This is a genomic window from Paraburkholderia eburnea (assembly GCF_002917095.1).
Lineage (GTDB): Bacteria > Pseudomonadota > Gammaproteobacteria > Burkholderiales > Burkholderiaceae > Paraburkholderia > Paraburkholderia eburnea.
The window spans coordinates 1-113,160 of record NZ_PQGA01000011.1 but is presented as its reverse complement, the minus strand read 5'-3'; the positions used below and the strand labels follow the sequence as shown (position 1 = coordinate 113,160).

Annotated in this window: 108 protein-coding genes, 4 tRNA genes and 1 pseudogene (1 of these 113 only partly in view); 43 read left to right on the top strand and 70 right to left on the bottom strand. The window is 64.6% G+C overall.

What is annotated here, in order from left to right; translation table 11 throughout:
• The 7 genes from B0G62_RS19795 to B0G62_RS19765 all read right to left on the bottom strand — a co-directional run.
• Positions 1-1,099 carry the 5' portion of a replicative DNA helicase gene (locus tag B0G62_RS19795; protein ID WP_103705911.1) on the bottom strand. It extends 284 nt beyond the left edge of the window, so the window shows 1,099 of its 1,383 coding nt (coding positions 1-1,099); the start codon lies at positions 1,097-1,099; its stop codon lies beyond the left edge, outside the window.
• 234 nt (positions 1,100-1,333) lie between these two features.
• Positions 1,334-1,786, bottom strand: coding sequence for a 50S ribosomal protein L9 (rplI, locus tag B0G62_RS19790; RefSeq protein WP_103705910.1), 453 nt, complete (start codon positions 1,784-1,786; stop codon positions 1,334-1,336).
• A 27-nt stretch (positions 1,787-1,813) separates the two neighbouring features.
• The gene (gene rpsR / locus B0G62_RS19785) at positions 1,814-2,089 is read right to left on the bottom strand and encodes a 30S ribosomal protein S18 (RefSeq protein WP_028216787.1); all 276 of its coding nucleotides are present in this window, start codon (positions 2,087-2,089) and stop codon (positions 1,814-1,816) included.
• A 2-nt stretch (positions 2,090-2,091) separates the two neighbouring features.
• Complete coding sequence (priB, locus tag B0G62_RS19780) at positions 2,092-2,391, bottom strand: primosomal replication protein N (protein ID WP_103705909.1); 300 nt, start codon at positions 2,389-2,391, stop codon at positions 2,092-2,094.
• A gap of 48 nt (positions 2,392-2,439) precedes the next feature.
• Positions 2,440-2,811 carry a 30S ribosomal protein S6 gene (gene rpsF / locus B0G62_RS19775; protein WP_027818337.1) on the bottom strand — a complete coding sequence of 124 codons (372 nt, stop codon included), beginning with the start codon at positions 2,809-2,811 and terminating at the stop codon, positions 2,440-2,442.
• 203 nt (positions 2,812-3,014) lie between these two features.
• A complete protein-coding gene (locus tag B0G62_RS19770; protein ID WP_103705908.1) occupies positions 3,015-3,926 on the bottom strand; it encodes a zf-HC2 domain-containing protein in 912 nt (303 codons plus the stop codon).
• Entirely contained in the window at positions 3,916-4,647 is a 732-nt protein-coding gene (locus tag B0G62_RS19765; RefSeq protein ID WP_244193315.1) for an RNA polymerase sigma factor, read from the bottom strand. Before B0G62_RS19765 ends, B0G62_RS19770 begins: the two co-directional genes overlap by 11 nt.
• 282 nt (positions 4,648-4,929) lie before the next feature.
• Between B0G62_RS19765 and B0G62_RS19760 the strand changes: the two genes are divergently transcribed.
• Together B0G62_RS19760 and B0G62_RS19755 are read left to right on the top strand one after the other, a co-directional pair.
• On the top strand, positions 4,930-5,838 hold the full coding sequence (locus B0G62_RS19760; RefSeq protein WP_103705906.1) for a metallophosphoesterase family protein: 909 nt from the start codon (positions 4,930-4,932) through the stop codon (positions 5,836-5,838).
• 47 nt (positions 5,839-5,885) lie between these two features.
• Positions 5,886-6,281 (top strand): cupredoxin domain-containing protein, encoded by a 396-nt coding sequence (locus B0G62_RS19755; protein ID WP_103705973.1) that lies wholly within the window; start codon positions 5,886-5,888, stop codon positions 6,279-6,281.
• Between the two features lie 6 nt (positions 6,282-6,287).
• On the opposite strand, the gene B0G62_RS19750 is transcribed toward B0G62_RS19755, so the two are convergent.
• Entirely contained in the window at positions 6,288-7,199 is a 912-nt protein-coding gene (locus B0G62_RS19750) for a LysR family transcriptional regulator (protein WP_103705905.1), read from the bottom strand.
• Between the two features lie 199 nt (positions 7,200-7,398).
• Here B0G62_RS19750 and gcl point away from each other — a divergent pair, with 199 nt between their 5' ends.
• The 3 genes from gcl (at position 7,399) to B0G62_RS19735 (ending at position 11,061) form a co-directional block, all read left to right on the top strand.
• A complete protein-coding gene (gene gcl, locus B0G62_RS19745; protein WP_103705904.1) occupies positions 7,399-9,174 on the top strand; it encodes a glyoxylate carboligase in 1,776 nt (591 codons plus the stop codon).
• Positions 9,175-9,278: 104 nt separating this feature from the next.
• Positions 9,279-10,076, top strand: a complete 798-nt coding sequence (gene hyi / locus B0G62_RS19740; RefSeq protein WP_103705903.1) for a hydroxypyruvate isomerase — start codon at positions 9,279-9,281, stop codon at positions 10,074-10,076.
• 76 nt (positions 10,077-10,152) lie between these two features.
• Complete coding sequence (locus B0G62_RS19735) at positions 10,153-11,061, top strand: 2-hydroxy-3-oxopropionate reductase (RefSeq protein ID WP_103705902.1); 909 nt, start codon at positions 10,153-10,155, stop codon at positions 11,059-11,061.
• 352 nt (positions 11,062-11,413) lie between these two features.
• Here B0G62_RS19735 and B0G62_RS19730 read toward each other — a convergent pair whose 3' ends face one another.
• From B0G62_RS19730 to B0G62_RS19705, 6 genes are all read right to left on the bottom strand, one after another.
• Complete coding sequence (locus B0G62_RS19730) at positions 11,414-12,433, bottom strand: asparaginase (protein ID WP_103705901.1); 1,020 nt, start codon at positions 12,431-12,433, stop codon at positions 11,414-11,416.
• A gap of 147 nt (positions 12,434-12,580) precedes the next feature.
• Positions 12,581-13,507, bottom strand: a complete 927-nt coding sequence (locus tag B0G62_RS19725; RefSeq protein ID WP_103705900.1) for a CysB family HTH-type transcriptional regulator — start codon at positions 13,505-13,507, stop codon at positions 12,581-12,583.
• A 73-nt stretch (positions 13,508-13,580) separates the two neighbouring features.
• Entirely contained in the window at positions 13,581-14,639 is a 1,059-nt protein-coding gene (locus B0G62_RS19720) for a sulfate/molybdate ABC transporter ATP-binding protein (protein ID WP_103705899.1), read from the bottom strand.
• A gap of 2 nt (positions 14,640-14,641) precedes the next feature.
• Positions 14,642-15,607, bottom strand: a complete 966-nt coding sequence (gene cysW, locus B0G62_RS19715; protein ID WP_244193312.1) for a sulfate ABC transporter permease subunit CysW — start codon at positions 15,605-15,607, stop codon at positions 14,642-14,644.
• Positions 15,604-16,494, bottom strand: a complete 891-nt coding sequence (gene cysT / locus B0G62_RS19710) for a sulfate ABC transporter permease subunit CysT (protein ID WP_103705898.1) — start codon at positions 16,492-16,494, stop codon at positions 15,604-15,606. The genes cysW and cysT overlap by 4 nt, the downstream gene beginning before the upstream one ends.
• Before the next feature lie 140 nt (positions 16,495-16,634).
• The gene (locus B0G62_RS19705; protein WP_103705897.1) at positions 16,635-17,678 is read right to left on the bottom strand and encodes a sulfate ABC transporter substrate-binding protein; all 1,044 of its coding nucleotides are present in this window, start codon (positions 17,676-17,678) and stop codon (positions 16,635-16,637) included.
• Between the two features lie 324 nt (positions 17,679-18,002).
• Here B0G62_RS19705 and lexA point away from each other — a divergent pair, with 324 nt between their 5' ends.
• From lexA to B0G62_RS19690, 3 genes are all read left to right on the top strand, one after another.
• Positions 18,003-18,653: a transcriptional repressor LexA gene (lexA, locus tag B0G62_RS19700; RefSeq protein WP_103705896.1), complete on the top strand. Its 651-nt coding sequence runs from the start codon at positions 18,003-18,005 to the stop codon at positions 18,651-18,653.
• 56 nt (positions 18,654-18,709) lie between these two features.
• Positions 18,710-19,072, top strand: coding sequence for a hypothetical protein (locus tag B0G62_RS19695; protein ID WP_103705895.1), 363 nt, complete (start codon positions 18,710-18,712; stop codon positions 19,070-19,072).
• 94 nt (positions 19,073-19,166) lie between these two features.
• Positions 19,167-19,847 (top strand): DUF2939 domain-containing protein, encoded by a 681-nt coding sequence (locus B0G62_RS19690; RefSeq protein WP_103705894.1) that lies wholly within the window; start codon positions 19,167-19,169, stop codon positions 19,845-19,847.
• A gap of 81 nt (positions 19,848-19,928) precedes the next feature.
• Here the strand turns inward: B0G62_RS19690 and B0G62_RS19685 are convergent, their stop codons facing one another.
• On the bottom strand, positions 19,929-20,399 hold the full coding sequence (locus B0G62_RS19685) for a universal stress protein (RefSeq protein ID WP_103705893.1): 471 nt from the start codon (positions 20,397-20,399) through the stop codon (positions 19,929-19,931).
• A 325-nt stretch (positions 20,400-20,724) separates the two neighbouring features.
• On the opposite strand from B0G62_RS19685, the gene nodI reads away from it, so the two are divergent.
• Positions 20,725-21,633: a nodulation factor ABC transporter ATP-binding protein NodI gene (gene nodI / locus B0G62_RS19680; RefSeq protein WP_103705892.1), complete on the top strand. Its 909-nt coding sequence runs from the start codon at positions 20,725-20,727 to the stop codon at positions 21,631-21,633.
• Between the two features lie 104 nt (positions 21,634-21,737).
• Positions 21,738-22,574 (top strand): ABC transporter permease, encoded by an 837-nt coding sequence (locus B0G62_RS19675; RefSeq protein WP_103705891.1) that lies wholly within the window; start codon positions 21,738-21,740, stop codon positions 22,572-22,574.
• A gap of 11 nt (positions 22,575-22,585) precedes the next feature.
• Here the strand turns inward: B0G62_RS19675 and B0G62_RS19670 are convergent, their stop codons facing one another.
• From B0G62_RS19670 to B0G62_RS19655, 4 genes are all read right to left on the bottom strand, one after another.
• The gene (locus B0G62_RS19670; RefSeq protein WP_103705890.1) at positions 22,586-23,008 is read right to left on the bottom strand and encodes a hypothetical protein; all 423 of its coding nucleotides are present in this window, start codon (positions 23,006-23,008) and stop codon (positions 22,586-22,588) included.
• Positions 23,009-23,168: 160 nt separating this feature from the next.
• On the bottom strand, positions 23,169-24,272 hold the full coding sequence (locus B0G62_RS19665; RefSeq protein WP_103705889.1) for a permease: 1,104 nt from the start codon (positions 24,270-24,272) through the stop codon (positions 23,169-23,171).
• A gap of 264 nt (positions 24,273-24,536) precedes the next feature.
• On the bottom strand, positions 24,537-25,589 hold the full coding sequence (locus B0G62_RS19660) for an NADP(H)-dependent aldo-keto reductase (RefSeq protein ID WP_103705972.1): 1,053 nt from the start codon (positions 25,587-25,589) through the stop codon (positions 24,537-24,539).
• 136 nt (positions 25,590-25,725) lie between these two features.
• Positions 25,726-26,055 (bottom strand): RcnB family protein, encoded by a 330-nt coding sequence (locus B0G62_RS19655; protein ID WP_103705888.1) that lies wholly within the window; start codon positions 26,053-26,055, stop codon positions 25,726-25,728.
• 233 nt (positions 26,056-26,288) lie between these two features.
• Here B0G62_RS19655 and B0G62_RS19650 point away from each other — a divergent pair, with 233 nt between their 5' ends.
• Positions 26,289-26,531 carry a hypothetical protein gene (locus B0G62_RS19650; protein ID WP_167401312.1) on the top strand — a complete coding sequence of 81 codons (243 nt, stop codon included), beginning with the start codon at positions 26,289-26,291 and terminating at the stop codon, positions 26,529-26,531.
• Between the two features lie 154 nt (positions 26,532-26,685).
• On the opposite strand, the gene B0G62_RS19645 is transcribed toward B0G62_RS19650, so the two are convergent.
• Positions 26,686-26,943 (bottom strand): hypothetical protein, encoded by a 258-nt coding sequence (locus tag B0G62_RS19645; RefSeq protein ID WP_103705886.1) that lies wholly within the window; start codon positions 26,941-26,943, stop codon positions 26,686-26,688.
• 453 nt (positions 26,944-27,396) lie between these two features.
• Between B0G62_RS19645 and dusA the strand changes: the two genes are divergently transcribed.
• From dusA to B0G62_RS19620, 5 genes are all read left to right on the top strand, one after another.
• Positions 27,397-28,392, top strand: coding sequence for a tRNA dihydrouridine(20/20a) synthase DusA (dusA, locus tag B0G62_RS19640; protein WP_103705971.1), 996 nt, complete (start codon positions 27,397-27,399; stop codon positions 28,390-28,392).
• 135 nt (positions 28,393-28,527) lie between these two features.
• Positions 28,528-28,603: transfer RNA gene (locus B0G62_RS19635), tRNA-His, on the top strand.
• Between the two features lie 137 nt (positions 28,604-28,740).
• Positions 28,741-29,571, top strand: a complete 831-nt coding sequence (locus tag B0G62_RS19630; protein WP_103705885.1) for a type II toxin-antitoxin system death-on-curing family toxin — start codon at positions 28,741-28,743, stop codon at positions 29,569-29,571.
• 578 nt (positions 29,572-30,149) lie between these two features.
• Positions 30,150-30,896: a hypothetical protein gene (locus tag B0G62_RS19625; RefSeq protein ID WP_103705884.1), complete on the top strand. Its 747-nt coding sequence runs from the start codon at positions 30,150-30,152 to the stop codon at positions 30,894-30,896.
• Positions 30,897-31,586: 690 nt separating this feature from the next.
• Complete coding sequence (locus tag B0G62_RS19620; protein ID WP_103705883.1) at positions 31,587-31,913, top strand: DUF4148 domain-containing protein; 327 nt, start codon at positions 31,587-31,589, stop codon at positions 31,911-31,913.
• Positions 31,914-32,170: 257 nt separating this feature from the next.
• On the opposite strand, the gene B0G62_RS19610 is transcribed toward B0G62_RS19620, so the two are convergent.
• The 5 genes from B0G62_RS19610 to ssuD form a co-directional block, all read right to left on the bottom strand.
• The gene (locus tag B0G62_RS19610) at positions 32,171-32,413 is read right to left on the bottom strand and encodes a hypothetical protein (RefSeq protein WP_103705881.1); all 243 of its coding nucleotides are present in this window, start codon (positions 32,411-32,413) and stop codon (positions 32,171-32,173) included.
• A 97-nt stretch (positions 32,414-32,510) separates the two neighbouring features.
• Positions 32,511-32,726: a TOBE domain-containing protein gene (locus B0G62_RS19605; RefSeq protein WP_103705880.1), complete on the bottom strand. Its 216-nt coding sequence runs from the start codon at positions 32,724-32,726 to the stop codon at positions 32,511-32,513.
• A 78-nt stretch (positions 32,727-32,804) separates the two neighbouring features.
• Positions 32,805-33,749, bottom strand: coding sequence for an ATP-binding cassette domain-containing protein (locus B0G62_RS19600; RefSeq protein ID WP_103705879.1), 945 nt, complete (start codon positions 33,747-33,749; stop codon positions 32,805-32,807).
• Entirely contained in the window at positions 33,746-34,618 is an 873-nt protein-coding gene (gene ssuC / locus B0G62_RS19595; protein WP_103705878.1) for an aliphatic sulfonate ABC transporter permease SsuC, read from the bottom strand. Before ssuC ends, B0G62_RS19600 begins: the two co-directional genes overlap by 4 nt.
• A 93-nt stretch (positions 34,619-34,711) precedes the next feature.
• Complete coding sequence (gene ssuD, locus B0G62_RS19590) at positions 34,712-35,869, bottom strand: FMNH2-dependent alkanesulfonate monooxygenase (protein WP_103705877.1); 1,158 nt, start codon at positions 35,867-35,869, stop codon at positions 34,712-34,714.
• A gap of 428 nt (positions 35,870-36,297) precedes the next feature.
• Here ssuD and B0G62_RS19585 point away from each other — a divergent pair, with 428 nt between their 5' ends.
• Positions 36,298-36,723: a hypothetical protein gene (locus tag B0G62_RS19585; protein ID WP_103705970.1), complete on the top strand. Its 426-nt coding sequence runs from the start codon at positions 36,298-36,300 to the stop codon at positions 36,721-36,723.
• A gap of 86 nt (positions 36,724-36,809) precedes the next feature.
• Here B0G62_RS19585 and B0G62_RS19580 read toward each other — a convergent pair whose 3' ends face one another.
• The 3 genes from B0G62_RS19580 to B0G62_RS19570 all read right to left on the bottom strand — a co-directional run bounded on the left by B0G62_RS19580 (position 36,810) and on the right by B0G62_RS19570 (position 39,026).
• Positions 36,810-37,967 (bottom strand): enoyl-CoA hydratase/isomerase family protein, encoded by a 1,158-nt coding sequence (locus tag B0G62_RS19580; RefSeq protein WP_103705969.1) that lies wholly within the window; start codon positions 37,965-37,967, stop codon positions 36,810-36,812.
• 95 nt (positions 37,968-38,062) lie between these two features.
• Positions 38,063-38,725, bottom strand: a complete 663-nt coding sequence (locus B0G62_RS19575; protein ID WP_103705876.1) for a TetR/AcrR family transcriptional regulator — start codon at positions 38,723-38,725, stop codon at positions 38,063-38,065.
• A gap of 16 nt (positions 38,726-38,741) precedes the next feature.
• Positions 38,742-39,026, bottom strand: coding sequence for a DUF1488 family protein (locus B0G62_RS19570; protein ID WP_103705875.1), 285 nt, complete (start codon positions 39,024-39,026; stop codon positions 38,742-38,744).
• 190 nt (positions 39,027-39,216) lie between these two features.
• On the opposite strand from B0G62_RS19570, the gene B0G62_RS19565 reads away from it, so the two are divergent.
• Positions 39,217-39,417 carry a hypothetical protein gene (locus tag B0G62_RS19565; RefSeq protein WP_103705968.1) on the top strand — a complete coding sequence of 67 codons (201 nt, stop codon included), beginning with the start codon at positions 39,217-39,219 and terminating at the stop codon, positions 39,415-39,417.
• 68 nt (positions 39,418-39,485) lie between these two features.
• On the opposite strand, the gene B0G62_RS19560 is transcribed toward B0G62_RS19565, so the two are convergent.
• Positions 39,486-39,824 carry a DMT family transporter gene (locus B0G62_RS19560; protein WP_103705874.1) on the bottom strand — a complete coding sequence of 113 codons (339 nt, stop codon included), beginning with the start codon at positions 39,822-39,824 and terminating at the stop codon, positions 39,486-39,488.
• A 4-nt stretch (positions 39,825-39,828) separates the two neighbouring features.
• Positions 39,829-40,326, bottom strand: a complete 498-nt coding sequence (locus B0G62_RS19555; RefSeq protein ID WP_103705873.1) for a heme-degrading domain-containing protein — start codon at positions 40,324-40,326, stop codon at positions 39,829-39,831.
• Positions 40,327-40,560: 234 nt separating this feature from the next.
• Here B0G62_RS19555 and B0G62_RS19550 point away from each other — a divergent pair.
• The 7 genes from B0G62_RS19550 (at position 40,561) to B0G62_RS19520 (ending at position 45,983) form a co-directional block, all read left to right on the top strand.
• Positions 40,561-40,637 (top strand) — tRNA-Met (locus tag B0G62_RS19550).
• A gap of 179 nt (positions 40,638-40,816) precedes the next feature.
• Positions 40,817-41,362 carry an NUDIX hydrolase gene (locus B0G62_RS19545; RefSeq protein WP_103705872.1) on the top strand — a complete coding sequence of 182 codons (546 nt, stop codon included), beginning with the start codon at positions 40,817-40,819 and terminating at the stop codon, positions 41,360-41,362.
• Positions 41,363-41,374: 12 nt separating this feature from the next.
• Positions 41,375-42,145: a leucyl/phenylalanyl-tRNA--protein transferase gene (aat, locus tag B0G62_RS19540; protein WP_103705871.1), complete on the top strand. Its 771-nt coding sequence runs from the start codon at positions 41,375-41,377 to the stop codon at positions 42,143-42,145.
• 196 nt (positions 42,146-42,341) lie between these two features.
• Complete coding sequence (locus B0G62_RS19535) at positions 42,342-43,106, top strand: arginyltransferase (RefSeq protein ID WP_103705870.1); 765 nt, start codon at positions 42,342-42,344, stop codon at positions 43,104-43,106.
• Between the two features lie 155 nt (positions 43,107-43,261).
• Complete coding sequence (locus tag B0G62_RS19530) at positions 43,262-44,296, top strand: quinone-dependent dihydroorotate dehydrogenase (protein WP_103705869.1); 1,035 nt, start codon at positions 43,262-43,264, stop codon at positions 44,294-44,296.
• A gap of 95 nt (positions 44,297-44,391) precedes the next feature.
• A complete protein-coding gene (locus B0G62_RS19525; protein WP_103705868.1) occupies positions 44,392-45,189 on the top strand; it encodes a transporter substrate-binding domain-containing protein in 798 nt (265 codons plus the stop codon).
• Positions 45,190-45,323: 134 nt separating this feature from the next.
• On the top strand, positions 45,324-45,983 hold the full coding sequence (locus tag B0G62_RS19520) for an amino acid ABC transporter permease (RefSeq protein ID WP_103705867.1): 660 nt from the start codon (positions 45,324-45,326) through the stop codon (positions 45,981-45,983).
• A gap of 66 nt (positions 45,984-46,049) precedes the next feature.
• Here the strand turns inward: B0G62_RS19520 and B0G62_RS19515 are convergent, their stop codons facing one another.
• The 3 genes from B0G62_RS19515 to B0G62_RS19505 all read right to left on the bottom strand — a co-directional run bounded on the left by B0G62_RS19515 (position 46,050) and on the right by B0G62_RS19505 (position 49,938).
• Positions 46,050-47,036, bottom strand: a complete 987-nt coding sequence (locus tag B0G62_RS19515) for a Gfo/Idh/MocA family protein (protein WP_103705866.1) — start codon at positions 47,034-47,036, stop codon at positions 46,050-46,052.
• Positions 47,037-47,276: 240 nt separating this feature from the next.
• Positions 47,277-47,993 (bottom strand): FadR/GntR family transcriptional regulator, encoded by a 717-nt coding sequence (locus tag B0G62_RS19510; RefSeq protein ID WP_103705865.1) that lies wholly within the window; start codon positions 47,991-47,993, stop codon positions 47,277-47,279.
• A gap of 373 nt (positions 47,994-48,366) precedes the next feature.
• Complete coding sequence (locus B0G62_RS19505) at positions 48,367-49,938, bottom strand: mannose-1-phosphate guanylyltransferase/mannose-6-phosphate isomerase (RefSeq protein ID WP_103705864.1); 1,572 nt, start codon at positions 49,936-49,938, stop codon at positions 48,367-48,369.
• 911 nt (positions 49,939-50,849) lie between these two features.
• Here B0G62_RS19505 and B0G62_RS19500 point away from each other — a divergent pair.
• Positions 50,850-51,584: a Crp/Fnr family transcriptional regulator gene (locus B0G62_RS19500; protein WP_103705863.1), complete on the top strand. Its 735-nt coding sequence runs from the start codon at positions 50,850-50,852 to the stop codon at positions 51,582-51,584.
• A gap of 248 nt (positions 51,585-51,832) precedes the next feature.
• On the opposite strand, the gene rpiA is transcribed toward B0G62_RS19500, so the two are convergent.
• The 4 genes from rpiA to rnr form a co-directional block, all read right to left on the bottom strand.
• Positions 51,833-52,528: a ribose-5-phosphate isomerase RpiA gene (gene rpiA / locus B0G62_RS19495; RefSeq protein WP_103705862.1), complete on the bottom strand. Its 696-nt coding sequence runs from the start codon at positions 52,526-52,528 to the stop codon at positions 51,833-51,835.
• Between the two features lie 115 nt (positions 52,529-52,643).
• Positions 52,644-53,534 (bottom strand): N-acetylmuramoyl-L-alanine amidase, encoded by an 891-nt coding sequence (locus B0G62_RS19490; protein ID WP_103705861.1) that lies wholly within the window; start codon positions 53,532-53,534, stop codon positions 52,644-52,646.
• Between the two features lie 34 nt (positions 53,535-53,568).
• Complete coding sequence (gene rlmB, locus B0G62_RS19485; protein WP_103705860.1) at positions 53,569-54,309, bottom strand: 23S rRNA (guanosine(2251)-2'-O)-methyltransferase RlmB; 741 nt, start codon at positions 54,307-54,309, stop codon at positions 53,569-53,571.
• Between the two features lie 159 nt (positions 54,310-54,468).
• Positions 54,469-56,949, bottom strand: a complete 2,481-nt coding sequence (gene rnr, locus B0G62_RS19480; protein WP_103705859.1) for a ribonuclease R — start codon at positions 56,947-56,949, stop codon at positions 54,469-54,471.
• Between the two features lie 366 nt (positions 56,950-57,315).
• On the opposite strand from rnr, the gene B0G62_RS19475 reads away from it, so the two are divergent.
• The 4 genes from B0G62_RS19475 (at position 57,316) to B0G62_RS31380 (ending at position 58,260) form a co-directional block, all read left to right on the top strand.
• Positions 57,316-57,402 (top strand) — tRNA-Leu (locus tag B0G62_RS19475).
• Positions 57,393-57,605 carry a hypothetical protein gene (locus tag B0G62_RS31385; protein ID WP_146055333.1) on the top strand — a complete coding sequence of 71 codons (213 nt, stop codon included), beginning with the start codon at positions 57,393-57,395 and terminating at the stop codon, positions 57,603-57,605. The genes B0G62_RS19475 and B0G62_RS31385 overlap by 10 nt, the downstream gene beginning before the upstream one ends.
• 89 nt (positions 57,606-57,694) lie before the next feature.
• Positions 57,695-57,781, top strand: a tRNA-Leu gene (locus tag B0G62_RS19470).
• Positions 57,772-58,260 (top strand): hypothetical protein, encoded by a 489-nt coding sequence (locus B0G62_RS31380; RefSeq protein ID WP_146055332.1) that lies wholly within the window; start codon positions 57,772-57,774, stop codon positions 58,258-58,260. Before B0G62_RS19470 ends, B0G62_RS31380 begins: the two co-directional genes overlap by 10 nt.
• A gap of 17 nt (positions 58,261-58,277) precedes the next feature.
• Here the strand turns inward: B0G62_RS31380 and oxlT are convergent, their stop codons facing one another.
• The 7 genes from oxlT to B0G62_RS19430 all read right to left on the bottom strand — a co-directional run bounded on the left by oxlT (position 58,278) and on the right by B0G62_RS19430 (position 67,208).
• On the bottom strand, positions 58,278-59,603 hold the full coding sequence (gene oxlT, locus B0G62_RS19460) for an oxalate/formate MFS antiporter (protein WP_244193311.1): 1,326 nt from the start codon (positions 59,601-59,603) through the stop codon (positions 58,278-58,280).
• Between the two features lie 45 nt (positions 59,604-59,648).
• Positions 59,649-61,043, bottom strand: coding sequence for an NAD(P)(+) transhydrogenase (Re/Si-specific) subunit beta (locus B0G62_RS19455; protein ID WP_103705857.1), 1,395 nt, complete (start codon positions 61,041-61,043; stop codon positions 59,649-59,651).
• Between the two features lie 9 nt (positions 61,044-61,052).
• A complete protein-coding gene (locus B0G62_RS19450; RefSeq protein WP_103705856.1) occupies positions 61,053-62,627 on the bottom strand; it encodes a Re/Si-specific NAD(P)(+) transhydrogenase subunit alpha in 1,575 nt (524 codons plus the stop codon).
• A 61-nt stretch (positions 62,628-62,688) separates the two neighbouring features.
• Positions 62,689-63,141 (bottom strand): PAS domain-containing protein, encoded by a 453-nt coding sequence (locus tag B0G62_RS19445; protein WP_103705855.1) that lies wholly within the window; start codon positions 63,139-63,141, stop codon positions 62,689-62,691.
• Positions 63,142-63,246: 105 nt separating this feature from the next.
• A complete protein-coding gene (frc, locus tag B0G62_RS19440) occupies positions 63,247-64,497 on the bottom strand; it encodes a formyl-CoA transferase (protein WP_103705854.1) in 1,251 nt (416 codons plus the stop codon).
• 42 nt (positions 64,498-64,539) lie between these two features.
• Entirely contained in the window at positions 64,540-66,285 is a 1,746-nt protein-coding gene (gene oxc / locus B0G62_RS19435; protein WP_103705853.1) for an oxalyl-CoA decarboxylase, read from the bottom strand.
• Positions 66,286-66,488: 203 nt separating this feature from the next.
• A complete protein-coding gene (locus B0G62_RS19430; RefSeq protein WP_103705852.1) occupies positions 66,489-67,208 on the bottom strand; it encodes a GntR family transcriptional regulator in 720 nt (239 codons plus the stop codon).
• A gap of 220 nt (positions 67,209-67,428) precedes the next feature.
• Between B0G62_RS19430 and B0G62_RS32285 the strand changes: the two genes are divergently transcribed.
• Positions 67,429-67,812, top strand: a complete 384-nt coding sequence (locus B0G62_RS32285; RefSeq protein ID WP_244193310.1) for a hypothetical protein — start codon at positions 67,429-67,431, stop codon at positions 67,810-67,812.
• Positions 67,813-67,900: 88 nt separating this feature from the next.
• On the opposite strand, the gene B0G62_RS19420 is transcribed toward B0G62_RS32285, so the two are convergent.
• Positions 67,901-69,628 (bottom strand): long-chain fatty acid--CoA ligase, encoded by a 1,728-nt coding sequence (locus B0G62_RS19420; protein WP_103705851.1) that lies wholly within the window; start codon positions 69,626-69,628, stop codon positions 67,901-67,903.
• Positions 69,629-69,753: 125 nt separating this feature from the next.
• Positions 69,754-70,527 (bottom strand): SDR family oxidoreductase, encoded by a 774-nt coding sequence (locus tag B0G62_RS19415; protein ID WP_103705850.1) that lies wholly within the window; start codon positions 70,525-70,527, stop codon positions 69,754-69,756.
• Positions 70,528-70,896: 369 nt separating this feature from the next.
• Between B0G62_RS19415 and B0G62_RS19410 the strand changes: the two genes are divergently transcribed.
• From B0G62_RS19410 to B0G62_RS19400, 3 genes are all read left to right on the top strand, one after another.
• The gene (locus B0G62_RS19410) at positions 70,897-72,306 is read left to right on the top strand and encodes a glycosyltransferase family 9 protein (RefSeq protein ID WP_244193309.1); all 1,410 of its coding nucleotides are present in this window, start codon (positions 70,897-70,899) and stop codon (positions 72,304-72,306) included.
• A gap of 300 nt (positions 72,307-72,606) precedes the next feature.
• Complete coding sequence (locus B0G62_RS19405) at positions 72,607-73,827, top strand: MFS transporter (RefSeq protein WP_103705849.1); 1,221 nt, start codon at positions 72,607-72,609, stop codon at positions 73,825-73,827.
• A 237-nt stretch (positions 73,828-74,064) separates the two neighbouring features.
• The gene (locus B0G62_RS19400) at positions 74,065-75,861 is read left to right on the top strand and encodes an AMP-binding protein (protein ID WP_103705848.1); all 1,797 of its coding nucleotides are present in this window, start codon (positions 74,065-74,067) and stop codon (positions 75,859-75,861) included.
• Here the strand turns inward: B0G62_RS19400 and B0G62_RS19395 are convergent.
• Genes B0G62_RS19395 through B0G62_RS19380 form a run of 4 tightly spaced genes read right to left on the bottom strand, consistent with a single transcriptional unit; the run spans position 75,858 to position 79,293 of the window.
• Positions 75,858-76,223 (bottom strand): hypothetical protein, encoded by a 366-nt coding sequence (locus tag B0G62_RS19395; protein ID WP_103705847.1) that lies wholly within the window; start codon positions 76,221-76,223, stop codon positions 75,858-75,860. The two genes, B0G62_RS19400 and B0G62_RS19395, sit on opposite strands and share 4 nt — an antisense overlap.
• A 25-nt stretch (positions 76,224-76,248) precedes the next feature.
• Positions 76,249-77,847, bottom strand: a complete 1,599-nt coding sequence (locus B0G62_RS19390) for an FAD-binding oxidoreductase (protein WP_103705846.1) — start codon at positions 77,845-77,847, stop codon at positions 76,249-76,251.
• 28 nt (positions 77,848-77,875) lie between these two features.
• Entirely contained in the window at positions 77,876-78,721 is an 846-nt protein-coding gene (locus tag B0G62_RS19385) for an anti-sigma factor family protein (protein ID WP_103705845.1), read from the bottom strand.
• Complete coding sequence (locus B0G62_RS19380) at positions 78,718-79,293, bottom strand: sigma-70 family RNA polymerase sigma factor (RefSeq protein ID WP_227473396.1); 576 nt, start codon at positions 79,291-79,293, stop codon at positions 78,718-78,720. The genes B0G62_RS19385 and B0G62_RS19380 overlap by 4 nt, the downstream gene beginning before the upstream one ends.
• Positions 79,294-79,450: 157 nt before the next feature.
• Between B0G62_RS19380 and B0G62_RS31375 the strand changes: the two genes are divergently transcribed.
• The 3 genes from B0G62_RS31375 to B0G62_RS19370 all read left to right on the top strand — a co-directional run bounded on the left by B0G62_RS31375 (position 79,451) and on the right by B0G62_RS19370 (position 81,077).
• Positions 79,451-79,645, top strand: coding sequence for a hypothetical protein (locus B0G62_RS31375; RefSeq protein ID WP_146055331.1), 195 nt, complete (start codon positions 79,451-79,453; stop codon positions 79,643-79,645).
• Positions 79,646-80,214: 569 nt separating this feature from the next.
• On the top strand, positions 80,215-80,691 hold the full coding sequence (hfq, locus tag B0G62_RS19375; protein ID WP_103705844.1) for an RNA chaperone Hfq: 477 nt from the start codon (positions 80,215-80,217) through the stop codon (positions 80,689-80,691).
• Between the two features lie 200 nt (positions 80,692-80,891).
• Positions 80,892-81,077 carry a hypothetical protein gene (locus tag B0G62_RS19370; protein WP_103705843.1) on the top strand — a complete coding sequence of 62 codons (186 nt, stop codon included), beginning with the start codon at positions 80,892-80,894 and terminating at the stop codon, positions 81,075-81,077.
• Between the two features lie 104 nt (positions 81,078-81,181).
• Here the strand turns inward: B0G62_RS19370 and B0G62_RS19365 are convergent, their stop codons facing one another.
• The 14 genes from B0G62_RS19365 to B0G62_RS19300 all read right to left on the bottom strand — a co-directional run bounded on the left by B0G62_RS19365 (position 81,182) and on the right by B0G62_RS19300 (position 95,304).
• Positions 81,182-81,928, bottom strand: a complete 747-nt coding sequence (locus B0G62_RS19365) for a DUF2968 domain-containing protein (protein WP_103705842.1) — start codon at positions 81,926-81,928, stop codon at positions 81,182-81,184.
• A gap of 55 nt (positions 81,929-81,983) precedes the next feature.
• Positions 81,984-83,372 (bottom strand): sigma 54-interacting transcriptional regulator, encoded by a 1,389-nt coding sequence (locus tag B0G62_RS19360; RefSeq protein ID WP_103705841.1) that lies wholly within the window; start codon positions 83,370-83,372, stop codon positions 81,984-81,986.
• Between the two features lie 9 nt (positions 83,373-83,381).
• A complete protein-coding gene (locus B0G62_RS19355; protein WP_103705840.1) occupies positions 83,382-85,319 on the bottom strand; it encodes a TadG family pilus assembly protein in 1,938 nt (645 codons plus the stop codon).
• A 1-nt stretch (position 85,320) separates the two neighbouring features.
• Positions 85,321-85,674 carry a DUF3613 domain-containing protein gene (locus B0G62_RS19350; RefSeq protein ID WP_181315613.1) on the bottom strand — a complete coding sequence of 118 codons (354 nt, stop codon included), beginning with the start codon at positions 85,672-85,674 and terminating at the stop codon, positions 85,321-85,323.
• Between the two features lie 66 nt (positions 85,675-85,740).
• The gene (locus B0G62_RS19345) at positions 85,741-86,622 is read right to left on the bottom strand and encodes a tetratricopeptide repeat protein (protein WP_103705963.1); all 882 of its coding nucleotides are present in this window, start codon (positions 86,620-86,622) and stop codon (positions 85,741-85,743) included.
• A gap of 40 nt (positions 86,623-86,662) precedes the next feature.
• Positions 86,663-87,724, bottom strand: a complete 1,062-nt coding sequence (locus B0G62_RS19340; RefSeq protein WP_103705839.1) for a type II secretion system F family protein — start codon at positions 87,722-87,724, stop codon at positions 86,663-86,665.
• Complete coding sequence (locus B0G62_RS19335) at positions 87,721-88,863, bottom strand: type II secretion system F family protein (RefSeq protein WP_103705838.1); 1,143 nt, start codon at positions 88,861-88,863, stop codon at positions 87,721-87,723. Before B0G62_RS19335 ends, B0G62_RS19340 begins: the two co-directional genes overlap by 4 nt.
• Entirely contained in the window at positions 88,856-90,196 is a 1,341-nt protein-coding gene (locus tag B0G62_RS19330) for a TadA family conjugal transfer-associated ATPase (RefSeq protein WP_103705837.1), read from the bottom strand. Before B0G62_RS19330 ends, B0G62_RS19335 begins: the two co-directional genes overlap by 8 nt.
• A 3-nt stretch (positions 90,197-90,199) precedes the next feature.
• A complete protein-coding gene (locus B0G62_RS19325) occupies positions 90,200-91,438 on the bottom strand; it encodes a P-loop NTPase family protein (RefSeq protein ID WP_103705836.1) in 1,239 nt (412 codons plus the stop codon).
• Positions 91,439-91,498: 60 nt separating this feature from the next.
• Positions 91,499-92,938, bottom strand: coding sequence for a type II and III secretion system protein family protein (locus tag B0G62_RS19320; RefSeq protein WP_103705835.1), 1,440 nt, complete (start codon positions 92,936-92,938; stop codon positions 91,499-91,501).
• A 55-nt stretch (positions 92,939-92,993) separates the two neighbouring features.
• Positions 92,994-93,920 (bottom strand): Flp pilus assembly protein CpaB, encoded by a 927-nt coding sequence (gene cpaB / locus B0G62_RS19315; RefSeq protein ID WP_103705834.1) that lies wholly within the window; start codon positions 93,918-93,920, stop codon positions 92,994-92,996.
• 79 nt (positions 93,921-93,999) lie between these two features.
• Complete coding sequence (locus B0G62_RS19310) at positions 94,000-94,500, bottom strand: TadE/TadG family type IV pilus assembly protein (protein ID WP_103705833.1); 501 nt, start codon at positions 94,498-94,500, stop codon at positions 94,000-94,002.
• Entirely contained in the window at positions 94,497-95,003 is a 507-nt protein-coding gene (locus B0G62_RS19305) for an A24 family peptidase (protein WP_103705832.1), read from the bottom strand. The genes B0G62_RS19310 and B0G62_RS19305 overlap by 4 nt, the downstream gene beginning before the upstream one ends.
• Before the next feature lie 127 nt (positions 95,004-95,130).
• Entirely contained in the window at positions 95,131-95,304 is a 174-nt protein-coding gene (locus B0G62_RS19300; RefSeq protein WP_103705962.1) for a Flp family type IVb pilin, read from the bottom strand.
• Between the two features lie 713 nt (positions 95,305-96,017).
• On the opposite strand from B0G62_RS19300, the gene B0G62_RS19295 reads away from it, so the two are divergent.
• From B0G62_RS19295 to B0G62_RS19280, 4 genes are all read left to right on the top strand, one after another.
• Positions 96,018-97,631, top strand: coding sequence for a collagen-like triple helix repeat-containing protein (locus tag B0G62_RS19295; RefSeq protein ID WP_103705831.1), 1,614 nt, complete (start codon positions 96,018-96,020; stop codon positions 97,629-97,631).
• Between the two features lie 78 nt (positions 97,632-97,709).
• On the top strand, positions 97,710-99,224 hold the full coding sequence (locus B0G62_RS19290) for a collagen-like triple helix repeat-containing protein (protein ID WP_103705830.1): 1,515 nt from the start codon (positions 97,710-97,712) through the stop codon (positions 99,222-99,224).
• A gap of 234 nt (positions 99,225-99,458) precedes the next feature.
• Positions 99,459-101,180: a ShlB/FhaC/HecB family hemolysin secretion/activation protein gene (locus B0G62_RS19285; RefSeq protein WP_103705829.1), complete on the top strand. Its 1,722-nt coding sequence runs from the start codon at positions 99,459-99,461 to the stop codon at positions 101,178-101,180.
• A 213-nt stretch (positions 101,181-101,393) separates the two neighbouring features.
• The gene (locus B0G62_RS19280; protein WP_103705828.1) at positions 101,394-101,876 is read left to right on the top strand and encodes a DUF2147 domain-containing protein; all 483 of its coding nucleotides are present in this window, start codon (positions 101,394-101,396) and stop codon (positions 101,874-101,876) included.
• 95 nt (positions 101,877-101,971) lie between these two features.
• On the opposite strand, the gene B0G62_RS19275 is transcribed toward B0G62_RS19280, so the two are convergent.
• From B0G62_RS19275 to typA, 6 genes are all read right to left on the bottom strand, one after another.
• Positions 101,972-102,427, bottom strand: coding sequence for a transposase (locus B0G62_RS19275; protein WP_103705827.1), 456 nt, complete (start codon positions 102,425-102,427; stop codon positions 101,972-101,974).
• Between the two features lie 140 nt (positions 102,428-102,567).
• Positions 102,568-103,665, bottom strand: a complete 1,098-nt coding sequence (gene zapE / locus B0G62_RS19270) for a cell division protein ZapE (RefSeq protein ID WP_103705826.1) — start codon at positions 103,663-103,665, stop codon at positions 102,568-102,570.
• A gap of 128 nt (positions 103,666-103,793) precedes the next feature.
• On the bottom strand, positions 103,794-105,224 hold the full coding sequence (gene lpdA / locus B0G62_RS19265) for a dihydrolipoyl dehydrogenase (RefSeq protein WP_103705825.1): 1,431 nt from the start codon (positions 105,222-105,224) through the stop codon (positions 103,794-103,796).
• Between the two features lie 135 nt (positions 105,225-105,359).
• Positions 105,360-106,634, bottom strand: a complete 1,275-nt coding sequence (gene odhB / locus B0G62_RS19260) for a 2-oxoglutarate dehydrogenase complex dihydrolipoyllysine-residue succinyltransferase (RefSeq protein ID WP_103705824.1) — start codon at positions 106,632-106,634, stop codon at positions 105,360-105,362.
• Positions 106,635-106,752: 118 nt separating this feature from the next.
• A complete protein-coding gene (locus B0G62_RS19255; protein WP_103705823.1) occupies positions 106,753-109,617 on the bottom strand; it encodes a 2-oxoglutarate dehydrogenase E1 component in 2,865 nt (954 codons plus the stop codon).
• A 363-nt stretch (positions 109,618-109,980) separates the two neighbouring features.
• Complete coding sequence (gene typA / locus B0G62_RS19250) at positions 109,981-111,807, bottom strand: translational GTPase TypA (RefSeq protein WP_103705822.1); 1,827 nt, start codon at positions 111,805-111,807, stop codon at positions 109,981-109,983.
• 403 nt (positions 111,808-112,210) lie between these two features.
• Here typA and B0G62_RS19245 point away from each other — a divergent pair, with 403 nt between their 5' ends.
• Positions 112,211-112,735 (top strand): MarR family winged helix-turn-helix transcriptional regulator, encoded by a 525-nt coding sequence (locus B0G62_RS19245; protein WP_103705821.1) that lies wholly within the window; start codon positions 112,211-112,213, stop codon positions 112,733-112,735.
• 159 nt (positions 112,736-112,894) lie between these two features.
• Positions 112,895-113,160: pseudogene (locus B0G62_RS19240) on the top strand (efflux transporter outer membrane subunit); the annotation flags it as partial.

Below are 113,160 nucleotides of genomic sequence, written 5' to 3'. Positions count from 1 at the left end.
CGGGCACATCGAGTTCCTTGGCGAGGCTCTTGAGCGAACGCGAAATTTCGGAAATTTCGGTCGCCCGGTTTTCGCCGCTGCCCGAGCCGCTCATCAGCTGCAGGTAGTCGATGATGATGAGGCCGAGCTTGCCGCACTGGCGCGACAGACGCCGCGCGCGCGAACGCAGCTCCATCGGGTTCAGACCGCCGGTTTCGTCGATGAAAATCTGCGCCTCGCTCATTTTCTGCACGGCGTGCGTGAGCTTGGGCCAATCTTCGTCCGTGAGGCGGCCAGTTCGCATACGGTGCTGGTCCAGTCGGCCGACCGAACCCAGCATACGCATGATGAGCTGCGTGCCCGGCATTTCCATCGAGAACACCGCGACCGGCAGGCCATACTCCACCGCCACGTATTCGCCGACGTTCATCGAAAACGCCGTCTTACCCATCGACGGGCGGCCCGCCACGATGATGAGTTCGCCGCCGTGCATGCCCGACGTCATGCGGTCGAGGTCGATGAAACCCGTGGGCGTGCCCGTCACGTCGCTCGGGTTGGCCGTGTGATAGAGCGTGTCGATGCGCTCGACCACCTGCGTGAGCAGCGGCCCGATTTCGAGAAAGCCCTGGGTACCGCGCGCGCCGTCTTCGGCGATCGAGAACACCTTCGACTCGGCCTCGTCGAGCAACTGGCGCACTTCCTTGCCCTGCGGATTGAACGCGTCGGCGGAAATTTCGTCGGCCACCGATACCAGTCGGCGCAGCACCGCACGGTCGCGCACGATTTCCGCGTAGCGGCGGATGTTCGCCGCGCTCGGCGTGTTCTGCGCGAGCGCGTTCAGGTACGCAAGGCCGCCGACGTCCTCGGCCTTGCCCGAGTTGCCGAGCGCTTCGTACACCGTCACCACGTCGGCCGGACGCGAGGACGCGATCAGGCGACCGATATGCTCGTAGATGACGCGGTGATCGTAGCGGTAGAAGTCGCTTTGCGAGAGGAAGTCGGCAATCCGGTCCCAGGCGCCGTTATCCAGCAGCAGGCCGCCGAGTACCGACTGTTCGGCCTCGATCGAATGCGGCGGGACTTTCAGCGATTCGAGTTGGGGATCTTTCGGAGCGTTCATGGAGGGCAATTATCGGGCAGCGGGCGAGCGCTCACAAGCTTCAAAAAGCGCAAAAAGGCAGTCCGGCAGTCACGCAACAAGTGCGCAGCCAATGCGGAACAAGCAAGGAACAAGCATGGGGCAAGCGCGGAACAAGCGAGCAACAAAAAAGGCAGAAGCCCTGCGGCTCCTGCCTTTTTTGTTTTTATGCGTCGTAAGACGGCAAGCGACCCTTGCGGGCCGCTGGCAACGTGCTTAGGCGTGTTCGCCCAGCACCGACACCGTGACGTCGACGAGGACGTCGGTGTGCAGGGAAACCTGCACCGGATGATCGCCAACCATCTTCAGCGGGCCTTCCGGCAGACGCACTTGCGCCTTTTCCACTGCGAAGCCGACCTTGCCGAGTGCTTCAGCGATGTCAGCGTTCGTGACCGAACCGAACAGACGGCCGTCCACGCCGGCCTTCTGGCCGATCTGGACGGTCAGGCCGTTCAGCTTTTCGCCTTCGGCTTGAGCGGCTGCCAGCTTTTCAGCGGCGGCCTTTTCGAGTTCTGCGCGGCGGACTTCGAATTCGGCGATTGCGTCCTTCGTAGCACGGCGTGCCTTCTTGTTCGGGATCAGGAAGTTACGTGCGTAACCGTCCTTCACCTTGACGATGTCGCCGAGGTTACCCAGGTTGACGACTTTTTCCAGAAGAATGATCTGCATTCTATTGCTCCTTATCGCGTCGTCTTATTAGGCCTTGTGCTGGTCGGTGTACGGCATCAGCGCGAGGAAACGCGCGCGCTTGATAGCCGTGTCCAGCTGACGCTGATAGTGGGCCTTCGTACCCGTCAGACGTGCCGGCGTGATCTTGCCGTTTTCGCCGATGAAGTCCTTCAGCGTTTCGATGTCCTTGTAGTCGATCTGATCGACGCCTGCAGCCGTGAAGCGGCAGAACTTCTTGCGCTTGAAGAGCGGGTTTTGTTGCTGACGACGCTTGTCGAATTTCTTACCAGTCGGGCGGGGCATGATTAGTCCTTTCCTGTGCCTTGCATTTCGGTGATGTGAAACACCAGGGTTCGCGCGTTGCGGTGCTTTTTCGCCAGAAAGCCGGTGAAGAGCGCTTCCACGCCCAACGCACAACTTTCGACCAGACCGCAGGCCTTGCCGGCCGCGACTGCGGGCATCGTCAGTTCGACGAAGCGGGGAATCCCGGCCTCGACGACTTCCGTGCGGTGCTGCAACGTGACGCTGGCAATCGGAACGCCGGCGGGGGTATACCGCACCGGTTCGCGTTCGACGACGCTAGCCGTGAGTTGCAGCCTGTTCACGCAGTGGGCTTAAGCAATGAGTTACGCAAATCCTGATGGCTTACAAACTTAAGCCTGCGCTTCGGTCGGCTGGGCAGCCGCCTTCTTGGCTTCTTCGCGCTGCACTTCCTTCATCATCGGCGACGGGCCGGTTTCGGCCTTCTTCATCTTGACGATGAGGTGACGCAGCACAGCGTCGTTGAACTTGAACGCGTGTTCGAGTTCGTCGAGCGTCGTCTGGTCGCATTCGATGTTCATGCAGACGTAGTGAGCCTTCGCGAGTTTCTCGATCATGTAGGCCAGTTGGCGACGGCCCCAGTCTTCGATACGGTGGATCTGGCCACCGTGCGACGTGATCGTGCTCTTGTAACGCTCGATCATCGCGGGCACTTGCTCGCTTTGATCGGGGTGCACGATAAATACGATTTCGTAATGACGCATATTCACTCCTTGTGGATTAAAGCCACCCGGGCGTCGGAACCGGTGCGGCAAGTGAGAAGCCGAAGAGTATAGCGCGATGAGACGCCTCGCGCAACTGGATTCAGCGGTTCGCGCGTCGTTTCAGGCGTATTTTCAAGGACTTGCGCGGCCGCGCGGGGGGGCGCGAACTGGCGAAGTCGGCCGCCTTCGGGCGGAATTCGCGCTTACGGCCGCGCTTCAACGCCCGGCGAGCCGTCCGCGAGCCGCGCATCGAGCGCCGCGCGCAAGGCCACCAGCGCATCCGGCCCCGCATCCGTGACAGCCCACCACGTCATGCCGGCGGCCTGCCAGCGCAGCAGCGCATAGCCGTCGCTCGCGCGCGGCGTTGTGCCCGGCTGCGCCTGGCCCGCCGCATCAGGGGGAAACACATACAGGTCGATCACGTGTTTGCGGAAGCGATACACCAGCACCGCGACCCGCTCGCGTCCCACGTAATCGAGCCGCCCGCCGACCAGCGCAAAGCCCTGCGCGGTGAAATCCTCGACCGGCGGCGCATAGTCGATACGGCCGTTGAACCACGGCTTCACGGTATGGCGGTCCGTGGAGATCACATCGAGATCGCGCCCCGAAATCTGCGCACGGATGTGGCTGGCGACCAGTTCGTCGACGAACGCGCTATCCGCAGCGGGCGTGCGCAGATGCAGCGTAAGCGCGACGCCGAGCGCGCAGAGCAGCAGCACCGCACTGCCCGCCCAGGCCAAACCCGTTGCGCCCACGCCTGACGGCCCTGTGACAGCCGGACCGGCTCGCAACCGGTCGCGCCATCCACGCAAAGCGCGGAGCCAGCCGCCGCCACGCACGGGCGCGATCCGCTCCGGCGTGCGCGCAGGGGGAATTTCTGCGGCATCGGGCGCGAGCGCAGGCGGCAACGCCGTGACAATGCGCGCGGCCAAACCCGCCGGTGCGCGATGATACGGCGCCTCATGGGCGATACGGGAAATCGCTTCGACCTGCGCCACCGCGCGGCGGCACGGCACGCAGCCGGCCAGATGCTCACGCACACGCCATTCATCGGCGGCGGACAGTTCCCGGTCGACGCTGGCGTCGACCAGCGGGCGCGCTTCGTCACAGTTCATCAGGCGCCTCCGTGGTGCGTGGGCCGACGGGGCGATTCCGCGCACGCGGCTCGTGCGCTCCGCCGTCGACGGCCGGCTCCTCGCGGAACCGGTCGTCTGGCCCCCGGCCGGATGGTCTCCAGGCTTTACCGCTACTTCCCCCGACTGCTAAATCGCCCTTCTCGTTGCCACCATTGCGCGCGCCATGACCTTGCGCCGCCAGCAGCGCCGCGAGACGCTTGCGGGCGCGCGCCAGCCGCGACATCACCGTGCCCATCGGCACGTCGATCACCGTGGCGATCTCGCGGTATTCCAGTTCTTCCAGTTCGCGCAGCACCAGCACTTCGCGATACTCCACCGGCAGGCGCTGCAACGCCTCGTGCACGTGCCGCGTGGATTCCGCGCGAATCGCGAGCGTTTCCGGATCGACGCCGCCCGTGTCCCAGCCTTCGGGCGCAACGTCGTCGCGCAACTCGTCGAATTGCGCCACCTCCTGCGCGCCCGCGCGCCGCCGCCATTCGTCGTACCAGACGCGGCGCACGATCGCGAGCAGCCAGGGCCGCGCCTCGTCGCCGCGAAACGTATCGAAGAAGCGAAACGCGCGCAGAAACGCTTCCTGCACGATGTCCTCGGCGTCGCCGGGACTGCGCGAGAGCCAGCGCGCGAGGTTGTAGGCCGCGTCCAGATGCGGCAGCGTCAGCGCCTGGAAGCGGCGGCTGCGCGCCGCGACCTCCAGCGCCAGCGCGTCGCTCGCCTGACGACCCTCGCCTTCGTGCTGCCCGTTCGCGGTTTCGTCCACATCGTCCCCTCGTGCCGTGGCTCTCTCTCACCGCCTGCATGACTCGCTCACCGGCCAGTTTATTCCCGCTGGATGCACGCGAAAGCGAAAAATAAATCGGGAATGTTTGCGCGCGAATACCGGTAAGACACGCAGGCCGGTTCGAAACAAAGCCCCTGACGAGATCGGCCAACGTCCCCAACCATCGGATCGATACCGCTTTTGCCCCACATCGAGGAGACCACCATGTCCCACGCAGGCGCCCCGCTCAAGCGGCGCGATTTTCTCCGGCTTGCCGCGCTCGGCGGCGGCGCCGTATTCGCCTCGGCGCTGCCCGGCTGGGCATCGGGTCAGACGGCCGGTCATGCCGACTTTTTCTTCGTGCAACTCTCCGACGCCCACTGGGGTTTCGAAGGCCCGGCGATCAATCCCGACGCCAAAGGCACCTTGCCGAAAGCCATCGCCGCCGTGAACGCCCTGCCCGCCACGCCCGATTTCGTCATCTTCACGGGCGACCTCACGCACACCACCGACGACCCCGCCGTGCGCCGCGCCCGCATGCGCGAATTCCAGCAGATCGTCGGCGGCCTGCGCGTGAAGCCGCTCTATCTGATGCCCGGCGAGCACGATGCGAGCCTCGACAACGGCGAGGCGTATCGCGAGCTATTCGGGCCGACGCACTACACCTTCGATCATCGCGGCGTGCATTTCGTCACGCTCGACAACGTGTCCGATCCGGCTGGGCGCATCGGCGATGCGCAGCTTGCGTGGCTCGCCGACGACCTGAGCCGCCAGCCCGAGGACGCGCGCATCGTCGTCTTCACGCACCGGCCGTTGTTCGATCTTGCGCCGCAATGGGACTGGGCCACGCGCGACGGCGCGGCGGCGATCGCGCTGCTGCAGAAGCACGCGAACGTGACCGTGTTCTACGGCCATATTCATCAGGAGAACCACACAATGACGGGATCGATCGCGCATCACGCCGCGCGCTCGCTGATGTTCGCACTGCCCGCGCCGATGTCGCAGCCGCAAAGAACGCCGGTGCCGTGGGACGCGGCTGCACCTTATAAAGGCCTCGGCTGGCGCGACGTCGCGGTGGACGGCACGCCGCAGGCCTATGCGCTCACGGAAGTGCCGATCCGCAATCCGGTTTGATCGCCGAATCGCCCGATCGCAAAAACAGCATCGGCAAGGAGACCAACATGCTCAAGCTTCATTTACTTCGCGCACGCGAGCCGCGCTTCGCCCGGCGTCGCTGGCTGGCCCTCGCGGCAGCGGGTGTGGCAAGCGCAGCGGCGCTGATGCGCGTGGACGCGCAGATCGCGCCGCGCGTCATCAAGGTCCACGCGCGCCGCTTCGTCTTTACGCCCGACCACATCGCGCTCGCGCCGCACGAGAGCGTGGTGTTCGAAGTCACGTCGCAGGACACGATGATGGGCTTTTCGATTCCGCAATTCGGCGTGCGCGCCGATGTGCCGCCAGGCGCCGTGGTGCGCGTCGCCGCGACGGCGGGCGATGCGGGCAACGTGCCGTTTCTCTGCGATATTTTCTGCGGCTCGGGGCACGAATCGATGAACGGCGTGATCGTCGTAGGCTAGTTAAAGTCAGACCACGCCGCTCCAGTATCCCGGCCGGGCATACACCTCTTTCAGATAGTCGATGAAATAGCGCACCTTGGCGGGCACATAGCGTTGCTGCGGATACACGGCAAGAATGTCGTAGTCGGGCAGCGCGTATTCGTCGAGCACGGTCTCCAGTTCGCCGCGCGCGAGTTGCGCGTCGATTTCCCACGTCGAGCGCCAGCCCAGCCCCAGCCCTTCCGTCACCCAGCGATGCAGCAGTTCGCCGTCGTTGCAGTCGAGATTGCCGCCCACGCGCACCGTCGCGAGCTTGCCGTTGCGGCGGAAATACCAGCCGCGGTTCTGCCCGCCCTGCAGATTGAACGCGAGGCAATTGTGGCCAGGCAGATCTTCGAGCGTCTTCGGCTTGCCGTGGCGGCGGAAGTAGTCGGGCGTGCCGCACACCACGCGCCGGTTCGTCGCGAGCTTCACGGCGACGAAGTTCGGATCGACGGCCCCGCCGATGCGAATCGACAGATCGTAGCCCTCCCGCACCAGATCGACCACGCGGTCGGTCAGGTTGAAGGACAGTTGTAGCTCGGGTTTGTCGGCGAGGAATTCGGGCGCGAGCGGCGCGACGTGCTTGCGCCCGAAGGCCGCGGGCGCGGATACGATCAGATGCCCGTTCACCACGCGCCGCCCGGCCGACAGCTCGTTTTCGGCCTGCGCCCACTCCACCAGCAGGCCGCGGCAGCGTTCGAGAAACGCGCCGCCTTCCTCGCTCACCACCAGCCGCCGCGTCGAGCGGTACATCAGCTTCACGCCCAGGCGCTTTTCCAGCGCGTCGATGCGCCGCCCGAGGATCACCGGCGACACCCCTTCCTCCAGGGCTGCCGCCGCGAGACTGCCTGCGTCCGCGACGCGCACGAAAGTTTCGATCTGCTTGAAGCGGTCCATGTCTTGTCTCCTGTCCGATCCGGCACCGGGCCGACGCCCCGCCCGGTGGCCATTCCATACTTTTTGTTTCGAAATAAACGACCCGGACTGATCTTATCAAACCTTTCGTATGCCCCTACAGTGACCCTCAAGCGCTGTATCCCCTGCGCGCTTTTCCCTAGCGCGCCGTTCAGGTTTTTGCGACATTCAGGAGACAATCATGGCCAAGATGAGAGCCGTCGACGCCGCCGTGCTGGTGCTCGAAAAAGAAGGCATCGATACCGCCTTCGGCGTGCCAGGCGCCGCCATCAATCCGTTCTACTCGGCGCTCAAGAAGGCCGGCAGCATCACCCACGTGCTCGCGCGTCACGTCGAAGGCGCCTCGCACATGGCCGAGGGCTACACGCGCGCCCAGCCGGGCAACATCGGCGTGTGCATCGGCACCTCGGGCCCGGCGGGCACCGACATGATCACGGGTCTCTACTCGGCCCAGGCCGACTCGATTCCGATCCTCGCGATCACCGGCCAGGCGCCGCGCGCGCGTCTGTACAAGGAAGACTTCCAGGCCGTCGATATCGAATCGATCGCCAAGCCCGTGACCAAGTGGGCCGTCACGGTGCGCGAGCCGGCGCTGGTGCCGCGTGTGTTCCAGCAGGCATTCCACCTGATGCGCTCGGGCCGTCCGGGTCCGGTGCTGGTCGACATGCCGATCGACGTGCAGCTCGCCGAAATCGAATTCGACATCGACACCTACGAGCCGCTGCCGGTCTACAAGCCGCGCGCGACGCGCAAACAGATCGAAGCCGCGCTCGAACTGCTCAACGCCAGCGACAAGCCGCTGATCGTCTCGGGCGGCGGTGTGCTCAACGCAGCCGCTGAAGACCTGCTCGTGCAATTCGCGGAAACCGTGGGCGTGCCCGTGATTCCGACGCTGATGTCGTGGGGCGCGATCGCCGACGACCATCCGCTGATGGCCGGCATGGTCGGCCTGCAAACGTCGCACCGCTACGGCAACGCGACGATGCTCGCCTCGGACTTCGTGCTCGGCATCGGCAACCGCTGGGCCAACCGCCACACGGGCAGCGTCGAGGTCTACACCAAGGGCCGCAAGTTCGTCCACGTCGATATCGAACCGACGCAGATCGGCCGCGTGTTCGGCCCGGATCTGGGCATCGTCTCGGACGCGAAGGCCGCGCTCGAACTGTTCGTCGAAGTCGCGCAGGAATGGAAGGCCGCGGGCAAGCTCAAGGACCGCAGCGCATGGGTCGCGGACTGTCAGCAGCGCAAGGCCACGATGCATCGCAAGACCCACTTCGACAACGCGCCGATCAAGCCGCAACGCGTCTACGAAGAGATGAACAAGGCCTTTGACCGCGACACCTGCTACGTGAGCACGATCGGCCTGTCGCAGATCGCGGGCGCGCAGTTCCTGCACGTCTACAAGGCGCGCAACTGGATCAACTGCGGCCAGGCGGGCCCGCTCGGCTGGACGATTCCGGCGGCGCTCGGCGTGCGCGCAGCCGATCCGTCGCGCCCCATCGTGGCGCTGTCGGGCGACTACGACTTCCAGTTCATGATCGAGGAACTGGCCGTGGGCGCGCAGTTCAAGCTGCCCTACGTGCACGTGCTGGTGAACAACTCGTACCTGGGCCTGATCCGCCAGGCGCAGCGCCAGTTCGACATGGACTTCTGCGTGCAGCTCGCGTTCGAGAACATCAACGCGCCGGAATTGAACGGTTATGGCGTCGATCACAAAACCGTGGTCGAAGGTCTGGGCTGCAAGGCGCTGCGCGTGTTCAAGCCGGAAGAGATCGCCCCGGCGCTCAAGCAGGCGCAGTCGATGGCCGCCGAGTTCAGCGTGCCGGTGGTGGTCGAAGTGATCCTCGAACGCGTGACGAATATCTCGATGGGCACGGAAATCGACGCCATCAACGAGTTCGAGGAACTCGCGGAGAAGCCGGAACACGCGCCCACGGCGATCGCGCTGCAATCCTGACCATTGAAGTAGCCGCAAGATCCGCTTTTCGCGCCCAGCAGCCCTGACGCGCGAAAAGCGCCTTTCACTCACTGACGCAACCCTGACGCCCCGCGAGACCTCTCATGCCGAAATTCGCAGCGAATCTCACCATGCTGTTCAACGAAATGCCGTTCCTCGACCGCTTTGCCGCGGCCGCCGAGGCGGGCTTCGAAGCCGTCGAATTCCTGTTCCCCTACCCGTTCAAGGCCGCCGAACTGGCCGAGCGGCTGGAAGCGAACAACCTCAAGCTCGTGCTGCACAACCTGCCCGCCGGCAACTGGGAAGGCGGCGAGCGCGGCATCGCGTGCCTGCCGGATCGCCGTGGCGAGTTCCAGGAGGGCGTGGGCCGCGCGATCGAATACGCGAAGGCGCTCAAGGTGCCGCAACTGAACTGCCTCGTCGGCATTCCGACGGCGGGCATCGACCGCGACACGGCGCTGGCCACGATCGTCGAGAACCTGCGCTATGCCGCTGGCGAACTCAAGCGCGAAGGCATCCGCCTGCTGGTCGAGCCGTGCAATTCGTACGACATCCCGGGTTTCGCGCTGAACCGTTCCGCCGAAGGGCTCGACGTGATCGAAAAGGTCGGTTCGGACAATCTGTTCCTGCAGTACGACATCTATCACATGCAGCGCATGGAAGGCGAACTGGCCGCGACCATCAAGAAGCAGTTCGCGAAGATCGCCCACATCCAGCTCGCCGACAACCCGGGCCGCAACGAGCCGGGCACGGGCGAGATCAACTATCCCTTCCTGTTCGATCTGCTCGATTCACTCGGCTACGCGGGCTATGTCGGCTGCGAATACAAGCCGAAGACCACGACCGTCGAAGGTCTGGGCTGGCTGCGCGGCGCCCAGCAACGCGCGGCGGAGCTTGCCTGAGGCACGCGTAATCGACGCATCGAACCGCATTCGACTCGCATTGGACTCGCATTAGACTCAAACGGAGACACACAAGATGGCAAAGATTGGTTTTATCGGCCTCGGCATCATGGGCGCGCACATGGCGCGCAACCTTCTGAAGGGCGGCCATACGCTGGTCGTGAACGGCAAGTATCCGGTGCCGGACGATCTGCGCACCACCACCACCGTGGTCGCCGATTCGACCGCCGTTGCGCAGGCGTCGGAAATCGTCATCGTGATGGTGCCGGACACGCCGGACGTGCAGAACGTGCTGTTCGCCGATGACGGCGTCGCCAAGGGTCTGTCGGCGGGCAAGCTCGTGATCGACATGAGCTCGATCTCGCCGCTGGAAACGCAACAGTTCGCAAAGCAGATCAACGCGCTGAGCTGCGACTATCTCGACGCGCCGGTCTCGGGCGGCGAAGTCGGTGCACGCGAAGCCACGCTGTCGATCATGGTCGGCGGCCCGCAGAAGGCTTTCGATCTGGCGAAGCCCCTGTTCGAGCAAATGGGCAAGAACATTTCGCTCGTCGGCGACAATGGCGCGGGTCAGACCACCAAGGTCGCGAACCAGATCATCGTCGCGCTGAACATCGAAGCCGTGGCTGAAGCGCTGCTGTTCGCCGCACGCTCGGGCGCCGATCCGGAGCGCGTGCGCAAGGCACTGATGGGCGGCTTCGCTTCGTCGCGCATTCTCGAAGTGCACGGTGAGCGCATGACGAAGCGCACCTTCAACCCGGGCTTCCGGATCGAGCTGCACCAGAAGGATCTGAACCTCGCACTCGATGGCGCGCGCAAGCTCGGCATCGCCCTGCCCCACACGGCCAGCGCCCAGCAACTGTTCAGCGTGTGCGCGGCGAACGGCGGCAAGGCCTGGGATCACTCGGCGATGATTCGCGCGCTCGAAATCATGGCGAACTTCGAAATCGCCGAAGCACCTGAAGCGCAGGCCAAGGCGGCTTAAGCGGGTTACGAAGCGATGCGCGCGTGGGCCCGCGCGCATCGGCTCTCGAAATACAGACACGCATTCAGGCTGGCGCGGCAACATGCACGCGACGGCCGCAGGTGGGGCGCTTCGTGGCGGCGGCAACCGCTGCGAGGCAAATCGGGGCCGCTCTGGGCTGAGAGCGGCCAGTGGGGTCCGAAAGCGGCACCCGGCGACGACGGGGAAGCCTTGGTCGGTCAGACGTCGTCGCCGGGTGTCCGCGTACGGATCGCGGTATGCCTCATTCAATTGAGAATGGCTGAAAAGCAAAGGGCCGTGCGGAAATCGCTCCGCACGGCCCTTTGTGTTTGAGTGTACCTGGCGCGTTTGATCAGTAAGTGTCGAACACGCGTTGCAGCGCCGCCTTTTCACTCGTGCCTGCCGCCAGCGCGAGCATCAGCAGCACACGCGCCTTGAAGGGCCCAAGCGTGCCCGCCGACACGAAGCCGAGCGCATCGTCCTTCGCCGCGCCGTTGTGCATCACGTGACCCGAACCCACGCGCGACGCACGCACGACGGCAATGCCTTTGGCCACCGCATCGGCCAGCGCCTGCTGCAGCGTCGCGTGGATCGAGCCGTTACCGGTGCCCGCCACGACGATGCCGCGCACGCCCGCGCTCACCAGCGCATCGACGGCAATGCGCGAAACGCCCGCGTAGCTCGTGACGATCTCCACATGCGGCCATGCAATGTCAGCGACAAACGGCGCATCGATCGTATGCGCTCGCAGCGCGCGGCGCTGGAACTCGACGCGACCGTCCTGCACCCAGCCCAGCGCGCCGATCTCGGGCGACTGGAACGCATCGACCGCGTAGGTGCTGATCTTGGCGACGTCGCGCGCGCAGTGGATGCGGTTGTTGAACGCCACCAGCACGCCCTGCCCGCTCGCCTGGCCGCTCGCCGCCAGCGTCACGGCGTTGAGCAGATTGAGCGGACCGTCCGCCGACAGCGCCGAGGCCGGCCGCATCGCCGCCGTCAGGATCACGGGCTTCGCGCTCTTGACCGTGAGATGCAGCAGGTAGGCGGTTTCTTCGAGCGTATCGGTGCCGTGCGTGATGACGACGCCGTCGATCTCGTCGCTTGCGAGCAATTCGTTCACGCGCTGCGCGAGCGTGCTCCAGAGCGCGAACGACATATCCTTGCTGTCGACGCTCGCGACCTGTTCGGCGTGGATTTGCGCGTGCGCGTCGAGGCCAGGAACGGCCGCGAGCAGTTGCGCGACGCCGATCACGCCGGCCTGATAGCCGGCGGTATTGGCCGCGTCGGGCGCGGAACCGGCGATGGTGCCGCCGGTGGCGAGCACGGCGATGCGCGGCAGCGCCGCGGCTTGGGGGGTAGCGGAAGTAGTCATGGCCGCGATTTTAAGCGATCCACCGCACGCCGCGTTTCTGGCGGAAAACCCCGCCCGGTCGCGATGCACGGGAACGTCCGTACAGACATGAAAACGGCGGCACGCAAGCGCGCCGCCGCTCGTCGCACAGTCAATGCCCGCTTAAAGTCACACCGCTTCGCGCAACTGGCTCGCGATCTGCTGCTCGTTGAGCTGCGGCGCGAACATCTCGATGAGCCGGTACGCGTACTGGCGCAGGAAAGCGCCCTTGCGCAGACCCACGCGCGTCGTGCTCTCCTCGAACAGATGCTCCGTGTCGAGCGCGACGAGTTCGCTGTCGCGCTTCGGATCGTAGGCCATCGCCGCCACGATGCCGATCCCCATGCCGAGTTCGACGTAGGTTTTGATCACGTCCGCGTCGATGGCGGTCAGCACGACGTCGGGCACGGCGCCCGCCTTCGCGAACGCCTGGTCGATATGCGAGCGGCCCGTGAAGTCCTGGTCATAGGTGATGATCGGATATTCGGCGATCTCTTCGAGCGTGAGGTTTTCGCGGCCCACCAGCGGGTGCGCCTTCTGCACGACCACGACGTGATGCCACGAATAGCACGGGAACGTCACGATATCGGGGAAACGGTCGAGCGCTTCGGTCGAGATGCCGAGGTCGGCCTCGCCGTTGATGATCATCTGCGCGATCTGCTGCGGGTTGCCCTGACGCAGCGCCAGATGCACCTTCGGGAACACTTCGCGGAACTGGTGCACGACCTTGGGCAGCGCGTAGCGCGCCTGGGTGTGCGTCGTCGCCACCACGAGATGGCCGCTGTCCTGATCGGCGAACTGGCGCGCGACGCGGCGCAGGTTCTCGGCGTCGAGCAGCATGCGCTCGATCAGCTGATGCACGGCCTTGCCCGGCTCCGTCAGGCCCGTGAGGCGCTTGCCGCGGCGAATGAAAATATCGACGCCGAGTTCGTCCTCCAGATCCTTGATCTGCTTCGAGACACCCGACTGCGACGTGTAGAGCACGTTGGCCACTTCGGTCAGGTTCATGTTCTGCCGTACGGCTTCGCGCACAAAACGCAACTGCTGAAAATTCATGTTCTTCTCTCCGGAACTGCCAACCTGTTTTTTCTGCTCTTATTGTTGATTCGCTGATTCACTTGCGCCCGGCTCACTGCGCCGGAAACACGCGCAGCCCGCGCGGCACCGCCGTCACGCCGTCACCCACGTTGAGGTTGAGCGAGCGCCAGGCTTCGCGGTCGAGCTGCGCTTCGAGCGCGCCGCCCGTGCGGCTTTCCAGCTCCACACGCACGGAGCCGCCCAGCGTCACCACGCGGCGCACATCGACCACGATGCCGTCGCGATGATCCGCCGCGTCGCGATGCAGCACGATATCGTGCGGACGCACATAGGCGAGCGCCGGGCCTTCGAAGTGCGCCTGCACGGCGATCGGCTGCGCCGCGCCGTCGGCGACGAAACCGCCCGCCGCCACGCGTCCGCGCAAGCGGTTCGCCGCGCCCAGGAACTCGTAGACGAACGCCGTCTGGGGATGATCGTACACGTCTTGCGGGCTGCCGACCTGCTCCACATGACCATGATTCATCACGACGATACGATCGGCCACTTCGAGCGCTTCTTCCTGGTCGTGCGTGACGAAGATCGTCGAGATATGCAGATCGTCGTGCAGACGGCGCAGCCAGCTGCGCAATTCCTTGCGCACCTTGGCGTCGAGCGCGCCGAACGGCTCGTCGAGCAGCAGCACTTTCGGCTCCACCGCGAGCGCGCGGGCCAGTGCGATCCGCTGACGCTGGCCGCCCGAGAGTTCCGACGGATAGCGTTGCGCCAGCCAGTCGAGCTGCACGAGCTTGAGGAGTTCGTGCACCTTTTCGCGGATCTGCGCTTCCGACGGACGCTCGCCGCGCGGCTTCACGCGCAGGCCGAACGCCACGTTCTCGAACACGCTCATGTGGCGGAACAGCGCGTAATGCTGGAACACGAAGCCGACCTGACGCTCGCGCGCGCCGGCCGCGCCGACGTCCTGGCCCTGCAGCACGACCTGGCCCGCATCGGCATATTCGAGACCCGCGATCACGCGCAGCAGCGTGGTCTTGCCACAACCGGAGGGCCCGAGCAGCGCGACGAGTTCGCCCGGCGGAAAGTCGAGCGAGACGTTATCGAGGGCGGTGAAGTCGCCAAAGCGCTTCTGCAAATTGCTGACGGTGATGCCCATGATTACAGCTCTCCAGGTTGAAGCGATTGTTCAGCTTGTTCAGCTTGTCTCGATTGGTGTACCGGTTGCGGCGATTGCGCGGCCGGTCCGGCGAAGGCCGGCACGTCGTCGTCGCGCAGCGCGGCGTTCATATGGCGCTCCGCGAGCAGTTTCAGACCCAGCGTCACGAGCGCGAGCAGCGCCAGCAGCGACGCCACGGCAAACGCCGCCGCGAAGTTGTATTCGTTGTAGAGAATCTCGACGTGCAGCGGCATGGTGTCGGTCTGGCCGCGAATGTGGCCCGACACCACCGACACCGCACCGAACTCGCCCATCGCCCGCGCGTTACAGAGAATCACGCCGTACAGCAGACCCCAGCGGATATTCGGCAGCGTCACGCGGCGGAACATCTGCCAGCCCGACGCGCCCAGCACGTGCGCGGCTTCTTCCTCGTCGTTGCCTTGTGCCTGCATCAGCGGAATCAGTTCGCGCGCGACGAACGGAAACGTCACGAAGATCGTCGCCAGCACGATGCCGGGCACCGCGAAAATGATCTGCACGTTATGGTCTTCGAGCCACGGCCCGAGCCACCCCTGCGCGCCGAACATCAGCACGTAGATGAGACCCGAGATCACCGGCGAAACCGAGAACGGCAGGTCGATCAGCGTCGTGAGCAGCGCCTTGCCGCGGAAGTCGAACTTGGCGATCGCCCACGAAGCCGCGAGGCCGAACGCGCAGTTCAGCGGCACGGCGATCGCGGCCGTGATCAGCGTGAGCTTGATGGCGGCGAGCGCGTCGGGATCGGCGAGCGATTCGAAATAGAAGCCGATGCCCTTCGAGAGCGCCTGCCAGAACACGGCGACGAGCGGCACCACGAGGAACAGCGAGAGAAACACCAGCGCGATGCCGGTCAGCAGCCAGCGCACCCAGGGCGCTTCGGTGACGGGGTCCGGGCGGCCAGCTTGCGGCTTGCGGTTGATCGTGCTCATTGCGCGGCTCCCGTGGCCGGCGTTGCGCTCGCGGGCGCGGCAGTCGCGCCGCCCCGGCTCGTGCGCCGCTGCAGATACCACTGCAAGGTATTGATGAAAAGCAGCATCAGGAACGACACGCACAGCATCACGACCGCCAGCGCCGTCGCGCCCGCGTAGTCGTATTGTTCGAGCTTGGTGATGATGAGGAGCGACGTGATTTCCGACTTCATCGGCACGTTGCCGGCGATGAAGATGACCGAACCGTACTCGCCCAGCGCGCGCGCGAACGCGAGCGCGAAGCCCGTGAGCAGCGCGGGCAGCGCGGCCGGGAACACGACGCGGCGAAACGTCAGCCAGCGCGACGCGCCCAGGCACGCGGCGGCCTCTTCCTGCTCGCGCTCGAACTCTTCGAGCACGGGCTGCACGGTGCGCACGACAAAGGGCAAGCCGATGAAGGTGAGCGCCACCAGCACGCCCAGCGGCGTAAACGCAACCTTCAGCCCGAGCGGCTGAAGGAATTGGCCGATCCAGCCATTGCCCGCATAGACGGCGGCAAGCGAGATACCCGCTACGGAAGTCGGCAGCGCGAACGGCAGATCGACGAGCGCGTCGACCACCCGCTTGAACGGGAACGTATAGCGCACCAGCACCCACGCGAGCAGGAAGCCGAACACGGCGTTGATGAGCGCGCCGCCGAGCGCCGAAAAGAACGTCAGACGGTACGACGCGATCACGCGCGGCGACCACACGGCCCGTACGAACTGCGCCCAGTCGAGCGTGGCGGTCTTGAGAAAAGTCGCCGCAAGCGGGATCAGCACCACGAGGCTCAGATACGCCACCGTGATGCCGAGCGTCACGCCGAACCCGGGCAAGGCGCCTGGCTTCTGTAATCGGAACGTCGTCATGCTCTATCTCTTCACATGGGTTGCGTCAGACGAATCTTGCGCGGGTCACGCGCGGCACGCTGCGCCGAAAGGCGCGCCTCGTGGGGCGCGCCTTGTTTTATGCTGCTTTTCCGCTGCTTTTCCGCTATTGGTTGCGGCTCTTATTGCGGCTGATAAATCGAATCGAACACGCCGCCATCCGCAAAGTGCGTCTTCTGTGCGTTGGTCCAGCCGCCGAACGTATCGTCCACCGTGTAGAGCTTGAGCTTCGGGAACTTCGACGTGAGCGCCGCCGGCACCTTGTCCGAACGCGGACGGTAGAAGTTCCTCGCGGCGATCTCCTGGCCTTCCTCGCTATAGAGGAACTGCAGATAGGCTTCGGCGACCTTGCGCGTGCCCTTCTTCTCGACGACCTTGTCCACCACGGCGACCGGCGGCTCGGCCAGAATGCTCACCGACGGCACCACGATCTCGAACTTCTCCGGCCCGAACTCCTTGAGCGACAGGAACGCCTCGTTTTCCCAGGCGATCAGCACGTCGCCGATGTCGCGCTGCACGAAGCTCGTCGTCGCGCCGCGCGCGCCCGAGTCGAGCACGCCGGCGTTCTTGTAGAGCTTCGAGACGAATTCCTTGGCCTTCTGGTCGTTGCCGCCCGGCTGGTGTTCCGCGTAGGCCCAGGCCGCGAGGTAGTTCCAGCGCGCGCCGCCCGAGGTCTTCGGATTCGGCGTGACGATCGACACGCCCGGCTTGATCAGATCGTCCCAATCCTTGATGTGCTTCGGGTTGCCTTTGCGCACGAGAAACACGATGGTCGAGGTGTACGGCGACGCATTGTCGGGCAGGCGCTTTTGCCAGTCCTTCGCGACGAGGCCCTTGTTGGCGAGCGCGTCGATATCCCAGGCGAGCGCCAGCGTCACGACATCGGCCTGCAGGCCATCGAGCACCGAGCGCGCCTGCGCGCCCGAGCCGCCGTGCGACTGCTTGATGGTGAGCGTTTCGCCGGTCTTCGCCTTCCACTGCTTGATGAAGGCGTCGTTGACATCCTGGTACAACTCACGCGTCGGATCGTAGGAGACGTTCAGCAGCGCCGTGTCCGCATGGGCGGCCGGCGCGAGCGCAGCCATGCCCAGCAGGGGCGCCGCGCCCATGACCAGTTTTGCCGCCAGAGTCTTCAACCAGGTACGCCCCGTGGTGCCTTGTTTCATCCCGCTTTCTCCGTGTTGTCGTGCGTGTAGTCGCGTGTTGGGTCGCACGTTGGGTGCGATCCGTCGTTGCGTTCTTGTCTGTGCAGCGATCGATGGAGGCCAGTCTAGCGATTGGCTTACATTATTAAAAATGATGTTTTCTCATTTTTTAATACGCAAAAGTGGTAAGGGCGGAGGAATCGGCTGTTGAAGCATCTTTTCGTCCGTCAGGCCGCCGTAAAACGCCGTTCCAGCGGCACCCAAACGTCAAAGTTCAAGTAACACTTGAAAAGCGGCGAGTACTGTATAAAAATACAGTCACCTGTTCAAACATACAGTGTCGCCATGACCAAACTTACCGCACGACAGCAGCAGGTTTTCGATCTGGTCCGCCGGGCAATCGAGCGCACCGGCTTTCCGCCCACCCGCGCAGAGATCGCCGCCGAACTGGGCTTCAGCTCGGCCAACTCCGCGGAGGAACACCTGCGCGCCCTCGCGCGCAAGGGCGTGATCGAACTGGCTGCGGGCGCCTCGCGAGGCATCCGTCTGATGCCGGGCCCGGACGATCTGCCGCATCAATTCACCTTGCCGCACGCCAGCCTCATGCAGCTTTCGCTGCCGCTCGTCGGCCGTGTGGCGGCAGGCAGCCCGATCCTCGCGCAGGAGCATATTGCGCAGAACTACGCCTGCGATCCGGCGCTCTTCTCAAGCCGCCCCGACTACCTTCTGAAGGTGCGCGGGCTGTCCATGCGCGACGCGGGCATCCTCGACGGCGACCTGCTCGCCGTGCAGAAGAAAGCCGAGGCAAAGGACGGCCAGATCATCGTCGCGCGTCTGGGCGACGACGTCACCGTGAAGCGCCTGAAGCGCCAGCCCAACGGTATCGAGCTGATCGCCGAAAACCCCGACTACGACAACATCTTCGTCGCCGCCGGCAGCGCTGATTTCGCGCTCGAAGGCATTGCCGTCGGTCTGATCCGTCCCACCGAATTCTGATAATTCCGACCGCGCCGCGTCAGCGCCTGGTCCGCGCACCTTCTGGAGAGAGAGTCATGGAACGCCTTGCCCGTCTGTTGCCCTTCCGTCAATTCGGTCGTCTGCGCCACCTTCGCGGGATTGCGTCGTGCGCGGTGCGCGAAGCGCGCGCCTCGGCGGCTGCGCTCAATGGCTCGCTCTTCGAAGACAGCATCGATCAGGCGCGCACGCCGGCACTGCCGTCGGCTCAGCCCGCGTTCGCGCGCGTCTCCCTCAACAGCACGCTGAATACGGAGCAGCCCGATCGCCGCGCGCCGGTGCGCGTCTATCACGGCCAGTCGCGGCTCATCATGGTCGGCACGATGGAGGCGGTGTGCCGCGCCATCGACCGCTGCATCGCCGAACAACACGGCGATATGCCGGTGGCGCTGGCGAAGTAACCGGCGCCGGCAAGATCGAGGGATCGTTTTTGCGCGCGGGCGGTCAACACCCTGATTGAACCTTTGCCTCGCTAGCGCGGGGCCGCCCTGCCCGATGACCGATACGACCACGCCCTCACGCCTCTACTCGAACTGGAAGAAGCCTGTCGCGATCGCGGTTGCGGCGATCGTCGTGGTGACGGCGCTCGGCTACGGCTATGCCTCGCCGTATCTCGCGCTCAACCGCCTCAAGCAGGCGGCGGATGCGCGCGACGCCGTGACGTTGAACGAATACGTCGATTACCCGGCGTTGCGCGTGAGCCTCAAGCAGCAGGTCGGCGAGATGCTGCAACGGCGCATTCAGGCGCAGCACAGCAGCAATCCGCTGCTGATGCTCGGCGCCGTGATCGGTGCGGCGCTGATCGGGCCGCTCGTGGATGCGTACGCCACGCCCGAAGGCGTCGCCGCGCTGCTCAACGGCATGCCGCCGACGGGCAAGCCTGGTGAGCAACCTGCACCGCCGCCCGGTCCGCAGGCTTCATCCGCACCGGCTGAACCGGCAGCGGCCGCGCCGCCGCCCGCATCCGCAAGTGCGGACACAGCCGCACCGCAACCGCGCGCGCAGACGACAGCGGGGTATCGCAGCCTCAACGAGTTCGCCGTGACCTGGCGGCGCAGCGCGACCAGCGAGCGCTATGCCGCCATCCTGCAGCGGCACGGTCTGTTTTCGTGGAAGCTTGCGGCGGTGGAATTGAACCCAACGGTCGCGAGTGACGGCGCGAACGCGCCGGATTGACCCGCAAGGCAGACACACATTGATTGACCACGCGCCCGGCCATTGCGACCAGGCGCGTGTTGAACAACCCGCGCGGCGCGTTTAAGCGGCCGCTTGTTGCTGCTTGTCCTCGGCCGCCGAAGAACACGCCACCAGAATGCTGCACGACACGCGGTCGAGCAGCGGCGTATTGCCTGCGCCCATCCACCAGCGCGACAAGCCCGTGCGGCAGCGGTGTCCCACCACCACCAGATCCACATGCAGTTCGGTAGCGAGATTCGCGATCTCGTCGATCGGATGGCCGAACGCGAAATGCCCCTGCGCCCGCACGCCGCGCTCGGTGAGCCAGTCCACGCCTTCCTGCAGGATTTCGCGCGCGGTTTCCTCAAAGCGCCCGCACGCCACGTCGGTCAGCAAACCCGCGCTCTGCGCGATGGTCGAACGCATGTCCACCACCGACAGCAGATGTGTTTCCGCCTGCAGATCCAACGCCAGATCGGCGCCACAACGCAGCGCCTTGCGGCCCTCGCGCGAGCCGTCGTAACACAGCAGAATCTTCTTGTAGCTCGCCATGATCCGTTCTCCCCACCCACTCGAAACGCAGGTCGTACTGGCATGATGGTGCGCCGCAATTACGCACGCAAGGGCTGGAAAACGCCAGGTGCGCGCCAGATCCGCGTGCACCGTTTTAGCCCCTCGAAACGCCACGGCATGGACTTTGCGCGCGTTCCGGATGCTTGTCGCGACAGCCATTGACTGGGCACCGTCAGCGCACTCGCCTCGCGCTCGCCCTCCACCTCGCGCGTGGCGATGCACTAGAATAAGCCGCCTTACAACGTGTGAACGTGTGCAACGCACACGATCGAATCGCGCAGATAAAACCGGGAAACGGTACGACATGCCCGCCATCGAATTCGAGCAGGTGATCAAACATTACGGAGACCGCACGGTCGTCAACGGACTGTCGTTCAACGTCGTCCCCGGCGAATGCTTCGGGCTGCTGGGCCCCAACGGCGCGGGCAAGACCACCACGCTGCGCATGCTGCTCGGCATCGTTTCGCCCGACGCGGGCCGCATCAGCCTGTGCGGCGAACCGGTCCCCGCGCGCGCGCGTCACGCACGGGCACGCGTGGGCGTCGTACCGCAGTTCGACAATCTCGATCCGGACTTCACCGTGCGCGAAAACCTGCTGGTGTTCGGTCGATATTTCGGGCTATCGGCCAGCGAAACCCAGGCGCTCGTCGCGCCGCTGCTCGAATTCGCGCGCCTCGAAAGCAAGGCCGACGCGCGCGTGGGCGAACTCTCCGGCGGCATGCGCCGGCGTCTGACACTCGCACGCGCGCTCGTCAACGATCCCGACGTGCTGGTGATGGACGAACCCACCACCGGGCTCGATCCGCAGGCCCGCCATCTGATCTGGGAGCGGCTGCGCTCGCTGCTCGCGCGCGGCAAGACGATCCTCCTCACGACGCACTTCATGGAAGAGGCGGAGCGCCTGTGCAACCGCGTCTGCGTGATCGAGGAAGGCCGCAAGATCGCCGAGGGCGCGCCGAAAGCGCTGATCGAATCCGAGATCGGCTGCGACGTGATCGAGGTCTACGGGCCGGAACCGTCGGCGCTGCGCGACGAACTCGCGCCCCTCGCCAAGCGCACGGAAATCAGCGGCGAGACGCTATTCTGCTACGTCGACGATCCGGCGCCCGTGCATGCCCGGCTGCGCCATCGCTCGGACCTGCGCTATCTGCATCGGCCCGCGAATCTCGAAGACGTTTTCCTGCGGCTCACAGGCCGCGAGATGCAGGATTGACGCGGGCAGCTTGACGCGGTCTGCCTTGACGCGGTCAGCCTGACGCGGTCTGCCCTGACGCGGGCATCTAACGAGAACCAAGCCGGGACAAAATCGATCTTTCCATGCAGACACGCACCAAAACCCCACCGCCCGCCCGCTCCACCGGCACGCCACTGCGCGAGCCGCGCGCGGCGCTGCCCTCGAACGCGACGCACTGGATCGCCGTCTGGCGGCGCAACTATCTGGTCTGGCGCAAGCTCGCGATCGCGTCGATGTTCGGCAATCTCGCCGATCCGATGATCTATCTGTTCGGTCTGGGTTTCGGACTCGGGCTGATGGTCGGCCACGTGCAGGGCGTCTCGTACATCGCGTTTCTCGCGGCGGGCACGGTGTCGTCGTCGGTGATGATGTCGGCGAGCTTCGAGTCGATGTACTCGGGCTTTTCGCGCATGCACGTACAGCGCACGTGGGAGGCGATCATGCACACGCCGCTCACGCTCGGCGACGTGGTGCTCGGGGAAGTGATGTGGGCCGCCAGCAAGTCGATGCTATCGGGCGCGGCCATCATGATCGTGGCCGGGGCGCTCGGCTATGCGAGCTTCCCGTCGATGCTGCTGGCGCTGCCCGTGATCGCGCTCGCGGGCCTCGCGTTCGCGAGCTGCGCGATGATCGTCACCGCGCTCGCGCCGTCCTACGACTTCTTCATGTTCTACCAGACGCTCGTGCTCACGCCGATGCTGCTGCTCTCGGGCGTGTTCTTCCCGATCACGCAGTTGCCCGCCGCCGCGCAGCACATCACGCTGATGCTGCCGCTCGCGCACGCCGTCGATCTGATCCGCCCGGCCATGCTCGGGCGGCCCGTCGAGCACGCCGCGCTGCATCTGGGCGTGCTCGCGTTCTACATCATCGTGCCGTTCAGCATCGCGTCGATCCTGTTCCGGCGCCGCATGATGCGTTAAAAAACGCGCAATCAGTCTTCGTCGTCGCCCCAGGGAATATCGACGTCCGAGATAAACGCGACCGTGGCGAACGGGCCGCCTTCCTGACGCCCGATCTTGCCGTCCGAGCGGTGCCATTCCACGCGAAACACCGTCGCCTGGGTCTGCGCGTGCAGGCGCACCGTGCGGATCTCTTCCGGGTCCGCCTCATCGACGGGATCGTCGAGCGACACCAGCAGTTGCTGCGGCCAGAGGCCGTCGGCGGGATCGTAAATGCGATCGCCGTCGGGGATCGAGACGTGCGCCTCCACGCCGATGGTCGCCGAGGCCTCGACGATCATCTTGCCGAGCGCGCGCAGCACCGCCGTGGCGCGCGCGGAGTTGGCCTGGCGAATGGCGAGATCGCCGCGCGTGAGCGCCTGTTCGAGTTTCGGATTGGTTTTTTGCTGTGCCATGCCGGTTCCTGGGCCTGAGCCCTCATCTGTGTGGCGGCCCTTGCGGCCCTCCACGGTCTATACGTGATCCTTATCGATTGATCGTAGCATCGCAGCCGCGCTAAAACCGCCCTCGCCCCGGCGAAAACGGCTCTGGCGCAGCGCGGCGCCCTGCGCTATTTCACGCCGCGCCCAACCCCAGCGCGAGCGCCGCCAGCCCCGACACGATGCCGAACAGCACCACCACGCCCGCCACGAGCGCGAGCACGCGCGGACTGAACGAGCCCGCCAGCATCGCGAGCGACGGCACGCTCACGGGCGGCAGCGTCATCAGGAGCGCCCCGGCGGGACCGACGCCCATGCCGAGCGCGAGCATCGCCTGAATGATCGGCACCTCGCCGGCCGTCGGGATCACGAACAGCATGCCCGCCACCGCGAAGGCGACGATCCAGCCGATGCTGCTGGTGACGTCCGGGCCGATGTGCGGGAACAGCCACGCGCGCGCCGCGCCGAGCAGCAGCACCAGCACGATGTACTCGGGCACGAGGCGCACGGCCATGCGCGTGAAGATACGCGCCCAGCGCACGAACACGTTACCGCCTTCGGCCTGCTGGCGCGCGAGCAGCGCGAGACGGTCATCGGCGGCGCTCGCCTCCTGCGGCGTCACGAGCCGGTTGGCGAGCCAGCCCAGGCCGAATACCAGCAGCACGCCGAGCACGAGACGCAGCGCGCTCCACTGCCAGCCCAGCACGAAGCCCATGAACACGAGCGTCGCGGGATTGAGCACCGAATTGCCGAGCCAGAAGGCGATCGCGCCACCGGTCGAGGCATTGCGCGCACGCAGCCCCGCCACGACGGGCGCCGCGCAGCAGGTGCACATCATGCCCGGCACCGAAAGCAGGCCGCCCGCCGCCACACTGCCGAAACCGCGCTGCCCCAGCACGCGCGCCACCCACTGCACCGGCAGCAGCGCCTGGATGCCCGAGCCGAGCAGCAGGCCCAGCACCATCGCCTGCCAGATCGCACGGCCGTAGGCGAGCGCGTAATCGAGCGCCGCGTTCAGCGACGGCGCGGGCGCACTGGCCGCGCTGCCCATCAGGATCGATTTGCCGATCGAGTGCGTCGATTCGGCGGTAAACGCCCGGTGGTAATACGGAAACCATTTCACGTAGAAAAGCCCCGCTACCGCCAGCAAAACGAAAATGGCCCAGCCGTAGCCCGGCGGCGCCTGCACCGGCTGAGGCGATCGTGGCGATTGGGGCAACTGCGCGTTCGGTGCGCTCATCGTGGGGTACTCCGCAAAGGGCGATTGGAATAATAAGAGCCTGGCGGGCCGAATGGGGTCAGCGCGGGGGTTAGCGTGCGATGGCGAAGGCGCGCATCGTTCAGACGGAGCGATCCACCTCCACGCGGGCGTTGGCAGGATCGTAGTGCATGCCTGGCGAATCGCCAACGAATTTGGCGAGGCACCGTTGCGCGTGCCTCGCCGCGATAAAGCGCGGCAAACCTGTCACCGGGTTAGAGGAACACCGGCGACAGGCCAGACGATTTACGGCGCAGGATTAGGCTGAAGCTCGTGCAGCGCATCGATGCGCGCGAGCACGTCGGCCGACAGCTTCACATCGACGCTGGCGATGTTTTCCTTGAGTTGCGCGAGGCTCGTCGCGCCAATCAGGTTGCTCGTCACGAACGGCCGGCTGTTCACGAAAGCCAGCGCGAACTGCGCCGGCGTATAGCCCAGCTCCTTCGCGAGCGCCACGTAGCGCGACGTCGCCTCGACCGCCTGCGGCTTGCTGTAGCGCTGGAAGCGCTCGAACAACGTGATGCGCGCGCCGTCGGGCCGCGCCCCGCCCTCGTATTTGCCCGAAAGCCAGCCGAACGCCATCGGCGAATACGCCAGCAGGCCGATATGGTCGCGATGCGAGTACTCGGACAAACCGGCCTCGAAGGTCCGATTCACGAGGCTGTACGGATTCTGGATGCTGACGATGCGCGGCAGGCCGAGCTTTTCGGCGGCGCGCAGGAATTGCGCCACGCCCCAGGGCGTCTCGTTCGACACGCCGATATGGCGCACCTTGCCCGCCTTCACGAAATCCGCCAGCACCGAGAGCGTTTCCTCGATCGGCACCGTGTAGGCGTCGTCGACCCACGGATACGCCGGGCGGCCGAAGGTCATCGTGCTGCGGTCGGGCCAGTGGAGCTGGTAGAGGTCGACGTAATCCGTCTGCAGGCGCTTGAGGCTACCGTCGAGCGCTTCGGTCAGGTTCTTGCGATCGAACTGGTTGCCTTCGCCGCGGATATGGCGCGGGTTGTGCGGCTGGCGCGCCGGGCCGGCGATCTTGGTGGCGAGCACGACGCGCTCGCGCGCGGCGCGATGCTGCGCGAGCCATGTGCCGATAAAGCGCTCGGTCTGCCCTTGCGTTTCGGGACGCGGCGGCACGGGATACATCTCCGCGGCGTCGATCAGCGTGACGCCCTGATCGAGCGCGTAGTCGATCTGCTCATGCGCGTCGCGCTCGGTATTCTGTTCGCCCCACGTCATCGTGCCGAGGCCAATCAGACTCACCTTGACATCCGTGTCGCCGAGTGTGCGGTATTCCATCGAAGCGTTTTCCATCATTGGGTTGGGGGAAGGCAGAACCTATCACGCTCGACGATTTTTTTCAGGGCGCACAAAAGCCGGGATCCACCCAGCTCTTGTGCATGGCGGCAGGTTCGTCTGCCGCGCACTGAACGCCTTACGGCCCGATGCTCTCGACGGTCCAGTTCGAATTGCGCACCAGATAGTACTGGCCGCTCACGCCGACCCAGTGATGACCGCGCGGCGGCGGCTTGAGGTGGTACTGGCGCCAGTCGTCGATCACGTACTGACGGTCGCGATATTCCGGCCCGAGGCGGTCGCCCTTGCGCCACTGCGGCGGCTGCATATCGGGCGGCGGGCGATTGGGCGGCGGCCCGCCGTGATACTCGTTCGGCCCCGGCCGGGGCGGCTGCTGCGCAAAAGCCGCGGCCGGCGCGAGCATGGCCGGAAGCGCCAGCGCAGCGAGAAGCACGAAGCGTTTCTTCATTATTCACCTCCTGTTGAGCCAGCAACGGCCTGGCGTGACAGGCGCAAGCCGCCTCTGCCGCGGCGCACACCCTTCGCAGACGATGGTAGTACAGCGCCCGTGACCCACGGCGCGAACGCGTCCGCACAATGTCCGCTGAAAGTTCGCTCGGCAACCGTACAACGAGCGTCGGCGTGCGCGCCGGACGTGCCAGAATCGCCGTGAAGCAGGCCTGTCATCGCGGAGGAAAGGGCATGGAAAACCAGCGCAGCTACGAATACATGGGCTACGACATGACCGCCGGCGTGGACGGCAGTCACGAGACGGGCTTCACGATCACGACCCAGAAAATCCACAGCCTGACCGACGACACCCACGCCGACGTGCCTGTCGACGGCATCGCCGGGGATCGCTTCCCGACCCAGGACAACGCCTTCGACGCGGCTTTCGACCGCATCCGCGAAGCCATCGACCAGCGCGTGCGCGCCGCGTCATAAGCGGCATCTCGAACAAAACCGCGCGTGACCACGTCAGGCGGCGCAGAAATGCAAAACGCCGGGGTCGTGAAGACACCCGGCGTTCTTGCCGCCCCTCGCGGGGCGGCGCTTCGGTCAGCGAGACTAAGTCTTCGACTTATTCGCCGAACTACACTTACTGCGCGTGCTGCGTTTGTGCGTTGTGAGCGCCCGATTGCGTCGCTGCACCTGCCACACCGCCGTACGACGAATCGATGCCTTGCTGCTGGGCACGCTCGGCCGCCACGGTCTGGGCGCTCTGGCCTTGCTGCGAAGCCGGCGCACCGACATTCGGACGGTAGAACGGTGCCGGGCCATAGCCGCTGGCGAAAGCCGGAGCGGCGATGGAAGCGGAAGCTGCGACCAGCAGCGCTGCGATCAGTTTGGTCTTCATGGTGGACTCCAATATCCGGTTCAACTTGCGGTTGGGAAAGGCGCCGCGCCTGGGAGGTCAGAGCCCACGAGCTGCGTCAGTGAGACTCAGTGTATACACCTACTATTGAAAAATAATACCGATAATCCGAATTGTTTATTCCGGCTTCGGAAACAATCCGGAGTCGCAATCCTGGCTTGGCTGAGCGACGAACAGACCCTAAAAAAGCGTCCCAAATTATTTTTCGCGCCGCAACATTAGACAGGCGGATTACATAACGCCGAAAGGGTCTTTAGTCCTGGAAGGATGGGTGGAAGCGCTTTCCGACGGGTTTTTCGGTGCGTTTGCAAACATCGAATGACGGCCAATAGCGGTTTGGCGCGGTGCAAAAACGTGGCCGGCGAAATGAGTGAAATACGTTAAAATACAAGGTTGTTCCACGTCTTCCGCGCGTTGATTGCGCTCGTAATCGCCATGTCTTCGAACCGTATCGCCAGCCCCCGCCGCGTATCCGTCGCGCCCATGATGGACTGGACAGATCGCCACTGCCGCTCGCTGCACCGCTTCATTTCCCGGCACACGTGGCTGTATACGGAGATGGTGACGACGGGCGCCCTGCTCCACGGCGATGTGCCGCGCCATCTGGCCTTCACGCCGGAAGAAGCGCCGGTCGCCTTGCAACTGGGCGGCAGCGAACCCGACGACCTCGCGCGCTGCGCAAAGCTCGGCGAGCAATGGGGCTACGACGAAATCAATCTGAATTGCGGCTGTCCGTCCGAGCGCGTGCAGCGTGGCGCGTTCGGCGCGTGTCTCATGAATGAGCCGAAGCTGGTGGCCGACTGCGTGAAGGCAATGCGCGACGTGACATCGGTGCCCGTGACGGTCAAGCACCGCATCGGCGTGGATGCCGTCGAGGACTACGCGTTCGTGCGCGATTTCGTCGGCACGATCGCGGAGGCGGGGTGCGAAGTCTTTATCGTGCACGCGCGCAACGCGATCCTGAAGGGCTTGAGCCCGAAGGAGAACCGCGAGATTCCGCCGCTCAAATATGACTACGCGTACCAGCTCAAGCGCGACTTCCCGCAGCTCGAAATCATCATCAACGGCGGCATCAAGACACTCGACGAAGTTCAGACGCATCTGGAGCACGTCGATGGCGTGATGCTCGGGCGCGAGGCTTATCACAACCCCTACGTGCTCGCCGATGTGGACGCGCGTTTCTACGGCGAGAGCGGCCCGGCCCTCACGCGCGACGAAGTCGAAGCAAAGCTGATCGAATACTGCGCGAGCGAAATCGCGCGCGGCACATTCCTCGGCTCGATCACGCGCCACGCGCTGGGACTGTATCGCGGCGAGGCGGGCGCGCGCGGCTGGCGTCGTGTGCTATCGGACAGCCGTCAGCTCGCGAAGGCCGATCTCGCCATCTTCGAAGAAGCGCGTTCGCATCTTCGCGCACCCGTCGATGCATGATCGATCCATGAACCGAACTTTCTTCAGAATTTTTGAATAAAGGGCTAGGCAAGACCGATGTGGCATGTATATAATCTTTCTTCTTGATTGACGCCGCTGACGAAGCAGCGAAAAACAAGAAACAGTAGGACAGTGGTGGCTGTAGCTCAGTTGGTAGAGTCCAGGATTGTGATTCCTGTTGTCGTGGGTTCGAGTCCCATCAGCCACCCCAAAAGATTCAAGCACTTACGAGTGCTCGCAGCGTAGAAAACAGGATTTTTGGAATATGAAGTTCCAAATTTTGGAAGATGCGCTGCAAAAGAAAGCCCGCTAAATGCGGGCTTTTTTGCGTCCGTACGGGGTTCAAATATGAAAAAAATCAATCCGAGACATACCAGCGCAATCCGCACCGTCACGAGCGAGGAAGTGCTTTCGATTCACGACATTCTCGCCATCGATATGGCTGATAGCGGTGATGCGATTAGCCCTGCTGGCGTGAAAAACGAAGTACTACTCCACTCAGCAGTGGGGCGGCAAACCACGGGCTTCGGCGATCGATTTAAATACGACACTGTCGAATCCAACGCCGCCACACTCTGCTATGGAATTTGCTGCAACCATCCGTTTCACAACGGAAACAAACGCACGGCTCTCGTCTCGATGCTCAGCCACTTGGACAAGAACGATCGAACCTTTGATTCGTCTGTGACGCAAGACGATCTTTATGAGTTGATGACAAAGGTTGCCGGGCACGGGTTTGTCGATCCGAAGCGAAAGGAGCGCGATCAATCAGATGCTGAGGTCGATGAGATCGCATCGTGGTTGCGCAAGAGAACCCGGCGCGTCGAGAGAAACGAACGTCTTGTCACCTATCGGGAATTGGGATCGATACTGGGGCGTTACGGATACTACCTCGAAAATTTGGCGGGTAACAAAATCGATGTGGTCAAATACGAGACGATCACTGAGGGTTGGCTTCTTTTCAAACGAGAGCGCAGCGTTAAGCGGCGCATTAAAAGAATTCCATGGCCGCGCGACGGTGCAACGGTTCCCAAGCAGATTTTGAGAGACCTGCGCCGCGAGTGCGATCTCACGGAAGAGCACGGCGTCGACTCGACGAACTTCTATGCGAGCCAGCGCCCAGTCGATTACTTCCTCAAGCATTACAGTTCGGTGCTTCGTCGCTTGGCGAAGACTTAAAGCGGCTTTTGCAGCGCCGCTCTGACGGCGACGAGCTAGAATACTGTACATTCATACAGTATTCGGCGCCATGCCGCACCGCCCACCACTCACCGCCGATCGGCTCGCCCAGATCTGGGACGAGCATCCTGACCCCGTAGTGCTCGAATTGCTCTGGGAGATCCACCGCCTGCGGTCGACCATCAGCCGTGCAAACCAGGTACGCCGGTTCCTGGAACCGCACGGCCACGGCGTGCTGCCCGGCCCCGTCTGGGAATGCCTCAATCGAGAACTGGACGCAGAGCCATGCTTGACAGACCCGCCAACAGAGCATCAGTGGGCCATGGTTGACGAGATACTTGAACGCCGCAGGAGAGAGAAAAGAAAGCCGATAGCACCCGAAGTGCCAACAGCGTGCTTGCGATTACAGTAATGTGGCCGACGCCAAGCGCCCGTGGTATTGTGCCGGCGCGGCGTACTGACGCGGATGACAGGGACACGTGTTGGGGCGCCAGTTCTCGAGCTATCAAAGGCCGGGCGCAGAACGCTACGTGCTCGCTCAACAAAAACGTTCACGACAAACAGTTCCAAGTTCTTCAATGGACAATAACGAACATAAGACCGACCTTTACGACGGCTATCTTACGGGCCATAAGCTAATGGGAGGAGAGGTCAGCCCTCGCACCTTCCCAGTTCCGCCGTCGAATCCAGCCCTATTTCAACAATGGCTTATCGCCGGCATGATGCCTAGCTCGAAGAGCCGCGGGCAGTCCGCCTCCGGCTACGAAGGGGCATTCGCACATGTGGATTGGAAGAATCCCCTTGAGGCCGGCACTATCCTCGCGGCAATCGTACTGCTGTTCGCTTGCATCTTTGTCGCAGGGCCGTTCGGGGAGTTTGTTTGGAGCCTGTTGATCGTGGTGTTCGCCCTACCTGTCCTTGCCTACGTAAAGGCAATGCGGGCAGCGAAGACTTTTGGGGCTGGCGTCCAGGTCAAATTCGGGTTTCGCGGAACAGTTAGCCTGCTTGTTACGTGCTTCTGCGTGTACACGCTGCTGCTTGAACTGTTCGGATGGGTAACGTCTCGTGGATTCCCGTCTTTCCAGACGTTGGTAGATGCCATCACTAGGCTCGACATGTATCGGCACCCGATCTCCTTGGGCATCGTCGGGCTGCTCACCCTACCTCTCACCTTCTATGTCCAAGGCTGGTCCGCGAGGCGTCTCAGCAAGGGAAAGAGAGCAATGCCGCTATATATCAAGGCGATCAGCTTTGTTGTGCTCGCCCCTGTTATCCTTTGCGGCCTTCTGCGCCTCCTTCCGATGATCATCTGGCATCGCTGGTAGGCCAAGTCCGATAACCGGCGACCACGGTGAGGAACATAGCCGCCTCTCTGGAAGAGTTATCGGTTTTTTTCACCATGGCACCCAAGCCGGGGCGAGAGCGCTATACTTTCTAGGCCTAGTCCACTCTTAGGGCTAGAGTGGCGGATTTGAAGGCGTGGCGACTGAGATTGTGATTCCTGTTGTCGTGGGTTCGAGTCCCATCAGCCACCCCAATAAATATCTAGGTAGTTCAAGTAGCGAAAGAAAGGCACTGTGATTTTATCCAGTGCCTTTTTTGCTTTCTATTCCCATGAAATTCCCAATTTGGGAATCTTCACTCATCAAATCCTCTCTCTTCCAGCGGCGCAGATGAATATAAATACTGTGTTTTATACAGTATTGAGATAGCGCCGTGCCCCACCACTCCCCGCCGAACGCCTCGCTCAGTTTGGGATAAGCAGCCTCCCCTGCTGTGCGTGAACTCATACCGTCCAAACACACACGCACTATCGTCCAGGCATAAGCTCGTGCAACCCCCAGCTGCCCCCAAGCCTTGGCAAAACGGGAACTGAACGACCATCGGGTTTACCCTCGATTCGACAACAATCCACTCCACCACGCCCCCTTAATCCAGAGCGGGCACAAGCCTAGACTGCGCTTGTGGTTACGAACAAGAGCTTCGGAACCGATAAATAACTGGAGGTTGTTACCATGAAGTCGCTCATCCAAGCCGTCGCAGTTGCAGTTGCCCTTGTCGCCCCGGTTGCTTCGTTCGCACAGTCGAACGCCCCGGTTACCCGTGCACAGGTTCGCGCCGAACTGGTGCAGCTCGAACAGGCTGGCTATCGCCCGGGCGACGGTGACAACGCGCACTACCCGGATGCAATCCAGGCTGCTGAGAACAAGATTGGCGCGAACCAGGCAGTCAGTGGCTACGGTGGTGTCGCAGCAGGTTCAGCCGCTTCGGGCCAACGCGCGGTTGTTGCGCCCGCCGGCGTATCGAAGGCCGACTGGCACGCGATGTACGATCGCTCGTAATTAGTCGACCGCCGAAATCGACGCCCGCGACGCGCGCTCCGGGCGTCAGCCTCACCTTTAAGAGCCAGCTTGTTAGCGCGATAAATTAATCGACGACGAGCCCGGTTCAAAACCATGAATTTCGACATTCAGCCCGCACACAGTTGCGGGCTTTTTGCGTTTGAAGCCGGCCTTCATATTCCGCCGGCGGCACGATCACCACTGATCGCCTCTCGTCGCCTGGTCTATGAAAACGCTTCACCAGCGGATGCTCGACTTCAACCCGCCGCGCCGCCGTCGATCCAGGCACGGGCAGCCGCAAAGCCCGCTTCGGCGGCGGCGTGCTCGGTCGGCCAGAACCGGTCGATGTGCACCAGTTCCCAGTCCTTGAGCACGGCGCCCGCGCGCGTCACGCGAAAGTGCGCCTTCACGCCCGTGAGCACCTGCTCGACCGCGACTTCGATGTCGCAGTCCTTGTAGTGCTCTTCGTAGTCGCCCATGTCGAGGCCTTTCGGCTCCATGATCGTCCCTCCGCAGTGGCTTGCCGGCCCATCGTAGCACTTTGGCACCGGCCGCCGCCGAGGCACGCCCTGCGGGCGCATCGAGCAGAAGCCGCGCTCACAGGCGCGCGATCGATACCTCGGTCGACTTCACGAGCGCCACGACCTCCGAGCCGACTTTCAGGTCCAGTTCGTCGACCGAGCGCGTGGTGATCACCGAAGTGACCACGCCAAACGGCGTTTCGACGTCGACTTCCGATACCACCGATCCACGGATGATCTCCTTGATCTTGCCGCGGAACTGGTTACGCACGTTGATGGCGGAAATGCTCATTGATTCGGCTCCAAATTTTGATGAACGGAAGTGACGAAAAGTTTGTGTATCGGGTAGGCCAATGCTGACGAAAGCGGATCAAAGCGCCCAGCGCACGTCCGTGGGCCGCAGGTCATAACTCCCGTCTTGCGAGCGCGGCACGTGGGCGGCCGGCGTCTCGGTGCCCAGCACGCGTTGCAACACGCTTTCTTCGAGCGCCGCAAAACGCGCGTCGGCGCGCGCACGCGGGCGTTCGAGCGGCACGTTCTGGTCGAGTGCGATGCGTCCCTGCTCCACCAGCAGGATGCGGTCGCCCAGCGCCACGGCTTCATGGACGTCGTGCGTGACCAGCAAGGCCGTGAAGCGATGCTCGCGCCACAGACGTTCGATCAGCGCGTGCATTTCGATGCGCGTGAGCGCGTCGAGCGCGCCCAGCGGCTCGTCGAGCAGCAGCAGACTCGGGCGATGCACCAGCGCACGGGCAAGCGCCACACGCTGACGCTGGCCACCCGACAGACGCGCCGGCCATTCGTCGGCGCGCGCGAGCAGTCCCACCTCGTCGAGCACGGCGCGCGCATCGTCGCGGGCGCCACGGCCGAGGCCCAGCATCACGTTCTGCAGCACGGTCTTCCACGGCAGCAGGCGCGCGTCCTGGAACATGATGCGGGTGTCGAGCGGTGCGCCCGCTTCGCCGCGTCGCGTGAGTTCGCCTGCATCGGGCGTCTCCAGCCCCGCGACGAGGCGCAGCAGCGTGGACTTGCCGCAACCGCTGCGGCCGACGATCGCGACAAAACTGCCGCGCTCGATCGACAGATTGAAATCGTCGAGCACGACGCGCTCGCCATAGTGCTTGCCCACGCCGCGCAATTCGACGGCCGGGTCGTGAGCACGCGCATCGCCGCGTACATTCACGCCTTGTGCGAAGGTGCCGGCTTCGTGCGCCTCGCGCGCCTGACGGTCCTGAAGGCGCGACAGCTCGACCCCGGTTTCGGGATCGCTGCCCGCGACACCACCGAAACGGGTTGCCAATGTGCTTGCGTTCATGCGTCGCTTCCTTGTTGATACGCGGGGTGCCAGCGCAGCGCGACGCGCTCGAGCCATTTGGCGAGCACGTCGGCGAGTTTGCCGAGCGCGGCGTAGAGCAGGATGCCGACCACCACCACGTCGGTCTGCAGGAATTCGCGTGCGTTCATCGTCATGTAGCCGATGCCCGACTGCGCCGAGATCGTTTCCGCGACGATCAGCGTCACCCACATCAGGCCGAGCGCGAAGCGCACGCCCACGAGAATCGACGGCAGCGCGCCCGGCAGGATCACTTCGCGATAGAGCGCGAAGCCCTTGAGCCCATAGCTGCGCGCCATTTCGACGAGATTGGCGTCCACCGAACGGATGCCGTGGAAGGTGTTCACGTACACCGGGAAGAACACGCCGAGCGCGACCAGAAACACCTTCGCTTCTTCTTCGATGCCGAACCAGAGGATCACGAGCGGAATCATCGCCAGCGCCGGGATGTTGCGGATCATCTGGATGGTCGAATCGAGCGCGGTTTCGGCGGGCTTGAAGAGACCCGTCGCGAGACCCAGCGCAAGCCCGATGCTGCCGCCGATCGCAAAGCCCGAGATCGCGCGCCACGTGCTCACACGTACGTCCTGCAGCATCTCGCCCGACTCGATCAGCGACCACGCGGCCTTCACGACCGCGAGCGGTTCGGGCAGCACGCGCGTGGAGAGCGCGCCGGTGCGTGCGGCCAGTTCCCATGCGGCGAGAACCGCAAGCGGCACGAGCCACGGCGCGAGGCGCTTGAGCGCCGAACGCACGAGCGCGGCGAAGGGCCGTGCTGCGCGCGGCGCGCGACGTGCGCCCGCAGCGGACGACGCAGACGTCGCGGAAGCGGTCACAGCGGATTGAGTCATCGGTTCGTCCTCCTCTTGCACACTGGCAGCGTGACGGCGACGTGCGCGATATTCAGCGCACGACACGTCGCGTTAGCGTCACGATATTGCGGATCAGCTCTGGCTGGTCTTCGGCAGATAGTGATTGCCGACCACTTCGCCGAACGGTCCCGACAGCGGGCCACCCGCCGTCTTCGCCTGGCGGCCCGGCAGCAGCGGGAACACCAGTTCGGCGAAACGGTAGGATTCCTCAAGATGCGGATAACCCGACAGAATGAAGGTTTCGATGCCCAGCGACGCGTACTCCTTCATGAGCGCGGCCACCTGTTCCGGATTGCCCACGAGCGCCGTGCCCGCACCGCCGCGCACGAGGCCCACGCCCGCCCACAGATTCGGGTACACCTCCAGTTCCTCGCGCGTGCCGCGCTTGCCGCCGTGCAGGGCGGCCATGCGGCGCTGCCCTTCCGAGTCCATCTTGCCGAACGCGGCTTGAGCGCGCGCGATGGTGTCGTCGTCGAGACGGCTGATGAGACGGTCCGCGGCGGCCCAGGCTTCCTCTTCGGTTTCGCGCACGATCACATGCAGGCGGATACCGAAGCGGATCTTGCGGCCGCGCTGTTCGGCGCGCGCACGGATGTCGGCGATCTTCTTCGCGACGGCCTCGGGCGGCTCGCCCCACGTCAGATACGTATCGATATGCTCGCCCGCGATCTCGTGCGCGGCCGGCGACGAGCCGCCGAACCACAGCGGCGGATGCGGATGCTGCACCGGCGGATAGAGCGCCTTGCCGCCCTTCGACTGCAGATGCTTGCCTTCGAAATCGATCGCGTCGTTGGTGTGCGAGGCGGCCAGCAGCTTGCGCCAGATATGCAGGAATTCGTCGGTGATTTCGTAACGCGTATCGTGATCGACGAACACGCCGTCGCCTTCGAGTTCGGTGGAGTCGCCGCCCGTCACCACATTGATGAGCAGACGGCCGTTCGAGAGGCGGTCGAAGGTTGCCGCCATGCGCGCGGCCAGCCCCGGCGACGACAGGCCCGGACGGATCGCGACGAGGAACTTCAGGCGCTTCGTTGCGGCGATCAGGCTCGACGCCACGACCCAGGCGTCTTCGCACGAACGGCCCGTCGGCAGCAGGACGCCTTCGTAGCCAAGCGTGTCGGCCGCCACGGCCACCTGCTGGAAGTACGCGAGATCAGCGGCGCGCGCGCCTTCGGAGGTGCCCAGATAGCGGCTGTCGCCGTGGGTCGGGATGAACCAGAACACATTCATGCGTGACTCCTGCTTTTTGTTCGAGACGTAAAAATGAAAGATTCGATGAAAGATTCAGCGGAAATAAGCAAATGGCGCGAGGCTGGCACGAAAGGCAGGACGAGTTTGTCCGCGAGCGCCTGGCGCTCCAGAGCGGCCGGAAGAAACGTGCACTGATCGTTGACTGACGCGGGGAGCGACGGGCCATGACGGCGGCGCCGTCTTCATGGGGAATCAGTCTAGGGGATCGCCCTAAGCCTTTTGAACGATTTTTTTTAGCTTAGGTTTTCCACTTTCGTGCTTTACGCGACGCTTTAGCATACGGGGATGCATGGCGCGACCGGCACACGTCGATATAATGGCGCTCAAACCGACAAAGCATCCGGCCGCCGCTTATCCCAGTCTCCATGGGCCATGCGTGCCGCGCCGCGCAACTCTCGCCCGTTCTCATGCAAAAAATTATTTTGCCGTTCGTATCCGGCTTTCTGGCTTCGCTATTCTTTCGCGAGGCGACGCTTGCGCTGCTGCACGCCGCGCAGGTGATCGACGCCGCCGGTTTTTCCACCGATCCTTTCGCGCCGCTTGGTCTGCCCGAGTTTCTGGTCAACGCGATCTGGAGCGCCCTGTGGGCCATCCTGATGACCTGGCTGCTGCGCGTGTCGCCCTCGCGGCCCGCGCCCTGGGTGCAGGCATTCGTGTTCGGCGGCGTCGTGCTCACCGCCGCGATGGTGTTCGTCATCGATCCGCTGCGCGGCATCTGGCCGAGCGGCAACATGCTGCCGCGCCTCGCCATGGGTTTCGCCTCCAATGCGGTCTGGGGCTGGGGGGCGCTGGTGTTCATGCGCGCCTTCATGAGCGAAACCGACGAAGACTGACGTATTGCGCGCGGCGCCTGCCGCGCGCCCTCGCCCTTCTCCCCGCCCGCTGTTCCTCTTCTGTTCCGTCTCCCACGCTTTAAACGTCAATCCGACAGCGCCCGCAACGGATGCCCGGCGCTGCTCCACGGACTCTTGAACATCGCTTCGACTTCGGCGGGCGGCACGTCCTCGACGCGCGCGAAGCGCCAGCGCGGATGATTGTCCTTGTCGATGATGCGCGCGCGGATACCTTCCACCACATCGCCCTGAGCAAAGCTCGAACGCGTCAGATCGAGGTCGCGGCGCAGCACGTCGGCCATCGATCCTTCCGCGCGCGACACCACCTCCAGCGACACCGCCATCGACAACGGCGAGCGTTCACGCAACACGCCCGCCATCTGCTCGGCCCACTCGTTTTCGGCGCCCTTCGCCTCGCGCTGCGCGGTTTCGAGCGACGCCAGGACCTCCGCCACCGTTGGCCGTGAAAAATGGCGATCGATCCATGCGCGCGCAACGGCCAGCGCGCAACCCGCGACGTGCGCCGAGTCGCGCGACACGGCTTCGGATTCGGCCGCGCGGCGAATGCGCTCGACGACCTCCTCGCCCGACATGAACGGCTCCGTCTGTAGCGCGTCCAGCAACGCGGGCCGCGCATCGCCGTCGATATACACATCGGCCAGTCCCGCATAGAGCGCACTGGCGGCGTCGATCGTCTCGCCGGTCACCGCGAGATAGCGCCCGAGCGCGCCCGGCGTGCGCGCGAGAAACCAGCCCATGCCGACATCGGGAAAAAGGCCGATGCGCGTCTCGGGCATCGCCAGGCGGGTCGTGCCATCGACGACACGCAGGCCGCCCGTGCGATGCGCGCCCTGCGAAATACCCATGCCGCCGCCCATCACGACGCCGTTCATCAGCGCGATATAAGGCTTCGGATAACTGAAGATCGCGTGATTGAGGCGATATTCCTCGATGAAGAAGGTGTCGATCGCGGCCAGATCGCCGGCGCGATACGACTCGTAGAGCAAGCGGATATCGCCGCCGGCGCAAAAGGCGCGCGGATGACGCGTGTGCACCAGCACGGCGAGCACGTCGGGATCGTCGCGCCAGGCGTCGAGCGCGGCCTGCATCGCGCGGACCATCGCGGTCGAAAGCGCATTGAGCGCCTGGGGCCGCGCAAGCTCGATGAAGCCGATGCGGTTGGCGACATGCGTGAGCACGTGCTGTTCGGCATCGGCGATTGGCGGGTGGGTTTCCTGTGACATGGCGATCGGACGGCGGAATGAAACCACGATGGGAACGCAATGAAAGCGCGATGAAAGCGCACGAAAGACGCTGAAACTCAAGGCTAGCGAGGCTATCACGTCGCGTCGGGCGGCGTTTCCCCCGTTTTCCGCGTTGCGTCGGGTTTGCAGTCAGCACCCAGCCAGCCATCGAGCGCGGCGTCGACCACCTCCAGACGCGATGACTCGGGCGCGAAGGCGGGGCCGGACAGCGAGAACGCCACGACGCCATGCAGCAGTGCCCATAACGCGCGCGCGAGCAGCGCGGGCTCGGCGCACACGGGCGCGAACGCATCGGCCAACAGCCTCGTGATCGCTGCGGTTTCTGCGTCAGACCGCGCTTCGTTGGGCGGCGCACCGGCCGCATCGCCCTCTTCCTGTGCCTGCTCGCGCGGCGGTTCACGCGGCGGCAAAAACATCAGCCGATACGTCTCGGGATACGCGCAGCCAAACGCCACGTACGCATGCGCGAACGCATGAAGCCGCGCGCGCGGCGCCTCGACTTCGGCGCAGGCTTCGAGACGCACCAGCAGTTGCGCCAAGCCTTCGCGACCCAGCTCGCGGGCGATCGCGTCACGGCCTTCGAAGTGCAGATAGAGCGAGGCAGCCGAATAGCCAATTGCATCGGCGATCTTGCGCATCGAGAGCGCGTCGATGCCCTCCCGCATCACGATGCGCCGCGCGGCATCGAGAATGCGCGCGCGCAAGACCGCGGCACGCGTGGGTTCGACCGTGCTCATGGCCGCACCGGGCACATCATGACAACAGATGCCCCGGCGGGAAATGGCCGCTCTTGAGCAGCACGGGCGTGCCGTTGCTCAGTTCGAGATGGGCGCGCGCGACGGCCTCGATGCGGCGGCGTCCAGCGTCGAAGGCGCGCATCCAGGCCTCACGGCCATCGGGCAGCGCACCGAAATGGTCTTCGAGCGCCTCGACGGAAATCGCGCACGGCACGCGCGCGCCGTCGACCAGCGCCGCAAACACCACGGTGAGCGTGGAGTCGTGCCAGGACGGCGCTTCGGAAGGAAAACGGATATCCATGTCCAGCCCCGTGGAAAAATCTGCAGAGGAAAGACCGCGCCAGCAGAGAGCGCGCTGCGCTCGATGGTACGCCCAGCACGGCCGGCCCGGCGGGAAGCTGTGCATTCTGCATCGACGCCCTCGACGGATCTGCGAAACCCGGATGTGCGAAACTCATCTGCAAGCCCTTTCACTCTCGATGGACGCGCACATGAGCGGACGCTACTTCGACGCCGATCAGGAAATCCCCGAGGCGCAGGCCGCCAGCCGCTGGTTTCGTTACGCGGGGGAAAACGACATCGACATCTCGCGCGCGATCAGCCTGTGGGAAGACGCGGCCACGCCCGAGGGCGAGAGCAGCCGCGAGGCCATCGCCGGTTGCGGCGTGCGCGTCGTATTGCCGAAGAATTAAGGGGCACGCAAAGGGAACCCGACGGCGGGCACACGCTGAACGTGCCCGCTGGCGTGTTCAATGCGTGCTCAATGCGCCTGCATCTTCGAAAACAGATTGAGCACGAGCACGCCGGCCACGATCAGTCCGAGGCCGAGCATCGCGGGCAGATCGGGCACCTGTTTATAGAGCGCCATCGCGACGAGCGTGATGAGCACGATGCCCACGCCCGACCATACCGCGTAGACGATCCCGACCGGCAGCGTCTTGAGCGTGAGCGAGAGGCAATAGAACGACACGCCGTAACCGGCGACGACGATCGCCGACGGCACGAGCCGCGAGAAACCATTCGACGCCCGCAGCGCGGAGGTGGCGATGACTTCGGCGACGATCGCGATGGCGAGGATCAACCAGGGTGACGTGCGCATCGCATCAGGCCTTCGCGAGCGCAAGCTGGCTGTAATCGGCGCCGAGTTGCGCGCATAGCGCCTCGACAACCAGTTCGTGATCGAGACGCTGCGGCAGCCCCGAAACCGTCACCGACCCGATCACGCCCGCGCCCTCAACGGCGAGCGGAAACGCGCCGCCGTGCGTCGCGTATTCCGTGGCCGGCAAGCCGTGCTTGTCCGCGAGCGTGGTGCCCGTCTGCTGCAAACGCAGGCCGATGGCATAGGAGCTGCGGCGGAAGTGCTCGACCACGCGCGACTTGCGCTGCACCCACGAAACGTTGTCGGGCGTGGCGCCGGGCAACGCGCAGAAGAACAACGGCAGACCGAATGTGCGCACGTCGATGGCGACCGCGTGCGAGCGCGCGACGGCCAGCTCGCGCAGGAAGGCGCCGATTTGCCAGGCGCGATCGGAATCGAAACGGGGAAACACGAGCGCACGCTCTTGCGCGGCTATCGTTTGAAGGTCGTGGGCGAGGTCCATATATCCGTCGGAACGTGAATGCGAGATGCGAGGCGGGCGGTATGAAGTCTGTAAGAAAGACTCGGACCCGATTCTAGCCTGGCGTTCCCGAATCGCATCGCAAAGCCCCTGCCATGCGCTGAGGGCGCCCGGACAAGCGCGCCTGGAAAGCTTTTGCAAGCGGCCCGAAAAGAATTCGTCAAACAGCGCTTGCACGAACCTAGGATACACCCTATAATCTCTTTCTCTGACGGACGCGGGGTGGAGCAGTCTGGCAGCTCGTCGGGCTCATAACCCGAAGGTCACAGGTTCAAATCCTGTCCCCGCAACCAAAGCTGTTCTGTCAGAAGCAATCAAGGGTTACAACGCATCAGCGTGTAACCCTTTTTTGTTTTCCGCACCACAAGCATGCACCTTCATGCCGATGCGCTTATTGTCCCGCTCCGGGCCAGTCTCCCGTCATGACGCGCTGCGGTGATACACTCGCATCACCCATCCCCCTATCGTGCTCATGAAATTCTGCTCGACTTGCGGTCAGGCGGTCAGCCTGCTCGTGCCGCCCGGTGACAACCGCGAACGCTATGTCTGCGCGCACTGCGGCACCATCCACTATCAGAATCCGCGCAACGTGGTCGGCACCGTCCCGGTCTGGGAAGACAAGGTGCTGCTGTGCCGCCGCGCGATCGAGCCGCGCTACGGCTACTGGACGCTGCCAGCAGGTTTCATGGAGATGGGCGAGACGACCTCCGAAGCCGCCGCGCGCGAAACGCTGGAAGAAGCCGGCGCACGCGTCGAAGTGCAGAGCCTTTTCTCGCTGCTCAACGTGCCGCGCGTGCATCAGGTCCACCTTTTCTACCTCGCGCGCCTGCTCGACATCGACGTCGAAGCCGGCGAAGAGAGCCTCGAAGTGCGCCTGTTCGAGGAACACGAAATTCCGTGGGACGAGATCGCGTTCCCCACGGTCGGCCAGACCCTGCGCTTTTTCTTTGCCGATCGCCAGTCGGGCAGCTATGGCCTGCACACCGGCGACGTCCTGCGCCCGCTGCGCGACGGCTGACCCGCTCCGGCGATGGTGCCCTGGCTTTCGCCCGACGACCCATTCCCGCCGCTTGAGCGCGCCCTGGGCGCCTCGAGCGGCGCACCTGGGCTGCTTGCCGCCAGCGCCGATCTGCTGCCCTCCCGCCTGATCGACGCCTACCGGCACGGCATTTTTCCGTGGTATTCGGACGGCCAGCCCGTGCTCTGGTGGAGCCCCGATCCGCGCATGATCCTGCGCCCCGACGAGTTCAAGGTCTCGCCCTCTCTCAAGAAAACGCTCAAGCGCGTACTGCGCGATCCCGCCTGGGAAATCCGCGTCGACGACGATTTCGCCGCTGTCATGCGCGCCTGCGCGAACGCGCCGCGGCGCGGCCAGCGCGGCACCTGGATCACCTCCGACGTGATCGACGCCTATTCGAGCCTGCATCGCATCGGCGACGCGCACAGCATCGAAACCTGGTTCGCAGGCCAGCGCGTGGGCGGCCTTTATGGCGTGTCGCTCGGCACGATGTTCTTCGGCGAGTCGATGTTCGCCTCGGTCACGGACGCGTCGAAAATCGCGCTATCGGCGCTGGTCGCGCATCTGCGCCGCAACGGCGTCACGCTGATCGACTGCCAGCAGAACACCGCCCACCTTGCGTCGCTGGGCGGGCGCGAGATCGGGCGCAAGCCGTTTATCGCTCATGTGAGGGCGAACGTCTGCGCACACGCGATCCCCTGGCGCTTCGACAAGAGCGTGCTGGCCGACTGGCTCGGCCACGGTCAGGGACACACCGAAACGCCGGCCGTTCCGACGCTCTGAAGCGCGGCTTTGAACCTACGGAAAATCGCACCGAGAGCCGCGCCAACAGGGGCCACGCGTGCTCCAGGCCGCGTATTTCGATAGATGCAAGCCTGGCGTCGATGTTAGTATGCAGTCAGAACACGTCGCCTTTATCGCCAGTCCTGGCGGTGCCCCGAGACACGCGACGTGCCGATCTGCTTCGAGAGCTGCCAACGTGACTCATCCAAACGAGCTGCCGCTTTCACCGCTTTCCGCGCTGCAATTCTATGCAACGGCGCCCTACCCCTGCAGTTATCTGGAGGGGCGCATCGCGCGCTCGCAGGTGGCCACGCCCAGCCACCTCATCAATTCCGACGTCTATACCGATCTCGTGAAAGCGGGCTTTCGCCGCTCGGGCGTCTTCACCTATCGCCCCTACTGCGACGGCTGCCGTGCCTGCGTGCCGGTGCGCGTGCCGGTCGAGCACTACACGCCCAACCGCACCCAGCGGCGCACCTGGAAGCATCACGGCGCACTCGTCGCAACGGTCGCGCCGCTGCACTACGACGAGGCGCATTACGCGCTCTACATGCGCTATCAGTCGGCGCGCCACGCGGGCGGCGGCATGGACCGCGACAGCCGCGACCAGTACGAGCAGTTCCTGCTGCAAAGCCGGATCAACTCGCGCCTCGTGGAATTCCGCGAACCCGATCCGCAGCATCCCGATGCGCCGGGCATCCTGCGCATGGTCAGCATGATCGACATCCTCGGCGACGGGCTGTCCTCGGTCTACACCTTCTTCGACCCGGACAGGCTGCACGCGAGCTACGGCACCTACAACATCCTCTGGCAGATCGAACAGGCGCGCAGCCTGCAACTGCCCTATGTGTATCTGGGCTACTGGATCCGCGAAAGCCCGAAGATGGCCTACAAGGCGCGCTTCCAGCCGCTCGAAGGCCTGTTCGACGGCGTCTGGCGCGCGCTCGATCCGGCCGACTGAACCCCAACTGAGCCCAGACTGAACCCCGACCGAAGCTCGCCAGGCCCTGAATGCGATCCGGCACGGCCAGGCGGATTCCAGCGCGCCAGCCAGCCCCCGCGCCTTTGTCGCTAAAATAGCGGGTTCTCATTTTTTGGCGCCCGCGCCTTCCTCCCGTGTTCAGCACCCTTTATCCGTTCGTCCGCGACCAGCTCTTTCGCATGGACGCCGAAGACGCCCACCATCTCTCCCTGCGCATGATCGGCGCAGCGGGCCGTACCGGCATGGCCGGCCTGCTCGCCTCGCGCGTGCCGGATTCGCCGCGCACCGTCATGGGCCTGACCTTCCGCAATCCGGTGGGGCTCGCCGCGGGTCTCGACAAGGAAGGCGCCGCCATCGATGGATTTGCCGCGCTGGGCTTCGGCTTCATCGAGGTGGGCACGGTCACGCCGCGTCCGCAGCCGGGCAATCCGCGTCCGCGCATTTTCCGTCTGCCGCAGGCGGGCGGCATCATCAACCGGATGGGCTTCAACAACCACGGCGTCGAGCAGTTCGTGAAGAACGTGCAGGCCGCGCGCTATCGCGGCATTCTGGGCCTGAACATCGGCAAGAACGCCGATACGCCGATCGAGCGCGCCGCCGAGGACTATCTCTTCTGCCTTGAGCGCGTCTATCCGTTCGCGAGCTACGTGACGATCAACATCTCGTCGCCCAATACGAAGAATCTGCGCCAGTTGCAAGGCGGCGGCGAGCTCGACGCCCTGCTCGCGGCGCTCAAGGACAAGCAGCAGCGTCTGGCCGACATGCACGGCAAGCTCGTGCCGCTCGCGCTCAAGATCGCGCCGGATCTCGACGACGAGCAGGTCAAGGAAATCGCCGACACGCTGCTGCGCCACAAGATCGAAGGCGTGATCGCCACCAACACGACGCTCTCGCGCGCAGCAGTGGAAGGCCTGCCGAACGCGAGCGAGACCGGCGGCCTGTCGGGCCGTCCGGTGTTCGACGCGTCGAACGAGGTGATCCGCAAGCTGCGCGCCGAACTGGGCGAGCAGGTGCCGATCATCGGCGTGGGCGGGATTTTCTCGGGCGAGGATGCGCGCGCGAAGATCGCCGCGGGCGCCGCGCTCGTGCAGGTCTATACGGGCTTCATCTACCGCGGCCCGGCGCTGGTCGCCGAGTGCGCGCGGGCGCTGGCCTCGGGCCGCGCCTGAGGCTATAGTTTCAGGCCATGTGCGGCGCGCCGGGTTTGCCTTGAGCGGCATGCGCACGCGCCGCAAACGGACAGCAGTAAAACAAGAGGACAACAATGAAATTCGCTTTGCTCAAGAAACTCTTCGCGCTCGCGCTGGCGGGCACGACGTTCGTGGCGGCAAGCGCCCATGCCGACGACCTGCTCGACCAGGTCAAGGCGCGCGGCACGCTGCGCATCGGTCTCGAGGGCACCTTCCCGCCGTTCAACTCGAAGGCGCCCAACGGCGATCTGGTCGGCTTCGATGTCGATATCGCCCGCGCGGTCGCCGCGAAGCTCGGCGTGAAGCCCGAGTTCGTCACGACCGAATGGAGCGGCATCATCGCGGGTCTGCAGGCCGGCAAGTTCGACGTGATCGCCAACCAGGTGGGCATCACCGACCAGCGCAAGGCCGTGCTCGACTTCTCGCCGGCCTACACGTACTCGGCCGCGCAGCTCATCGAGCGCCGCGACGACACGCGCCAGTTCAAGTCGCTCGACGACCTCAAGGGCAAGAAGCTCGGCGTCGCGCTCGGCACCAATTACATGGACATGGCGAAATCGGTGCCCGGCATCGACGTGAAGACCTACCCGGGCGCGCCCGAGTATCTGCGCGATCTGGCCGCGGGCCGTCTGGACGCGGCGCTCAACGACCGCCTGATGCTGGCTTACCTGATGAAGAATTCGCAGTTGCCGCTGCGCGCGGGCGCGCTCGTCGGCGACGGCAACCCGTCGGGCATTCCGTTCAGGAAGGGCAATCCGAAGTTCGCCAAGGCGATCGACGACGCCATGACGCAGCTCGAAGCCGATGGTACCTTCACGAAGATCTCGGACAAGTGGTTCGGCATCGACGTAACCAGGCCGGTCACGAAGTAACAGATGTCGGCGTGCAGCGCTCGCGCTGCCGCGTGACATGACAGGCGCGGGGCGCGCATCCTGCCATCGAGGCAGGGTGCCGCCCCGCGGTTTTTCAAGGTCAGGCTGCGCAAGCCCTTATTTCCGCGTCTCCCATGCCCATCTACACGCTCATCCTCCAGTCGCTGCCGGTCCTCGCGCAGGGCGCGGTGCTCACGGTCAAGTTCGCTGTCCTGTCGATGATCTTCGGACTCATCGGCGGCGCCGTGCTCGCCCTCATGGGCATCAGCTCGAACCGCGCGCCCGTGTTCATCGCGCGTGTGTATGTGAGCCTCATGCGCGGCACGCCGCTGCTCGTGCAGATCTTCGTGATCTACTACGGCTTGCCGAGCGTCGGCATCTCGCTCGATCCCACGCCCGCCGGCGTGATCGCGCTGTCGGCCAACGTCGCGGCGTATCTGTCCGAGAGCATGCGCGGCGCGATTCTCGGCATTCATCGCGGCCAGTGGCTCGCGGCGTACAGCCTGGGGCTTTCGCGGCGCCAGACGCTGCGCTACGTGATCGCGCCGCAGGCCTTGCGCATCGCCGTGCCGAGCCTGTCGAACAGCCTCATCAGCCTCATCAAGGACACTTCGCTCGTGTCGGTCATCACGGTGACGGAGCTGCTGCGCAGCGCCCAGGAAATCATCGCCTCGACCTATCAGCCGCTGCCGCTGTACCTCGCGGCGGCCGCGATCTACTGGGTGCTGTGCCAGGTTCTCGAATGGGTCCAGCACTGGTACGAGAAGCGCCTCGCGCTGCCTTCGCGCCACTGATCCAGGCGATCCAGGCGATCCAAGCTTCGAACGCGGCGGTTCCCGTCACCGCCGCGCCCCTCTTCGTCACTCGCAGTCGAAACGCAGACCGAGCGCCGCGCGCGCGGCATCGGCCATCGCGATCATGCGCCGCGACGTTTCGTGCGGCATCACCGGGCTTTCCAGCGCGCCTGCGCGCAGCAGCTCGCAGAAGTGCGCAGTCTCGTAGTTGAGGCCGCCGCCCTCGAAAGGCTCGTCGAGTTCCACCGTGCGACCGTCGACATAGCGGATCGTCGCGCGCGCCGGGTTCCACCAGTTCGCGTGGATCGTCACGTTGCCGAGCGGCCCCGCCAGCAGCGCATCGCCAAAGCCATGCAGATCCAGCCCGCAAAAGAGTTGCGCGATGCCGTGCTCGTGCTGGCAATGGAGGCTCGCAAACGTATCGACGCCGGTTGCGCCCAGCCGCCCGAAGGTCTGCACCTCGCGCGGCGCGCCCAGCCAGTCGACGGCCAGAAACATCTCGTAGACACCGATGTCGAGCAGCGCCCCGCCCGCGTGCGCGAACGAAAACGAGGGATGGTCGGCCGGCACGTTGGCGACCGAACAACCCGCGCGCACGAGACCGACGGGGCCGATCGGATCGGCTTCGAGATGCGCGCGCAAGGCGCGATAGAGCGGATAGAACGGCGGCTTCATCGCCTCCATGAAGAGGCGCTGCGAGCTGCGCGCGGCTTGCAGCACGCCGTCGAGCTGGGCGGCGTTGACCGTCGCGGGCTTCTCGCAGAGCACGGGCAAACCGGCCTGCAAGGCGGCGGTGGCATAGTGCGCGTGGCTGTCCTGCATCGTCGCGATGTAGACGGCGTCGATGCCGCTTGCGAGCAGCGCCTCGAAGCTCGTGCAGGCGAGCGCGCCGAACTCCTGCGCCAGCGCCCCGGTGGTTTCGGCGCGGCGCGACCAGAGCGCACTCACGCGCGCGCCGTCGACATGTCCCACGCCCTGCGCGAAACGCCGCGCGATGCGGCCCGCGCCCACGATGCCCCAACGAATCGTGCCGGTCCCAGCGATATCGCCCATGTCTGTCGTCTCTCTTTGTGCGGATTGCGAAGAGACGCACGATACTGGCTCGCGCGCGCGAAGGCAAACGCCCATGCCGAAGCCGCGCGCGCCCGGTCAAAGGCGCGCGCGGCGAGCTTACGAAAAAAGCGGCGAGACAGGCGCGGGATGTTGGCAGACGTCCGCGCGCGCGTTCCGGTTGGAGCTGACGTTGCTCGACGTTGCTCCGCGTTACTCCACGTTACCTGGCGTGATTCAACGTCATTCGGCAGACTCCGTCGCGAGCGCCCGATTGAGCTCGTCGGCGGTATAGGCGATCATCGCCGCCGCGGCCGCCTGTGCGTCCGCCGGCGAACGGCGCTCGATCGCCTCGACCACGCGCCCGTGCGCGGCGACGACATTGCTCCAGCCGTCCGCGCGCTGGTTCAGGAGCGGATTGACGATGGTGAGCGCGCCGCGCACGATCGCCGCCATCTGCTGATAGAACTGATTGCCGCTCGCCGCGAGAATACGCGTATGCAGCAGCGAATCGGCCGCCTGGCAGCCCGAATCGCCCGGACTCGTCTGGTGTAGCGCATCGAAGGCGTCGCGGATACCGGCGATATCCGCCGCGCCCGCGCGCTCGGCCGCCAGCGCGCAGGCGGCCGGTTCGATCAGCGTGCGAAATTCGATCACGTCGCGCAGAAAGGTCTTGTCCGGCTTCGCGCGAAAACGCCAGTTCACGACGTCTTCGTCGATCATGCGCCAGTCGCGCATCGGCCTGATGCGCGTGCCGATCTTGGGCCGCACGTCGAGCATGTGGCGCGCGAGCAGCATCGACAGCGCTTCGCGCATGACCGTGCGACTCACATCGAACTCCTTCGACAACACGTCCTGCGGCGGCAGAATCGCGCCATAACGCTCTTCGACGATGCCCGAAATCAGGCCATCCATGACCTTGCTCACGAGTGAGCGTTCCTTGTTGTTCCCCAGTTCCATGACCCCTCCCCCCGATGGCGTTAATCGCCCTGTTTGCCGGTTGCTGCGTGGGCCTCGTGCTTCGTCGAGCTCTAACGTACGTTGCCATGCTAATTGAATAAAACGTAAGCCAGGATATCTCCTGACGCAAATTTCGCGTGACAAATGCCCGGGCGATACAAGTTCTTCGAGAATCGGCCCTTCGGTTTCCCGAATTTCGTTTTTTTGAAGTTATTCGTTGTCTTTTAGTAAGCAGTCTGTATGAATCAAGGGCTGATCCAGCTTTGCCTGTATTCCCGGTTACTTGTTCTTTATCGTTATTTGCGGTCCTGGTTTTCTGTGCATATGCAGTCATGTGCCCATGCAGCGGCGCGTGCCGACCGGTCCGATCCGGTCAGCGCGACACTGCCGTGCGTCCGTATTGGTCCTCGAAGCGCACGATGTCGTCCTCGCCGAGATAGCCGCCCGACTGCACTTCGATGATTTCGAGCGGGGTCTTGCCCGGGTTTTCGAGCCGATGCTTCACGCCGAGCGGGATGTAAGTCGATTCGTTTTCCGAGATCAGGAAGACCTCGTCGCCGCGCGTGACGCGCGCGGTGCCGCGCACGACCACCCAATGCTCGGCACGGTGATGATGCATTTGCAGCGAAAGCACGCCGCCCGGCTTCACGACGATGCGCTTGACCTGGAAGCGCTCGCCACGGTCCACCGAGTCGTAGCAGCCCCAGGGCCGCTCGACGCGGCGATGGTGCTGCACCTCTTCGCCGCGCTGCGCCTTGAGCTTGCCGACGATCGCCCGGACGTCCTGCACGCGGTCCTTCGCGGCGACCAGCACGGCGTCCGCGGTCTCCACCACCACCACGTTATGCACGCCCACACAGGCGACGAGCCGTCCGTCCGAATGCGCGAAGCTGTCGGTCGAGTCCTCGAAGAGCACGCGGCCGCGCGCGACATTGCCGCTCGCGTCCTTATCGGAGACCTGCCAGACGGCATCCCACGCGCCGACGTCCGACCAGCCCGCGACGAGCGGCACGACCACGCCAGCAAGACGCGCATCGGAGCCAATCGACTCCATCACCGCGTAGTCGATCGAGTCCGACGGGCAGCCCTCGAAAATCGCCGCGTCGAGGTGAACCGCGCCGTCCGCATCGACACGCGCCAGCTCGAACGCCTGGGCGCACAGCGTCGCGATGGCGGGCCGCGCGCGCGCGATGGCCGCGAGCCATACCGAGGCGCGCACCACGAAAATGCCGCTGTTCCACCAGTAATCGCCCGACGCGACATAGCTGGCGGCGACTTCGGCGCTGGGCTTTTCCACGAAGCGCTCGATCGTGCGCGCGCCGCTCGTGCCGAGCATGGCGCCCGCGCAGATGTAGCCGTAACCGGTTTCCGCGCGCCGCGGCGGCACGCCGAGCGTGACGATGGCGCCGCGCGCGGCGTAGCTCACGGCGTCTTCGAGCGCGGCGGCAAACGCCGTGCGATCGGCGATCAGATGATCGGCGGGCATGGCGATGAGAATCGGATCGCTGTCGAGCGGCGCGGCGGCTTCGGTGGACGCTTCGCCATGCGAAGCCTGCGCGGCGAGCGCCGCCACGGTGAGCGCCGGTGCGGTGTTGCGCGCGTGCGGTTCGAACACGACGCGCGCCCGCTTGCCGCTGCGGCCTAACCGGTCGGCGGTCATGTGGCGCAGTTCCTCGCTGCTCACGACGAGCGGCGCGGCCTTGCGGATGGACGCACCGGTCTGTACGCCCGGACTGGCGTAGAGACCGTCGAGACGGCGCACGGTGGCTTCGAGCAGCGACTCCCCGTCGAGCAGGTCGATCAGCTGTTTCGGACAGTGTTCGCGCGAAAGCGGCCAGAGCCGCGTGCCCGATCCACCGGCGAGCACGACCGGCTGCACGACGAGCGCAACTTCGGGTTCATTGGCCGCGGCAATCAAGCCGGCCGGTGTGACGAGCTGGTTCATACGCGAAGCTCCCCGCTGGAATGTCTGGTATTGGATCGGCGCAGGTGGCATTCAGCGGGGTTTCGCGCGTATTGCGCCGGATCTCGCTTCGTCATGCACGTGCGCACTCCCTCGTTGTCAGGCTCCATTGGAGCAAAGGCCACAAGGCCAATCTGTACGCATACCCACACTGTCCGAGTGCTGCCGCACGGCGGCGCGCTGGCGCGTTTGTCTATGCTGACGCCGAAGATGGACAGACGGGCGGGAAGATCGTTGCGCGGACAACCGCGGACAACACTGCGCAGAGAACCGCGGAACAACGCACCCGAGAGCCTTTGCCGGCGCGGGCGTCCGAAGAAGCCTGCCGTACTCCGTGCGCCAGGCCACACAACGTAACGTGACGAGCCGTAACGCGGCTATGTTTCACCGGCGAACGTTTATTGCCCGATCAGCCGCACCGCAACAACGATGAATCAAATCCGAACGCTCTGCGGCACGCCCAGACCCCACCGCAGTGGGCGGCCGCGCGGTATGTTTCAAGCGGGAGTCATTTTCAAGACACCGTTCCAGCGCACCATTTCCACCATATAAATCAAAGACTTACATCGATACAAATTGCTCAGTCCATTGGTGGCCCCCACGTACGCATCGTGCAGAAGTGAAACAAAAACGCGGGATTGCCCAGCCGCGTTTCGCACGTAACGCCCGCGAAGCCTAGCTGTGGCGTGGTTTGCGACCTTCTGGCACACACCCTGCTTAGTGAGAAGCGCCACACAGGCGTAACGCAAACACACAATGCGAACGCTCTCGGGACCATGGGGCCGGCACGACGAATGAACAGCCGCTACGGGAAGCGGCAAACAACAAACGATTCGGCGACCGGAACGACAAGACAGAAGGCAGCGCAAGCGCCTTCACACGAGGACCAAATCATGTTGACCCTTCAATCGGATCTGCACGGCAACCATTTGCTCGGCGCACTGCCGTCGCATGAATGGCAAGCACTCGCACCTCATCTCGAACTCGTCCATCTGCGCACCGAACAACTCCTCTGCGATTCCGGCCAGCGCATTCACCATGTCTACTTTCCGACCACGGCCATCATCTCGATGCTCTCGACGATGGAAGACGGCAGCTCCGTGGAAATCGCCGCCGTGGGCCGCGAAGGCATGACGGGCGTGCCCGTCCTGACGGGCGGCGAAACCATGCCGAACCGCGTGCAGGTGCAGTGCGCGGGCTTCGCCTATCGCATGAGCGCACAAAGCCTTAAGCAGCAGTTCGCGCGCTCGGACTTCCTGCGCCGCCTGATGCTGCTTTACATGCACGCGCTGCTCACCCAGGTCGCGCAAACCGCCGCCTGCAATCGCCATCATTCGCTCAGCAAGCAGCTGTGCCGCTGGCTGCTGATCGAAGTCGATCGCGTGGCCTCGAACGACCTCACGGTCACGCAGCAGCTCATCGCCGATATGCTCGGCGTGCGTCGCGAAGGCATCACGGAAGCCGCCGGCAAGCTTCACGATGAAGGTTTGATCCACCACAGCCGCGGGCGCATCCGCGTGCTCGACCGCGAGGGCCTCGAAGCCCGCGCCTGCGAGTGCTACGGCCTCGTGCGCCGCGAGTTCGACCGGCTGCTGCCGCGCCTGCGTCAGGCCGAAACGGTGGAATAAGACGAAGAAGCAAGGCCCGCAGGCCATCGCGCGGTGGCCCCAAGCCCGGTTTCTCGTGTGTGTGTGTCTGATTGCAGAGCGTTCTGGCTTCGGCGCGCTTTGCCTTTTCTTCGATTCCGGTGGTTCGATTTCGCGCGCATGGAACCCTTGATTATCAGGAATCCATATCAATCGGCGCGTGGCATCGCCCGCAATACGAGTGCGAACGGCAGCGTCGTACAAACGCCACCGCTCGCATCTTCAAACCATCAAACCTTGCGGTAGTCGACGCGCTCGACACCACTCTCACCGCCCAGCAGGCAGAAGTCCGCGCCACGCGCCGCGAACAGGCCCACGGTCACCACGCCCGGCCATGCATTGACGTGTGCTTCGAGCGTACGCGGATCGCTGATGCGCAGGCCCTTGACGTCGAGAATCTCGTTGCCGTTGTCGGTGATGAACGGCGAGCCGTCCTTCTGCACGCGCAGCACCGGCACGCCGCCGAGCGCCGTCACGCGGCGGCCGATGGCCGTGCGCGCCATCGGCACGACTTCGATCGGCAGCGGAAACTGGCCGAGCACCTCGACGCGCTTGCTCGCGTCGGCGATGCAGACGAACACTTCCGACACCGAGGCCACGATCTTCTCGCGCGTGAGCGCCCCGCCGCCGCCCTTGATCATCGCGCCCGAAGCGTCGATTTCGTCGGCGCCGTCCACGTAGACGGGCAGCGATTCGATCTCGTTGAGGTCGAAGATCTTGAAGCCGTGCGCTTCCAGGCGCGCCGTGGTGGCGAGCGAGCTGGACACGGCGCCGCGGTAGCGGCTCTTGCTCGCGGCCAGCGCGTCGATGAAGCAATTCGCGGTCGAGCCTGTGCCGACGCCGATGATGGCGCCTTCCGGCACATTCGCGTTGACGTAGTCGGCGGCGGCCTGGCCGACCAGTTTCTTGAGTTCGTCTTGAGTCATGATGGGTACTGCCCGAGGAGAGGAAACGCGGAAAACGCATAGTTTACCGGAGTTGCGGGCGGCGCCCGCCGGTGAAGTCTGCGTTTTCCGGTTTTCCGGCGCGCCGGAGCCTGAATCAGGGCGCCGTTTCCGTCGCGCCGGGCAGCGCGGGCGCGCTGCGATCGACGTACTTGTCGAGCAACGCCTGGGCGATGGCGTCCGTTTCGGCGTCCGGGGTGCCGGAATAGTCGCGCGGGCGGAAATGCATCTGAAAGGCCGCGAACACGCGGCGAGTGCGATCGTCGAGCACGCCGTCGGTGGCGACGTCGTAGCCGTAGCGCGCGAGCTTCAGTTGCAGGCCGCGCACGTCGGCGCTCGCATCGGGTGCACGGCCCGCGAGATCGGCCTTGACCGTGGCGTCGTCGGGCCAGGCGCCCACACCCGCGTCGTAGAGCTGCTTCCACGGGAACGCCGCGCCCGGATCGATCTTGCGCTGCGGGGCGATGTCGCTATGGCCCACCACGCGCGTGGGCAAGATGCCGTAGCGCGTGACGATGTCCTTCGAGAGCGCAATGATCGCCGCCACCTGATCGGGTGGCCAGGGCGCCCACTCGCGGCCTTGCGGCGTGTCGTGCGGCCCCGAATTCACGTTTTCGATACCGATCGACGCCGCATTGAGCTCGGTCGTGCCCTGCCACTCGCTCACGCCCGCGTGCCACGCACGCTGCGACTCGGGCACCAGTTGCAGCACGACGGGCTTGCCGTCGCGCAGCGGCGGATGCTCGGGCACGAGGTAATGGGCGCTGACGCTTTCGCGCGTCAGCTCTTCCAGCGAGGTTGGCTCGTCGCCTTGCGTGTAGTGCAGCACCAGGAAGCGGATGCGCGTATCCGCACTGCGCGCGTGGTACTGCGAATCCGCGATATAGGCGCCGCGATCGGTCATCGTGGCGCTCGTACAGGCCGCGAGCGCAAGCGCCGCGCCCACGGCGGCCAGCGCCGCGCGTCCCACGCCATGCAGGTTCGTCATGCTGCTTCGGTGAAACAGAATCGGTAGCGCAGGATCAGCGCGCGGCGCGCTGACGTACCGCTTCGAACAGGCAAACGCCCGACGCCACGGAGACATTCAGGCTTTCGACCGTGCCGGCCATCGGGATCTGCATGACTTCGTCGCAGGTCTCGCGCGTGAGGCGGCGCATGCCCTCGCCTTCGGCGCCCATGACGAGGGCCACCGGGCCGTCGAGCTTGGTCTGGTAAAGGCCCACGGGTGCGTCGCCCGCCGTGCCGACCACCCAGACGCCCGCGTCCTTGAGCTCCCGCAGCGCGCGCGCGAGGTTCGTCACGGTGATGTACGGCACCGTGTCGGCGGCGCCGCTCGCGACTTTCGCGGCGGTCGCGTTCAGGCCCACGGCGCGGTCGCGCGGCGCGATCACAGCGTGGGCGCCAGCGGCGTCGGCCACCCGCAGGCAGGCGCCGAGGTTATGGGGATCGGTCACGCCGTCGAGCACCAGCAGCAGGGGCGAGCCCTGGATGCCGTCGAGCAGTTCGGCCAGGTTTTGCGCCAGCGCCAGATCGTGCACGCGCGCCACCACGCCCTGATGGCGCTCGGTGTGCGCGAGGCCCCACAGACGCGTCTCGTCGGCGGCGATGACGCGCGCGCCGGCTTCCTTCGCGGCGTGCAGGAATTCCTGCATGCGGCGGTCGCGCCGCGTCGGATCGTAATAGACATCCTCGACCGTGGACGCGTCGTGCCGCAAACGTGCGGTCACCGCATGAAACCCGTAAAGAACCTTGAGACGTGACATGACTGGAACAACCCCTGATAAACGGTTCGCGGCGCATCGAAGGCGCCGCGAACGAGTGATATTGCGCCGGCCGCCAGATGATCCAGCGGTCCGGTTCACGACACGCGAACGCTCGTTTGTGCGAGCGATCCGCGCGCCGTGGGTACGGCTTTAGCGCTTTTAGCGCTTCTTGTTGCGCACCGGCGACTTCTTGGCCGTCGGCTTCGACGGCGCGCGCTTCTTCGCGGTCTTGGCCGAGCCGCGCGCCGCGCGCGCCTCCTTCACCGCCGCGCTCTGCGGCGGTGCGGCCTTCTTGCGCCGCACGTCGTCGGCAGCCATCGGCATGGCGCGTACGCGCGGGCCGCCATCGGTTGCAGCACGCTCCTGCTGCGCGCCCTGCGGGCCGCGATTCACGCCGGGCTTGACCGGCGTATCGCGCACGAGACGGAAATCGATCTTGCGCGCGTCGAGATCGACGCGGCTCACCTGCACGCGCACGCGATCCGACAGGCGATAACGGATACCGGTGCGCTCGCCGCGCAGTTCGTTCTTGATCTCGTCGTACTGGAAGTAATCGGAACCGAGTTCCGTCACGTGCACCAGACCTTCGATAAAGAGCGAATCGAGCTGCACGAAGATGCCGAACGAGGTCACGCCGCTGACCATGCCGCCGTATTCCTCGCCGAGCTTGTCGCGCATGAAATAGCACTTGAGCCAGGCTTCGACGTCGCGCGAGGCTTCGTCGGCGCGGCGCTCGTTGGCCGAGCAATGCAGGCCCAGCTCTTCCCAGATCGCCGTGTTGCCGCCGCGATTGCGACGCGAGCCGCGCTTCTCTTCGTCCTCGGCCTGCATGGCGCGGGCGCGCGGCGAAAGCGCCGTGTTGAGCGCAACGCCTTCGGGCGCGGCCGGCTGATACTTCTTGCCCTGCAGGATCGCGTAGATCGCGCGGTGCGTGAGCAGGTCGGGATAGCGGCGGATCGGGCTCGTGAAGTGGGCGTAAGCCTCATACGCGAGCCCGAAGTGGCCGATATTGTCCGGGCTGTAGACGGCCTGCTGCATCGAGCGCAACAGCATCGTCTGCAACATTTGCGCGTCGGGCCGGTCGCGGATATGCGCCATCAGCGCCGCGTAGTCGCTCGCGTGCGGCGTGTCGCCGCCGCCGAGGCTCAGCCCCATGCCGCGCAGGAAGGTACGCAGGTTTTCGAGCTTTTCGGCGCTCGGGCCCGCGTGCACGCGGTACAGGCCCGGGTGCTTGTTGCGCTTCATGAAGTCCGCGGCGCAGACATTGGCCGACAGCATGCACTCTTCGATCAACTTGTGCGCGTCGTTGCGCTGGCGCGGCACGATCTGCTCGATCTTGCCCTGCGCGTTGCAGACGATATACGTCTCGGTCGTATCGAAGTCGATCGCGCCGCGTTTCTGGCGCGCCGCGAACAGCGCCTTGTAGACGCCATACAGATTCTGCAGTTGCGGCAGCAGCGCGGCGCGGCGCGTCGCCTCCGGCCCCTTGGTGTTCTTGAGGACCGCCGCGACTTCGGTGTACGTCAGACGCGCCGCCGAGTGCATGACGCCCGGATAGAACTGGTACGCCTTGATCTCGCCGCGCGCGGTGATGACCATGTCGCAGACCAGCACGCAGCGATCCACGTGCGGATTGAGCGAGCACAGTCCGTTGGAGAGCTTCTCCGGCAGCATCGGGATCACGCGGCGCGGGAAGTACACCGAGGTGCTGCGCTCGATCGCGTCAACATCCAGACCGCTAGCCGGCAGCACGTAGTGGGAGACGTCGGCGATCGCCACGAGCAGACGGAAGCCTTCGCCCTTGCCGACCTGCATCGGCTCGCAATAGACGGCATCGTCGAAGTCGCGCGCGTCCTCGCCGTCGATCGTGACGAGCGGCACATCGCGCAGATCGACGCGGTAGCGGATATCGGTCGGACGCACGGCGTCGGGCAGCTTCGCGGCATCGGCGAGCGCTTCCTTGCTGAACTCATGCGGCACGCCGTACTTGCGCACGGCGATTTCGATCTCCATGCCGGGATCGTCGATGTCGCCCAGCACTTCCACCACGCGGCCCAGCGGCTGCGAATGGCGGCTCGGGAAATCGGTCAGCTCGACCACCACGACCTGGCCGACCTTGGCCTTCTTGGGGTTCTGCGTGACGAGAATGTCGTGGCCGATGCGCTTGTCTTCGGGCGCAACGATCATCGCGCCGTTCTCGTTCAACAGACGCCCGATCACGCGGCGGTTCGCGCGGTCCGTGACTTCGACGATGTGCCCTTCGGGGCGCCCGCGCCGGTCATAGCCGACGATGCGCGCGAGCACGCGGTCGTTGTGCATGACTTTCTGCATCTCGCCTTGTGGCAGGAACAGATCGTCCTGGCCATCGTCGCGGATCAGGAAGCCATAGCCGTCGCGATGGCCCTGAACGCGGCCCGCAACGAAATTGGAAGGATGTGCGAGCTGATAGTGGCCGCGCGAGTCGAGCCGGATCTGCCCGTCGCGCTCCATCGCGGCGAGCCGCCTGAAGAACCCTTCGCGCTCCTGGCGCTTGATCGCGAGCGCCTCGGCGATATCGTTCGCGGTGCAGGGCGATTCGCTGGTCCGCAGCACGCCGAGGATTTCTTCGCGGCTGGGAATCGGGTACGGATATTTGCTCAAGGGCTTGTCGATTTTGGTTCTCGTTGCGTGGACGTCGGATATCGCGCGGCTCGTGGCACAAGTGGCAAACGCGCCGCGCCCCGGTCTTCGTATGCTGCAACATGCGGCTGGCGCAGAAGGCGCGCGCTACAAACATGTAGTGCGCCATCCATACTGCTGCGAGGCATTCTAACACCCGCGCCGCACCCGACAATCCAGCGCGCAGGCCGGCGAGCGCGCGTTGGCGGCGCGGGGTTCGCGGTTGGCGCGAGCCGGCATCGTCGCAAAAGAATTTTGCAATCACCTGTTGACAAGCTCCGTAGATGCGCTAGAATCTCGTTCTCTGCTGCACGACACAGCGCAGCAACAAGTAGTAAGCGACACCTTGCCCAGGTGGCGGAATTGGTAGACGCACCAGGTTCAGGTCCTGGCGGTGGCAACACTGTGGAGGTTCGAGTCCTCTCTTGGGCACCAAGATTCATGAAAAAAGCCAGCTTAATGCTGGCTTTTTTCATTTCTCACGCTTTGTTTCGCTGGCATCGACATCGAGAGTCCCAGGCCCGGCAAAATCACCAATGCTTGCCGGGCTTTTGCTTTTTGTCGACGCGCATGAGTCCTTCTCTCTCATGTTCCCCTGCGTGAGGATGCACATCTTCTGTGATGTGAAGATTTTTTGAAAACATCTATTGACAGATCCTACAGATACGCTAGAATCTCGCTCTCTGCTGCACGACACAGCGCAGCAACAAGTAGTAAGCGACACCTTGCCCAGGTGGCGGAATTGGTAGACGCACCAGGTTCAGGTCCTGGCGGTGGCAACACTGTGGAGGTTCGAGTCCTCTCTTGGGCACCAAGATTCATGAAAAAAGCCAGCTTAATGCTGGCTTTTTTCATTTCTGCTTCGCAAACGCCCCCTTCTTCATCCTGTCCGATTGCCTCGTTTTGCTCGAAGCGTTATATCCTTCAGGATACATTGCATGGCATGGGCCAATCGCTACCCAAAGGAACGGAGACAGGATGGAAATCATCGTCATCGCCGCGATCGTTGCGGTTGGCTTCGGCGCTACGGCAACCTGGCTGATCGCGACGCGCCTACCCGCCGGGTGGATCGAACGCGCGCAGACCGAAGGCCGCTACGGCTCGCTTGCCGAAGCCGCGTTCCCCGACGAGGAAGACCCGCGCCGTCAACAGGCGCGCACCGACACGCGACGCGTTCGCCGCGCGCGTGTGCGGACAGGCTCGCCCGCAATGACCTTCATGCGGGCACTCCGTTCCCAAGCAGGCAAGGCATGCGCCGCGGCCGCGCGTCGTCGTGGCAAAGCCACGATCTGAACCTGAACGCCGCGCGGCTATTCCCGTGATCCAAGCGGCGCAGCATTAAACGCCGCTTCGGGACGCACCTCGGGCGTGCCCGACTGGAAAATCCAGCGCCGCCGCATCGGCTGCAACACGACTTTCGCGCACACGCCCGCCATCATCGCGATACACGCGGCGAATTCGAATACGCTGTTCCAGCCGCCATGTAGCGCGAGCAGCGTCGCCACGGGCACGAGCAGCGCGGCGGTGCCCTTCGCCGTATAAAGCGTGCCCGCATTGCCCGCCGCGTAGCGCGCACCGAAAGTATCGGCGCAGGTTGCCGGGAAATTCGAAAAGATGTCGCCGTAAAACAGGAACACGAGCCCTGAAAACAGCATGAAAAGATACGGGTCGTGGCCGAAGTAACGCAACCCCAGCAACGCGAGCCCTTCGCCGAGAAACGTGATGAACATCGTGTTCTCGCGGCCGATGCGATCCGAAATCAGCCCACACAGCGGCCGCGTGAAGCCATTGCAGAGATTGTTGATCGACAACGTCATCGTCAGCAACGGCAGTGACACGCTCATGAAGGCCACCGGCATCGTGGCGAAGCCATACGATTTCGCGATCGGCCCGATCTGCGCCGTGGCGATAATGCCGCCCGTCGCCACGCAGACGAACATCGCATACATCACCCAGAACAACGGCGCGCGAATCATCTGCTGCGTGGTGTAGTCCGTCTTCGTCGCGACCACGCGCTTCACGCGCGCCGCATGGGCAGGGGGCCGCGGGCGAACCATTACCAGCGCGAGCGCGAGAATGCAGATGCCCTGCAGGAGTCCGAAGAAAATGAAGGCGGCCTCATAGCCCGCATGCTGGATCATGCGCGAAATCGGAATGACGGTGAGCGCCGCGCCCGCGCCGAATCCCGCCGCCGTCATCCCAGCCGCAAGGCCGCGCCGGTCAGGAAACCACTTGAGCGCAGTGCCGACGCAGGTGCCATACACGCAGCCCGCACCAATGCCCGAAATCACAGCCGCCACGTAGAGCACCGGCAGCACAGGCGCCCAGGCATCGAGCAACCAGCCCAGCGCCACACAACAGGCGCCGCCCATCACGACCGGACGCGGACCAAAGCGGTCGACCAGCCAGCCTTCCACCGGGACGAGCCATGTTTCCGTCACGATGAACAGCGAGAACGCTAGCTGGATCGCGGCCTGCCCCCAGTGATGACGCGCATCCATCGGCACGACGAACAGCGTCCACGCGTACTGCAGATTGGCGACGAGCCCCATACAGGCAATGCCCGCAGTGAGCTGTACCCAGCGGTTATGGCGCCGCGCCGTATAGACGGCGTCGATGCGATCGGTGTGTGGCACGATTGTCTCTCTCCATTTGTTGACGCGCGGGCGGCCTGAAAAACTTCACGCCGCTTCGAGCTGTCTTAGCAGCGCATCGACGCTGCCTTTTGCGTCGCCGAACAACATTCGTGTGTTATCCTTATAAAATAGTGGATTGTCCACGCCCGCGTAACCCGTCGCCATGCTGCGCTTCGAGACCACCACCGTGCGCGCCCTCCACACTTCGAGCACCGGCATGCCTGCGATCGGGCTGCCGGCATCCTCCTGCGCGCCCGGATTGACGATATCGTTCGCGCCAATCACGAGCACGACGTCGGTATTCGTGAAGTCCTCGTTGATCTCGTCCATTTCCAGCACGATATCGTAGGGCACTTTCGCTTCGGCCAGCAGCACGTTCATGTGGCCCGGCAACCGCCCCGCCACCGGATGAATGCCGAAGCGCACACGTACGCCCTGCGCGCGCAAACGGCGCGTGATTTCGCTGATGGTGCCCTGCGCCTGCGCCACCGCCATGCCATAGCCGGGCACGATCACAACCTCGGCGGCGTCGCGCAGCAGCGTGCCGACTTCTTCTACGGTGGTCGCCACCACCTCGCCTTCGGGTGTGGCGCTGGTCGTGGCGGCCACCGCGCCAAAGCCGCCCAGGATCACCGAAACAAAGCTGCGATTCATCGCGCGGCACATGATGTAGCTGAGAATCGCGCCACTCGAACCCACCAGTGCACCGGTCGTCACCAGCAGATCGTTGTCGAGCATGAAGCCCGTGGCGGCCGCCGCCCACCCGGAGTAGCTGTTAAGCATCGAGACAACAACGGGCATGTCCGCGCCGCCTATCGCCATCACGAGATGCACACCCAGCACGCCCGCGATCGCGCACATGACGCCGAGCGCCACAAGCGCCTGTGCGCTGTCCGTCGCGCTCACGAAGCGGTAGCCGAGCACGACGCACAACGCAAGCGCCACGGCATTGATGAGATGCCGCGCGGGCAGCACGAGCGGTTTGCCGCCCATGGTGCCTTGCAGTTTGAGAAACGCGACGATCGAGCCCGCGAACGTGATCGTGCCGATGAAAGCACCGACGTAGATCTCCGTATCGTGAATCGCGTGTTCGACCACGCTCGATGCCGATGCGGGCGACAGCGCATTGGCGAACGCAATGAGTGTCGCGGCCAGACCGACAAAGCTATGCAGTACCGCTACGAGTTGCGGCATCTGCGTCATCTCCACACGCCGCGCGAGCCATGCGCCGATGCCGCCACCCACGAGCGCAGCGCCGACGGCGATCCCCAGGCTTGCGCCGCGCGTCACCAGCAGCGTGGCCAGCACCGCAATCGTCATCCCGCACACGCCATAGACATTGCCGCGCCGCGCACTCGCAGGATGGCTCAGTCCGCGCAGACTGAGGATGAATAGCGTCGCCGCGCCCAGCCACGCCATATTGCCGACTCCGTTCAGCATGACGTCTCCTCAGGTCCGTTGGAACATCTTCAGCATGCGCTGGGTCACGAGAAATCCCCCGGCGATATTGATCGTCGCGACGACCAGCGCCACGCCCGCAAGTACGCTCACGAGTGCATTCGTCCCGGCGGGATGGAGCAACGCGCCGATCACGATGATGCCGCTGATCGCGTTGGTCACGCTCATAAGCGGCGTGTGCAGCGCGGGCGTGACGTTCCAGACCACCTGATAGCCGACGAATATGGCCAGCACGAACACCGTGAAGTGCGCGACGAACGACGGCGGTGCGACTGCGCCAAGTCCGAGCAATAGCGCCGCGATCAACACGAGTGCCAGGACTCCGCCAGCGCCACGACGACGCACGGCTGTGGCCTCTTCATGCGCTGCGCCGCCCGCGGGCAACGGCGGTGCAGAATTCCTCGCTTCGGATTTCGACGCAGCGGGAGCCGCTGTTTGCACAGGCGGCGCAGGCCAACACAACTCGCCGTTCAGCATGACGGTAGTGCCGCGTTGCACGACATCGTTCATGTCGATTTTTAATTCGCCATCCTTATCGGTTGTGAGGTCGGAAAGCAGATGGCGCAGATTGGTCGCATAGAGTTGGCTCGACTGGTTCGCCATCCGGCTGGGCAAATCCGTATAGCCGACGATCGCTACGCCGTGCGCGCGTACCACCTCGCCCGCCCGCGTCAGTTCGCAGTTGCCGCCCTGCTCCGCCGCCAGATCGACAATCACGCTTCCGGCACGCAGGCACGCGACGGTTTGCGCATCGAGCAGGCGCGGCGCGGGCCGGCCCGGTATCAACGCGGTCGTCACGATGATGTCGACCTCGGCCGCCTGAGCCTTGAACAGGGCCATCTCCGCTTCAATGAACTTCGCGCTCATCTGTTTCGCGTAACCACCCGCGCCGCCGCCTTCCTCTTCGATTTCCACGGTGAGGAATTCCGCGCCCATGCTCTCGATCTGCTGCCCCACTTCGGGCCGCGTATCGAACGCACGCACGATCGCGCCCAGCCCGCGCGCGGCGCCGATGGCGGCCAGACCCGCCACGCCCGCGCCGATCACGAGCACCTTCGCGGGCGGCATCTTGCCCGCCGCCGTGATTTGCCCGGTAAACACACGCCCGAAATACTGTGCCGCCTCGATCACGGCGCGATAACCCGCCATGTTCGCCATCGAGCTCAAGGCGTCCAGCTTCTGCGCGCGCGAGATGCGCGGCACGCAATCCATCGCGAGCACCGTCGCCCCGCGCGCAGCAAGCGTATCGAGCAATGCATCCTGCTGCGCCGGCCAGATAAAGCCGATCAGCGTCGCACCACGTTTCAGGTGCTGCGCTTCGTCAATCGAAGGCGGACGCACCTTGAGCACAATGTCCGCGCTGCTCCACAGTTCGAGCGCATCGTCGACGATGCAGGCCCCGGCGGCCCGATACGCATCGTCCATGTAGGAAGCCTGCTCGCCCGCACCGGCTTCCACTTCGACCACGTAGCCCAGCTTGAGCAGATGCGCGACGCTCTCCGGCGTGGCGGCCACGCGCCGTTCGTCTGGGAAAATCTCGCGCGGTATCGCGATGGTCATCGCCATGCCGACTGTCTCCTGATCGTTATGTTCTATTCGTCGGCGGCCCGTATGTGGCCGCGAAAAATCAGGACTGCTGTGCGTGAGCCTGAAGTTGAACTTGCGCTTCGAGTTCCGTGACGCGCTTGCGAAGATTGCGCTCTTCCTGAAAGCGCGCGGTCTCGTCGCGAATCACGGCAACGATGCCACTGACCGCGCCTTGCGGATCGTGCAACAGCGCGACAGTGAAAGCGATGGACAATGCGCGCGCGCTCTTGTCGACGGCGGGCACGCGCAGCACGTCATTGCCATAGCGCGTCTGGCCCGTCGCCATGGTCTTCTGATAACCCTCCCAGTGCCGGCCGCGCAAGCGCTCCGGAATGATGAGGTCGAGTGTCTGGCCCAGCGCCTCGTCGCGCGTGTAACCGAACATGCGGGTCGCAGCAGGATTCCAGTAGGTGATGTCGCCTGCTGCGTCCGAAATGACGATGGCGTCGCCAATGGCGTCGGCAAGCTGGGCGAAGTCGATGGCGGATGACATGGCGTTGACCGTGTGGGGAACCGGCTTTTTTGGGCAAGCGAATGACGCGCGAAGCGCCTGCTCCGCGTGTCATTCGCCACTGCGTCACAACACATTCACCGCGCTTCAGACCGCGCGCACCTCGTGCAGGGCCGCGATCTGTTGCGGCGTATAGCCAAGGTCCGCCAGCACTTCGTCGGTATGTTCGCCCAGCAGCGGCGAGCCCTTGATTTCCGGGCGCAAATCCGAGAATTTGATCGGGCTGCCCACGGTCAGATACGAACCACGCTCTTTGTGCGGCACCTCGACGATCGTGCCGCTCGCGCGCAACGAAGGATCGTTCGCCAGCTCTTTCATGCTGAGCACGGGCGCACACGGAATATCGAACTTGCGCAGAATATCCACGGCTTCGTATTTGGTCTTGTCAGCAAGCCAGGCTTCGATGGTCGCGAAGATATCGAAGATATGCGGCTGACGCGCCTGCGCCGTGTTGTATTCAGGATCGTCGATCCACTCCGGCTTGCCGAGCGCGCGGCAAATCGGCTCCCACGCGTGCCCTTGAACCGTGAAATAGATATACGCGTTGGGATCGTTCTCCCAGCCCTTGCACTTGAGCACCCAGCCAGGCTGACCGCCGCCGCCCGCATTGCCGCCGCGCGGGACCACGTCGCTGAAGCTGCCATGCGGATACTGCGGGTACTCCTCAAGATAGCCGATGCGATCGAGCCGCTGCTGATCGCGCAATTTCACGCGACACAGGTTAATGACGCTGTCCTGCATCGAGACGGCCACCTTCTGGCCCTTGCCCGTTTTATCGCGGCCGATCAAGGCCGTCAGGATGCCGATGGCCAGATGCATGCCCGTATTGCTGTCGCCCAGCGCCGCTGCGCTCACCGTCGGCGGGCCGTCCCAGAAGCCCGTGGTCGAGGCCGCGCCACCCGCGCATTGCGCGACATTTTCGTACACCTTGAGATCGTCGTAGTGATGGCCTTCGCTAAAACCCTTGACCGAAGCCACGATCATCTTCGGATTGAGTTCGTTGATGCGCTCCCACGTAAAGCCCATGCGATCGAGCGCGCCCGGGCCGAAGTTTTCCACCATCACATCCGATTCGCGAATCAGCTTCTCCAGCACCTCCTTGCCCTCCGGCTTCTTGGTGTCGAGCGTGAGCGAACGCTTGTTGCTGTTGAGCATCGTGAAATACAGGGCGTCCACTTCGGGAATGTCGCGCAGTTGTGAGCGCGTGACATCGCCGGAGCCGGGGCGCTCCACCTTGATCACGTCCGCACCGAACCACGCGAGCAGTTGCGTGCACGCCGGTCCAGCCTGCACGTGCGTGAAGTCGATGATCTTGATGCCGTCGAGGGGTTTGCTCATGGCCTTATCTCCTGGTCTATCGTATCTTCGGGTTTGTTCGGGTTATTTCTTCATCGCCGCGCTTTGCGGATTGAGGTTCGTGAGACGGCCGCTTTCGGTGCCGGCCGTTTCGTCGATCACGGCATTGATGAGCGTGGGCTGGCCCGATGCAATCGCTTCGAGCAGCGCCTGCGTGAGTTCCTCCGGCGTGGTGACATGGTGGCCAATGCCGCCGAAGGCTTCGATCATGCGGTCATAGCGTGCGCCCTTCACGAACACCGTGGGCGCGACATCGGCGCCACCAGTCGGGTTCACGTCGGTGCCGCGATAAACGCCGTTATTGTTGAAAACGATCGTGCAGACCGGCAGGTTGTAGCGGCAGATGGTCTCCAGTTCCATGCCGCTAAAGCCGAATGCGCTGTCGCCTTCGATCGCCACGACCTGCGTGCCGCTCGTGACCGCCGCGCCGATTGCGAAGCCCATGCCGATGCCCATGATTCCCCACGTGCCAGAATCGAAGCGCTTGCGCGGCTGCGCCATGTCGATGATGCTGCGGGCGTAGTCGAGCGTATTCGCGCCTTCGTTCACGACGTTGATATCCGGGCGCGTCTTGAGCACATCGCGGATCGCACGCAGGGCGCTATGGAAATTCATCGGCGAAGGGTTCTTGTCGAGCGTCGCGGCCATCTTTGCGAGGTTCGCGTTCTTGCGCTGGGCGATCGCGTCGAGCCAGTCGGCGTCCGGCTGCGGGAACTCATCGCCGAGACCCGCAACCAGCGCCTCGACGCACGAACCGATATCGCCGATCAACGGCGCTTCGATCGCGACATTGCTATCGATTTCCGTGGGTGCGATGTCGATCTGGACGAAGCGCTTGGATACCGGCGCGCCCCAGGTCTTGCCCTTGCCGTGCGCCAGCAGCCAATTCAACCGCGCGCCGATCAGCACCACCGCATCGGCTTCGGCCAGCACGTAGGAACGTGCCGCCGAGGCCGATTGTGCGTGCGTATCGGGCAACAGGCCTTTGGCCATCGACATCGGCAAATAGGGGACACCGCTTTTTTCCACCAGTTCGCGGATCTGCGCATCGGCCTGTGCGTAGGCTGCGCCCTTGCCGAGCAGAATCAGCGGACGCTTCGCATTCCTGATCACGTCGAGCGCGCGTTTGACCGCATCGGGCGCCGGTATTTGACGCGGTGCGGCGTCCACCACCTTGACGAGCGATTCGCGCCCCTTTGCGGCGTCGATTGTCTGGGCGAGCAGTTTGGCCGGCAGATCCAGATACACGCCGCCAGGCCTGCCAGAAAGCGCCGCACGAATCGCGCGCGCCACGCCGATGCCGATATCCTCCGCGTGCAGCACGCGGTACGCGGCCTTCGCATAGGGTTTGGCTGCGTTCAACTGATCCATTTCCTCGTAATCGCCTTGCTGGAGATCGACGATTTCACGCTCGCTCGAACCGCTGATGAGGATCATCGGAAAACAATTGGTCGTGGCGTTCGCAAGCGCAGTCAGCCCGTTGAGGAAACCCGGCGCGGAAACGGTCAGACAGATGCCGGGCTTCTTTGTCATGTAGCCGGCCACGGCAGCGGCGTTACCCGCGTTCTGCTCGTGGCGAAAGCCGATGAAGCGCATGCCCTGCGCTTGCGCGAGTCTTGCGAGGTCCGTAATCGGAATACCGACGAGACCGAAGATCGTGTCGATATCGTTGAGCTTGAGTGCGTCGATGACGAGATGAAAGCCGTCCGTCGTCGCCTGCTCGTCCTGCGCAGAGCCGTTCCGCGCGTCGTTGATGCCTGCTTCTGCCATGACGTCTCCTCTTTGGCGGGGCGTATGTGGATCGCTCGTGGGTGGCTTCGTCGATCACGCTCAATCCGTGATATACAATATTCCACACACAATATTAGTCAAGCCGTTTCTCTACCTCTTCGTTGCATGCTACGGCGGCCGCACATTTGCTACGCAGTCCGAACAACATCGCTAGCAACGACACTTCAGTTGATGCGAAAAAATCAATCCAGAAAATCGCAACGCGCTTCAACGAACAGCGCCAGGTCGATCGAATGCTGGCGCACGAGACGTTCGACGCGCTCGGTATCGCGCGCCTCGAGTGCTTCGATAATGCGCATGTGATCCACGATGGAGCGCGACGCACGATCGCTCTGTGCGATCGTCATCCTGCGGATCGCGCGCACATGCATGAAAATGTTCTTGATGGTGTCGATGATGATCGGCGACTGGGACAACTCGACCAGCGCCTGGTGGAACATGATGTTTGCTTCGGAGTACTCCTCGATATGCTCGGCGGGCGCGTGCTCGCCAAAGTCCGCGAACATCCGGCGCAAGCGCGCGATATCCTCGTCCGAGGCGCGCTGGGTCGCAAGCCGTGCCGCGATGCTTTCCAGCGCCGCCCACATATAGATCATCTCGACGATTTCCTTGCGCGTCTTGCGCAGGATGTAGACGCCGCGTCGTGGCACCGTGCGCAGAAAGCCTTCCTGCTCCAGCAACGTCATCGCCTCTCGCACCGGCGTGCGGCTCACGCCCAGCTTTTCCGTGAGCTCCTTCTCATCAAGACGAATTTCGTCTCGTGAGCGGTAAATGTCGGTCTCGGCGATCGCCTGCTTCAATCTCGCGTAAGCCTGATCGCGCAGCGAAACCGTGGCGTGAATGGGTTCGAGCGCCATGAACAACGGCGACGCTCCGGTTTCGTCTTGGGTTTCGGCGGACATCGGTGACGGGTCTCCAACGTGTTTGGCCGGCGCTACAGGTGAATTCGATATGTTAAATACAATATATCAGTGATCCGAACAGCACAAAGCGGGTTTACACGCAGAAGTTGTCACATAGATGATGGTTTATGAATATCGAAAAAAACTTTAACTATCGCTTATTCATCGTCACTTCTACGCTGGGTTCACGCCACTCTTCATCAGCACCAGGAGAAACGTCATGAATCCATCGCTCCCCGCCCGCCACGCCGCCGATCACGAGACGCACCTTCATGCGCAGTTGAGCGCGTTCAATTCGGCCTTCGCCGAACTCGGATTGCGGTTTCGCTGGGATACGGCCACGCTGCACGCGCTGGCGTCGATCGACGGCGAAGCGGCACGCCTGGCCGCTTACATCGAGACCCATCACGCTCATCTGCTGAACGCCTATAGCATCGACTTTTTGTGCGAGGCGATACTCGGGCGCAAGAACGCCCAGGCACCGGGAGAATGGACGCCGACGCAGACCGCGCATCACGTCGCGGTCAAGCAGGCGTCGCCAGGACGGGAACAGGAGGGGTGGGATTGGAGCGAGCCCGGCCTGCCGGCGTTGGCCGGCGCCTGATACCCGCAAAGAATCAGACCTGATGCAGACGAAAAACGTCTTGATCGGCGGCGCTCGCCAGACGAGGCCGCCGTCTTGACGACAAGACCTAGCTTGCTGAGGCCTCGTCTTCCTGAAGCTTGCGCCACAATATCTTGCCGCTGCCCGACTTGGGCAGGGTATCGACGAACTGCACGATGCGCGGCGCCTTGTAGGCCGCCATGTTTTCGTGCGCCCACGCAATGATGTCGTCCTCGTTGACGCTGCCCAGTTTTTGCGGGTCGAGCACGACCACGGCTTTCACGGTCTCGCCGCGCTTCGCGTCCTGTGTGCCGATCACGCAGACTTCCTTGATCGCCGGATGGCGATACATCAGCGCCTCCACCTCGGCGGGCCACACCTTGTAACCCGACGCGTTGATCATGCGCTTGAGGCGGTCGGTCATGAAGTAGTAACCATCCGCATCGCGCCGCACGAGGTCGCCGGTACGCAGGAAACGCTTGCCGTCACGCTCGATGAAGGCTTCTTTCGTCGCCTTGGCATTGCCCCAGTAACCCTGCATCACCTGCGGCGCGCTCATGATGAGTTCGCCCGCCTCGCCTTCTGCGACCTCTTCCAGCGTGATCGGGTCGACGATGCGCGCATCGACGTCGAACACGGGAATGCCGAGACATTGCGCCTTCGGATTCTGGGGAGGATTGATGTGCGTGGCGGCCATGGTTTCGGACATCCCGTAGCCCTCCACGAATTCGAGGCCCGTGAGATCGCGCAGCTTTTTGACCACGGCATCCGGCATCGTCGCGCCGCCGCCGCGCATCCAGGCGAGGCTCGACAGATCGTATTCGCCGATGCGCGGATTCGAAATGAAATCGACCACCATCGTCGAAATCGCCTGCCAGCCGTTGATGCGATAGTGCCCGATCGCGCGCGCCGCGACATCGCGATCCCAGCGCGGCAGGATCACCACCGTCGAACCGTTGTAGAGCGGGCTGTTCATGCCGCCCTGCATACCCGTCACGTGAAAGAGCGGGAGCACCGACAACTGTACGGCATCCTGATTACTGCCGAACCAGTTGCAGCCGCCCACGGCCGTGCACATCACACTGCGATGCGTATGCATGCAGCCCTTGGGTTTGCCGGTCGTGCCCGAGGTATAGGGCATCACGCAAAGATCGTCGGCGCCCGCCGTCAGCGGGCCCGGCGCGATATTCGCCTCCAGCACGTCGGTCCAATGCGCGACGCCGGGGCCTTCGACATGGCGCGGCGCGCTCACGAATTCCGGCGGCGTCGCAAACGGCTCGCGTTTCAGGTAGTCGCTGTATGTGGCCACCAGCAGATGACGCAGCCCCGCGCCCTCACCCTCGCCGACCAGCGGAGCAATACGCGGGTAAAGCTCCTGCGAGACGAAAACCGTTGTCGCGCCGCTGTCCTCCACGTAATGGACAAGCTCATCCGTGAGGTTCATCGGATTGACGGGCACGACCACGGCATTGGCGCGCAGGATGCCGTAATAGGCGATCACCCATTGCGGGCTGTTCTGCATATAGAGCAGCACGCGGTCGCCGGCCTTCACGCCGCATTCCGTTTGCAGATAACCGGCGACACGCTCGGCTTCGTCCTTGAACTGCGCGAACGTGACGGGCGTGTCGTAGAAAATGATGAAGGGCTTGTCGGGATAACGCGCGGCGGAAACTTCGGCGTTATAGAACAGGTTCGTGGCCGGGATGCTCAGATTCGGCGAGAGTTGCGCGGGCCAGAATGGCGAGCTTTTGGGTGCGCTTTTGGGCGAACTCTTGCGCGAACTGTCGGACAATACAGTGACGGCAGACGTGGGCATGGCGGGGTTCCGTCTCGTGGATGGCGCGCCGCCACAAGCGGCGCGCGGGTCGTGCAATCGGCTACACGGCGCAGGGCTGCGCCGCGAGCCATCCCTGATGCTTCGGTGTGCGATTCAAATCTGGCTCAGACGATGCTCGCGCCGCCGTCGATCGCCAGGTACTGGCCCGTGATATGGCGCGACGCACCGCTCGCGAGGAACACCACGGCGCCCTTCAGATCGCTCTCGTCGCCCAGACGCTGTAGCGGCGTGTGGTCGATCACGCTCTGGCCGAGCTTGTCGAGCAGCCCCGCGGCCATCTTCGTGGGGAAAAAGCCCGGGCAGATCGCGTTGACGTTGATGCCGTACTTGCCCCACTCCGCGGCGAGTGCGCGCGTGAAATTGATCGCCGCGGCTTTCGAGGTGTTGTAGGCGATGGTCTGCATCGGCCCAAGCGAGCCCTTGAGGCCCGCGATCGAAGCGATATTGATGATCTTGCCGCGCTTGCGGGCGATCATGGAGCGCTTGCCCACTTCGCGCGCGAGAAAGAACGGCGCGTTGACGTTGAGGTTCATGACCTTGTGCCACGCCTCGTCGGGATAGTCCTCGGCCGGTGCGCCCCACGTGGCGCCCGCGTTGTTCACGAGAATGTCGATCTGGCCGCACGCCGCCAGCGTTTCGTCGACCAGCTTCACCGCCGCGTCCGGGCGCTGCAGATCGCTCACGATCGTCATGGCTTCGATTCCGAGCGCCTGCAGATGTTTCTGCGCCTCGGCAAGTTCGTCCGCCTTGCGCGCGGAGATGACGACGCGCGCCCCCATTTCCCCGAGCGCCTCGGCCATCTGCAGCCCGAGTCCGCGCGAGCCGCCCGTGATGAGCGCGACCTGTCCCTTCAGTTCGAACAATTCCCTGACCTGCATGCTTGTGTCTCCTGGATGTCTGCTGGATGTCCTGCCGTGGCCCGCGTCGCGGGCCGCCTCCTGATGTTGCTGACTCTCTGTCTGTCCATGCACGCCCGTCATCTGTTCCGCATAGCGAAACCCACGGGATCGAATCCGATTCTAGTCACTCCGACAGGCGAGGTGAATCAGGAAAAGCACGGTCGTTCATTATCAGGGAAAGTGTGCGAGTCGTGCAGTGAATTGGGCATGAGCGGCGCAGCAAGGCGAAGCAAAGGTCGGCGACCATTTCAAGACGATTTAGGACGGCTCCGATATCGGCCCGGCTGACGTCTCGATAAGATTTTTCTCACACATAAACAGTGACTTATCTTGCCCAGCCATCCGATCATGCGCCCCAATTCCGAAGAACGCCTGCTTCAATCCTTCGTCGCCCATACGCGCCAACCGGCGCTGGTGCAACCGCTCGAGCAGATTTGCGAGGCGCTGGTTGGCGTACGGCGCGACGAGCAAATGCTCCCCTGGGCCGAAAAGGGCCTCGCGATTGAGCCGCGCAGCCGCACTTTCGTGCACGCGCGCGCCCGCGCCTTGCGCCTGCTCGGCCATCATGCGCAGGCGGCGCAAACCTGGATCGACTACGCCGCGCTGGACTGGGCGCCGCTGTTCTACCTCGGGCGCCTCGGCCGCGATCTGTATCTGGGCGGCAACGTCGATCTCGCCATCAGCGTGCTGCACCAGGCCCTGCAACAACCGGAAGCCGATACCCATCCCGACAAACTGCGCGCCCGCAAATGGCTGGCCGAAGCGCTGCTCAGCACCGGCGACGCAAGCGGCTTCACGCACTGGCTCTGGCGCAACTGCGGCGACAGCGGCAGCTTCCGCCACAGCGACGTGCCGATGTGGAACGGCCAGCGCGATCTGCGCGGCGAGCGCGTGCTCGTGACTCATCAGATGGGCTTTGGCGACCAGTTCATGCTGTTCGGCAGCCTGCGCCACTGGCGGGCAGCCGGCGCGGAGATCATGGTCACCTGCGATGCGGCGATCCACGCCCTGATCGACGCGTCCTTGCCCGATTGCCGCGTGGTGGCGTGCGACCGCCCGCTCCAGATCTTCGCGCCCTGCGGCGACGATCTGCTGCCTGAGATTCGCGCGTTCGCGCCCACCATGCAGGCCACCCTGCTGCACCTGCCGATGCTCGCGATGCACGACGCACCACGGCCAGCGCCCTATTTCCCCGCATTTCTGCGTGCGCCGGCGGCCGAGCGCGAGCGCGCCGCGGCGTGGGCTCAAACGTTGCGCGCACAGCATCCCGGCAAGATGCTGATAGGTCTGTTCTGGGATTGCGCGCAACGTCATGAATCGGCGATGCGCAGCAAGGAGCGGAGCTGGGCCGGACTGCGCAGCCTGCCGGTCGAAGTGCTCGAACGCCTGACGCTCGACTCCGGACTCGAAAACCGCATTCGGTTCGTGAGCCTGCACCACCCCATCGCAGAGATGAAGAGCGGCTCGCCGCGTGGCAACGTTGCGCATTACGCGCCGGGCATCGCGAGCTTCGCGGATACCGCAGCCTGCATCGAGCAACTCGACGCGGTGCTGAGCGTGGATTCAGGTGTCGCCAATCTGGCGGCCATGACCGGCAAGCCGACCGCCGTGCTCGTCAACCCCACGGGCGAATGGCGCTGGGGCCGGGACAGCACGCGCTCGCCCTGGATGGCTTCGGCACATGTGCTCCGGCAATCGACCATGGGCGACTGGAACGGCGTGATGGACCTTGCCGCTCACTGGCTCACCCAGCGTTGATCGGCAGCAACACGACGAAGCCATCAGGATCGCGAATCAATATGCCGCTGTGCGATTCACACGGCATTAATATTCGACTCCATTTTAATTACATTTAAATTACATAAAAGACAATTAGCTTTCGCGTGATAGGCCCCGATAAAACCCCTTCTTAGGGTTTAGTCCGGTTGCGCCCGACATTCATGCAAATGTTTAATGCCGGGCGTACACTCGTACGAAGCTCGCAGCGCGGGGCGTAGCGAGCCACCCACGCCATGTCAGGAGACGGCAAGGCGCGGGTTTTTCCAGGAGAAAAAAGACATGAGCTGGACGCGAGAGCAGAAAAACGTGACGATCGCAGCGTATTTGGGGTGGACGCTCGACGCCTTCGATTTCTTTCTAATGGTTTTCGTTCTGAAAGATATCGCCACTGAATTCAATACAAAAATTCCCGCCGTCGCCTTTGCGATTACGCTGACACTGGCCATGCGCCCACTCGGCGCACTGATCTTCGGCCGCCTCGCCGACCGTTATGGCCGCCGCCCCACGCTGATGGTCAACATCGCGTGCTACTCGCTGCTCGAACTGCTGACCGGTTTCTCCCCCAACCTCACCACCTTCATCGTATTGCGCGCGCTGTTCGGCGTCGCGATGGGCGGCGAATGGGGCGTGGGCTCCGCGCTGACGATGGAAACCATTCCGCCGAAGGCGCGCGGCATCGTTTCGGGCCTGCTGCAGGCGGGTTATCCGAGCGGCTATCTGCTCGCTTCCGTGGTGTTCGGCGTGCTCTACCAGCATATCGGCTGGCGCGGCATGTTCTTCATCGGCGTGCTGCCGGCGCTGCTCGTGCTCTATGTGCGCTCGCACGTGCCCGAATCGCCGGCCTGGAAGGAGATGGAAAAGCGCACTCGCCCGAGCCTGCTGACGACGCTCAGGCACAACCTCAGTCTGTCGATCTACGCGATCGTGCTGATGACGGCGTTCAACTTCTTCTCGCATGGCACCCAGGATCTGTATCCGACCTTCCTGCGCGAACAGCATCACTTCGATCCGCATACGGTTTCGCTCATCACCATCGTGCTCAATATCGGCGCGATCGTGGGCGGCCTGTTCTTTGGTTCGATATCCGAAAGGATCGGCCGCCGCAAGGCCATCTGCATCGCTGCGCTGATCGCGCTGCCGGTGCTGCCGCTGTGGGCCTTCTCGGCCACGCCGGTCATGCTCGCGCTCGGCGCGTTCCTCATGCAGATTTCGGTGCAGGGCGCGTGGGGCGTGATTCCCGTGCACCTCAACGAAATCTCGCCTGACGAAGTGCGTGCGACTTTCCCAGGTCTCGTCTATCAGCTCGGCAATCTGTTCGCCTCGGTGAATGCGACGCTGCAGGCCTCGCTCGCCGAAACGCACGATCAGAACTACGGCATGGCGATGGCCATCGTCGCGGGCACGGTGGCCGTCGTGATTGCGGTGCTGATTCTGTTCAGCCGCGAGCGTCGCGGGATCGACATGACGCAGACCGCGAAGCATGTGGCAACGAACCCATGAACGGATAGCGATCCCCTGGTGATCGGGGGTAACAAGGGCCGTGCCGGGAGACTCCCGCACGGCCCTTTGCCTTTCAGCGCAAGGCCGTGGCGCAAACCTTCGGCAGGGAAACTCCGCCTGCCCAGGCCGCGCAGCCCGGTGCATCATGAATGCGCCGCGCGCGTCGTGACGTTTTCGAATGCCTGCCAAAACTGTCGCCCGCCACGGCCAAGGACCACGCCTGCCCGGAGAACCATAATGAGCGAATCGCCGCAAACGCACCGGCCCGACCTGCGCCCCGCCGCCGACACGGCGGCCACGGCAGCACCGAACACCGACGGCGTCTGGTACGCCTCCTACCCGGACGGCGTGCCGCACGAGGTGGATGTGACGCAGTACGCCTCGCTCGTGCAGTTTTTCGACGACAGCACCGCGCGCTTTCGCGAACGCGTCGCCTATGTGAGCGCCGGCTCGCCGATGACTTACGGCGCGCTCGCGCGCAAGGCCACGGCGTTCTCCTCGTGGCTGCAGGGTGCGGGCGTGCAGCCAGGCGAGCGCGTCGCCATCATGTTGCCCAACACGCTCCAGTACCCGGTGGCGCTATTCGGCGCGCTCAAAGCAGGCGCCATCGTCGTCAACGTCAATCCGCTCTATACGGTGCGCGAGCTTGCGCATCAGCTCAAGGACAGCGGGGCGCAAACCATCGTCGTGTTCGAGAGCTTCGCGAAGACGCTAGAAGATGCGCTGCCCGGCACGGCGATCGAGCGCATCGTCATCACGCAACTGGGCGATTTGCTCGGTGACGGTCTCAATCTCAAGGGCCGCTTCATCAACTTCATGCTGCGCCATGTGAAGAAAATGGTGCCGCCCTACCGCCTGCCTCAGGCGCAGCGTCTGCTCGACGTGCTGCAGCAAGGCGCGCGCGCGCCGCGTGCCCCCGCGACCGCGCGGCTCGACGATCTCGCCTTCCTGCAATACACGGGCGGCACGACCGGCGTGGCCAAGGGCGCGATGCTCACGCACGGCAGCATCCTCGCGAACGTGCTGCAAGCGAAGGCATGGCTCGCGGGGCAACTCGACAGCGACGGCGGCGAAACCGTGCTCACCCCGTTGCCGCTCTATCACATCTATTCGCTCACCATCAACGCACTGATCTTCATGGCGCTCGGCGGGCGCAACATCCTGATCGCGAATCCGCGCGACACGAAGCGCGTGATGAAAATCCTGCGCCACGAGACCTTCACCTGCATCAGCGCGGTCAACACGCTCTACAACGCGTTCCTCGACAACGAGGAATTCCGCCAGCGCGACTTCTCCGGCCTCAAGCTTGCGATGGCGGGCGGCATGGCCACGCACAAAGCCATCGCCGAGCGTTTCAAGGCGGTCACCGGCAAGCCGATCGTCGAAGGTTACGGCCTCACCGAATGCTCGCCGATCGTGACGCTGAACCCGGTCGACATCGGCCATCTCGCCGACTTCGAAGGCTCGATCGGTCTGCCCGCGCCTTCGACCCAAGTGCGCCTGCGCCGCGACGACGGCACGTGGGCGAATCTCGGCGAGCCGGGCGAGTTGTGCGTGAAAGGCCCGCAGGTGATGCGCGGCTACTGGAATCGCCCCGATGAAACCGCACGCGTTTTCGTCAACGATGGGTGGCTCGCGACCGGCGACATCGGCGTGATGGATGCGCGCGGCTATATCCGCCTTATCGACCGCAAGAAGGACATGATTCTCGTCTCGGGCTTCAACGTGTATCCGAACGAGATCGAGGACGTGATCTCGCAACATCCGGGTGTGCGCGAGGTGGCGGCGATCGGCGTGCCAGACGCGGTGCAGGGCGAGCGCGTGAAGGTGTTCGTCGTGCGCCGCGACCCGGCGCTTGGCGAAGACGCGCTGATCCAGTTCTGCCGCCAGCAGCTCACGGGCTACAAGGTGCCGCGCCTCGTGGAGTTTCGCGATGCGCTCCCGCAGAGCAATATCGGCAAGATTTTGCGCCGCGAGTTGCGCGACGAGGAAATCAGGAAAATGGAGAAGGCATCCACCGATCAGGATCACTAATGTTTCTGACGGTTTCCAACGTCGAACACCATCGTGCCGGACAGCACGGCGAGACGTTCGAGCACGAAGCGGTCCGAGTCGCGCAACGCGCACAGGACGATCGTCTGTGAACCGCCGCGCCGCCCAACCCGCGCGCGCTGGGTATGCCAGAGCGTGCCGATATCGTCTTGTAGCGCCAACGATGTCATGCCAACACGCGCCGCATATTGCGCGAGCGCACGGCCTTGCGCCAGCGCCGGTTCGTATAGCGCAACCAGTCCTGGCGCGGCTAGTGCCTGCGCGATCGGCGCGATCGACACCATCGGCAGAATCGGCAGAATCGGCGAAGAGCCCATCGCCACCAGAAAGGTCCGCCGTTTCATCGCGCTGCTCCTTGAAGTGCCAGAGTCATGTGTAGCCGCGCATCTCGCGCCATGCGGCAGGCCACACACCCTGCTTGCCCGGCGCCAGCACGCCCTGCGGATCGAGCGCGTCCTTGACGGTTTGCGCGAGGCGCAGCAGCGCGCCGTCGTTGAAGCTGTACTGCGCCGCCGCGTAGTCCATATAAAGCAGATGCGAACGATAAACGCCATAACCGGCCGCTCGCGCATCGCTCATCAACGCACGCAGCAGGTCACCGGCGCGCGTCGCCTGCCGGGCGTCGGTGCGCACGAAAATCGCCGCGAAAACATGATGCAGATAGCGCCCCGCCGCCGTGAAGCCGCCGTAATAATCGAAGCCATATTCCGCCGCCCGCGTCTTCACGAGACTGTACTGACGCAAGGCGTCGCGGCCATCGGCGGGACATAGCGGCGAGAAGTCCACATGCGCGCCTTCGCCGCCGCGCCAGTCGAGCATACGAAACGCGCTCATCGTCGGAATCCCCGCCATGTTGCGATCGGCGCCCCCCTGCGGTTCCTCGCCGCCCGCATAGCGTTTCGACATGACGCGCGCATCCGCGACCGGCGCGAACGCCCGCTCGACAATGCGTTGCTGTGCTTCGATCACTTCCGGCTCGCCATAGAGCGCGTAGTGCAGGTTCCAGCGCCCGATCCCCAGGTCGCGCTGCATCGCCGCGATGGCCGTCTCCGGCATCGGCCCGTCACCCGCATACCAGCGCTCGCGCGGCCCGATGCTGGCCGCGCGCCGGATCGCGCCTTCGATCACGGCATGCTGCACGATCGTGCCTTGCAGTTGCAGCGTGCGCAGCGTATCGACAATCACGCCCAGATCGTCCTCGCGCGCAAACTGAATCTCTCCGATCAGAAAGGCGGCAGGCGCGGGCATCAGCCAGAGCCCCATCTTCGTGACGATGCCGTAGTTCGACTGCGTGAACAGCGCGTCAAACGAAGGTCCATAGCCGGGCTTGTAGAGCGGCCATGACGAGCCTGCGTCCGTGCCGGCATCGAGTCCGCCCATGCCGGTGCGCACCACGTCGCCATTCGCGAGCACGACTTCCATGCCGCATTGAGCCGCCGCATGATCGCCATAGGCGGTGTAGCCAAAGCCGCGCTCCAGCGTATTGCCGATCACGCTGCCCCAGCCTGCTGCGGGTGGATCGACCCAGAGCTTCAGGCCGCGCTCGCGCAGATAGCCGTACAGATCGAAATAGCTCACGCCCGGTTCGACGAGCGCCCAGGCGAGCCGCTCATCGACGTCGAGCACGCGATTCAAACGCTGGAGGTCGAGCACGACCGAGCCGGCCAGACGCGGCGCCGCGCCGCCATAGGCAAAGTTGCGGCCCGTCGACACGGTCCAGAGCGGCACGCGCGCCGCGTTGGCGACACGCAGGATTGCGCGGATTTCGTCGATATCGGCGGGCAGCAGCGCCGCCGAAGGGGCGAACGCGCGCGCATCGGCAAGCGGGGCGAAGGGATCGAAGTATGGCACGAGCGCGGCGCCCCCACGGCGCACATTGGGCGCGCCGACGATGGACTCGAAAGCGGCGAGCACGCGCGAAAATCGCGCTGCGCTCATGCCGGGCGGCAAAACGGCATCGGCGTTCATGGTGGCATCGCGCCCAGGTTGCGGCCGCTTACCATTGCGCCGACGTACCGCCGAGCGCACTGCAAACCTCATACGCAATTTTGCGCAGACGCCCTTCGGATTCCGGGCCGGAGAGCGCGTAGCCCATGCGGTTCGTGCTCCAGTAGAAGGTGCGGCGGCTGCCGTCGCGCAACAGATGCACGGCGTCGCGCTCGCGCCCCGACTCGCTCACGTAGAGCGTCAGGCGCTCGCCGGCGTCGTTCTGATACATGAACTGCGCCGCCGGGCCGGCTGCGCCCGGCAACAGCCGTCCGCCCACCAGCGTGTAGCCATATTCGCCGAGCGGCGGAATCGACAGCGGCCTGTCCAGGCGCTTCGAGAGCCACGCGACGAGGTGCGCTTCGTCGGCGGCGCCGACTTCGACTGGATGGCGCACTTCGGGCGAGTACACGGCGTAGGCGACATCGGCGCGATGCGCGAAGTTTTCCGCGTCGCTCCTCGCGACCAGCGCGCTGTCCTGGCCGTCACTCTGCGGCAGCCAGTGCGGCAACATCGAGGCCGCCGCCACCGTGAAACCCGCGCCCGCCACGGCCCACGCCGCCGCGAGGCCCGCGCGATGCCACCATGGATCGCGTCGGCGCAGCACGACCCAGGCGGGCGCGGCGGCCTCGTCGCCCGCGCGGCTCAGCGCCTGGAGCGCGGCCTTCTGCGCACGGTACGTGCCGACGCGCTGCGCGGCGGACGGATCGCCGAGCAGACGCGCCTCCATGCCGGCGTGCGTGTCGGAGGCCAATTCGCCGTCCACGAAGGCGCCGAGCGCCGCGAGGTCGGCCAGATCCTCCTGCGGCACGGCCGTTGGCGCGCTGCGCTCGCGTTCGAGATCGTCGTCGTTCATCGCGTCGTCCCCATTGCCTTGCCTACGACCCGCAAGGGCGCGGCATGTCGCGCCGGGTCCTGGGCCGCGTCTTGCGCCGGCTCGCTATCGAGCAGCGCGCGCAGATGCTCGCGCGCGCGCGACAGCCTCGACATCACGGTGCCCGCCGGCACGCCGAGCACCACCGAGGCCTCCTGATAACTCAGTTCCTCCACGCAGACCAGCAGCAGCACTTCCCGCTGCGCGGCCGGCAGTTGATACAGCGCGCGCTGCAGGTCGCGCAGCACGAGACCGTCCACCTCGCCGTGCGGCGCCTCCAGCGTGCGCCAGGGCGCGCTTTCATCGTCGACGGCGAATTCGCGGCGTCCGCGCAACTGATCGATGTAGATGTTGCGCAGGATCGTCAGGAGCCATGCGCGCAGATTGCTGTCGGGCTTGAACGAGGACGCGCGGGACAAGGCGCGCTCGGCGGCGTCCTGCACGAGATCGTCGGCCCAGGCGGCGTCGCCGGTGAGCGTGCGCGCATAGCGGCGCATACGCGCCAGTTGCGCGACCACTTGCGCCTCGAATTCCGGCGAAGGACGGCCAAACACGATACGCGCCGCTCAGTAGCCGCCACCCGAGGAACCGCCTGAACTGCTGGATGCACCGTTTCCCGAACTCATGTCGCCGCAAGCGGCGAGACCCGCACCTGAAACCACGGTCAATGCAACACAAATGGCACAGGCAAGCACACTGCGAACACGCTTCATGTCGTTTCTCCTGGCCAGGCGACGCCATATCGGCGCGAATGCCTGGGAAAACGGAATGGCCGGTCGGGCCGGTGGGACCAACCAGGCCGATGCGCCGCGACAGAGCCACGAAGTGAACCCCAAGGCACCGATAACGCGCATCGACATGGTGTTAAACGGCAGAAGCCGCCCGCTTATTCCGGCCTTCGCGTGATCGGCGTGATTATTTTTCGGTATCGGCACGCAAGGGCACGCGTGGGCACGTGTGTGTGCACAACGCGCGCGTGCGCCGCCGTACGGTTCGCGCGAATGCAAAGCGGCACCATCGGAATGAAGCCAGGCGGAACTGCGTAACAAACTGCAACACGCCGCGCACGGCGCAAAAACTGAAAAAGCGCTGCGAATGACGTATAAATTGGCGGGAATTCATCGCGCACTCGTGCGCGTCATGCACTACGCTGTTGAACGTATGTGCCGCATCTGCGTCCAACTGCCACAGATAGTGCCCCGCTTTCGTGTATTGTTCCGGAACCGCGCCAGATTGCGCCATGCGCGCAGCGACGCCGATTCGAGGCACGAAACGCAGTGCTTCCCACCGTTGGTCATGCACGGGAACGTAACAATGCTTTCCTGCCGGCAAACTGCCGGGCCGGCCCGGAGCCGGTATAGTTCTGCAGTAAAGGTTGTCCACGCACGCGCGCTTCGCCGGCACAAGGTAGAATTCCGGCGAGCAAACGTTTCCAATTGAATTGCGGCATTGAGCCGCCCGGCCAGAATTCGTCCATGCCTTCCGCAGAATCGCACCCGCAAAACGACTTCATGAACGCCGCGCGTAAAGAGCGCAAGCGCGTTGAAATTTATCTGGTCAATGGCATTCGCCTGACCGGATGCATTGAGTCGTTCGATCAGTACCTGGTGATGCTGCGCACGCCCGTCGGCCTGCAAGGCATCTACAAACGCGCCATCTCCACCATCCAGCTCGACACCGGAACGCGTCCGGGTCCGCGCGCGCCGCGCCCGGCGCACGGCGAGCACACGAGCCGCGGCCCGCACGGCAACCACGGCGGCCACGGCCCGCGTGAACCCCGCGAGCCGCGCGAACCCCGTGAGCCTCGCGAGTCGTGGTCGGGATCGCCTTCGTCGCCGGCTTCGTCCGAGCGCCCGTCGCAGGACGGCCCGGTTGTCGTCACGCGCCGCCGCCGTCTCTATGGTGCCGTGAACAACGGCGGCAACGGTCAGGACGGCTCGAACAACAGCTAAGCTGTTTGCGGTTGCGGCAGGCTGTCGCGACCCGCCCACCAAAACGATGCGCGCCGTCCGCGCGCATCGCTTCTGCCTTGCCTCCCCTGCTTCGTCTCCCGTCTCATCTTTGTCTCGCACCGGCGTGAAATCCGCCTCGCGCCATGGATTCAGCCTTTGCGTTATCCTGAATGCGACCTTGCTCGCCCCCGGAGAACGCCATGAGCGCATCCAAGCCGAAATCGCCCCCGCCCTCGCAGGAAGATCAGCTCGACGAAGCGCTCGAGGAAACCTTCCCGGCCAGCGATCCGATCTCCATCGATCCGTCGCCCTCGCCTGCCCAACCCAAACACGACGACGGCAAGAAGAAGGGGCACGACACCCACCATCGTCACGGCAAGCATTGAGCCGTGAGAAATGACAAAAGGCGGCGCGCCTTTCGACGCCCGCCTTCGTTGTCCTCCACCTTGTCATGCCGGCTCGCGCCCGCACGGCCGGTTTGGGCCGGGTCTCAATGAACCGGCAGACCGCCTTCCACCTGACGCTGCAAATCACGCACCTGGCGCTGCACCGCGCGCAACTGGTCCTGCGCCGCCGCCTTCTCGGCTTGCAGCGCGTTAGCCTGATCGCGCGTTTGTTTCTGTTGGTCCGCGACGATTGCCTGCTGCTGTTGCGCGACCTGGAGGTCGGCCTGCAGCCGGTTCGCGTGATCCTGCGTGAGCGCGATCATGCGATTCGTGAACGCCTTCTGCGCATCGAGACGCGTGCGGCGAATTTCGACGTCCGAGAGCTGCAGCGTCTTCTGCACGAAGTCGCGGTAGATCAGCTCGGCGCGCGTTTCGTCGCTCGTCTTGATGACGCGCCAGAACGTCTTGTTCTGGAACAACGCCACGTAATACGTCATCTCCTTGCCGTAAAACAGCAGGCTCGCGCCATAGGTGCCGTTGTAAGTCGTGCGCAACTCGTTGAGGTCCGAGCCGCGAATCATCTGCTGCAACTCCGCCACATTGCCGGCGGCGCTTTGCTGTGCTTCATCCGGCGTCAGCGCCGTGGGCGTGCCCGGCAAAGGCTGCACCGCTTGCACCGACTGGGCCTGCTGAACGGCTGCCCCCGGATCCTGCGCGGCAACCGAGCCCGCCTGGGCCGCTGCGTTCGCCGCTGCGCTATCCGGCAGCGGTTGAGCGCAACCCGTTTCGACACCCCCGATCAACAAAAGCGCGGCCAGCGCGACTTGTCGAACTCTCCACTTGTAGTCCATGAAGTACCTGTTTTGAACAGTTCTATTTTTACGATTTTACAAATCGGCACAATTATTACTCACTTTCGCCGGTTGCGGGTTCCTCGTCGAAAATTTGGTACTTCCGTATCTTTTCCCACAACACTTTTCGACTAATTCCGAGGAATTGGGCCGTATCTTTGCGACGCCAACCGTTTGCGTCGAGCGCCGTGAGCAAACGGCCACGTTCGGCCATATCCCATTTGCTGCGGTCCACGATGGGTGCCGCAGGCTCCGCCGGGGCCGGTTGCGCGCCCCCCGCACCGGCCAGCAGACGCCGCAGCCGCGTGGCGTCCCAACTGCCCATCTGGCGCACCGTCACCCCCACCCGTTCGGCCAGGTTGCGCAGTTCGCGCACGTTGCCAGGAAAGCGCATCGCCGCCACTGAGTCGGCCAGCCAGTACGGCAGCTCGGGCAGCGCAGCCAGGCGCTCCTCGCCCACCACCGTCGTCACGAAGGCTTTGAAGAGCGCGATCTTGTCCACCGCGCCGCGCTCCTCCAGCGACGGCACGCTCAACTCGATCACCGCAAGCCGATAGTAAAGATCGGCGCGGAAGTTGCCCTCCTTGACGTACTGCGGCAGATGGCGGTTGGACGCCGCGACCAGCCGGAAGTCCACCTTGAGCGGCGTGGACGAGCCGATGCGCGTGACCGTGCCGTCCTCCAGCACGCGCAACAACTTGACCTGTTGATACAGCGGCAGGTCGCCGATTTCGTCGAGGAACAGCGTGCCGCCGTCGGCCTGCTCGAAATAGCCCTTGTGCGCGACCGCCGCGCCCGTGAACGAGCCTTTCGCGTGACCGAAGAACAGCGACTCGAACAGGCCGTCCGGAATCGCGCCGCAATTGACCGCGACGAAGGGACCCATGCCATAGCGGCTGTTCTTGCGATGCAACAACTCGGCGACACGCTCCTTGCCGGTGCCGGTCTCGCCATGCACGAGCACGGTGGTCTCGCAGTCGGCGAAGGTATCCACTTCCTTCAGCAGCGCGCGCATGGTTTCGGATTCGGCGACCAGCACATCGGCGCCGGCGGTCTGCGCGGAGTGCGCGCGCAACTGGATCACGAGCTTGGAGACGAGCCCGCGCAATTCGGCGCAGGTGAAGTCGAGCGGCAGGATGTGCGAATACTCGGCGGGATACGAGGACGGATCGTTGTCGCGCGGCGCGGCGCCCACCCAGATCACGGGCATGCCGTGCGTGGCCTGCCAGTCGCGCAGCACGAGCGCGCCCGTATCGATCACGCTCACGCTGACGACGGCGATCGACGCACGCGCGGCGATGCGCTGCGGCGAGATCGCGGTGTCGTCGGCGCGGATCACCTCGACGTCGAGGCTCGCCATGCAGCGCGCGACGCGCTCGACAATATCGGCTTTGCCTTCCCAGACGTAGAGGTCGAGTTCCTCGATGGCAGTGGTGGTACGCATCGTGTCTTCTTATTTGACGAGTGTTGCGACGCCGCAGGCAAGCGGCGCGGGGGTCACGGTGGCGACGCCGATCTGGACGCCGAGCAATTGCAGCAAGGGACCGAGCAGCACGGTGTCGAGGCCGTTCAATACGGGGGCGAGCGTGCTGCTGAGCACGTCGGCCACTAGCGGCAGGATGGCTCCGCTCAGCAACGGGCGCAAAACGTCCAGCACAACGGCCACCAACGACCCGACCACCGTGTCCGGCAATATCTTGATTTGCAGCCCGTTCGCCGAGGTCAACTGGGTGAGTTGCGTCACCGTGGACTGCAACGTATTGTTGAGCACCGCGCCGATCTGGTTCGTGTTCACCGTATTGCCGGTCAGCGGATTGCCGCTGCCATCGAATGCGAGCGACGATGAGGCCGGGTTGACCACCGGCACCTGCAGGTTGGGCGCGCGCACCGACGCGATCGGCACAGGTCCTGTCAAGGTCCCCAACTCCACATCGGCGACTGTCCACTTCCCCGTCGAGCAGGAAAAACCGTTGACGCTATTGGCCGTAGCGCCTGAGGCAACCGGTGTGCCAATGCAGATATTGGCCAGCCCGGTCTGGACCCCGATTGTCTGCGTGCTCGCCGCCCGGGTCGCGGCGCATTGCGCGGACTCCAGCCACGCCTGCCCCTGCCCGACAAGCACATACAGCGGCACCTGCACCGTCAGGTTCAGAATACTGCCCACGATAGGCACAGCGCTCGTCGAAATACCCGCGTTCAACCCCAGCAGGATCTGCGCGGTCTGCGCCTGAGTGCGCCACTTCGTCGTCCCCGCGATATAACCGGGCTCGCCCATCGCGATGGTCGGCGGCGAGATGATCTGCAGGGTCAGCGCGGCGCTCACCGGCAGACTGCTGCCCAGACCGCTCATATTGCTCAGATCGACATTGAGCGCGACCGCCGGCTGCCCCGCCGCCGCGATCTCCGCGCCCACCATCAGCATTTGCAGGACGTTGACCGTCGCGTCGGCGGCGTACTGTGCATTAGCGACGCCCAGTTGCAACAGCGCCTGCGTACCGTCGATCGACGCGAGTTTGATCTGGTTCTGCGCCCCCTGCGGCACGAGGTTCGCGATAGCCGAGAGCGCGTTCTGCGCCGCCGAAACATTCGCCGTCAACGCGCTATCTTTGGTCACCGCGCTGAGCAGCACGTTGGCGAGGCTGTAGGGCCCTGCCGTCAGCGACGTCTGCGCCGCCAGCAATCCGTCGTACGTTCCGGCCTCGGTCGCTACCGCGGCGAGATCCGAAACCTTCACGTTGGCATTGGCCAGACCGTTCCAGGACACCGCGTCGAGGCTGACCGACGTGCCGCCCAGCAGCGAACCCAGCAAGCCGTTGAGCAAATTGATCTGGGCAAGCGAGGTGCCCACCTGGATGCTGCCGATCACCGACGCCTTGCCCGTCGCGCTAGCCGTGAGCGTGCGCTTCGGACCGAGGAAGAAGTACGGCACGTCTTTCGTGATCGTCACCTGCGCGCCGTTGAGCGGCGGCGTGGGATTGGTGGTCACGAAACTCATGGCGCCGCTGCTGCTCGAATCCCAGCGACCGCACTGCACGGCGAGTGTATTCGTCGTGCCGCTTACGCTAAAGCCATTGCTGGCCGCGTTCGCGAGAGCGGTCGCTTTCGGCTGGACGCACTGATCGTCCATCTGCTGCACGGCCGCCAGTGCCGCGAGGTCCGCGACGTTCTGCAAGGAGCGTTTGGCCAGATAGAGATTCGCCATGTCGAGCACGCCCAGTGCCGCCACGGCGATCACGAGGCCGAGCGCCGCGACCGCCGCAAAGGAGCCGCGCTGGCGCCGCGCGCGAGCGTGCGAAGACGCGCGCCGGCGCCATCCCGGGCGCTTGCGCGCGGCTGTGGCGTCGGCGTCGGGCAGGTCAGGCGCAACCGGCCGGCGTGGATGCCCGGCCATCTCAGTTCGAGACACCACTAGACGACCCCAGGCCGCCTGTCCCCTGGGACCCGCCAGTCAACACCGTCGATCCGAAGCTGGCCGGAATGGCCGTGTCGAACGACTTCATGTAGCGCTGCCAGGCGTAGCCCGCCTCGGCGCCGAGCATCGGCAGCGCGGGCGCGGCCTGGGCGTTGCTGCGCTGGAGTTCGAGCCACGCCTGGGCCGAATGGCCGACTTCGGTGTTCGGCACGTCGGCGCTCTGCGCGTGCGCCGCCGGAGCCATGGCGAGCGCGCCCGCCAGTACCGCCGCCGCGAACGTCGCCTTGCCTGAACGTGCCGTGAACAACGTCTTCCCGATGTGGTTTTTTTTCATCGTTTCTCCCCGTGTGGCGCGGGCGTGTCGCCGCGCGCCCGTCGTCATTGCGCGATCATTGCGCGATCATTGCGCGAAGCGGTCCACCAGACGCGGCTGCACATCGCTACCCGGCCAGCCTCCCTGGGAACTCGCCAGCGCGCGCGGCGCCGGCATGGCCGCGATCTTCGCGACGCGCTGCGCTTCCTGTTCCATCGTTTCGCGGTGCTGGGCGACTTCGCGCGCGCGCTGCACATCGCGCACTTTCTGCGCGTCGCTCATGACCGCCGCACGCGCGGCGGCGGGCAAACCTTGCTGCGCCATCATCGACTGCGCGTCGGCGTCGCTGCCGCTCGCCTCCAGCAGCAGCGCCACGTTGGCGACGATCTTCGCGTTGTGCGAATCCAGTTCGAGCGCCTTGAGCAAGGGCACGCCCGCATGTGCCACGTCGCCGTCGCGCAGCAGCGCATAGCCGAGATCGGACAGCATGGTCGCGTCGGTCGGGTCGAGCACCGAAGCCGCGTTCAACTCCTGCGCGGCCTTGTGAAAGTCGCCCGCAGCGCCCGCGAGCAGCCCCAACCCGCGATGCCCGCGCGCCGCAAGCGGCGTGTCGAGCAATTGCGTGTAGGACTGCGCGCTCGCGCTCGCCTGGCCGGTCAAGCGCAACGCGTCCGCGCGCAGCACGATCGAATCGGGCGTCTTGCCGTACTGGCGCTCGAACGCGTCGATGTGCGCAAGCGACGCGTAGTAAAGCCCTTCGGCCTGCATACGCGAGATCAGCCCGAGATACATGCCTGGCGTATCCGGCGCCGCGTCCTTGCTGGTGGCCGCGCGCATCTGCATTTCGGCCTGCGCCTGAGCGCCGACTCCATAGCCTTGCTGCGTACCGCATGCGGCCAGTGCGGCGGCGAGACCCACGCAGCCCGCGACGGCGAGCGTGCGGCGCGTGAGGACAGTGAAATTCTTCATGATGATTCCGGCCGTATTCATGGCGTTCCGACGTTGGACCTCAACGATGAATCTGCGAAAGCGAGTGCAGGACGGCGATCATCCCGGGCCCCGCGGTGACGATCAGCAGCGCGGGCAGCAGCGTCAATACCATCACGCCGGTCATGCGCACCGTGAGCTTGCCTATGCGCTCGCGCAGCGTGGCGCGGCGCACGTCGCGCAAGCGGTCGCCGAACTGCTTGAGCGGTTCCTGCACGGCGCCACCGTGTTTATCGACCTGCACGAGCAGGCGAATGACCGCGCGCAGATCCTCGTTTTCGTAAATCGACGACATGCGATGCAACGACTGCTCGCGCGTGCGGCCCGTCACGAACTGGCGCTGCGCGATCTCCATTTCGCCCGCCAGCACCGGCAACACGAGACGGAATTCGTTGATCAACACTTGCAGACTCTGATCGAGCGACAGCCCGACGCCTTGCAGCAGACGCAAGAGATCGACGAGCATCGGCAGTTCGTCGGCGACGGACTCCAGACGCGTATGCGCACGCCGCTGCACGAAGAGCTTCGGCACGAAAAAGCCCGCCAGCAAACCAACGCAGCCGAAGACCAGCGGCTTCGAGCCGCTCGCAAAGGCGTACCACACGCCGAGGCAAGCGACGATGAATGCACAGGCGAGGCGGATGATGCAATACAGCCCACGCGCGCGCGGGTCGACATAACCGCATTGCTCGATCAGGCGGCGGTCTTCATCGGCGACGATCAGCTTGCCGAGCGGCGTATCGAGCCAACGCACGCCTCGCGCGCCGAGCAAGTCGATCATGCCTGGCAATCCTGATCGCTTGCGCGGGCCAGCCGGAGCGTCGGCGTTGGGGTTCGCGGACGACGTGGTGCCGCCGCCCTGCGCAGACCGGCCCGCATTCGCCGGGCCGTTCGTTGCGCCCGCCGATGCCGTCGATACCGTCGATACGGCGGATACCTGGCTGACCGAGCGGGCCATCGCCTGGTCGAGCGTGCGCGTACTCTTGCGTGAAGCGAGGATGCGCTGACAGGCCAGTGCCGCCAGCAGCGCGACGCCGAATGCGGCGAGCAACAGGGCGAATACTCCGAGGACGTCAGGATTCATAGCGCCGCCTTGAGCCGCGTGAGGCGATGCAGCAAGAACGCGCCGCACACCTGCAGGCCCACCGCCAGATAAACCAGCTTGCGCCCGCCGTCGTCATGCCACATCGCCCCGAAATACACGGGGTTCGTCAGAATGAGAAAGGCGGCGATGCCGATCGGCAACAAGGCGAGCACCCAGGCCGAAAGCCGCGTTTCCGCCGACATCGCGGTCAGCTCGCGCTGGGCCTGTTCCAGGTCGCGCATGAAGGTCGCCATGCGTTCGAGCATCACGTCGGCGCGGCCGCCGTAGCGCACGGACAGCCGCAGCACCGCGCCCACGAGTTCGAGTTCCCTGGCGCGATAGACCTGCGAAACCTGATGCAGTGCGCGATCGATTTCGACGCCGGAACGCAACATACGCGAGACGTGATCGAGACATTCGCGCAGCGGCGCTTCGGTCGTTACGAGCGCCGCCTGGAACGCGGCGGGCACGCTGTTGCCGAGCACGATCAGGCGCACGATGCCGTCCAGAAACGACGGCAGTTGCATCACGAGCCGCGCGCGGCGGCGCTGCATGCGCATCGACAGCGCAAAGGCGACGAACGCCATCACTGCCGCCAGCATCGCGATGGCCGCCAGCCCACCGCCGAGCGTGAACGCCCAAAGCGTAAGCGCGAACGCGACGAAGCCGATGAAGACCAGCGGCTTGCGCGCGTCGACGATGCCCGCACGGCTCAAGGTATGCTGGAACGCGAGCGACAGCCACACGCGCCAGCGCTGCACGAACGACGCCGGGACGGCGTTCGCAGCCGACGCGGCCCCACCTGCCGACACCGCGCCGCCACGCGTCATCGCGTTGCCGCCCACGTACGCCGCACGCATCCCGTCGTTCTTCGAAGCGGCGCTTTTCGAACCCTGTGCGCCCTGTCCGCCCTGTCCGCCTTTTACGCCTGGCGCGGCCGCCCCGCCGAATCCACCCGCGCCAGGCCCGCCCGCCGTCGCACCGAGGCTCGCGCCCTGACTCGCGGCCGCCACGCGGCTGTCGACGAAGCGCGTCACCCGCTCGCGCGACGTGCGCTGCTGCGCGCGCTGCCAGAGCATCAGCCCGGCGCCCGCGCACAGCAGCGCGAGCCCCACGGCGAGCGCGAGCACGCTAGACATTGAATCCTCCATCACGCCCGCCGCCGAAGCCGAAATTCGACGACGCCGACAGCGCCTGGCGGAAGCGCGCGAGCTTCGGCGAATGCGGATGGATGCCAAGCGAATCCCAGCGGTCGAGCTCTTCGCCGTCGGGCGTCGTGACCGGCTCGTAGCGATACAGTTCCTGAGTCGCGATGATGTTGTCGGCCAGGCCCGTTACTTCGGTTACCGAAAGAATCCGGCGACGCCCATTGGAAAGACGCCCGATCTGCACGATGAAGTCGATCGCATTGGCGATCTGGCGACGCAAACTGCTTTCGGTGCCCTGAAAGCCCGCGAAGCCCGCGAGCATTTCGAGGCGATAGAGACATTCGCGCGGCGACGACGCGTGCACCGTCGCCATCGAGCCGTCGTGGCCCGTGTTCATCGCCTGCAGCATTTCCAGCACTTCACCGCCACGCACTTCGCCCACGATGATGCGGTCCGGGCGCATACGCAGCGTGTTGCGCAGGAGGTCGCGGATCGTCACCACGCCCACGCCGTCGAAGCCGCCCGGACGGGTTTCGAGCCTCACCACATGCGGGTGATTGAGCGAGAGTTCGGCGGTATCCTCGATCGTCACCACGCGCTCGACCTCGGGAATGTAGAACGCGAGCGCGTTGAGCAGCGACGTCTTGCCCGAGCTCGTGCCGCCCGACACCAGAATATTGCAGCGCGCCTGCACGGCCGCTTCGAAGAGCGCGCCGATCTCGGTGCCGAACGTGCCGTTGCTCACCAGATCGTCGGGACGCAGCGGGTCCTTGCGGAACTTGCGGATGGAGACGATCGGGCCCGCGAGCGACAGCGGTTCGATCACGACGTTGATGCGTCCGCCGTCGGGCAGACGCGCATCGACCATCGGATTCGATTCGTCCAGACGCCGGCCGATCGGCGCGAGAATGCGCCGCACGATACGCAGCAAGTGGGCGTTGTCGGAGAAGCGCACCGGGATCTTGGCGAGAATGCCGTGCCGCGACACATAGACATCGTTGTAGCCGTTGATGAGGATGTCCTCGACGGCTGGGTCGCCCAGCAGATCCTCGATCGGCCCGAAGCCCGCCAGTTCCTTGGTCAGCGCCTCGGCAATCGCGCGCACCTCGCTTTCGTTGATCGGGATATGGCGCAGCCGCACGAAGCTGTCAATTTCCAGATCGACGAACTGGTTGATCGCGTGACGCGACCAGCGGCCGAATTCGGCGCCCAGCTCCTCGATCCGCGTGAGCAGATGCTCGTGCGCCGCGTTCTTGATGTCCTGGAACTGCTGGCTGTGCGCGAACAGCGGCGCGTCGTCGGCAAACTCGATGTTATCCGCCATGGTCTACGAACGCTTCGATGAGTGAGGGAAAAGACCGCGCAACGGGCGCCGCAACGCGTCCAGTTTTTTAGGCACGCGCGCGCGCATGCCGTCGAGTTGGACTGCCAGCGCTTCGAGCGCACGCACGTAAGGGTCGCGCGGCGCGCTATCGGCGAGCAGTTGCCCGCGATTGGCGGCCTGGCAGAGCGCCACGCGGCGCGCGGGCAGCGCACCGGCGAGATCGATGCCCAGGCGCTCGGCGATCTGCGCCGCGCTCAGGTCGATTTCCGCTTCGTACTGGTTGAGCACGAGGCGCAAATGGTCGTTCTCCACTCCGGCCTCGCGCAGCATTTCGAGCTGGCGCGAAGCCGCGACGATCGACGCCACACTCTGATCGCAGACGAGCCAGACCTGGTCGGCGACATGCGCCACTTCGGAAACGAATTCGGTATTGCTGAAGCCGCCCAGATCGACAAGCTGCTGGTCGAAGAACGCGCGCAGCCGCGTGAGCAGCGCCACCGCCGATTGAAACGACACCTCGCGGAACGCACTGAGATCGGCGGGCAGCGTGGTGAGCGCGAGGCCGCTTTCGTGGCGCGCGAGCGCCGTGTGCACGAAGGTCTGATCGAAGCGGTTCAGATTGCGCACGGCATCGACAAAATTGAAGCCGTTGCCCGCATTGAGCAGCAGCGCACCGTCGCCGGCCGGCAAGCCCAGGTCGAGCAAGGCGGCGTGGCGGTTGGTCGGTGCGCCCTTGCGCGCGAGCAGCGCGCCGAGGCTCGCCGCCAGCGTCGTCACGCCGATGCCCGCCCGCGCGCCCAGCAATACCGTCAGGCGGCCATGGCGGCTCACGGATTCCACGCGGTTATCGAGCACCTGCCTGACGATTCTTAAGGCATCCTCACCGTCTCCCGCCACATCGACGAAATCGCGCACGCCGGCGCGCAGTGCGGACAGCGCGCTTTCCGGCTCGGCGAGCGTGCCGAGCGCGACCACCTGAAGGCCCGGAAACGCAGCGTGCGCGGCGGCGGCTACGGCGCTCGCGACCGCACCGCGCCCCTGCGAAAAATCGACCAGCAGCAGCGAAGGCATATGCTGGGAAATGCGCTGGGCGACCAGCGCGGGGTCGAGCGCGACGGACTCCACCTTGCCCGCCGGGAAAAGCGTCTGCGCCAGCCAGCGCGCGTGCGCGTCATTCGCCGAAGCGAAGACGAACGAATCCGCCACGGTCGGTTGAGTCATCAAGTGCGCTCTCGCGTTCATCACAGCCTCCTGTCGATCGGAGTGGGCAATTCCGCGCCCATCCCGATCCCATGCTTCATTTCAGGGCGAAAAGCCCGGCACCGGCTCACGCGCCGCCGCGCCGCCCAGCAACGCTCGCCACACGGGCGCATCGCGCTGTTCGGCCAGCTCGCCCGGCGTCGCGGGCAGCTTCGCCCCCTTCGCGATCGGCGACACCAGATGCGGCGTCACCACGATCACCAGTTCTTTTTCGTTTTGCTGATAGTTCAATTGCTTGAAAAACGCGCCGATCACCGGCAGGTCGCCCAGCAGCGGCACCTTGTTCACGTTCGACGCCGTCTCGCGATCGATCAGCCCGCCGATCACGAAGCTTTCGCCATCGCCCAGCTCAACCGTCGTTTCGGTGCGACGCGTCGTGATCGCGGGCACAGACACGCCGCTGATCGTCACCGCGTTCGAGAAGTCGAGCTGGCTCGCCTCGGGCGCCACCTTCAGCGCGATGCGCTGCGGCGAAAGCACCGTCGGCGTGAGCGACAAACCGATCCCGTAGGACTTGTATTCGATCGCCGTGGCGCCGAGCGCCTGCGGCACCGGCACCGGAATCTCGCCGCCCGCCAGGAAGCTCGCACTCTGGCCCGACAGCGCAACCAGCGTCGGCTCCGCCAGCACGCGTGCAAGGTTGTTCGACTCCATCAGGCTCAGATCGGCGGCGAGACCGTGCGTCGCCGACGAAAACACGAGGTTGAACGCCGTGGAGATCGGCGTGGTCGCCGTCACGGACGAACCGGTCGAACTGGTGTTCGATGAAGTGAGCGACGACGGCGTGAACGAGCCAAACGAGAAGCCGCTGTTCTGGCGGAAAAAGTTAAAGCCGATCTCCTTGAGCACGGTACGACTGAACTCCACCACCCTCACGTCCACCTGCACAACCGAGCGCGTGTCGATCGTCGAGTTGTCGAGCACGGTCCCGTCGCCGCCGCCAGCGTCGCCACCTCCGCTATCGCCCTTGGCGTCCTTGCCGGCTTTCCCGCTCGTGGCGACCGACCCTTGCGCCGCTGCCACGGCGCGCTGATGCTGCTCCATGGTCGCCGCGCTGCCGGTGATGATCGCGGTGCCTCCCAGCACCTTCACGTCGGGCGTGCCCGGACCCAGCAGCGCGCGCGCGGCATGGGTCGTCACGTTGACAGTGAAAGTACGCTGCACGCCGCCCTCCCACACCATCACATTGGTTGTGCCCGCACCTTTTCCGACGAGCAGCAGTCCGCCGCGCCGGTCGCCGTGTATGACCAGCACGTCGGCCACCGACGGATCGCCCACGGCGACGCGCGTCAGCGCCCCCGTCACGGGCAAGGTGCGCTGCTCGCCCACCGCGATATCAAAGCTCGACGGCAGCGGCTCCAGCGCAGCGCCTGCACCGGCTCGCGCAGGCGGCGCCGCCCCTGCGGGCAAAGTGGCGAGTGCGAGACCGCTGGCGCAAGCGGACGCGGCAACGGCCACGGCGAGTTTCCTCGTTATCGTCATCGTGTTCCTGCTTCTCTCGTAGGCGGCCGTGTCGTGCCCGGCGCTCTTATTTCACTTACCAGGCAAGCGTTTCGGCTCGCCCACCCCGTATCACTTCAAGTCCGCCGCGCGCGGTTGTGCGCGCCTGATGCGGCGCCCCCTGGACCACCGGCTTCGGTGCGTTGCCGCCTGCCAACTGGTCGAGCGCAATCCCCGCCGCGGCACGCGTGGCGCCATCGGGCGCCGCCTTCGACACCACCTTGAGCACGCCGGGCTGCGGGCCGAATGCGTCCGGATCGACCTGGTCGTCGTCGGTCGGATTGCGCAGCGCGAGAATCAGTTGTCCCTGGCTTTGGGCGAGCGAAAGCTGGTCGACCTGCGTCACCGGCACCGCGAGCACCGCAGTGCGCGGCACCGCGTTTTGCATGCCGAAGTTGCTGGTGCGCTGAGCGCTCGCCGCGTTGTCGCCGGGCGCGCCGAACACGAGCACGCGCGCCTTCGAGATCAGCAGGCGCGCCTGGGTGCGCCCGACTTCGCCCGCGCCCGCGCCGCCGTCGCGGCGCAGCGTGAAAAACACGTCCACGTAGTTGCCCGCGTGCAGTTGATTGCCGACCGCATTGGTTTCGTCGACGCGCACGGCTACCGCGCGCTCGCCCGCCGAGAGACTCGCAGCGAGGCTCGATGAGAGCTGTTGATCGAGCACCGGCGTGTCGGCGGCGATATCGATGAGCGGCACCCGGCCCGCCACCAGTGCGCTGTCGCCGACCGAGCCGATCGGATGAATCGGCAGCGGCTGCACACGCAGCGCGTCGGCGGGAATCGGCTGGCCGGCGGGCAGTGTTCGCGTCGCCACCACGACCGGCGTGAGTGCCTGGGTGGTGGTCGCCGCCTGCACGACGGGTTGCGGCGCGGGTGCGCGGCGCGCGAGCATGATCGCGAACAGCCCGAGCACGAGTGCGGCGGCAATCAGGAATCCTGCGGCAATTTTGGTCAGATTGGCCATCAACGATAAGTCCGGATGCGTACGGGATGTGCGCCACACAACGGGCGCGACGAACGAACGGCGATGTCGGGAGCGGTCGTCACAGAATGTTCACCGGGTCGAGCTGCACGGTGGCCTGCCCGGCGAGCGAAGTCGGCGAGATCAATCCCATCAGCGGCAAAGGCGGTATAAGCGGCTTGCTGCTCCATGGATAGGTCAGCGTGATCTGCACGCAATCCATCGCGGCGTTGCTGGAGCAGCCCGCCGGCGCAGTGCTGATGACTTTCTCGCATTGCGGCGCTTGCGCAAGCCAGCTGACGACAGCCAGCGCGCGCGTGCAGGCAGCCTCGGCGCGACCGGTCAGCGCCAGCGAGGTACTCGTCGCATTCTGGTAGACGAGCGCCGCGCGCGCGCCTTCAGCTGCCGCTGAAGTCAGGCTGTGCTGCACGAGAAAGATCATGCTGTACATCACGATTCCGTAGAGGACCGCGAAGAAAAGCGGAAACGCGAGCGCGAATTCGATAGCTGCCACGCCGCGCTGGCGACTGCGGCGTGCGCCATTTGCCTTGCGTGCATGTCGCTTGAACGCGCGCGTCTTCATTGCGGGCCTCCGGGCATCATCTGGAACGCGAGCCATACGAGCGCGGGCATCGTGAGGCAGGCAGCGTAAGGCGTGCCGCTCCGGCCACCCGTCACGATGCCGCCGCTATTAGTACGTCGTCCTACCCATTCATGCGAGCGGATCCGTATTGCGATCAGCCCGACCAGAGAATGAAGCAGCGCGGCAATACTCGCGACGATCCACAGATCGAGCAACGGCTGCATGCCGCACCATGCGCCGAGCACGGCGAAGACCTTGACATCGCCCGCGCCCATCACGCCGAGTACGAAAAACGGCATGAGCGCGGCCAGTCCGACGGCGGCGGCGGCCAGCGCCTGAACAATGCCGAGATGCGCGGGGCCCGCATGCATGAGCGATGCAACGAGCGCAGCGCACAAGCCTGCGCCCACGAGCGTATTCGGCACGCGGCGCGAGCGGCAATCGCAGACAGCAATTGCCACCGCCCACGCGGCTAACGCGAGGCTGGAGATCAATGTGGTCATCGCTGATAGGCGTGCAGCGACACCACGCATACCGAATCGACGGCACACGTGAAGTGCAACTGCTACGTTTAACGAAATGAATTGGCGCGATCGTCAACGGCGACCGCGCCGCGCGTCATTCGCCCTGTCAGACCGCCGATGTGATCTGCGACGTGATATTGGTGAATACCGCATCTAACTCGGTTCCCAAATGACCCACGCTCACAGCGATGACGACTGCGATGAGCCCCGCGATGAGCCCATACTCCAGTGCCGTAACCCCGTCTTCCGACTTCCAGAATTTTTTCACCAGCTTGTTCATTTCGGCCCTCTCTCTCTTTTTTAGCGCTCTCACGCTGATCTGCATCGACGTCTGCGTAGGCTATTTGAATTGCGTCGATACATCCGGTCCACGGACTCATAACAGTCCGCCAACAACGATGGCTGAATCGTAAGCATTCCCCTCGGAATTGCCAACGTGCAGCTCTTTTTTGTGTTGTTTTGTGCCAGTGCGTTTTTTATAGCGTAACCGTATTCGTTACGCAATCGTTCGTTACGCAGCGGACAGATCGTAACGTCATTATCGGCATATGCGTTTTATCGCTAACTTGGGACAAACCATTACACAATTATTCAGGAGTCGCAAACCATTTTTACGCCAAACGTTTTCGTGCATAAAAACGGGTGAGCAAGCCATACCGCGCTTCGGCGCGATTCGCTGCGCGCGCAATTTCCCAATGCGCATACGCGTTCTCATCGTTACCCCCGTCACGCGTAACACCGCACGTGCCACGTTACGTGACGTAACGCCCGTCACGCTGTTACCCCTCGTATTACCCCGCCTTATTCGTTTGACGAAACGATCCCTGAAAGGCTTATCACGCCTTGATTAGACGAAACCCTCGACGCGCAAACACCGTTATTTTCCGCGCGCGCTTTCGAATTGGCACAGCTGTTGCAGTGTAGGTGACGCAGGTCTGACAAACCGAGCACACAACACATAGAGAACACACCATACGAGACCGAGGGCACACCATGAACAATCACAACATCGCAAAGGCAGCGCACTTGACGGCCATCGCAGCCGCGATCGCCACCGTGCTTTCCCTGAGTGCCTGCGGCGGATCGGGATCGCTCAGCAGCGGCACCGGCAGCAGCGGCAACGGCTCGCTGCAAACGAGTGGCGGCACGAGCGGCAGTTCGGGCAGCAACGGCAGCGGCACGGGCGGCGGCACGACTACCGGCGATAACGGCAGCGGCTCCGGTAACACGACCGCCGGCAATGGCTCGGGCAGTGGCTCGGGCAACGGCAACTCGAGCAGCAGCGGCAACGGTAGCGGCGGCGGCTCGTCCACCAGCGACAATGGCAGCGGCGGCAGCGGAAATGGCAGCGGCAACGGAAACGGAAATGGAAGCGGGAATGGCTCCGGCTCCGGTTCGGCCACCGCAGCAAACGCCGTCGGCGCGGTCGTCAATTCCGCCAGCAACATCGTCAGCGCTGCGGGTTCAACGGTGTCGGGTCTCGGCAGCGCGATCGCTTCGCAATCGCTGCCAGGCGTTAGCCCGGCTACGACGACGGCCGCGGGCGGCGTCGTGCAGAACGTCGGCGGCGCCGTGTCGACGCTCGGCAACGGTCTCGCAAGCGGTCTCGGCCAGCTTGGCGCCACCAGCAATCCGGTCGGCACCACGCTCTCCAGCACGGGCGGTGTCGTGAGCGACGCGGGCAAGGCCGTCGCCAGCGCGGGTGCGCTCGTCACGAGTCTCGGCAGCGGGCCGCTTGCCCCGCTCGCCGCCGTCACGACACCGCTGGGCACCGCCGTCGGCACGCTGGGCAACGCCGTCACGAACGCCGGCAGCACGCTCACGACCGCGCTCTCGACCGGCCCGGTGCAACAGATCACGCAAACGCTCAGCTCGGCGATCACGCCGATCACCTCGGTCGTCGCCTCCACCACGCAGACGGTCGGCACGGCAACGGGCCTTGGCGCACCGGTCGCGGGTCTGCTGCAGACGCTCGGCAGCGGCCTGCAAAAGGGCGGCGCGCTCGTCTCGCAAACCGGCGGTTCGAACCCCGTCACGACGGGCGTGGGCAACCTCGTCGCCAATACGGGCAAGACGGTCGCCACCGCCGGCGGTCTCCTGACAGGCGGCAGTTCGAGCGGCAGCAACCCGGTCACCGGCCTGCTGGGCACCTTGACGGGCGGCCTCACGGGCGGCTCCGCCAGCTTGACCGGCGGGGGCGCCGCGATCGGCATCGGCGCAGGCGTCGGGGTCACCACGAGTTCGAGCGGCAGCAACCCGCTCGCCCCGGTTACGGGCGCGCTGACCACGGCAACCAGCGCGCTGACTTCCGCCACGGGCGGCAGCACCGGCGCGCTCGCACCGGTCACGGGCCTCGTCAATGGCGTCGTCGGCGCGGTCACGACCACGGTAAACAGCGTGGGCGCGGCGGGCGGCTCGATCGTCGCGGGTGCCGGCGTCACTGCGGGCACCAAACCCACCAGCACGTCCAACTCGTCGAGCAGCACGAGCACGACGCCGGCGCTTTCGCTCTCTTCCTTGACGGGCGGCACCTCGGGCAGCGGCACGAGCGGCCCGCTCGGCGGGCTCACCTCGCTCGTGGGCGGCCTGCTCGGCGCCAAAAAATAACCGCGAGTAACCACGCGTAACCGCGCCATCGGCCACCCACACCGTTCAAGCGTCCCCATTCGATCAGGAGACAGCGTCATGTCCAGCCGCTTCAATACGATCAACCACGCGATCAACCACGCGATTCATGCAGCGCCCCGCGCCAGCGAGCCGGGCAGCGCTTTCGCGCGCACCCTGCGCCTGAGCGCGCTGGCCGCAGCCGCCGCCATTGCGTGCAGCCTCGCCGCCTGCGGCGGCAGCAGCTACACCCCGCCCTCGGCGTCCACGGGTCCGGACGGCAGCACGGGCACCAGCACGACCGGCTCCACCAGCGGCGGCACCGGCACCAGCGGCTCGACCTCGGGGGGTTCGACCTCGGGCGGCGGCACCGGCGCGACGACGGGCACATCCGGCGTGGTCACCTCGGTCGCCAAGACCACCAGCGACCTGGGCAACGCGATTGGCTCGACCGCCCTGCCCGGCGGCGTCAGCTCGCAGGTCACCTCGGGCCTCGGCCAGACCGTGTCGAGCACGGGGACCGTGGCCGGCGCGCTCGCCGACGCCGTCTCGAACGGCCTCGGCCAGACTGGCTCGACGGCCAATCCGGTCGGCACGACCGTCGCCGGTCTCGGCAACGTCGTGAGCGCCACGAGCGGCGTGGTCCAGGGCGTCGCCACCACGGTGGGCGGCCTCGGCAGCGGCCCGCTCGCGCCGCTGGCGCCGGTCACGACGCCGCTCGCCTCGGCACTCGACACGACGGCCAACACGGTCAACGCCGCGGGCAAGATGCTCGGCAACGCGCTGTCGTCGGCGCCCGTGCAACAGATCACGCAGCCGCTCAGCACGGCGATCACGCCGATCGTCACCACCGCGGGCCTCATCACGCAGCAGGTCGGCACATCGACGGGTCTCGGCGCGCCGGTCTCGGGCCTGCTCGCGCAAGTGGGCGGCGCGCTGCAAACGGCGGGCGCGAAGGTTTCGTCAACGGCGGGCGGATCGACGGCGGGCGGCGCGCTCGGGCCGCTCTCGCCGGTCGGCGCGGACGTCGGCACGCTGGTGAGCGCGCTTGGCAACACCGTCACCAACGCAGGCGGTCTCGTGAATCCGAACGGCGCGAACGGCGCCGCGCCGATTCCCGGCCTGATCACGAGCCTCGTCGGCGGCAGCACGGCGCTCGTCGCCAACGGGCCGCCGACCGGCGCCGCGGCCAGCGGCCCGCTCGGTCCGCTCAATGCGGTGATCGCGAGTCTGGGTCTCGGCAGCTCGCCGCTCGGCTCGATCACGAGCCTGACCGGCACCAGCGGCGGCGCGAGCGCCATCACGGGCGGCCTGTCCGGTGTGCCGGTGGTCGGCGGCCTGCTCTCGGGCGTGGTCTCGACGGCAACGTCGGCCGCGGGTACGGCCACCTCGGTCACGGGTGGCACATCGGGCACGTCGGGCACGACGACGACGGCAAGCAACGCGGGGGCGCTGCTTCAACCGGTCACCACGCTCGTCGGCACGCTCACGGGTGCGCTCGGCGCGACCACGGGCAGCGCGACGTCTTCAAGCAGTTCTGGCAGCACGAGTACATCGGGGGGATTACTGAGCGGCTTGCTCCATAAGCTGCCGTAGCGCGCGCAACAATCATCGGGCAACATGGCGCTGCGTGGTCTGGCATCTGGAGAGGGACGCCAGGCCTCGACTGGCCCAGGCATCACCGGGACAGGTAGTACGTAGTACGCAGAAACAATAAACACAGGCAATCAGGGAGCCACAGATCGCCGCAAAGGCGACATAAAGAGGCGGCGCGCAGCGGATGTTTCAGGGAACCGTTGCGCGCCGTCCGACAAGTCCGAGGGCAGTTCGATGAAAGGCGCAGTCGCAGAATGGGCCGTGCTCGCCGCGTTGGGGGTGATGGCGGGCAGCGGCTTGACGGGGGTGGCAGTAGCGCAACAAAGCAGGCCGGCGTCGAGCGGCAATCCAGCAGCAGGGAACCCGCTCGACGCACTGCCTCAGATCAACGCGCCGCAGAAGGCGCCTAACGTAACGGTGCAGGTGGAGCAGCAGACGCCGCAATTGCAGCAGTTGCTCGCCACGCACATCACGCCGACCACCTTCAAGGTCGAGGGCGTGAAATCGATTCCGTTCGACGAGGTCGTGAAGCGATTCGCGCCCCTCGCGAACCACGACATCACGATTGGCCAGCTCATCGAGACGGCCAACGAGGTGACGAAGCTCTATCAGGAGCGCGGCTACGCGCTCTCGTTCGCGTTCGTGCCCGCGCAGGATTTCGCGGGCGGCGCCGTGCGCATCACCGTCGTCGAAGGCTATGTGAACGACGTGAAGATCACGGGCAAGCCGGGCAAGCTCGAAGACAAGATGCGTGCGATCGCGGCGCATATCGTCGAGGACCGGCCGCTGCGCACCGCCACGTTCCAGCGCTATATCAACGTGCTCGGGCTGCTGCCGGGCCTCAAGGTGAAAGCCAACGTGCCGCCGCCCACCAACACGGACGGCGCGACCACGCTCGAACTCGACGCCACGCAAAAGCCCTACGACGTCAGCACCGGGATCGACTTCAATCACCCCGGCGTGCAGGGCCTGCTGACGCTCACCGAGAACGGGCTCACGCCGTTCGGCGAGCAGTTGAGCGTGTCGGCGCTGTTGCCCAAGGGACGCGACAACGTCACGTATCTCGCCGCGCACGCGGCAGTGCCGATCGCAAGCGACGGCCTCATGGCAAAAATCGATGCCTCGCATTACCGCGGCAACCCGACCGATAATCCGGGCCTGCCCAGCTACGTCGAGCGCACCGTCATCAGCGACAAGATTACCGGCGCGCTGTCGTATCCGTTGCTGCTGAGCAATACGCGCAGCGTGGTGGGCACGCTCAGCGCCTATGCGGCGCATGATGAGGACCGCTATCACAACACCATCAACGGGCTGCAATACGGACTGAAATCGCAGGTGCGCGTGGTTCAGTTGCAGGCCGATTACACCGACGTGCAAACCGGCCAGGTGCGCAAGGCGAGCATCGCGGTGGCGAAGGCGTTCAACGTGCTCGGCGCGTCGAAATCGGCGGATACCAATATCGCCGGCCTCACGTTGCAGAACCCCGCGTCGCTGAATTTCGTGCGCACCAATGCGTCGTTCTCGCAGACCAACGACTGGCCGATGGGCTTCGGCACCGCCGTCGCGGTGATCGGGCAGTACAGCCCGGTCTCGCTGCCGACGTCCGAGCAGATTTCGTTCGGCGCGCAGCGTTTCGCGGCGGGCTATGAGCCGGGCGAGGCATCGGGCGATTCGGGTTGGGCTTACTCGCTCGAACTCAACCGGCCGCTCAAGGTCGGCAAGGTTTGGCTGCAGACGCTCACGCCCTATGTGTCGTTCGATATGGCGCGCGTTTATCTGCATGCGGGCACGCCCTCGCCGTCGCGGCTGTCGTCGGCGTCGATCGGCTTCCGTCTCTCCGATGGACGCTATTACAGCCTGGATCTATCGGTGGCGAAGGCGCTGGCCGATGCGCCCGTCGAAAGCGCGTCGCGCAGTCCACGCTTCAATGCGACGTTCTCGTATCAACTCAATTGATCGCACGGTCGAATGAACCGGATCAGCGGGCACGCGCCGTGCAATGTATCGCGCGATAGGCGCACCGTGCCCGCCGACTAGAGTTTCTCCTCGCAAACGCACGCCGCGCTTTCGCGTATCCTGCCCTGACCGTCACGCCTACGCGGCCCGACCTACGCGGCCCGACGCGATGCCGTTCATCACGCATAGATAAACATCAGTGGAGGAAGACACATGAAAACATTCAACCGTTCCGCCTCGTTCGCCGTGCGCGCGGCACGTCAGGTCGCGTTGGCCGGCGCGCTGCTCGGCGCTGTCGTGGCCGCCCAGGCACAAACGAATTCGCCCGTCGGCGTATGGCAGACCATCGACGACCACACGGGCCAGCCCAAGGCGCTCGTGCAGATCAGCGACGACGGCAGCGGCGCGCTCTCCGGCAAGGTCATCAAGGGACTCGGCGCGAACGATCAGCCCGATCGCCGCTGCACCGCCTGCACGGACGCACGCAAGGATCAGTTGATCCTCGGCATGACGATCATCGACAGCATGAAGAAGGCCGGCGACGAATGGGATGGCGGCAACATCCTCGACCCGGAGAACGGCAAGATCTATCGCTGCAAGATGCACACCGAAGACGGCGGCCAGAAGCTGGTCGTGCGCGGCTATATGGGCATCTCGCTGCTGGGCCGCTCGCAGACCTGGGTGCGCCAGCAATAATGTTTCGCACTGCGGTACATATCGCGTAAAGCAAACGAGGCCGCCTTAAAACAAGGCGGCCTCGTTTCATATTGAGCGCAGCGTAATGCCCGGCGTCAAGCCGTATGCCGATACACCGACCGATAGCCCAGCGAAGGCGGCACGCCCTGCGCAACCGCAGGACTGAACGGCGAATTGCGCGGTGCGGCCTGCAGCCCTTCCTGAATGCGAGCGGCGGCTTTTTCCGCGCGGCTCAGATGCTTGCGCATGCGCGCCTCGATGGTGTCGCACAGCGCAACGCCCTCTTCGCCGAACAGCTCGGCCATCACAGGCTTGAGCACGCCATCGTCGTGCCACGCCTTGAAGCGGCGATGGCAGGTCTGATACGAGGGATAGCGGCGCGGCATGGCCGACCAGGTGGCGCCGCTATACATGACCCACAGGACGCCGTTGAGCACCGAACGGGTATTGGCGAGCGGCCGGCCGCGCATTTCCGAACGCGGGCGCAATTCGGGCAGCAGCGGCAAGACGCGCTGCCATTCTTCCTCGGTAATATCGCGATGGGGGGTCATGGTCTACTCCTTTGTCAGAACCAGTCCTGACAAAAGATATCGACTTGACCCGGCGGCCCATATCAGACGAGTCCGAATCTTGAAAAAACGATTCGGAGTCTATTTTCCGATAATTTCGGGCCGCGGCCCCGCCTGCGCACTCAGGTCAATGCCGTATTGACGATGCGGCGCGGCGTTTCCAGATACTCCTTCGATTGCATCTCGACGATCCGCGAGACCGTGCGCGTGAATTCGTTGGCCATCGGTCCTTCGGGATAGAGATCCTCGGGCGGCACCGCCGCCGACATCAGCAGCTTGACCTTGTGGTCGTAAAACACGTCGATGAGCCAGGTGAAGCGGCGCGCCTCGGAGGCCATGCGCGGCGTCATCTGCGGCACGTCGGACAGGATTACCGCGTGAAAACGGCTCGCCAGTTCGAGATAGTCGTTCTGCGAGCGCGGGCCGCCGCACAGCGTAGCAAAGTCGAACCACACCACGCCGTCCGCCTTACGCAGCGCCTTGAGCTCACGCTTCTCGATATGCAGCAACGGGCTTTCATCGGGCACCGCGGCAAGTTGCGAAAACGAGCGGCGCAACGCCTTGTCCGCCGCCGCGCCCAGCGGCGTGTGATAGACCTCGACCTGCGCGAGCGTGCGCTGCCGATAGTCGATGCCGGCATCGACGTTCAGGACGTCCAACTTTTCCTTGATGAGCGCGATCGCGGGCAGCATACGGTCGCGATGCAGGCCATCGGGATAGAGCAGATCCGGATCGTAGTTGGAGGTCATCACGAACTGCACGCCATTCGAGAACAGGCGGTCGAGCAGACGATAGAGAATCATCGCGTCCGCGATGTCGGAGACGTGAAATTCGTCGAAGCAGATCAGGCGATAGCGCTTCGCGATCCGGCGCGCGAGTTCGTCGAGCGGATCGGCCTGGCCTTTGAGTTCTTCGAGTTCGCGGTGCACTTCGCGCATGAACTCGTGGAAATGCAGGCGCGTCTTGCGCTGCACCGGCACGACCGCGAAGAAACTGTCCATCAGGAAGCTCTTGCCGCGCCCCACGCCGCCCCACATGTAGACGCCGCGCGGCAGGTCGGGACGGTTAATCAGCTTCCAGAACGCGTTGGAGCGACGCGACTTGTATTCGACCCACTCGTCATAGCACCGCTGCAGTCGATCGATGGCGACGCGTTGCGCCGCATCAGGCTTATATCCCCGTTTCTGCAGTTCTGATTCGTAGTATTCGGTGACGTTCATTTCGTGGGCCACAAATGAGTAAAGGCGGAGCGGGTTCAAACCCGTCCGCCTCTGTACGTGATGCAGGTTACCGCAAGGTACCTGGGCCTGGCGGGGCCAACACTACGCCGCCGCCCTGCCCCGTTGCATTACATATTGAGCGCGCGCTTGTCGACTGCGAGTGCGGCTTCGCGCATGACTTCGGACAGCGACGGGTGCGGATGGCAGATGCGGCCGATGTCTTCGGCGGCAGCCTTGAATTCCATCGCCACCACGGCTTCCGCGATCAGGTCCGATGCGTTCGCCGAGATGATGTGCACGCCGAGCAGCTCGTCGGTCTTCGCGTCGGCGATCATCTTCACAAAGCCGTCGGCCTTGTTGATGCCGAGCGCGCGGCCGTTCGCCATGAACGGGAACTGGCCCGTCTTGATCTCGCGGCCTTCGGCCTTGAGCTGCTGCTCCGTCTTGCCGACCCACGCGATTTCCGGTTCGGTGTAGATCACCCACGGAATGCAGTTGTAGTCGATGTGCGGCTTCTGGCCGTCGATGACTTCGGCGACCAGCACGCCTTCGTCTTCGGCCTTGTGGGCGAGCATCGGGCCACGCACCACGTCGCCGATCGCGTACACGTTCGGCACGCTCGTCGCGCAATGATCGTCCACGTCGATGAAACCACGCTCGCTGGTCTTCAGGCCGATCGCTTCGAGGTTCAGGTTGTCGGTGTTCGGCACGCGGCCAACCGACACGATCAGGCGGTCGGCTTCGAGCACTTGCGCGTTGCCGTCCTTGTCCGTGTAGTTGATCGTGACGTTGTCGTCGGTGGCCTTGACTTCGCCCACCTTCACGCCGACGTGAATGTCGAGACCCTGCTTCTTGAAGAGCTTGGCGGCTTCCTTCGAGAGCGCCTGGTCAGCGGCGCCGAGGAATTCCGGCAGCGCTTCGAGCACGGTGACTTCCGCGCCCAGACGGCGCCACACCGAGCCCAGCTCCAGACCGATCACGCCTGCGCCGATCACGGCCAGCTTCTTCGGCACGGTGTCGAACGAGAGCGCGCCTTCGTTGTCGGCGATGATCTTGTTGTCGACCGGCATACCCGGCAGATGGCGCGCCTTCGAACCCGTCGCGATGATGACGTTCTTCGCCGTCACGACTTCGGTTTCGCCTTCGCCCGAGACTTCGATCTGCACGCCGGCGTCGTTCTTGCCGGTGAACTTGCCGTGGCCCTTGAGCCAGGTGATCTTGTTCTTGCGGAACAGGAACTCGATGCCCTTCGTCATCTTCTCGACGATGGCTTCCTTGCGGCCAAGCATCTTCGTCACGTCGATGCTCACGTCGCCCACGTTGATGCCGTGGTCGGCCAGGTGGTGCTGCGCGTTCTCGAACTCTTCCGACGAGGCGAGCAGCGCCTTCGACGGGATGCAGCCGACGTTCAGGCAGGTGCCGCCGAGCTTCAGCGCGCCGGCCGGGTTCTTCCACTTTTCGATACAGGCAACCGACTTGCCGAGCTGCGCGGCGCGGATCGCCGCGATATAGCCGCCGGGGCCGGCGCCGATCACGACGACGTCAAATTCTTTGGACATGGTCATCCTTTCGAGACGTGAGCGCGGCGCGCGGACTCCGGCTTCCGGAATCCGCGCAAGCGTCGCTCAGTGTGAGACTGGATGCGCGAGGGGGGACGTAAACCCCGGCTCGCGCTTAAACACGTTTCGCGCGTTTTACAGGTCGAGCAGCAGGCGAGCCGGATCTTCCAGCGCGTCCTTCATCGCGACCAGCGACAGAACGGCTTCGCGGCCGTCGATGATGCGGTGGTCGTACGACATCGCGAGGTAGTTCATCGGACGAATCACGATCTGGCCGTTCTCCACCACAGCGCGTTCCTTGGTCGCGTGCACGCCCAGGATCGCCGATTGCGGCGGGTTGATGATCGGGGTCGAGAGCATCGAGCCGAACACGCCGCCGTTCGAGATCGAGAATGTGCCGCCCGTCATTTCTTCGATCGACAGCTTGCCGTCCTTGGCCTTCTGGCCGAATTCGGCGATCTTCTTCTCGATGTCGGCGAGGCTCATCTGGTCTGCGTTGCGCAGGATGGGCACCACCAGACCGCGCGGCGAGCCGACAGCGATACCGATGTCGAAGTAGCCGTGATAGACGATGTCGTTGCCGTCGATCGACGCGTTGACGAGCGGGAACTTCTTCAGCGCATGGACAGCCGCCTTCACGAAGAACGACATGAAGCCGAGCTTCACGCCATGTTCCTTCTCGAACTTGTCCTTGTACTTGTTACGCAGGTCCATGACCGGCGCCATGTTCACTTCGTTGAACGTCGTGAGGATGGCGTTGGTTTGCTGCGACTCGAGCAGACGCTCGGCGATACGCGCACGCAGACGCGACATCGGCACGCGCTGTTCCGGACGGTCGTTGAGCCAGTTCGCAGCCGATGCCGGTGCGTTGACCTGCGGCAGCGACGGCTTGGCGGCAGCCGGCTTCGATGCCGGTGCGGCAGCCGGAGCAGCCTTCGGTGCGCCTGCGCCCAGCACGTCCTGCTTCGTGATGCGACCGTCGCGGCCCGTGCCCGCGACGTCGCCGCCGGCCAGGCCCTTTTCCGCCATCAGCTTGGTCGCCGCCGGCGAGGCAATGTTGCTGCTCGACGTCGATGCAGCGGCGGCGGCCGGAGCGGCAGCCGGTGCTGCTGCGGGCGCAGCAGCGGGTGCGGCGGCAGCTGCGGGGGCCGCAGCGGCGCCAGCTTTGGCTTCCGTGTCGATGCGCGCGATCACTTGATCCGCGACCACGGTATCGCCGTCATTTGCCACGATCTCGGCCAGCACGCCGGCAGCCGGCGCGGGGACTTCGAGAACGACCTTATCCGTTTCCAGCTCGATGAGGATTTCGTCCTGGGCGATTGCTTCGCCCGGCTTCTTCTTCCACTGCAGCATCGTTGCTTCCGAAACCGACTCCGAAAGCTGGGGGACCTTGACTTCAACAATAGCCATTTGATGTTCCTGAATACGTATCGGGATCTACCCGTGGGTACGAACCGGGTCGCGCACATGAGCGCGGGAAAGCGCGCAGTGTGTTCGCACGCCTTCCCGGTTCGATTAACTCAATGTGTTACTTCGCGACCTGCGCGCCCTTCAGGCGGCCGAATGCGCCTTCGATCAGCGCCTTCTGCTGCTCGTAGTGCTTCGCGTAGTAGCCGACGGCCGGCGAGGCGGAAGCAGGACGGCCGCTGTATGCGAGCTTCATGCCTTCCTTCATGCCTTCGCGCAGATGGTGCTCGATGTAGAACCACGGGCCTTGATTCTGCGGCTCGTCCTGCACCCACACCACTTCGGTCGCGTTGTCGTACTTCTTCAGCTCCGCTTCGAACTGCTTGTGAGCGAACGGATAGAGCTGCTCGATACGGATGATCGCGACGTCGTTGGCCTTCGCTTCGCGGCGATGCGCGACGAGGTCGAAGTACACGCGGCCCGAGCAGGCCACCACGCGCTTGACCTTCTTCGCGTCGATGGTGTCGTCCACTTCGCCGATGACCGGCTGGAACGAGCCCTTCGCGAGTTCGGACAGATCCGACACGGCTTCCTTGTGACGCAGCAGCGACTTCGGCGTGAAGATGATCAGCGGCTTGCGGAACAGGCGGATCATCTGACGGCGCAGCACGTGGAAGATCTGGGCCGGCGTGGTCGGCTGAACGACCTGCATGTTGTGCTCGGCGCACAGCTGCAGGAAACGCTCGATACGCGCCGACGAGTGCTCCGGACCCTGGCCTTCGTAGCCGTGCGGCAGCAGCATCGTGAGACCCGAAACGCGGCCCCACTTCACTTCGCCCGACGAGATGAACTGGTCGATCACGACCTGCGCACCGTTGACGAAGTCGCCGAACTGGCCTTCCCACGCGACGAGCGTGTTCGGCTCGGCGGTCGAGTAACCGTATTCGAAGCCCAGCACGGCTTCTTCCGACAGCACCGAGTCGATCACCGTGAACTGCGCCTGGTTCTCGCCGATGTTCTGCAGCGGAATGTACGTGCCGTCGTTCCAGCGCTCGCGGTTCTGGTCGTGCAGAACGGCGTGGCGGTGCGTGAACGTGCCGCGGCCCGAGTCCTGACCGGTCAGACGGACCGAGTAGCCCGATGCGACCAGCGACGCGAACGCGAGGTGCTCGCCCATGCCCCAGTCGAGCTTCGCTTCGCCCTTGCCCATCGCGCGGCGGTCATTGATGACGCGCTCGACCAGCGGGTGAACCTTGAAGTTCTCGGGGATCGTCGTGATGCGTTCCGCGAGGCGCTTGAGTTCCGCGAGCGGCACGGCCGTGTCGGCTGCGTCGGTCCACTTGCGGTTCAGGAACGGCACCCAGTCCACCGCGTACTTGCTCTTGTAGTTCGAGAGCACCGGGTCGACCGTGTGGTGGCCTTCGTCCATCGCGGCGCGGTACGCCTTGACGTAGTTGTCGCCGTCTTCCGCCGTGATGACGCCCTGCTGCACGAGCTTTTCGGCGTAAAGCGCACGGGTGCCCGGGTGCTTCGCGATCGTCTTGTACATCAGCGGCTGCGTGACCGCCGGGGTGTCCTGCTCGTTGTGGCCGAGCTTGCGGAAGCAGATGATGTCGACGACGACATCCTTGTGGAACTGCGTGCGGAAATCGACCGCGAGCTGGATCGCCAGCACGACCGCTTCCGGATCGTCGCCGTTCACGTGCAGCACCGGCGCTTCGATCATCTTGACCACGTCGGTACAGTACAGCGTCGAACGCGCGTCGCGCGGGTCCGAGGTCGTGAAGCCGATCTGGTTGTTGATGACGATGTGCAGCGTGCCGTGCGTGCCGTAACCGCGCGTTTGCGCGAGGTTCAGCGTTTCCATCACGACGCCCTGGCCCGCGAAGGCCGCGTCGCCGTGGATCTGCACCGGCAGCACCTGCAGGCCTTCCGCATCGCCGCGGCGATCCATACGGGCCTTCGCCGAACCCTCGACCACCGGGTTGACGATTTCGAGGTGCGACGGGTTGAACGCGAGCGACAGGTGGACCGGGCCGCCTTCGGTTGCGACGTCCGACGAGAAGCCCTTGTGGTACTTCACGTCGCCGGCCGGCAGGTCGTCGACGTGCTTGCCTTCGAATTCGGCGAACAGGTCAGCCGGCATCTTGCCGAGCGTATTGACCAGCACGTTCAGGCGGCCACGGTGAGCCATGCCGATGACGATTTCCTGCACGCCCTTCGCGCCTGCGTGACGGACGACTTCGTCCATCGCGGCGATGAAGGATTCGCCGCCTTCGAGCGAGAAACGCTTCTGGCCGACGTACTTGGTGTGCAGGAAGCGCTCAAGGCCTTCGGCGGCCGTCAGGCGCTGCAGGATGTGCTTCTTCTTGTCGTTCGAGAAGTTCGGCGTCGAGCGGATCGACTCGAGGCGTTCCTTCCACCAGCGCTTCTGCTCCGGATCGCTGATGTACATGTACTCGGCGCCGAGCGTGCCGCAGTACGTGTCGCGCAGGGCCTTGACGATCTCACGCAGCGATGCGCGCTCGAAACCGAAATACAGGTTCGTGGCGCTGAACGTCTGGTCCATATCGGCTTCGGTGAAGTCGTAGAACGCAGGTTCGAGTTCGGGGATAGGCGGGCGCTCGCGACGCTTGAGCGGGTCCAGGTTGGCCCATTGCGAGCCCAGGAAGCGATAGGCGCCGATCAGGGACTGAACGTAGACCTGCTTGCGAGCCGTGGCGAGGTCTTCGCCGCCACCCTTCGGGACGAAGGCATTGGCTTTTGCGCGCTGCGCAAACGACTCGACGATCGGGCCATGGGCCACGTCGCTGTCAGTGGAGCCACTCGACGACGGCACGTTTTGCAGTGCGTCAAAGTACTCGCGCCATTGGTCCGGAACGGACGCAGGGTTGTCAAGATATGCTTCGTATTGCTCTTCGACATACGGAGCATTGCCGCCGAACAGATAGGAGTTCAGCTGGAATTGCTTCATCGTTTCCGACATTTACGCTCACCTTTCTTCGAGTTTCTCGAGAAATAGCGGGTTACTCAACCTTCCGCGCCACGGCCTGACCGTTTAGCGGATTGCGAATCAAGTCTGCTTGGAAGGACCTAAATCATGCATCCGCGGAGCATAGCACATAAGTGATAGTCCCCATAAGATGCAATGCGACACATCATCGCACGCAAACCCTTACACCACGGGCCTTTGCGACGCTTTGCAACTTCAACAACAGTCTCTTCCCGCACCGCAGGGCAATCCCCCGCCAGGTTCAAAAACGAATGCAAAAAAGCCGCCCAGACAGCGGCGGCTTTCTTGTTTTCTTACATGCAGTGCAGTGCGTGAAAAAGTTTCAACGGCAAACTTTTACTCGGCACCGGCTTCGCGGCTTGCGCGGCGACGCTCGTGCTCTTTCAGATGACGCTTGCGCAGGCGGATCGACTGCGGCGTGACTTCCACGAGTTCGTCGTCGTCGATGAATTCGACTGCGTATTCGAGCGACATCTGGATCGGCGGAACCAGGCGCACGGCTTCGTCGGTGCCCGAGGCGCGCACGTTGGTGAGCTGCTTGCCCTTGATCGGGTTCACGACGAGGTCGTTGTCGCGGCTATGGATACCGATGATCATGCCTTCGTACAGCGCGTCGCCCGGCTTCACGAACATGCGGCCGCGATCCTGCAGCTTCCACAGCGCGTAAGCGACAGCGGCGCCGTCGTCCTGCGAGATCAGCACGCCGTTGCGACGCTCGCCGAGCGTGCCTTCCTTGACCGGACCGTAAGCGTCGAACACGTGGCTCATCAGGCCCGTGCCGCGCGTGAGCGTCATGAATTCGCCCTGGAAGCCGATCAGGCCACGCGCCGGAATACGGTATTCGAGACGCGTGCGGCCACGACCGTCCGACGCCATGTCGAGCATTTCGCCCTTACGGCGGCCCAGTTCTTCCATCACGCCGCCCTGGTGAGCGTCTTCGACGTCCACGGTCAGCATTTCGTACGGCTCCTGCTTCACGCCGTCGACTTCGTGCAGCACCACGCGCGGACGCGACACGGCCAGCTCGTAGCCTTCGCGGCGCATGTTTTCGATCAGGATCGTCAGGTGCAGTTCGCCACGGCCCGAGACTTCGAACGTGGTTTCGTCGCCGGTGTCCTTCACGCGCAGCGCGACGTTGTGGTTCAGTTCCTTCGTCAGACGGTCGCGGATCTGGCGGCTCGTCACGAACTTGCCTTCCTTGCCGGCGAGCGGCGACGAGTTCACGAGGAAGTTCATCGTCAGAGTGGGTTCGTCCACCGTGATCATTGGCAGCGCTTCGGGGTTGTCCACCGCGCAGATGGTCGCGCCGATACCGATGTCTTCGATACCGTTGATCAGCACGATGTCGCCGGCTTCAGCCGAATCGACCTGCACGCGCTCCAGGCCGCTGAACGCCAGCACCTGGTTGATCTTGCGGTTCATCACCTGGCCTTCCGGACCGAAGCGCAGCGCAACCGGCTGACCCGGCTTGATGCGGCCGCGCTTGATACGGCCCACGCCGATACGGCCGACATACGCCGAGTAATCGAGCGAGGTGATCTGGAGCTGCAGCGAGCCTTCCGGATCGGCATCGCGAACCGGCACGTGTTCGAGCACGGCGTCGAACAGCGGACGCATGTCGCCTTCGCGCGCGTCCGGCGACAGCGAAGCGTAGCCGTTCAGGCCCGACGCATACACCACCGGGAAGTCGAGCTGCTCTTCGGTCGCGCCGAGCTTGTCGAACAGGTCGAACGTCTGGTTGATGACCCAGTCGATACGCGCGCCCGGACGGTCGATCTTGTTGACGACGACGATCGGCTTGAGGCCGAGCGCCAGCGCCTTCTTGGTCACGAAGCGCGTTTGCGGCATCGGGCCTTCGACGGCGTCGACGAGCAGCAGCACCGAGTCGACCATCGACAGCACGCGCTCCACTTCACCGCCGAAGTCGGCGTGACCCGGGGTGTCGACGATATTGATGTGGGTGCCTTCGTACTCGACCGCGCAGTTCTTCGAAAGAATCGTGATGCCACGCTCTTTTTCGATGTCGTTCGAGTCCATCACGCGCTCGGCGACCTGCTGGTTGTCACGGAACGTGGCGGTCTGGCGGAGGAGCTGGTCGACGAGCGTGGTCTTGCCGTGGTCGACGTGGGCAATGATGGCGATGTTGCGAAGGGCGCGGGACATAGGAACCTGGGTACAGTTGAGTGCGTCATGCGGGCTCGACGGCGGGCCGCACACAGTAGGGCTCGGACGCCGCCCAGCCCTGCTGCCGGAGGCGTTCGAAAACGCTTGCGGCGGGTCGGGTTGCGGGTCGGTTCGTCAGGGCTGCCATGACGCACTTTTGGGAACCTGAAATTATAGCACGTGCTGATGACTTCATCGGACACATACACGATCCAGACCGTACGTTTGCGGCTTCAGGACAACGCGGCGACACCCTGCCCACCCGATTTTCTCATGTCCATGCCCTGCGCATTAAGACCCTACTTAGCAAAGGTTTCTCGGCGCTGCGACAATAAACCTTGCCGCGTCAACTAACGGACCCTATAATGCCTGCCTGGTCAACCATTGCAGTTGCAGCAGAACCATGACGGATCCGACTCCCACGCCGCCACCCGAAGTCCGCGATTACGACCTCGGCGAAAGCGTTGGCTATTTGCTTTCCCGCGTGCGCTCGTCCATGTCGAACCTGGTCACGCAACGCACCGTGGCGGAACTCGGCGTCACCAGCCAGCAGGCCAGCGTCCTGTTCATGGTGGCGAGCGGCAAGTGCGTGCTCGCGGCCGAGCTCGCGCGCGAGTACGGCATCGACGCGAGCGCCGTGACGCGCCTGGTCGACCGGCTCGAAAAGCGCGGCCTCCTGCGTCGCGTGCGCAGCTCCGAAGACCGCCGCGCCGTGCGCCTCGCGCTCACGCCCGAGGGCGAGGCCATCGCGGCGCGCATGCCGGCGATCTTCACGAGCGTGATGGAAGAGCTTTCCAAAGGCTTCACGCCCGAGGAAGTGGGCTTCCTGAAGAGCATGTTGCGGCGGATTCTGATCAATAGCTGCGAAGCCAATCAGAACGCGAACGCCGCCAGTGCAGCACCGGGCCAGCCGTCGCCAGGCGATTGATGCGCTGATTAATGCGCCGATTAATGCGCCGACCGGCATCAATCCAGACGAGACCGACACCGAAGATAGATGACGAGGCAGGCAAATTTGAAAGCGTCATACGGAAAAATGGCTGCATCGTCCAGTATCACAACACCTTCTCACGCAACGAGACGAGCAATGACATCCCTAACCCAGTTTGCGCCAGCGCACACCTGTCGAGTAGCGGTCGCTACCGCGGTCGCGGCGCTCGCGCTTTCGGGCTGCGCAAACTACTTCGGCATCAAAAGCGACCAGACCCTCGCCCAGCCGCAACAGTTCGAAACCTCGCAGAGCATTCCCGCGCAGGGCGGCCAGTGGCCCACGCTCGACTGGGCGCAGCAGTTTGGCGACCCGCAACTGCCGAAGCTGATCGACGAAGCGCTCGAAGGCAATCCCAGCATCGC

Bases quoted from the DNA above. Each gene is read 5' to 3' on its own strand.
- B0G62_RS19685 (WP_103705893.1), bottom strand. From the start codon at position 20,399: ATGGCGAGCTACAAGAAGATTCTGCTGTGTTACGACGGCTCGCGCGAG.
- B0G62_RS19755 (WP_103705973.1), top strand. From the start codon at position 5,886: ATGCTCAAGCTTCATTTACTTCGCGCACGCGAGCCGCGCTTCGCCCGG.
- aat (WP_103705871.1), top strand. From the start codon at position 41,375: ATGGTGCCCTGGCTTTCGCCCGACGACCCATTCCCGCCGCTTGAGCGC.
- B0G62_RS19340 (WP_103705839.1), bottom strand. From the start codon at position 87,724: ATGAATCCTGACGTCCTCGGAGTATTCGCCCTGTTGCTCGCCGCATTC.
- B0G62_RS19490 (WP_103705861.1), bottom strand. From the start codon at position 53,534: ATGACGAACCTGCATGGCGTGGGACGCGCGGCGCTGGCCGCCGTGGGC.
- B0G62_RS19675 (WP_103705891.1), top strand. From the start codon at position 21,738: ATGCAGACACGCACCAAAACCCCACCGCCCGCCCGCTCCACCGGCACG.
- cysW (WP_244193312.1), bottom strand. From the start codon at position 15,607: ATGAGCACGATCAACCGCAAGCCGCAAGCTGGCCGCCCGGACCCCGTC.
- B0G62_RS19455 (WP_103705857.1), bottom strand. From the start codon at position 61,043: ATGCTGAACGGAGTCGGCAATATGGCGTGGCTGGGCGCGGCGACGCTA.
- B0G62_RS19255 (WP_103705823.1), bottom strand. From the start codon at position 109,617: ATGTCGGAAACGATGAAGCAATTCCAGCTGAACTCCTATCTGTTCGGC.
- B0G62_RS19620 (WP_103705883.1), top strand. From the start codon at position 31,587: ATGAAGTCGCTCATCCAAGCCGTCGCAGTTGCAGTTGCCCTTGTCGCC.
- B0G62_RS19760 (WP_103705906.1), top strand. From the start codon at position 4,930: ATGTCCCACGCAGGCGCCCCGCTCAAGCGGCGCGATTTTCTCCGGCTT.
- B0G62_RS19720 (WP_103705899.1), bottom strand. From the start codon at position 14,639: ATGGGCATCACCGTCAGCAATTTGCAGAAGCGCTTTGGCGACTTCACC.
- B0G62_RS19370 (WP_103705843.1), top strand. From the start codon at position 80,892: ATGAGCGCATCCAAGCCGAAATCGCCCCCGCCCTCGCAGGAAGATCAG.
- B0G62_RS19670 (WP_103705890.1), bottom strand. From the start codon at position 23,008: ATGGCACAGCAAAAAACCAATCCGAAACTCGAACAGGCGCTCACGCGC.
- B0G62_RS19725 (WP_103705900.1), bottom strand. From the start codon at position 13,507: ATGAATTTTCAGCAGTTGCGTTTTGTGCGCGAAGCCGTACGGCAGAAC.
- B0G62_RS19415 (WP_103705850.1), bottom strand. From the start codon at position 70,527: ATGCAGGTCAGGGAATTGTTCGAACTGAAGGGACAGGTCGCGCTCATC.
- B0G62_RS19545 (WP_103705872.1), top strand. From the start codon at position 40,817: ATGAAATTCTGCTCGACTTGCGGTCAGGCGGTCAGCCTGCTCGTGCCG.
- B0G62_RS19400 (WP_103705848.1), top strand. From the start codon at position 74,065: ATGAGCGAATCGCCGCAAACGCACCGGCCCGACCTGCGCCCCGCCGCC.
- hfq (WP_103705844.1), top strand. From the start codon at position 80,215: ATGCCTTCCGCAGAATCGCACCCGCAAAACGACTTCATGAACGCCGCG.
- B0G62_RS19520 (WP_103705867.1), top strand. From the start codon at position 45,324: ATGCCCATCTACACGCTCATCCTCCAGTCGCTGCCGGTCCTCGCGCAG.
- B0G62_RS19390 (WP_103705846.1), bottom strand. From the start codon at position 77,847: ATGAACGCCGATGCCGTTTTGCCGCCCGGCATGAGCGCAGCGCGATTT.
- B0G62_RS19770 (WP_103705908.1), bottom strand. From the start codon at position 3,926: ATGAACTGTGACGAAGCGCGCCCGCTGGTCGACGCCAGCGTCGACCGG.
- B0G62_RS19430 (WP_103705852.1), bottom strand. From the start codon at position 67,208: ATGTCCGCCGAAACCCAAGACGAAACCGGAGCGTCGCCGTTGTTCATG.
- B0G62_RS19625 (WP_103705884.1), top strand. From the start codon at position 30,150: ATGGACAATAACGAACATAAGACCGACCTTTACGACGGCTATCTTACG.
- B0G62_RS19305 (WP_103705832.1), bottom strand. From the start codon at position 95,003: ATGACCACATTGATCTCCAGCCTCGCGTTAGCCGCGTGGGCGGTGGCA.
- B0G62_RS19690 (WP_103705894.1), top strand. From the start codon at position 19,167: ATGACCGATACGACCACGCCCTCACGCCTCTACTCGAACTGGAAGAAG.
- B0G62_RS19515 (WP_103705866.1), bottom strand. From the start codon at position 47,036: ATGGGCGATATCGCTGGGACCGGCACGATTCGTTGGGGCATCGTGGGC.
- B0G62_RS19355 (WP_103705840.1), bottom strand. From the start codon at position 85,319: ATGGCCGGGCATCCACGCCGGCCGGTTGCGCCTGACCTGCCCGACGCC.
- B0G62_RS31375 (WP_146055331.1), top strand. From the start codon at position 79,451: ATGTCGTTTCTCCTGGCCAGGCGACGCCATATCGGCGCGAATGCCTGG.
- cpaB (WP_103705834.1), bottom strand. From the start codon at position 93,920: ATGGCCAATCTGACCAAAATTGCCGCAGGATTCCTGATTGCCGCCGCA.
- B0G62_RS19525 (WP_103705868.1), top strand. From the start codon at position 44,392: ATGAAATTCGCTTTGCTCAAGAAACTCTTCGCGCTCGCGCTGGCGGGC.
- B0G62_RS19295 (WP_103705831.1), top strand. From the start codon at position 96,018: ATGAACAATCACAACATCGCAAAGGCAGCGCACTTGACGGCCATCGCA.
- B0G62_RS19735 (WP_103705902.1), top strand. From the start codon at position 10,153: ATGGCAAAGATTGGTTTTATCGGCCTCGGCATCATGGGCGCGCACATG.
- ssuD (WP_103705877.1), bottom strand. From the start codon at position 35,869: ATGAATGTGTTCTGGTTCATCCCGACCCACGGCGACAGCCGCTATCTG.
- B0G62_RS19555 (WP_103705873.1), bottom strand. From the start codon at position 40,326: ATGGACCTCGCCCACGACCTTCAAACGATAGCCGCGCAAGAGCGTGCG.
- B0G62_RS19450 (WP_103705856.1), bottom strand. From the start codon at position 62,627: ATGGCGATGACCATCGCGATACCGCGCGAGATTTTCCCAGACGAACGG.
- B0G62_RS19345 (WP_103705963.1), bottom strand. From the start codon at position 86,622: ATGAAGAATTTCACTGTCCTCACGCGCCGCACGCTCGCCGTCGCGGGC.
- B0G62_RS19645 (WP_103705886.1), bottom strand. From the start codon at position 26,943: ATGAAGACCAAACTGATCGCAGCGCTGCTGGTCGCAGCTTCCGCTTCC.
- dusA (WP_103705971.1), top strand. From the start codon at position 27,397: ATGTCTTCGAACCGTATCGCCAGCCCCCGCCGCGTATCCGTCGCGCCC.
- B0G62_RS19565 (WP_103705968.1), top strand. From the start codon at position 39,217: ATGAGCGGACGCTACTTCGACGCCGATCAGGAAATCCCCGAGGCGCAG.
- B0G62_RS19585 (WP_103705970.1), top strand. From the start codon at position 36,298: ATGCAAAAAATTATTTTGCCGTTCGTATCCGGCTTTCTGGCTTCGCTA.
- rpiA (WP_103705862.1), bottom strand. From the start codon at position 52,528: ATGACTCAAGACGAACTCAAGAAACTGGTCGGCCAGGCCGCCGCCGAC.
- B0G62_RS19280 (WP_103705828.1), top strand. From the start codon at position 101,394: ATGAAAACATTCAACCGTTCCGCCTCGTTCGCCGTGCGCGCGGCACGT.
- B0G62_RS19320 (WP_103705835.1), bottom strand. From the start codon at position 92,938: ATGACGATAACGAGGAAACTCGCCGTGGCCGTTGCCGCGTCCGCTTGC.
- rlmB (WP_103705860.1), bottom strand. From the start codon at position 54,309: ATGTCACGTCTCAAGGTTCTTTACGGGTTTCATGCGGTGACCGCACGT.
- B0G62_RS19575 (WP_103705876.1), bottom strand. From the start codon at position 38,725: ATGAGCACGGTCGAACCCACGCGTGCCGCGGTCTTGCGCGCGCGCATT.
- B0G62_RS19750 (WP_103705905.1), bottom strand. From the start codon at position 7,199: ATGGACCGCTTCAAGCAGATCGAAACTTTCGTGCGCGTCGCGGACGCA.
- B0G62_RS19310 (WP_103705833.1), bottom strand. From the start codon at position 94,500: ATGAAGACGCGCGCGTTCAAGCGACATGCACGCAAGGCAAATGGCGCA.
- B0G62_RS19705 (WP_103705897.1), bottom strand. From the start codon at position 17,678: ATGAAACAAGGCACCACGGGGCGTACCTGGTTGAAGACTCTGGCGGCA.
- B0G62_RS19410 (WP_244193309.1), top strand. From the start codon at position 70,897: ATGCGCCCCAATTCCGAAGAACGCCTGCTTCAATCCTTCGTCGCCCAT.
- B0G62_RS19655 (WP_103705888.1), bottom strand. From the start codon at position 26,055: ATGAAGAAACGCTTCGTGCTTCTCGCTGCGCTGGCGCTTCCGGCCATG.
- B0G62_RS19445 (WP_103705855.1), bottom strand. From the start codon at position 63,141: ATGTCATCCGCCATCGACTTCGCCCAGCTTGCCGACGCCATTGGCGAC.
- B0G62_RS19420 (WP_103705851.1), bottom strand. From the start codon at position 69,628: ATGCCCACGTCTGCCGTCACTGTATTGTCCGACAGTTCGCGCAAGAGT.
- B0G62_RS19560 (WP_103705874.1), bottom strand. From the start codon at position 39,824: ATGCGCACGTCACCCTGGTTGATCCTCGCCATCGCGATCGTCGCCGAA.
- B0G62_RS19630 (WP_103705885.1), top strand. From the start codon at position 28,741: ATGAAAAAAATCAATCCGAGACATACCAGCGCAATCCGCACCGTCACG.
- B0G62_RS19650 (WP_167401312.1), top strand. From the start codon at position 26,289: ATGGAAAACCAGCGCAGCTACGAATACATGGGCTACGACATGACCGCC.
- B0G62_RS19285 (WP_103705829.1), top strand. From the start codon at position 99,459: ATGAAAGGCGCAGTCGCAGAATGGGCCGTGCTCGCCGCGTTGGGGGTG.
- gcl (WP_103705904.1), top strand. From the start codon at position 7,399: ATGGCCAAGATGAGAGCCGTCGACGCCGCCGTGCTGGTGCTCGAAAAA.
- B0G62_RS19605 (WP_103705880.1), bottom strand. From the start codon at position 32,726: ATGAGCATTTCCGCCATCAACGTGCGTAACCAGTTCCGCGGCAAGATC.
- B0G62_RS19275 (WP_103705827.1), bottom strand. From the start codon at position 102,427: ATGACCCCCCATCGCGATATTACCGAGGAAGAATGGCAGCGCGTCTTG.
- B0G62_RS19385 (WP_103705845.1), bottom strand. From the start codon at position 78,721: ATGAACGACGACGATCTCGAACGCGAGCGCAGCGCGCCAACGGCCGTG.
- B0G62_RS19695 (WP_103705895.1), top strand. From the start codon at position 18,710: ATGGAACGCCTTGCCCGTCTGTTGCCCTTCCGTCAATTCGGTCGTCTG.
- B0G62_RS19290 (WP_103705830.1), top strand. From the start codon at position 97,710: ATGTCCAGCCGCTTCAATACGATCAACCACGCGATCAACCACGCGATT.
- B0G62_RS19730 (WP_103705901.1), bottom strand. From the start codon at position 12,433: ATGACTACTTCCGCTACCCCCCAAGCCGCGGCGCTGCCGCGCATCGCC.
- B0G62_RS19300 (WP_103705962.1), bottom strand. From the start codon at position 95,304: ATGAACAAGCTGGTGAAAAAATTCTGGAAGTCGGAAGACGGGGTTACG.
- B0G62_RS19505 (WP_103705864.1), bottom strand. From the start codon at position 49,938: ATGAACCAGCTCGTCACACCGGCCGGCTTGATTGCCGCGGCCAATGAA.
- B0G62_RS19245 (WP_103705821.1), top strand. From the start codon at position 112,211: ATGACGGATCCGACTCCCACGCCGCCACCCGAAGTCCGCGATTACGAC.
- lpdA (WP_103705825.1), bottom strand. From the start codon at position 105,224: ATGTCCAAAGAATTTGACGTCGTCGTGATCGGCGCCGGCCCCGGCGGC.
- B0G62_RS19330 (WP_103705837.1), bottom strand. From the start codon at position 90,196: ATGGCGGATAACATCGAGTTTGCCGACGACGCGCCGCTGTTCGCGCAC.
- B0G62_RS19360 (WP_103705841.1), bottom strand. From the start codon at position 83,372: ATGCGTACCACCACTGCCATCGAGGAACTCGACCTCTACGTCTGGGAA.
- B0G62_RS19365 (WP_103705842.1), bottom strand. From the start codon at position 81,928: ATGGACTACAAGTGGAGAGTTCGACAAGTCGCGCTGGCCGCGCTTTTG.
- B0G62_RS19335 (WP_103705838.1), bottom strand. From the start codon at position 88,863: ATGTCTAGCGTGCTCGCGCTCGCCGTGGGGCTCGCGCTGCTGTGCGCG.
- typA (WP_103705822.1), bottom strand. From the start codon at position 111,807: ATGTCCCGCGCCCTTCGCAACATCGCCATCATTGCCCACGTCGACCAC.
- B0G62_RS19580 (WP_103705969.1), bottom strand. From the start codon at position 37,967: ATGTCACAGGAAACCCACCCGCCAATCGCCGATGCCGAACAGCACGTG.
- B0G62_RS19405 (WP_103705849.1), top strand. From the start codon at position 72,607: ATGAGCTGGACGCGAGAGCAGAAAAACGTGACGATCGCAGCGTATTTG.
- B0G62_RS19600 (WP_103705879.1), bottom strand. From the start codon at position 33,749: ATGAACGCAAGCACATTGGCAACCCGTTTCGGTGGTGTCGCGGGCAGC.
- B0G62_RS19350 (WP_181315613.1), bottom strand. From the start codon at position 85,674: ATGAAAAAAAACCACATCGGGAAGACGTTGTTCACGGCACGTTCAGGC.
- B0G62_RS19510 (WP_103705865.1), bottom strand. From the start codon at position 47,993: ATGGAACTGGGGAACAACAAGGAACGCTCACTCGTGAGCAAGGTCATG.
- frc (WP_103705854.1), bottom strand. From the start codon at position 64,497: ATGAGCAAACCCCTCGACGGCATCAAGATCATCGACTTCACGCACGTG.
- rpsR (WP_028216787.1), bottom strand. From the start codon at position 2,089: ATGCCCCGCCCGACTGGTAAGAAATTCGACAAGCGTCGTCAGCAACAA.
- lexA (WP_103705896.1), top strand. From the start codon at position 18,003: ATGACCAAACTTACCGCACGACAGCAGCAGGTTTTCGATCTGGTCCGC.
- nodI (WP_103705892.1), top strand. From the start codon at position 20,725: ATGCCCGCCATCGAATTCGAGCAGGTGATCAAACATTACGGAGACCGC.
- B0G62_RS19610 (WP_103705881.1), bottom strand. From the start codon at position 32,413: ATGGAGCCGAAAGGCCTCGACATGGGCGACTACGAAGAGCACTACAAG.
- zapE (WP_103705826.1), bottom strand. From the start codon at position 103,665: ATGAACGTCACCGAATACTACGAATCAGAACTGCAGAAACGGGGATAT.
- ssuC (WP_103705878.1), bottom strand. From the start codon at position 34,618: ATGACTCAATCCGCTGTGACCGCTTCCGCGACGTCTGCGTCGTCCGCT.
- B0G62_RS19395 (WP_103705847.1), bottom strand. From the start codon at position 76,223: ATGAAACGGCGGACCTTTCTGGTGGCGATGGGCTCTTCGCCGATTCTG.
- rpsF (WP_027818337.1), bottom strand. From the start codon at position 2,811: ATGCGTCATTACGAAATCGTATTTATCGTGCACCCCGATCAAAGCGAG.
- B0G62_RS19570 (WP_103705875.1), bottom strand. From the start codon at position 39,026: ATGGATATCCGTTTTCCTTCCGAAGCGCCGTCCTGGCACGACTCCACG.
- B0G62_RS19325 (WP_103705836.1), bottom strand. From the start codon at position 91,438: ATGAACGCGAGAGCGCACTTGATGACTCAACCGACCGTGGCGGATTCG.
- B0G62_RS19500 (WP_103705863.1), top strand. From the start codon at position 50,850: ATGTTGACCCTTCAATCGGATCTGCACGGCAACCATTTGCTCGGCGCA.
- odhB (WP_103705824.1), bottom strand. From the start codon at position 106,634: ATGGCTATTGTTGAAGTCAAGGTCCCCCAGCTTTCGGAGTCGGTTTCG.
- oxc (WP_103705853.1), bottom strand. From the start codon at position 66,285: ATGGCAGAAGCAGGCATCAACGACGCGCGGAACGGCTCTGCGCAGGAC.
- B0G62_RS32285 (WP_244193310.1), top strand. From the start codon at position 67,429: ATGAATCCATCGCTCCCCGCCCGCCACGCCGCCGATCACGAGACGCAC.
- B0G62_RS19665 (WP_103705889.1), bottom strand. From the start codon at position 24,272: ATGAGCGCACCGAACGCGCAGTTGCCCCAATCGCCACGATCGCCTCAG.
- B0G62_RS19660 (WP_103705972.1), bottom strand. From the start codon at position 25,589: ATGGAATACCGCACACTCGGCGACACGGATGTCAAGGTGAGTCTGATT.
- hyi (WP_103705903.1), top strand. From the start codon at position 9,279: ATGCCGAAATTCGCAGCGAATCTCACCATGCTGTTCAACGAAATGCCG.
- rplI (WP_103705910.1), bottom strand. From the start codon at position 1,786: ATGCAGATCATTCTTCTGGAAAAAGTCGTCAACCTGGGTAACCTCGGC.
- cysT (WP_103705898.1), bottom strand. From the start codon at position 16,494: ATGACGACGTTCCGATTACAGAAGCCAGGCGCCTTGCCCGGGTTCGGC.